At 57.4% G+C, this 115343-nt stretch carries 104 protein-coding genes and 2 tRNA genes; 42 read left to right on the forward strand and 64 right to left on the reverse strand.

The genetic code is table 11. The features are described 5' to 3' along the window. Window positions 1–233: 233 nt before the first annotated feature. The 9 genes from gatB to ACFP6B_RS05245 form a co-directional block, all read right to left on the reverse strand. Complete coding sequence (gene gatB / locus ACFP6B_RS05205) at window positions 234–1739, reverse strand: Asp-tRNA(Asn)/Glu-tRNA(Gln) amidotransferase subunit GatB (protein WP_237187310.1); 1506 nt, start codon at window positions 1737–1739, stop codon at window positions 234–236. After that, window positions 1740–3329: an Asp-tRNA(Asn)/Glu-tRNA(Gln) amidotransferase subunit GatA gene (gatA, locus tag ACFP6B_RS05210; RefSeq protein ID WP_377127712.1), complete on the reverse strand. Its 1590-nt coding sequence runs from the start codon at window positions 3327–3329 to the stop codon at window positions 1740–1742. It lies immediately after the preceding gene. A gap of 9 nt (window positions 3330–3338) precedes the next feature. After that, a complete protein-coding gene (gene gatC, locus ACFP6B_RS05215; RefSeq protein WP_083093415.1) occupies window positions 3339–3635 on the reverse strand; it encodes an Asp-tRNA(Asn)/Glu-tRNA(Gln) amidotransferase subunit GatC in 297 nt (98 codons plus the stop codon). A gap of 157 nt (window positions 3636–3792) precedes the next feature. Continuing rightward, complete coding sequence (locus ACFP6B_RS05220; protein ID WP_377127716.1) at window positions 3793–4470, reverse strand: transglycosylase family protein; 678 nt, start codon at window positions 4468–4470, stop codon at window positions 3793–3795. Window positions 4471–5009: 539 nt separating this feature from the next. Beyond that, the gene (gene ligA / locus ACFP6B_RS05225; RefSeq protein ID WP_377127719.1) at window positions 5010–7229 is read right to left on the reverse strand and encodes an NAD-dependent DNA ligase LigA; all 2220 of its coding nucleotides are present in this window, start codon (window positions 7227–7229) and stop codon (window positions 5010–5012) included. Window positions 7230–7266: 37 nt separating this feature from the next. Continuing rightward, on the reverse strand, window positions 7267–8343 hold the full coding sequence (locus ACFP6B_RS05230) for a PP2C family protein-serine/threonine phosphatase (RefSeq protein ID WP_377127722.1): 1077 nt from the start codon (window positions 8341–8343) through the stop codon (window positions 7267–7269). Beyond that, complete coding sequence (locus ACFP6B_RS05235; protein ID WP_377127725.1) at window positions 8340–9467, reverse strand: adenylate/guanylate cyclase domain-containing protein; 1128 nt, start codon at window positions 9465–9467, stop codon at window positions 8340–8342. Before ACFP6B_RS05235 ends, ACFP6B_RS05230 begins: the two co-directional genes overlap by 4 nt. A 221-nt stretch (window positions 9468–9688) precedes the next feature. Next, window positions 9689–10183, reverse strand: coding sequence for a PH domain-containing protein (locus ACFP6B_RS05240; protein ID WP_237187330.1), 495 nt, complete (start codon window positions 10181–10183; stop codon window positions 9689–9691). Window positions 10184–10241: 58 nt separating this feature from the next. Further along, window positions 10242–11090 (reverse strand): biotin--[acetyl-CoA-carboxylase] ligase, encoded by an 849-nt coding sequence (locus ACFP6B_RS05245; RefSeq protein WP_377127729.1) that lies wholly within the window; start codon window positions 11088–11090, stop codon window positions 10242–10244. A 116-nt stretch (window positions 11091–11206) separates the two neighbouring features. On the opposite strand from ACFP6B_RS05245, the gene ACFP6B_RS05250 reads away from it, so the two are divergent. The 4 genes from ACFP6B_RS05250 (at window position 11207) to ACFP6B_RS05265 (ending at window position 15369) form a co-directional block, all read left to right on the forward strand. Next, the gene (locus ACFP6B_RS05250; RefSeq protein WP_185173348.1) at window positions 11207–11491 is read left to right on the forward strand and encodes a YciI family protein; all 285 of its coding nucleotides are present in this window, start codon (window positions 11207–11209) and stop codon (window positions 11489–11491) included. A gap of 187 nt (window positions 11492–11678) precedes the next feature. Further along, window positions 11679–13283 (forward strand): acyl-CoA carboxylase subunit beta, encoded by a 1605-nt coding sequence (locus ACFP6B_RS05255; protein ID WP_237209512.1) that lies wholly within the window; start codon window positions 11679–11681, stop codon window positions 13281–13283. A 14-nt stretch (window positions 13284–13297) separates the two neighbouring features. Continuing rightward, on the forward strand, window positions 13298–13612 hold the full coding sequence (locus ACFP6B_RS05260) for an acyl-CoA carboxylase subunit epsilon (RefSeq protein ID WP_237198645.1): 315 nt from the start codon (window positions 13298–13300) through the stop codon (window positions 13610–13612). Window positions 13613–13665: 53 nt separating this feature from the next. Next, a complete protein-coding gene (locus ACFP6B_RS05265; protein ID WP_377127734.1) occupies window positions 13666–15369 on the forward strand; it encodes a DUF885 domain-containing protein in 1704 nt (567 codons plus the stop codon). A gap of 89 nt (window positions 15370–15458) precedes the next feature. Here the strand turns inward: ACFP6B_RS05265 and ACFP6B_RS05270 are convergent, their stop codons facing one another. Next, complete coding sequence (locus tag ACFP6B_RS05270) at window positions 15459–16862, reverse strand: dicarboxylate/amino acid:cation symporter (RefSeq protein ID WP_377127737.1); 1404 nt, start codon at window positions 16860–16862, stop codon at window positions 15459–15461. 221 nt (window positions 16863–17083) lie between these two features. Here ACFP6B_RS05270 and exaC point away from each other — a divergent pair, with 221 nt between their 5' ends. Beyond that, on the forward strand, window positions 17084–18607 hold the full coding sequence (gene exaC / locus ACFP6B_RS05275) for an acetaldehyde dehydrogenase ExaC (protein ID WP_377127740.1): 1524 nt from the start codon (window positions 17084–17086) through the stop codon (window positions 18605–18607). Window positions 18608–19880: 1273 nt separating this feature from the next. On the opposite strand, the gene ACFP6B_RS05280 is transcribed toward exaC, so the two are convergent. The 3 genes from ACFP6B_RS05280 to ACFP6B_RS05290 all read right to left on the reverse strand — a co-directional run bounded on the left by ACFP6B_RS05280 (window position 19881) and on the right by ACFP6B_RS05290 (window position 20755). Beyond that, window positions 19881–20054, reverse strand: a complete 174-nt coding sequence (locus ACFP6B_RS05280) for a DUF6973 domain-containing protein (protein WP_377127743.1) — start codon at window positions 20052–20054, stop codon at window positions 19881–19883. 125 nt (window positions 20055–20179) lie between these two features. Next, entirely contained in the window at window positions 20180–20548 is a 369-nt protein-coding gene (locus ACFP6B_RS05285) for a type II toxin-antitoxin system death-on-curing family toxin (protein WP_377127746.1), read from the reverse strand. Continuing rightward, window positions 20549–20755: a CopG family ribbon-helix-helix protein gene (locus tag ACFP6B_RS05290; RefSeq protein WP_377127749.1), complete on the reverse strand. Its 207-nt coding sequence runs from the start codon at window positions 20753–20755 to the stop codon at window positions 20549–20551. Window positions 20756–20863: 108 nt separating this feature from the next. On the opposite strand from ACFP6B_RS05290, the gene ACFP6B_RS05295 reads away from it, so the two are divergent. The 3 genes from ACFP6B_RS05295 to ACFP6B_RS05305 all read left to right on the forward strand — a co-directional run bounded on the left by ACFP6B_RS05295 (window position 20864) and on the right by ACFP6B_RS05305 (window position 25062). Next, entirely contained in the window at window positions 20864–21574 is a 711-nt protein-coding gene (locus tag ACFP6B_RS05295) for a Maf family protein (protein ID WP_377127752.1), read from the forward strand. A gap of 109 nt (window positions 21575–21683) precedes the next feature. Further along, window positions 21684–23501: an acetyl/propionyl/methylcrotonyl-CoA carboxylase subunit alpha gene (locus ACFP6B_RS05300; protein ID WP_377127755.1), complete on the forward strand. Its 1818-nt coding sequence runs from the start codon at window positions 21684–21686 to the stop codon at window positions 23499–23501. Between the two features lie 166 nt (window positions 23502–23667). Further along, window positions 23668–25062 (forward strand): MFS transporter, encoded by a 1395-nt coding sequence (locus tag ACFP6B_RS05305; RefSeq protein WP_377127758.1) that lies wholly within the window; start codon window positions 23668–23670, stop codon window positions 25060–25062. A gap of 210 nt (window positions 25063–25272) precedes the next feature. Here ACFP6B_RS05305 and ACFP6B_RS05310 read toward each other — a convergent pair whose 3' ends face one another. Beyond that, window positions 25273–26691, reverse strand: a complete 1419-nt coding sequence (locus ACFP6B_RS05310; protein ID WP_346875484.1) for an NAD(P)H-quinone dehydrogenase — start codon at window positions 26689–26691, stop codon at window positions 25273–25275. An 81-nt stretch (window positions 26692–26772) separates the two neighbouring features. Here ACFP6B_RS05310 and ACFP6B_RS05315 point away from each other — a divergent pair, with 81 nt between their 5' ends. From ACFP6B_RS05315 to ACFP6B_RS05330, 4 genes are all read left to right on the forward strand, one after another. Next, window positions 26773–27597, forward strand: a complete 825-nt coding sequence (locus ACFP6B_RS05315) for a purine-nucleoside phosphorylase (RefSeq protein WP_377127995.1) — start codon at window positions 26773–26775, stop codon at window positions 27595–27597. Between the two features lie 17 nt (window positions 27598–27614). Continuing rightward, window positions 27615–29303: a phospho-sugar mutase gene (locus ACFP6B_RS05320; RefSeq protein WP_377127762.1), complete on the forward strand. Its 1689-nt coding sequence runs from the start codon at window positions 27615–27617 to the stop codon at window positions 29301–29303. Window positions 29304–29332: 29 nt separating this feature from the next. After that, on the forward strand, window positions 29333–30025 hold the full coding sequence (gene deoC, locus ACFP6B_RS05325; protein ID WP_377127765.1) for a deoxyribose-phosphate aldolase: 693 nt from the start codon (window positions 29333–29335) through the stop codon (window positions 30023–30025). A gap of 87 nt (window positions 30026–30112) precedes the next feature. Next, on the forward strand, window positions 30113–30391 hold the full coding sequence (locus ACFP6B_RS05330) for a hypothetical protein (RefSeq protein WP_377127768.1): 279 nt from the start codon (window positions 30113–30115) through the stop codon (window positions 30389–30391). 157 nt (window positions 30392–30548) lie between these two features. Here the strand turns inward: ACFP6B_RS05330 and mfd are convergent, their stop codons facing one another. Next, window positions 30549–34193 carry a transcription-repair coupling factor gene (gene mfd / locus ACFP6B_RS05335; RefSeq protein WP_377127771.1) on the reverse strand — a complete coding sequence of 1215 codons (3645 nt, stop codon included), beginning with the start codon at window positions 34191–34193 and terminating at the stop codon, window positions 30549–30551. Window positions 34194–34547: 354 nt separating this feature from the next. Between mfd and ACFP6B_RS05340 the strand changes: the two genes are divergently transcribed. From ACFP6B_RS05340 to ACFP6B_RS05385, 10 genes are all read left to right on the forward strand, one after another. After that, window positions 34548–35303: a hypothetical protein gene (locus tag ACFP6B_RS05340; protein ID WP_377127774.1), complete on the forward strand. Its 756-nt coding sequence runs from the start codon at window positions 34548–34550 to the stop codon at window positions 35301–35303. A 24-nt stretch (window positions 35304–35327) separates the two neighbouring features. Next, entirely contained in the window at window positions 35328–38420 is a 3093-nt protein-coding gene (locus tag ACFP6B_RS05345) for a fibrinogen-like YCDxxxxGGGW domain-containing protein (RefSeq protein WP_377127777.1), read from the forward strand. A 248-nt stretch (window positions 38421–38668) separates the two neighbouring features. Further along, a complete protein-coding gene (locus ACFP6B_RS05350) occupies window positions 38669–39415 on the forward strand; it encodes a CDP-alcohol phosphatidyltransferase family protein (protein WP_377127780.1) in 747 nt (248 codons plus the stop codon). Then, on the forward strand, window positions 39415–40326 hold the full coding sequence (locus ACFP6B_RS05355) for a glycosyltransferase family 2 protein (RefSeq protein ID WP_377127783.1): 912 nt from the start codon (window positions 39415–39417) through the stop codon (window positions 40324–40326). Before ACFP6B_RS05350 ends, ACFP6B_RS05355 begins: the two co-directional genes overlap by 1 nt. Window positions 40327–40331: 5 nt before the next feature. Next, on the forward strand, window positions 40332–41618 hold the full coding sequence (locus tag ACFP6B_RS05360; protein WP_377127785.1) for an O-antigen ligase domain-containing protein: 1287 nt from the start codon (window positions 40332–40334) through the stop codon (window positions 41616–41618). Continuing rightward, entirely contained in the window at window positions 41618–43144 is a 1527-nt protein-coding gene (locus tag ACFP6B_RS05365; RefSeq protein WP_377127788.1) for a lipopolysaccharide biosynthesis protein, read from the forward strand. Before ACFP6B_RS05360 ends, ACFP6B_RS05365 begins: the two co-directional genes overlap by 1 nt. A gap of 28 nt (window positions 43145–43172) precedes the next feature. Then, window positions 43173–44378, forward strand: coding sequence for a YveK family protein (locus tag ACFP6B_RS05370; protein ID WP_377127791.1), 1206 nt, complete (start codon window positions 43173–43175; stop codon window positions 44376–44378). Between the two features lie 6 nt (window positions 44379–44384). Then, window positions 44385–44834 (forward strand): PssD/Cps14F family polysaccharide biosynthesis glycosyltransferase, encoded by a 450-nt coding sequence (pssD, locus tag ACFP6B_RS05375; protein WP_377127794.1) that lies wholly within the window; start codon window positions 44385–44387, stop codon window positions 44832–44834. Window positions 44835–44843: 9 nt separating this feature from the next. Then, window positions 44844–45440 carry a glycosyltransferase gene (locus ACFP6B_RS05380; RefSeq protein ID WP_377127797.1) on the forward strand — a complete coding sequence of 199 codons (597 nt, stop codon included), beginning with the start codon at window positions 44844–44846 and terminating at the stop codon, window positions 45438–45440. 89 nt (window positions 45441–45529) lie between these two features. Continuing rightward, the gene (locus tag ACFP6B_RS05385) at window positions 45530–46036 is read left to right on the forward strand and encodes a DUF2505 domain-containing protein (RefSeq protein ID WP_135010995.1); all 507 of its coding nucleotides are present in this window, start codon (window positions 45530–45532) and stop codon (window positions 46034–46036) included. Between the two features lie 89 nt (window positions 46037–46125). On the opposite strand, the gene ACFP6B_RS05390 is transcribed toward ACFP6B_RS05385, so the two are convergent. The 7 genes from ACFP6B_RS05390 to rfbB all read right to left on the reverse strand — a co-directional run bounded on the left by ACFP6B_RS05390 (window position 46126) and on the right by rfbB (window position 52725). After that, window positions 46126–46560 (reverse strand): adenylyltransferase/cytidyltransferase family protein, encoded by a 435-nt coding sequence (locus tag ACFP6B_RS05390; RefSeq protein ID WP_237198666.1) that lies wholly within the window; start codon window positions 46558–46560, stop codon window positions 46126–46128. A gap of 232 nt (window positions 46561–46792) precedes the next feature. Continuing rightward, on the reverse strand, window positions 46793–47248 hold the full coding sequence (sufU, locus tag ACFP6B_RS05395) for a Fe-S cluster assembly sulfur transfer protein SufU (protein WP_237198667.1): 456 nt from the start codon (window positions 47246–47248) through the stop codon (window positions 46793–46795). Window positions 47249–47294: 46 nt separating this feature from the next. Further along, complete coding sequence (locus ACFP6B_RS05400) at window positions 47295–48602, reverse strand: SufS family cysteine desulfurase (RefSeq protein ID WP_377127802.1); 1308 nt, start codon at window positions 48600–48602, stop codon at window positions 47295–47297. A gap of 127 nt (window positions 48603–48729) precedes the next feature. Continuing rightward, window positions 48730–49314 carry an aminoacyl-tRNA hydrolase gene (gene pth, locus ACFP6B_RS05405; protein WP_377127805.1) on the reverse strand — a complete coding sequence of 195 codons (585 nt, stop codon included), beginning with the start codon at window positions 49312–49314 and terminating at the stop codon, window positions 48730–48732. A 123-nt stretch (window positions 49315–49437) separates the two neighbouring features. Next, complete coding sequence (locus ACFP6B_RS05410) at window positions 49438–50061, reverse strand: 50S ribosomal protein L25/general stress protein Ctc (RefSeq protein ID WP_237187101.1); 624 nt, start codon at window positions 50059–50061, stop codon at window positions 49438–49440. A 253-nt stretch (window positions 50062–50314) separates the two neighbouring features. Continuing rightward, the gene (gene rfbD / locus ACFP6B_RS05415; RefSeq protein ID WP_377127809.1) at window positions 50315–51727 is read right to left on the reverse strand and encodes a dTDP-4-dehydrorhamnose reductase; all 1413 of its coding nucleotides are present in this window, start codon (window positions 51725–51727) and stop codon (window positions 50315–50317) included. Beyond that, complete coding sequence (gene rfbB / locus ACFP6B_RS05420) at window positions 51727–52725, reverse strand: dTDP-glucose 4,6-dehydratase (RefSeq protein WP_377127812.1); 999 nt, start codon at window positions 52723–52725, stop codon at window positions 51727–51729. Before rfbB ends, rfbD begins: the two co-directional genes overlap by 1 nt. 82 nt (window positions 52726–52807) lie before the next feature. Between rfbB and rfbA the strand changes: the two genes are divergently transcribed. The 4 genes from rfbA to ACFP6B_RS05440 all read left to right on the forward strand — a co-directional run bounded on the left by rfbA (window position 52808) and on the right by ACFP6B_RS05440 (window position 56472). Further along, a complete protein-coding gene (gene rfbA / locus ACFP6B_RS05425) occupies window positions 52808–53668 on the forward strand; it encodes a glucose-1-phosphate thymidylyltransferase RfbA (protein WP_377127815.1) in 861 nt (286 codons plus the stop codon). 101 nt (window positions 53669–53769) lie between these two features. Continuing rightward, window positions 53770–55185, forward strand: coding sequence for a polysaccharide biosynthesis tyrosine autokinase (locus ACFP6B_RS05430; RefSeq protein ID WP_377127818.1), 1416 nt, complete (start codon window positions 53770–53772; stop codon window positions 55183–55185). A gap of 105 nt (window positions 55186–55290) precedes the next feature. After that, window positions 55291–56181 carry a nucleotidyltransferase family protein gene (locus ACFP6B_RS05435; protein ID WP_377127821.1) on the forward strand — a complete coding sequence of 297 codons (891 nt, stop codon included), beginning with the start codon at window positions 55291–55293 and terminating at the stop codon, window positions 56179–56181. Between the two features lie 45 nt (window positions 56182–56226). After that, window positions 56227–56472, forward strand: coding sequence for a PqqD family protein (locus tag ACFP6B_RS05440; protein WP_377127824.1), 246 nt, complete (start codon window positions 56227–56229; stop codon window positions 56470–56472). Between the two features lie 40 nt (window positions 56473–56512). Here ACFP6B_RS05440 and ACFP6B_RS05445 read toward each other — a convergent pair whose 3' ends face one another. The 18 genes from ACFP6B_RS05445 to ACFP6B_RS05530 all read right to left on the reverse strand — a co-directional run bounded on the left by ACFP6B_RS05445 (window position 56513) and on the right by ACFP6B_RS05530 (window position 75615). Then, a complete protein-coding gene (locus tag ACFP6B_RS05445; RefSeq protein ID WP_377127827.1) occupies window positions 56513–57661 on the reverse strand; it encodes a glycosyltransferase in 1149 nt (382 codons plus the stop codon). 14 nt (window positions 57662–57675) lie between these two features. Then, window positions 57676–58626 (reverse strand): glycosyltransferase family 2 protein, encoded by a 951-nt coding sequence (locus tag ACFP6B_RS05450; RefSeq protein WP_377127830.1) that lies wholly within the window; start codon window positions 58624–58626, stop codon window positions 57676–57678. 17 nt (window positions 58627–58643) lie between these two features. Next, entirely contained in the window at window positions 58644–59732 is a 1089-nt protein-coding gene (locus ACFP6B_RS05455) for an acyltransferase family protein (protein ID WP_377127833.1), read from the reverse strand. 2 nt (window positions 59733–59734) lie between these two features. Continuing rightward, window positions 59735–60784, reverse strand: coding sequence for a glycosyltransferase family 4 protein (locus tag ACFP6B_RS05460; RefSeq protein WP_377127836.1), 1050 nt, complete (start codon window positions 60782–60784; stop codon window positions 59735–59737). 15 nt (window positions 60785–60799) lie between these two features. Then, on the reverse strand, window positions 60800–62005 hold the full coding sequence (locus tag ACFP6B_RS05465; RefSeq protein WP_377127839.1) for an O-antigen ligase family protein: 1206 nt from the start codon (window positions 62003–62005) through the stop codon (window positions 60800–60802). Next, entirely contained in the window at window positions 61998–63101 is a 1104-nt protein-coding gene (locus tag ACFP6B_RS05470) for a glycosyltransferase (RefSeq protein ID WP_377127998.1), read from the reverse strand. Before ACFP6B_RS05470 ends, ACFP6B_RS05465 begins: the two co-directional genes overlap by 8 nt. 29 nt (window positions 63102–63130) lie before the next feature. Further along, a complete protein-coding gene (locus tag ACFP6B_RS05475; RefSeq protein ID WP_377127842.1) occupies window positions 63131–65374 on the reverse strand; it encodes an N-acetylneuraminate synthase family protein in 2244 nt (747 codons plus the stop codon). Between the two features lie 5 nt (window positions 65375–65379). After that, a complete protein-coding gene (locus tag ACFP6B_RS05480; protein WP_377127845.1) occupies window positions 65380–66099 on the reverse strand; it encodes an acylneuraminate cytidylyltransferase family protein in 720 nt (239 codons plus the stop codon). Continuing rightward, a complete protein-coding gene (locus ACFP6B_RS05485) occupies window positions 66100–67173 on the reverse strand; it encodes an RNA-binding protein (RefSeq protein ID WP_377127848.1) in 1074 nt (357 codons plus the stop codon). It lies immediately after the preceding gene. Continuing rightward, window positions 67164–68168 carry a CgeB family protein gene (locus tag ACFP6B_RS05490; RefSeq protein ID WP_377127851.1) on the reverse strand — a complete coding sequence of 335 codons (1005 nt, stop codon included), beginning with the start codon at window positions 68166–68168 and terminating at the stop codon, window positions 67164–67166. Before ACFP6B_RS05490 ends, ACFP6B_RS05485 begins: the two co-directional genes overlap by 10 nt. Then, window positions 68169–69182 (reverse strand): NAD-dependent epimerase/dehydratase family protein, encoded by a 1014-nt coding sequence (locus ACFP6B_RS05495; protein ID WP_377127854.1) that lies wholly within the window; start codon window positions 69180–69182, stop codon window positions 68169–68171. A 17-nt stretch (window positions 69183–69199) separates the two neighbouring features. Then, window positions 69200–69742 (reverse strand): acyltransferase, encoded by a 543-nt coding sequence (locus ACFP6B_RS05500; protein WP_377127857.1) that lies wholly within the window; start codon window positions 69740–69742, stop codon window positions 69200–69202. A 5-nt stretch (window positions 69743–69747) separates the two neighbouring features. Continuing rightward, window positions 69748–70683 (reverse strand): glycosyltransferase family 2 protein, encoded by a 936-nt coding sequence (locus ACFP6B_RS05505; protein WP_377128001.1) that lies wholly within the window; start codon window positions 70681–70683, stop codon window positions 69748–69750. 98 nt (window positions 70684–70781) lie between these two features. Beyond that, window positions 70782–72233, reverse strand: coding sequence for a lipopolysaccharide biosynthesis protein (locus tag ACFP6B_RS05510; protein WP_377127860.1), 1452 nt, complete (start codon window positions 72231–72233; stop codon window positions 70782–70784). 75 nt (window positions 72234–72308) lie between these two features. Continuing rightward, window positions 72309–73292, reverse strand: a complete 984-nt coding sequence (locus ACFP6B_RS05515) for a ribose-phosphate diphosphokinase (protein WP_237205897.1) — start codon at window positions 73290–73292, stop codon at window positions 72309–72311. Between the two features lie 5 nt (window positions 73293–73297). Further along, entirely contained in the window at window positions 73298–74773 is a 1476-nt protein-coding gene (gene glmU, locus ACFP6B_RS05520) for a bifunctional UDP-N-acetylglucosamine diphosphorylase/glucosamine-1-phosphate N-acetyltransferase GlmU (RefSeq protein ID WP_377127863.1), read from the reverse strand. A 61-nt stretch (window positions 74774–74834) separates the two neighbouring features. Then, window positions 74835–74906: transfer RNA gene (locus ACFP6B_RS05525), tRNA-Gln, on the reverse strand. Between the two features lie 118 nt (window positions 74907–75024). Beyond that, complete coding sequence (locus ACFP6B_RS05530) at window positions 75025–75615, reverse strand: arsenate reductase/protein-tyrosine-phosphatase family protein (RefSeq protein ID WP_377127865.1); 591 nt, start codon at window positions 75613–75615, stop codon at window positions 75025–75027. Between the two features lie 132 nt (window positions 75616–75747). Here ACFP6B_RS05530 and ACFP6B_RS05535 point away from each other — a divergent pair, with 132 nt between their 5' ends. Then, on the forward strand, window positions 75748–77574 hold the full coding sequence (locus ACFP6B_RS05535; RefSeq protein WP_377127868.1) for an ABC-F family ATP-binding cassette domain-containing protein: 1827 nt from the start codon (window positions 75748–75750) through the stop codon (window positions 77572–77574). 46 nt (window positions 77575–77620) lie between these two features. On the opposite strand, the gene ACFP6B_RS05540 is transcribed toward ACFP6B_RS05535, so the two are convergent. Together ACFP6B_RS05540 and rsmA are read right to left on the reverse strand one after the other, a co-directional pair. After that, window positions 77621–78535, reverse strand: a complete 915-nt coding sequence (locus ACFP6B_RS05540) for a GHMP family kinase ATP-binding protein (protein ID WP_377127871.1) — start codon at window positions 78533–78535, stop codon at window positions 77621–77623. Continuing rightward, window positions 78532–79440, reverse strand: coding sequence for a 16S rRNA (adenine(1518)-N(6)/adenine(1519)-N(6))-dimethyltransferase RsmA (gene rsmA, locus ACFP6B_RS05545; protein WP_377127874.1), 909 nt, complete (start codon window positions 79438–79440; stop codon window positions 78532–78534). Before rsmA ends, ACFP6B_RS05540 begins: the two co-directional genes overlap by 4 nt. A gap of 105 nt (window positions 79441–79545) precedes the next feature. On the opposite strand from rsmA, the gene ACFP6B_RS05550 reads away from it, so the two are divergent. Continuing rightward, the gene (locus ACFP6B_RS05550) at window positions 79546–80790 is read left to right on the forward strand and encodes a glycosyltransferase 87 family protein (protein WP_377127877.1); all 1245 of its coding nucleotides are present in this window, start codon (window positions 79546–79548) and stop codon (window positions 80788–80790) included. On the opposite strand, the gene ACFP6B_RS05555 is transcribed toward ACFP6B_RS05550, so the two are convergent. From ACFP6B_RS05555 to ACFP6B_RS05565, 3 genes are all read right to left on the reverse strand, one after another. Continuing rightward, complete coding sequence (locus tag ACFP6B_RS05555; RefSeq protein ID WP_377127880.1) at window positions 80744–81820, reverse strand: TatD family hydrolase; 1077 nt, start codon at window positions 81818–81820, stop codon at window positions 80744–80746. The genes ACFP6B_RS05550 and ACFP6B_RS05555 overlap by 47 nt on opposite strands. 4 nt (window positions 81821–81824) lie before the next feature. After that, a complete protein-coding gene (gene rsmI, locus ACFP6B_RS05560; protein WP_377127883.1) occupies window positions 81825–82709 on the reverse strand; it encodes a 16S rRNA (cytidine(1402)-2'-O)-methyltransferase in 885 nt (294 codons plus the stop codon). A gap of 102 nt (window positions 82710–82811) precedes the next feature. Then, a complete protein-coding gene (locus tag ACFP6B_RS05565) occupies window positions 82812–83738 on the reverse strand; it encodes a DUF559 domain-containing protein (RefSeq protein ID WP_377127886.1) in 927 nt (308 codons plus the stop codon). 320 nt (window positions 83739–84058) lie between these two features. Here ACFP6B_RS05565 and ACFP6B_RS05570 point away from each other — a divergent pair, with 320 nt between their 5' ends. Further along, on the forward strand, window positions 84059–85666 hold the full coding sequence (locus tag ACFP6B_RS05570) for a dolichyl-phosphate-mannose--protein mannosyltransferase (protein ID WP_377127889.1): 1608 nt from the start codon (window positions 84059–84061) through the stop codon (window positions 85664–85666). Window positions 85667–85670: 4 nt separating this feature from the next. On the opposite strand, the gene ACFP6B_RS05575 is transcribed toward ACFP6B_RS05570, so the two are convergent. From ACFP6B_RS05575 to ACFP6B_RS05590, 4 genes are all read right to left on the reverse strand, one after another. Beyond that, the gene (locus ACFP6B_RS05575; protein ID WP_377127892.1) at window positions 85671–86762 is read right to left on the reverse strand and encodes a TIGR01906 family membrane protein; all 1092 of its coding nucleotides are present in this window, start codon (window positions 86760–86762) and stop codon (window positions 85671–85673) included. Between the two features lie 140 nt (window positions 86763–86902). Then, a complete protein-coding gene (locus tag ACFP6B_RS05580; RefSeq protein ID WP_377127895.1) occupies window positions 86903–88147 on the reverse strand; it encodes a L,D-transpeptidase in 1245 nt (414 codons plus the stop codon). 140 nt (window positions 88148–88287) lie between these two features. Next, the gene (locus ACFP6B_RS05585; RefSeq protein ID WP_377127898.1) at window positions 88288–88551 is read right to left on the reverse strand and encodes a DUF3499 domain-containing protein; all 264 of its coding nucleotides are present in this window, start codon (window positions 88549–88551) and stop codon (window positions 88288–88290) included. Window positions 88552–88569: 18 nt separating this feature from the next. Then, window positions 88570–89043: a WhiB family transcriptional regulator gene (locus ACFP6B_RS05590; RefSeq protein ID WP_377127901.1), complete on the reverse strand. Its 474-nt coding sequence runs from the start codon at window positions 89041–89043 to the stop codon at window positions 88570–88572. Window positions 89044–89257: 214 nt separating this feature from the next. Here ACFP6B_RS05590 and ACFP6B_RS05595 point away from each other — a divergent pair, with 214 nt between their 5' ends. Beyond that, a complete protein-coding gene (locus tag ACFP6B_RS05595) occupies window positions 89258–90010 on the forward strand; it encodes a TIGR03089 family protein (protein ID WP_377127904.1) in 753 nt (250 codons plus the stop codon). Here ACFP6B_RS05595 and ACFP6B_RS05600 read toward each other — a convergent pair. Beyond that, window positions 89958–90533, reverse strand: a complete 576-nt coding sequence (locus ACFP6B_RS05600) for a GtrA family protein (protein ID WP_377127907.1) — start codon at window positions 90531–90533, stop codon at window positions 89958–89960. The genes ACFP6B_RS05595 and ACFP6B_RS05600 overlap by 53 nt on opposite strands. Window positions 90534–90819: 286 nt before the next feature. Between ACFP6B_RS05600 and ACFP6B_RS05605 the strand changes: the two genes are divergently transcribed. From ACFP6B_RS05605 to ACFP6B_RS05620, 4 genes are all read left to right on the forward strand, one after another. Further along, window positions 90820–92001, forward strand: coding sequence for a 5-(carboxyamino)imidazole ribonucleotide synthase (locus tag ACFP6B_RS05605; RefSeq protein ID WP_377127910.1), 1182 nt, complete (start codon window positions 90820–90822; stop codon window positions 91999–92001). Between the two features lie 71 nt (window positions 92002–92072). Further along, entirely contained in the window at window positions 92073–92711 is a 639-nt protein-coding gene (gene purE / locus ACFP6B_RS05610) for a 5-(carboxyamino)imidazole ribonucleotide mutase (RefSeq protein ID WP_237222353.1), read from the forward strand. Window positions 92712–92867: 156 nt separating this feature from the next. After that, on the forward strand, window positions 92868–94433 hold the full coding sequence (locus ACFP6B_RS05615; protein ID WP_377127913.1) for an LCP family protein: 1566 nt from the start codon (window positions 92868–92870) through the stop codon (window positions 94431–94433). A 36-nt stretch (window positions 94434–94469) separates the two neighbouring features. Beyond that, window positions 94470–95489: a lipid II:glycine glycyltransferase FemX gene (locus ACFP6B_RS05620; protein ID WP_377127916.1), complete on the forward strand. Its 1020-nt coding sequence runs from the start codon at window positions 94470–94472 to the stop codon at window positions 95487–95489. 145 nt (window positions 95490–95634) lie between these two features. On the opposite strand, the gene glpX is transcribed toward ACFP6B_RS05620, so the two are convergent. Beyond that, on the reverse strand, window positions 95635–96630 hold the full coding sequence (glpX, locus tag ACFP6B_RS05625; protein ID WP_377127918.1) for a class II fructose-bisphosphatase: 996 nt from the start codon (window positions 96628–96630) through the stop codon (window positions 95635–95637). Window positions 96631–96819: 189 nt separating this feature from the next. Here glpX and ACFP6B_RS05630 point away from each other — a divergent pair, with 189 nt between their 5' ends. From ACFP6B_RS05630 to ACFP6B_RS05645, 4 genes are all read left to right on the forward strand, one after another. Beyond that, a complete protein-coding gene (locus ACFP6B_RS05630) occupies window positions 96820–97515 on the forward strand; it encodes a DUF4245 domain-containing protein (protein WP_377127921.1) in 696 nt (231 codons plus the stop codon). A 104-nt stretch (window positions 97516–97619) separates the two neighbouring features. Beyond that, window positions 97620–98243, forward strand: coding sequence for a carbonic anhydrase (locus ACFP6B_RS05635; RefSeq protein ID WP_377127924.1), 624 nt, complete (start codon window positions 97620–97622; stop codon window positions 98241–98243). Window positions 98244–98347: 104 nt separating this feature from the next. Next, a complete protein-coding gene (locus ACFP6B_RS05640; protein WP_237187209.1) occupies window positions 98348–99754 on the forward strand; it encodes a class II fumarate hydratase in 1407 nt (468 codons plus the stop codon). Between the two features lie 205 nt (window positions 99755–99959). Further along, window positions 99960–101714: a pyruvate dehydrogenase gene (locus tag ACFP6B_RS05645; RefSeq protein WP_377127928.1), complete on the forward strand. Its 1755-nt coding sequence runs from the start codon at window positions 99960–99962 to the stop codon at window positions 101712–101714. A gap of 73 nt (window positions 101715–101787) precedes the next feature. Here ACFP6B_RS05645 and ACFP6B_RS05650 read toward each other — a convergent pair whose 3' ends face one another. Next, window positions 101788–102984: an acetyl-CoA C-acyltransferase gene (locus ACFP6B_RS05650; RefSeq protein WP_377127931.1), complete on the reverse strand. Its 1197-nt coding sequence runs from the start codon at window positions 102982–102984 to the stop codon at window positions 101788–101790. Window positions 102985–103161: 177 nt separating this feature from the next. Between ACFP6B_RS05650 and ACFP6B_RS05655 the strand changes: the two genes are divergently transcribed. Then, a complete protein-coding gene (locus ACFP6B_RS05655) occupies window positions 103162–103665 on the forward strand; it encodes a MarR family winged helix-turn-helix transcriptional regulator (protein ID WP_377127934.1) in 504 nt (167 codons plus the stop codon). Here the strand turns inward: ACFP6B_RS05655 and ACFP6B_RS05660 are convergent, their stop codons facing one another. From ACFP6B_RS05660 to ACFP6B_RS05670, 3 genes are all read right to left on the reverse strand, one after another. Continuing rightward, complete coding sequence (locus tag ACFP6B_RS05660; protein WP_185173431.1) at window positions 103666–104148, reverse strand: NUDIX hydrolase; 483 nt, start codon at window positions 104146–104148, stop codon at window positions 103666–103668. Window positions 104149–104211: 63 nt separating this feature from the next. Further along, entirely contained in the window at window positions 104212–104748 is a 537-nt protein-coding gene (locus tag ACFP6B_RS05665) for a prepilin peptidase (protein ID WP_377127937.1), read from the reverse strand. A 17-nt stretch (window positions 104749–104765) separates the two neighbouring features. Next, a complete protein-coding gene (locus ACFP6B_RS05670) occupies window positions 104766–105527 on the reverse strand; it encodes an isoprenyl transferase (protein WP_377127940.1) in 762 nt (253 codons plus the stop codon). Window positions 105528–105715: 188 nt separating this feature from the next. Here ACFP6B_RS05670 and trhA point away from each other — a divergent pair, with 188 nt between their 5' ends. After that, a complete protein-coding gene (gene trhA / locus ACFP6B_RS05675) occupies window positions 105716–106456 on the forward strand; it encodes a PAQR family membrane homeostasis protein TrhA (RefSeq protein ID WP_377127943.1) in 741 nt (246 codons plus the stop codon). Window positions 106457–106536: 80 nt separating this feature from the next. Here trhA and ACFP6B_RS05680 read toward each other — a convergent pair whose 3' ends face one another. Together ACFP6B_RS05680 and mca are read right to left on the reverse strand one after the other, a co-directional pair. Further along, the gene (locus ACFP6B_RS05680; RefSeq protein WP_237187216.1) at window positions 106537–106875 is read right to left on the reverse strand and encodes a hypothetical protein; all 339 of its coding nucleotides are present in this window, start codon (window positions 106873–106875) and stop codon (window positions 106537–106539) included. A gap of 104 nt (window positions 106876–106979) precedes the next feature. Further along, window positions 106980–107939 (reverse strand): mycothiol conjugate amidase Mca, encoded by a 960-nt coding sequence (gene mca, locus ACFP6B_RS05685; RefSeq protein ID WP_377127946.1) that lies wholly within the window; start codon window positions 107937–107939, stop codon window positions 106980–106982. A 151-nt stretch (window positions 107940–108090) separates the two neighbouring features. Between mca and ACFP6B_RS05690 the strand changes: the two genes are divergently transcribed. After that, a complete protein-coding gene (locus tag ACFP6B_RS05690; protein ID WP_237205923.1) occupies window positions 108091–108501 on the forward strand; it encodes a DUF4307 domain-containing protein in 411 nt (136 codons plus the stop codon). A gap of 155 nt (window positions 108502–108656) precedes the next feature. Further along, on the forward strand, window positions 108657–109157 hold the full coding sequence (gene greA / locus ACFP6B_RS05695; RefSeq protein WP_377127949.1) for a transcription elongation factor GreA: 501 nt from the start codon (window positions 108657–108659) through the stop codon (window positions 109155–109157). 217 nt (window positions 109158–109374) lie between these two features. Here the strand turns inward: greA and ilvA are convergent, their stop codons facing one another. The 7 genes from ilvA to ACFP6B_RS05730 form a co-directional block, all read right to left on the reverse strand. Continuing rightward, a complete protein-coding gene (gene ilvA, locus ACFP6B_RS05700; RefSeq protein WP_237205925.1) occupies window positions 109375–110634 on the reverse strand; it encodes a threonine ammonia-lyase in 1260 nt (419 codons plus the stop codon). 19 nt (window positions 110635–110653) lie between these two features. Further along, window positions 110654–111907, reverse strand: a complete 1254-nt coding sequence (locus ACFP6B_RS05705; RefSeq protein ID WP_377127953.1) for an AI-2E family transporter — start codon at window positions 111905–111907, stop codon at window positions 110654–110656. A gap of 227 nt (window positions 111908–112134) precedes the next feature. After that, window positions 112135–112992 (reverse strand): Bax inhibitor-1/YccA family protein, encoded by an 858-nt coding sequence (locus ACFP6B_RS05710; protein WP_377127956.1) that lies wholly within the window; start codon window positions 112990–112992, stop codon window positions 112135–112137. 112 nt (window positions 112993–113104) lie between these two features. Beyond that, on the reverse strand, window positions 113105–113983 hold the full coding sequence (locus ACFP6B_RS05715; RefSeq protein ID WP_377127959.1) for an HAD hydrolase family protein: 879 nt from the start codon (window positions 113981–113983) through the stop codon (window positions 113105–113107). A gap of 213 nt (window positions 113984–114196) precedes the next feature. After that, the gene (locus tag ACFP6B_RS05720; protein ID WP_237199318.1) at window positions 114197–114430 is read right to left on the reverse strand and encodes a helix-turn-helix domain-containing protein; all 234 of its coding nucleotides are present in this window, start codon (window positions 114428–114430) and stop codon (window positions 114197–114199) included. Continuing rightward, the gene (locus tag ACFP6B_RS05725) at window positions 114417–114959 is read right to left on the reverse strand and encodes a DUF2975 domain-containing protein (RefSeq protein WP_377127963.1); all 543 of its coding nucleotides are present in this window, start codon (window positions 114957–114959) and stop codon (window positions 114417–114419) included. Before ACFP6B_RS05725 ends, ACFP6B_RS05720 begins: the two co-directional genes overlap by 14 nt. 291 nt (window positions 114960–115250) lie before the next feature. Further along, window positions 115251–115324, reverse strand: a tRNA-Leu gene (locus ACFP6B_RS05730). Window positions 115325–115343: the final 19 nt, after the last annotated feature.

Here is a 115343-nt window from a genome sequence, read left to right on the forward strand (position 1 = left end):
GTGCGATTTTTGCTACCTAACCTAGCGGTCGGTTAGTTTTCCCTAGTGCGCCGACCGTTCACCGGGTAGAGCTCTTTACCCCAGAGCCCTACCCGCGGTGCAAAGTAATAAGGCGCCCCTCTTTCCCAGAGCGGGCGCCTTCTTTGTACCCTTTCCCCTCCAGGGCAAGAAAAACCGGGCGCCCTCCCACAGGGGAGAACGCCCGGTCAGTAGCTTGACCAGAGAAAAGGGGGTTAGCCCTCGACGCCCAGCTTTTCGAGAATCAGCTCGCGCACGCGTCCGGCATCTGCCTGACCGCGGGTAGCCTTCATAACCTGGCCGACGACGGCGCCAGCGGCCTGCACCTTACCGGCGCGAATCTTGTCGGCAACATCGGGCATAGCGGCCAGAGCCTCGTCGATAGCGGCAGTCAGAGCCGAATCGTCAGAAACAACGGCCAGGCCGCGCTTCTCAACGATTTCAGCCGGGGTGCCCTCGCCCTCAATGACGAAGCCCAGTACCTGACGGGCAATCTTATCGTTGATCTTCTTACCCTCAATCAGCTGGTTGAGCTCAACGATGGTAGCGGCGGTTGCACCGGTTTCGGTCAGCTCAACCTCGCGCTCCTTGGCAATACGGGCGATCTCGCCCATCCACCACTTACGAGCAACTGAGGCGGGAGCACCGGCGGCAACGGTCTCTTCAATGGCGTCCATAGCACCGGCGTTGACCACGTCGCGGAACTCTTCGTCCGAGAAGCCCCAGTCGGCCTTCAGACGGCGGCGGCGCTCGGCGGGAGGCTCGGGCAGCTCGGCGCGCAGGCGCTCAATCCACTCTTCGTCGGTGACGACCGGAACCAGGTCGGGCTCGGGGAAGTAGCGGTAGTCGTCGGCGTCAGACTTGGGGCGACCGCTGGTGGTCTCGCGGGTGTCTTCGTGCCAGTGGCGGGTTTCCTGAACAACCTTCTCGCCAGCTTCGAGGACAGCCGCGTGACGCTGAATCTCGTAGCGCACCGCACGCTCGACCGAACGCAGGGAGTTGACGTTCTTGGTTTCTGAGCGAGTACCGAACTCGGTGGAGCCCTTGGGCATGAGCGAGACGTTGGCGTCGCAGCGCACGTTACCGCGTTCCATGCGGGCGTCGGAGATACCCAGGTTCTTGACGATTTCGCGAATGGCAGCCACGTAGGCACGGGCCAGTTCGGGGGCCTTGTCGCCCGCACCCACGATGGGGCGGGTCACGATTTCAATCAGGGGAACACCGGCACGGTTGTAGTCGACCAGGGAGAAGTCTGCACCCTGAATACGGCCAGCGGTGCCACCCTTGTGGGTCAGCTTGCCAGCGTCTTCTTCCATGTGGGCACGCTCGATGTCGATGGTGAAGACGGTGCCGTCCTCCAGTTCAACGTCCAGGGACCCGTTGGCGGCGATGGGCTCGTCGTACTGGGAGGTCTGGAAGTTCTTGGGGGTATCGGGGTAGAAGTAGTTCTTGCGGGCAAAATGGCTAACGGGCGCAATCTCGCAGCCCAGTGCCAGGCCCAGCTTGATAGCTGATTCAACAGCCTTACCGTTGACCACCGGCAACACACCGGGCAGGCCCAGCGAGACGGGGGTGACGTTGGTGTTCGGGGTATCGCCAAACTCGTTGGGGGCGGCGTCGAACATCTTGGTCTTGGTGTTGAGTTCTACGTGAACCTCGAAGCCGAGTACGGGGTCGTACTTCTCCATGGCTTCTTCAAAGGACAGGATTTCGTCAGACATTTACTTAGCTCCCTCGAAGTCGAAGTCACGGATTAGGGCGGCGGTATCGGGCAGCTGCTCGTGCAGGTAGCCACCCCACTTGGCGGTCAGCAGGGCTTCTAGACCAGCACCGGCGCGGTAGAGGCGGGCGTCCTCGTGGGCGGGGGCGGTGAACTGGATACCGACGGGCAGGCCGTCCTCATCTGCCAGGCCACCGGGCAGGGAGAGGGAGGGTACACCGGCCAGGTTGGTGGGGACGGTGGCAATATCGCCCTTGTACATGGCCATGGGGTCGCCCTTGGTCTTCTCACCCAGCTTGTAGGCGGTGGTGGGGGCGGTGGGGCTGATTAGCACATCCGCTACCTCAAAGGCCTTGGCGTAGTCGCGCTGAATCAGGGTGCGAACCTTCTGGGCTGAACCGTAGTAGGCGTCGTAGTAGCCAGCTGACAGGGCGTAGGTACCCAGGATGATGCGGCGCTTGGCTTCTGAGCCGAAACCGGCGGCCCGGGAGGCTCCCATGACGCGCTCAATGGTGACGTTGCCTTCTTCGGGCAGCTTGCGCAAGCCGAAGCGGACGCCATCGTACTTAGCCAGGTTGGAGGAAACCTCGGAGGACATAATCAGGTAGTAGGCCCCGATCGCTTCCTTGACGGAGGGCAGGGAGACCTCAACAATCTCTGCACCGGCTTCTTTGAGCAGCTCCAGGGACTCGTTGAAGCGGGCCATGACACCGGGCTGAAAGCCCTCGCCGGTCAGTTCCTTGATGACGCCAACGCGCAGGCCCTTTAGACCGCCTTCAGCGGCACCAGCGCGGGCGGCGTCCGAATAGGCGGGGACGGGCTCGTTCAGGGAGGTGGAGTCCTTGGGGTCGTGGCCACCGATAACCTCGTGCAGCAGGGCGGTATCGAGGACGGTGCGGGCGCAGGGGCCAACCTGGTCCAGGGAGGAAGCCATGGCGATGACGCCGTAACGGGAGACAGAACCGTAGGTGGGCTTAACGCCAACGGAGCCAGTGACGGCTGCAGGCTGGCGGATAGAGCCACCGGTATCGGTGCCCAGGGCCAGGGGGGCCTGGAAGGCAGCAACAGCTACAGCGGAGCCGCCGCCGGAGCCACCGGGAATGCGGTCCAGGGCCCAGGGGTTGCGGGTGACGCCGAACGCTGAGTGCTCGGTGGTGGAGCCCATGGCGAACTCGTCGAGATTGGTCTTACCCAGAATGGGCATACGGGCCTCGCGGATCTTCTGGGTGACAGTGCCGTCGTAGGGGCTCATCCAGCCCTCAAGCATACGGGAGGCGGCGGTGGTGGGCTGGCCCTTGGTGACAATGAGGTCTTTAACGGCGATGGGGACGCCTGCCAGGGCAGGGAGTTCCTTGCCGGCGGCGCGGTCTGCGTCTACAGCGGCAGCAACTTCCAGGGCCTCTTCAGCGTTGAGGTGCAGGAAGGCGTTGAGACCGCTCTTACCGGCTGCGCGGTTATCTGCGTCTAGGGGTTCGCCGTCGGTGGCGATGATATGGTCGATGTAGGCCTGGGTTGCCTCAACAGAGGTCAGTTCCCCTGCGGCCAGCTTGTCAGCAAGTTCTGCTGCGGAAAGTTTGATGATGTCGTTCATGCCCGCTCCTTAGTCTTCGTCCAGAATTGCCGGAACCTTGAACTTACCGTCTTCGGCATCGGGGGCACCCGAGAGAGCTTCTTCAGCCGTCAGGGTTTCGCCCACCACGTCGTCACGGAAGACGTTCTTGAGCGGGATGGGGTGGCTGGTTGCCGGAATATCGTCTGAGACGGCGTCTGAGACTGACTTGACGGATTCTACGATGACGTCGAGCTCAGCGGCCATAGCGGCCAGCTCTTCATCAGTCATCTCGATATGAGCCAGCATGGCAAGGTGTGCCACCTGCTCACTCGTAATAGCAGACATAATCACTTCCACGAGTTAGACATAGGTTTTCAGTCTCTATCTTAGCCCGCCGACGGTCATAACACGATTTAAAAAAGAATCGCCCCCTAGCCTATGCAGGCTAGGGGGCGACAGTGTGAGATCAGAATCCGCTCAAGGTCTAAGAACCCGGTGGCCCTTACTTAGCGGGGATGGTCAGAACCCAACCGATTTCAATGACGTCGGCGTCCTGGATCAGGTCAGCGTTAGCTGCCAGTACTTCGTCCCAGCCGTTGAAGCCGTGAGCGTAAGCGATTTCTGACAGAGTGTCGCCAGCCTTGACGGTGTAGGTGTTAGCTGCGGGTGCTGCTTCGGCAACTACCTCTGCTGCGGGTGCAGTTTCAGCGGCGGGAGCAGGAGCCTCGACAACCGCAGGAGCAGCAGGAGCTGCAGCAACTTCAGTTACCTGGGTTGCCTGAGGAGCAACGGTGGTGGTTGCAGCGGGGGCCTCAGCGACGGTTGCTGCTGCACCTGAGGTGCCGTAAGCGTAGAGGTTCAGCTTGGCAGCGCATGAGGGCCAGGCGCCCCAGCCCTGCATCTGAAGGAGGTTTTCAGCAACGCGGATCTGCTCTGCCTTTGAGGCAGCTGCGGGGTTGCCGGTGCCGCCTGCGGCTGCCCAAGAGGACAGCGAGAACTGCAGACCACCGTAGTAGCCGTTGCCGGTGTTGATGGCCCAGTTGCCACCTGACTCGCACTGTGCGAGGGTGTCCCAAGCTTCGAGGGGAGCGGCGTTGGCTGCGGGGGTAGCGGCCAGGCTTGCTGCTGCTGCGCCACCGATTGCAAGTACTGCTGCTGAACGACGAATGTTGGAAGTCATGAAATGCTCCGTAAGGCCACCTTATGCTCTTCCCATCCCTGGGCTTCATCGCATTGCCGTCTACCCGTAATCGTTGAGTGGATTGTTTGAGGCTTTACCCTGTAGACGGCATCAGGTGTGCGGTAGAGCCCAGCATGCGCCCACAGCTTCCACTGTGAGCTATAGACCGTCGCACCTTTGGTTTGGCGGTCGTTTTTGATTCGTTGATAACGATAACGTAACGATTTCGGCTTTGCCAACCCATTTTTGAGACAGAACACTCCCCACCCCACCCAGTGAGACCCCCGTCACCCTCCAGGGTGGCTGTCTTTAAAGACAGGCTTGTATCACCCTTAACGCCGGGGAAAAGGGCGGATTTCTGCGGGTTAAAAGGGGGACAAATTTTTAACCCGCCAGAGACTTGTCTGTTTTTAAGTCAGGTTGCTAGGCCCTTAAAAATTTCTTAAATTTTCTGCCATGCTCCCCGTGGCGAACAGGGGTATAGGTCACATTTAGGTCACAGAAGCAAAAAATCCTGTGACCTGCCTGTGACCTTGCCGCTAAGTGAGGGCGTCCGGCCCCTGCGCCAAAAGCGCCTCAAAACCTTCTTCATCCAGCACCGTCACACCCAGCTGTTCAGCTTTATCGAGCTTAGAACCAGCAGATTCACCGGCAACCAGATAGCTGGTCTTCTTCGACACCGAACCCGAGGCCTTTCCACCGCGCACAATAATGGCCTCTTTCGCGCTATCGCGGGTAAAACGAGCCAGGGTTCCAGTCACCACGATGGTGAGGCCTTCAAGAGTGCGTTCGATTGAAGCATCCCGTTCGTCCTCCATCCGCACGCCGGCTGCTGCCCAGCGGTCTACGATTTCGCGGTGCCAGTCTTCAGCAAACCACTCCTTGAGGGAGCTAGCAATGATGGAGCCCACGCCGTCAACGCCTGCTAGGCGTTCCTCGCTTGCTTCGCGAATTGCGTCCACCGACCCGAACTCGGTCGCCAGGGCCCGGGCCGCAGTGGGCCCCACGTGCCGAATAGAGAGGGCAACCAGCACCCGCCACAGGGGCTGGCTCTTTGCCTTCTCCAGCTGTTCAAAGAGCTTTTCGGTATTGCGGGTAGGAGCACTCGGCTTCTTTGCGGTACCCCGCGTATAGAAGTAGGGAACCAGCTCAGTTTTGCCGGTGGGCTCCCCCTTGACCTTTTTCTCGCGCTCAATGCGCACGTCTGCCAAGTCCTCAGCGGTGAGGTCAAAGAGGAAGGCCTCAGAGATAAGCGGGGGCCGTTCAGGGGCAGCCGGGTTGGTCAGGGCCTTAGCGGCCTCATAGCCTAGAGCCTCGATATCGAAGGCACCGCGACCAGCCAGATGGTTGACGCGCTCGGTGAGCTGGGCGGGGCAGGAGCGGGCGTTGAGGCAGCGGATGTCTACGTCCCCATCCTTAGCGGGCGCCAGGGGCTGGCCGCAGGAGGGGCAGTCGGTGGGCATTACGAATTCCCGTTCGCTCCCATCGCGCAGGGCCACCACAGGCCCCACAATTTCGGGGATGACGTCCCCGGCCTTGCGTAGCACCACGGTATCGCCGATGAGCACACCCTTGGCCTTGACCACGTCCTGGTTGTGCAGGGTCGCCATCTCAACCGTTGAGCCAGCCACCTTGACCGGTTCCATCACACCAAAGGGGGTCACGCGGCCGGTACGGCCAACCCCCACCCGGATATCGAGCAGCTTGGTGTTGACCTCTTCGGGCGGATACTTGTAGGCCACGGCCCAGCGGGGCACGCGGGAGGTGTAGCCCAGGCGCTCCTGGGTGGAAAAATCGTTGACCTTAATGACGATGCCGTCGATTTCGTGCACCAGGGAGTGGCGTTTTTCACCGTAGGTTGCAATGAATTCAAGAATCTCTGAGCGGCTAGTAAGCAGCTGGGAGTAGGGGCTGACGGGCAGACCCCACTCCTGAAGTTGAGTGTAGGTTTCGAACTGGGTGCTGATATCCAGGCCGGTGCGGGAGCCAATGCCGTGCACAAACATGCTCAGGGGGCGCCCGGCGGTCAGGGCGGCGTCCTTCTGCCGCAGGGAGCCTGCTGCCGCATTTCGCGGGTTGGCGAAGGGGGCCTTACCCTGTTCAACCATCTGCTCGTTGAGCGCCTTGAAGTCAGCCGATGAGATAAAAACTTCACCGCGAATTTCGATTTCTTCGGGGTGGTTGCTACCGGCGAGCTGGGTAGGGATTGAGGCGATAGTCAGGACGTTGTGGGTCACGTCTTCGCCGGTGGTTCCGTCACCGCGGGTGGCGGCGCGTACCAGCTTGCCTTTGCGGTAGAGCAGGTTGACCGCCAGGCCGTCAATCTTGAGTTCGGTGAGCCAGGCGGGGCGAGCGCCCGTCATCTCCTGGGCGTTGGTTTCGGCGCGGTCTAGCCAGGCGCCGAGCTCTTCGAGGGAGAAGACGTCTTCCAGCGAGTACATGCGGGCCAGGTGGGTAACGGGGGTAAAGGCCGCGGAGGCTTCGCCGCCGACTTCCTGGGTGGGTGAGTCGTTAGCGACCAGTTCGGGGTGCTGGGCTTCTAGCTTTTCGAGCTCACGGTAGAGGGTATCGTACTCGGCATCCGAGATGGTCGGGGCGTCCTTGACATAGTAGCTCTGGCGGGCTGCTCGCACTCGGTCAACGAGCTGGGCGTAGCGCTCCTTGATATCAGCGGCTACGCCCTGGCCTTCGACTAGGTCGCGGTCAACACCGTGGACGGTTTCTTCTTCTACACCGGGAAGGTCTTTGTTTTCACTCACCCTATCTATTCTGCCCTATAACCTCACTGGCTGAACTCTAGCCGTTGATACCCCGGTGCAATTCTTTTTCAGAGTGGAACTGTTCTTCTTCGGTGGTGGCGGTGTGGGGGTAGTCGTAACCGTCGATGTTGGCCACAATCTCGTGGGCATCGGTCTCGGTCAGGGCTTTGAGCTCGGCTGCACGGGCTTCGGCATCCTCTACGGTAATAGCGTCTGCCACGATTACGGTGATGTTGTCCCGGCCTCCGGCTCGCAGGGCAGCCATCTGGAGCACGTCCGCCGCGTCCTGGGGGTGCTCGACGGTAGCAAGTACCCGGGCCATGTAGTTGTGGGAGAGTTCGCCAGAAAGGCCGTCGGAGCACATCATCAGGCGGTCACCCTCGCGGGCGGGGATAACCCAGAAGTCGGGTTCCCAGTAGTTACCGGTGCCCAGGGCTCGGGTAATGACGTTGCGGCGGGGGTGGGTCAGGGCCTCCATAGCGGTGATCTGACCGGTGTCGACCAGGTACTGCACCTCAGAGTGATCTACTGTAATCTGTTCCAGCTCTAGGCCCTCAACCGGCCCGTTTGAGATTGAGAGGGCCTCTTCGGTCTGGGCTTCTTCGGCCCGGACCAGGCGGTAGGTGCGGGAGTCGCCCACGTTGAAGATAAACCACATCTGCTGTTCCCCGATGTGGGTGAGCCAGGCACCGGTAACGGTTGTTCCTGCTCGTAGGTCAAGGGCGTTTTTGATGGCCTCATCGGCTTCACCAATGATTTCCTTGATTTTATCGAGGGTTTTGAGAATCTGGCGGTTGAGGGCGGAGGTTTCTTTGCGACGCTTGCGCAGGCGGCGTCCGCCCGGTTCGTCACTGAGCGCTTCGCTAGCCACTTCCTGACGGAAAGCTGCCTCTTCTTCTTCGGTCATGCCACCGGGGCGGGTAAACATCTGGGCGTAGGCCAGGGTGCGGGTGCACAGGCGCGAGGCAACTTCACCCTTTTCGTGCCCACCCATGCCGTCGGCGACCACACAGAGGGTGCCGGCAACGACCATGGAGTCTTCGTTGTTATCGCGGTACTGGCCTACGTCGGTTGACTTGCCCGCGTAGATAGTGAGGTTGGGGGCGGTGGTCATTCGAAATCGATCTCCAGTTCATTACCGATGCCCGGGGTAATTGCCACGGGCCTAACGTTGCCAAAGCCGCGCACGTTGCGCACGCCTTGGGGGATGAGCACAAAACGCTTGTCGTCTTCTAGGGCTTCAGCGGTAGAGGCGTCGGTGAGGACGACCCCGGGTTCGGTCAGCGCGACCAGGCGGGATGCCAGGTTGACGGTGGGGCCGTAGATGTCCCCCAGACGCGGTAGCACCCTGCCCCAGACGAAGGATACGCGGGCTTCGGGAAGCTGGGGGTCTTCGCTGATAAGTTTTGAGAGGGTCAGGGCAATACGGGCACCGTCTTCGGGGGATTCGACCAGGTACATGACCTCGTCCCCTACCGTTTTGATGATGCGCCCGCCACCTACCGCAATGACTTCGGCGCAGCGCTGCTCAAAGTTCTTGACCAGGCGGGCTAGGTTCCGCTCGTTCATTTCGCGTGAGAGTGAGGTGTAGGAGACCAGGTCAACGAAACCTACGCCGCGGGCTAGGGGCAGGTCGCTGTCAGCTAAGTCCTCACCTCCCTCTTCGTCGCGCAGGGCCAGGCGCAAGATAGCCGAGTTAAGCATGCGGCGGTAGCCGTAAACGGTGATGTCTTCTAGGTCTTCAATCAGACGCGGGAGGAGGCTCAGAAGCTCGCCGCGGGCTTCGGTATCGGTCAGCCCACCGTTAATGACCATATCCTCCACCAGGGCTTCGACCTGCCAGACCACCATGCGGTCCATCATCTGCCCCACCGAGCGGGTGAGGGACAGGGCAGCTTCTTCGGTCAGTTTGCCCTCTTTAATAAGGGAGGTAACCGTAGTCAGAGCCTTGCTGTCTGCATGGGTAAAGTAGGCGTCGTCGTCGGTGAGGTTGGGCAGCCCCAGGGAGCGCCAGATTTTACGGGCGGTGAGCAGAGGCACCCCGGCCTCATCGGCCACCTCACCGCGCTTCATGCTGCGGTTCTCCCCCAGAAGAGCACGTTCAAGTTCCAGCACGCCCTGTCGGGCTTCATCGCTACGGTAGAGCTGGCTTTGCACGCGGTTATGGTGGTGCCTGCTCCGGTTGGGTGCGGTTCCAGCCTGTTCGGCGGGGTCGCTACCGGGTGCTGACTTCTCCACTGGAGTCTTCCTTCTCTTGGTTAGTGCTGCGTGGTTCTAGAGGTAGTAAGGTCTAGGGCTGGCACGGCGAGTAGTTACCTACTTCAAGAATACCCAGTTGCTGTGAGCCAGGCTACGAAATGTTCACCACCCGCTAAGCGCCATCGCCTATTCTATGCCCGCCGTCACCTTTTTTCGAACCCAAACAACCTGTTTAGGCTTATCAGACAGATATTATGAGTTTACACTCGGTAGCGGGAGGTAGACCCGCTCAGCAGAGCTCGCTGGGCCTCCTGAATCTCCCGACTAAAACGTTCAGGATCGGGCACAGCCCGTAGCACGTGCTGCACCCCGCGGGCATGCACAGTCAGGGCAGCAGCATTGGTTAGCCCCATTAGATGCCGATGCCCCACGCTCACCCCCTCGACTTCAGCGAGCGGAACACTGACGTCCTGACCGGGGCCCCAGCCCCGCCTAATCACCAGACGGCCATTAGTGAGCAGGTAGCTGGTATTCGCCCAGCGCACCACCCCTCGCACGCCCAACCAAACCAGCCACAGCGCAAGAGCCAGAGCCAGGTAGCGCCAGACAGGGGCACCAACCCCCAGAGCGGAGGCGAAGCTCCAGGCCGTCATAGCAAGAAAAAAGCAGGTCAGAGGGCGCACCAACAGCACCCCGTGGGCGCGCGTTGCGGCAAGGGTGTGTTCTGCGGGGTAGAGGTCGCCTCGTAGTTTCATCACTGGTGAGTCTATCGATGCTTCCTGAAGATTCCCCGATATTTTCCGGGTTAAGAGGCTAGCGCCCGTACCCTTGGGGGCGCACGTGCACCACGTCCCCCACGGTGAAGCTTCGCTCCTCGCCGCTATCGGAGCGGACGACCAGCTCCCCTTCTGCGGTCAACTCGACCCCGGTGCCCCTGAAGGTCTCATCCCCAGGCAGGTGAATGGTAAGGGTAGCTCCCAGGGTGCTCATGCGCTCCCGCAGGCGGTCCAGGAGAGAGGCCCCGCCGGTAGCCGCACCCACATCGAAGCCGGTGGCTGCAAATTCCCGGTAGTAGCGGGCGAAGCTGGTCGCTAAGGCCGTCAGCGCCCGGTTCAAGTCAACCGGCTGTCCAGATTCCAGCAGGGCACTGGTTGCGGTAGGGACGGGCAAATCTTCCTGCGCCAGGTTTAGGTTGAGCCCGATACCCACCACAACCGAAATCTGTCCCTCGGGTTCAATCACGAGCTGGGCCAAAATACCGCAGGCTTTACGGTTGCCCAGCAGTACGTCGTTAGGCCACTTAATAGAAGGGTGCAGCCCTGAGAGCTGCTCAAAAACATCACAGGCAGCCAAGGCGGCTAAAGAGGTAAACCAGTGGTACTGGTCAGGCGCAACCCTGTTGGCCGGGTTGACATGAGGACGAACGATAAAGCTGGTTGCCAAAGCGGCACCGGCCGGGGCCACCCAAACCCTATCCAGGCGTCCTTTTCCCGCATTCTGGTCGGCGGTCGAGACCAGCGAGAGCTCCCCATAGCTACGGCGCACCAGGGCATCACCCACCAGAATCTGCCGGGCATACTCGTTAGTTGACCCCACCGAGGGCAGAAGCTCCACCCGCTCAAACCCGCCCACATCAACCAGGTCAGCCTGAAGGTGCCCCATGCGCACTCCTTATCTCACATACTAAGTTTCGACCGCTATTCTACGGGGTCACGCCCAGCCTGAGCGGCCTAGCGGTGCAATACTGGAACTGTCTAACCCCTACGAAAGGTTCTACCATGACCGTCTACGCTGTGCAGTACTCCTACGGCCCCGCCGATCTGCAGGCTGAGCACCGCCCCGCCCACCGCGAATATCTGGCCCAGCTCCACGAAGAAGGCAAGCTGCATGCAGCCGGCGCCTTCCTCGACGGCGACCCCGCAGGTGCCCTACTCATCTTCGTTGCCGAAGACCGCGACGACCTCGACCGCATTATCGCAGCCGACCCCATGAGCACCGGCGGCGTGCTCACCGGCTACACCGCACGCGAATGGAACGCTGTGATCGGTAAGGTCGGCAAGTAAGCAAGAAGCACTAGAGCTGAAGCAACTTCGCTGCGAGCCTGCCCCACCCGCCCTTATTTAGAAAAATCGCTCAAAAATCCCAAGAATAATTGGGTGGGGCGGGGTGGCAGGTCTATAGTTGAAAAGAATGGCCCTTATCCCAGGTCACCCCACACCATTGACCCACAGTGCACGAGGCAGGCAGAGCATGAGCGAGAACCCCACCACCGATGCCCCCGATTTGACCACCACCGCCGGTAAGATCGCTGACTTCTACGCCCGCCGCGAGCAGACTCTTGCCCCCACCGGCCAGGCCCCTATTGACCGCCAGCACGAACGCGGCAAGCAGACTGCCCGCGAGCGCATCGAGATGCTGCTTGACGAGGGTTCTTTTGTGGAGTTTGACGCTCTGGCTAAGCACCGCACTACGGCTTTTGGTATGGAGAAGAAAAAGCCGCTGGGTGATGGCCTGGTTTCGGGCTACGGTACTATCGATGGCCGCCTGGTTGCGGTTTATTCCCAGGATTTCACCGTCTACGGTGGTTCTCTGTCGCAGGTCAATGGCGAGAAGATTGTGAAGGTGCAGAAGTTCGCGTTGAAGAACGGCTGCCCCATTATCGGTATTAATGACGGTGGTGGCGCCCGCATTCAGGAGGGTGTTGCGTCGCTGGCTATGTTTGCCGATATCTTCCGTATGAATGTGCGGGCCTCGGGCGTGATTCCGCAGATTTCGGTGATTATGGGCCCCTGCGCCGGTGGTGCGGCCTACTCCCCCGCTCTGACCGACTATATTGTGATGGTTGATAAGACCAGCCACATGTTTATTACCGGCCCCGACGTCATTAAGACTGTGACCGGTGAAGAGGTCGATATGGAGACCCTGGGCGGTGCCCGCCAGCACAACGCGGTGACGGGTACGTCGACCTACCTGGCTGAGGACGAAGAGGACGCCTTTGATTTCGTCCGCGAGCTCGTTGAGTTCCTACCCTCCAACAACCTCACCGAGACCTTCCCCCTGGATCATGATCAGGACCCCGAGGTCACCGTCGATGATCTTGATCTTGACCTGCTGATTCCCGATTCAGCTAATCAGCCCTACGATATGCGGGCTGTGATTGAGTCGGTGGTTGATGATGGCCATTTCTTTGAGATGCAGGCCCTCTACGCCCCCAACGTGATGATTGGTTATGCCCGGGTTGAGGGTAAGACCGTGGGTATTGTGGCCAACCAGCCCATGCAGTTCGCTGGCACCCTCGATATCAATGCCTCTGAAAAGGCCGCCCGCTTCGTGCGCAACTGCGATGCCTTCAACATTCCGATTCTGACCTTTGTTGATGTGCCAGGCTTCCTGCCCGGTACCGACCAGGAGTTCAACGGCATTATCCGCCGCGGCGCCAAGCTGCTCTACGCCTACGCCGAGGCGACCGTTCCGCTGGTTACCGTGATTACCCGCAAGGCCTACGGCGGGGCCTACATTGTGATGGGCTCGAAGAAGCTGGGCGCCGATATTAACCTGGCCTGGCCCACCGCCCAGATCGGTGTAATGGGGGCCCAGGGTGCGGTCAATATTCTCTACCGCCGCGAGCTGGCCGCTGTGGCCGAAGAGGGCGGCGATGTTGAGGCTAAGCGCGCTGAGCTGATTGCCAAGTACGAAGAGGAGCTGCTCAACCCCTATCAGGCTGCTGAGCTGGGCTACATCGATGAGGTCATCGCCCCTTCCGAGACCCGCGTGCGCATCATTTCTTCCCTGCGGGCCCTGCGCGATAAGCGCGCAGCCTCCCCCGCTAAAAAGCACGGCAACATTCCGCTGTAAGGGGTAGGTAGAACATGGCAACTCCCAATCCGCTGTCCCTACTGGGCTTCGGCAAGAAGCCGGCACCGGCGTCCGCGCCCCTTGAAAACCAGGGGCAGGACGCCGGCGATGAGCAGGTGCCCGCCCCCGTGCTGTCGGTGGTGCGGGGCAACCCCACGGAAGAAGAGCTGGCTGCGCTGACTAGCGTCGTGGTGGCGCTACAGGCCCAGGCTGATTCCCGGCAGGAGACCGCGCTGGAAATGTGGCAGCGCCGCCTCAACCACACTCAGCGCCTGGGTATGCGACTGCGCCCCGGGCCGGGTTCCTGGAAGCGGGCCCGCCCCCAGTAGTTCACCCACTCAGCTCCCTGTTTTCTGGGTCACAGTAACCTAGAATGGGGTGTATGACACTACACCCAGATTTACCCGAAATTTTTAAGGCCGACCGCGCCCAGACCGAGGTCGACCGCATTGCCAACGACTACTACGAGAAGACCCTGGAACTCGACCCGGCAGCGGCCACTATCGAGGGCCGTAAGGGACGGGAAACCGAGTACCCCGACTACTCCCCCGCCGGTACCCAGGCAGAGATTGACCTAGCCCGCGCTACTCTGGCAGCCCTTGACGCCGTTGAACCGGCCGACGACATCGACCGGGTTACTGTCGATGCCATGCGCGAGCGCCTGGGTCTCAAGCTCGAACTGCACGAGGCGGGCCTGGGCGACTGGGAACTCAACAACATTGCCTCCCCTGTTCAGGGTATTCGCGCCATCTTTGACCTGATGAACCGTGAAACAGCCGAGGACTGGGGGCACATTGCTGGCCGCCTGGGTAACGTTGCGGAAGCGGTTCGCGGTTATATCGAGACCCTGGAAGCCGCCCGTGCCGCCGGTAAGGTGGCAGCGGTGCGCCAGGTCGATATCGTCATCGAGCAGGTAGCCGCCTACGTTGCCGAAGGCGGTTTCTTCGACGCTCTGGCACAAGAGGTAGCCGAAGCCGCCCCTGAGCACGCCGACCGCGCTACCCAGGGGGCGGCGTCCGCTAAGGAAGGCTACAGCGAACTTCTCTCCTACCTCAAAGACACCCTGCGCCCCGACGCGCCTGAGGCCGATGCTGTGGGCCGCGAGCGCTACTCCCTCTACTCCCGCCAGTTTGTGGGCACTACCCTTGATCTGGAAGAGACCTACGCCTGGGGTGTTGAGGAACTGGACCGGATTATCGCAGCCCAGCAGGAGGTTGCCGAGGCCATTAAGCCCGGGGCTACCATTGACCAGGCAAAGGCCCTGCTCGATGCTGATCCCGAGCGTACCCTGAAGGGCACCGATGAACTGCGGGCCTGGATGCAGAAGCTCTCCGACGCTGCCGTTGACTACCTGGCCCAAGAGCACTTCACTATCGAAGGCCCCCTACGCAAGCTTGAGTGCATGATTGCCCCCACCCAGGAGGGCGGCATCTACTACACCGGCCCGTCCGCTGACTTTGAGCGCGCCGGTCGCATGTGGTGGTCAGTGCCAGAAGGTGAAGACACCTTCGGTACCTGGCGCGAGACCTCAACTGTCTACCACGAGGGCGTGCCCGGCCACCACCTACAGGTTGCCTACGCCACCGCTATGGCCGAAGCCCTAAACCAGTGGCGGGCTAATGCCGTGTGGGTTTCGGGCCACGGCGAGGGCTGGGCCCTGTACGCTGAGCGGCTCATGGACGAGCTGGGCTACCTCTCTGACCCGGGCGACCGCATGGGCATGCTCGATGCCCAGCGCCTGCGCGCAGCTCGCGTGGTCTTCGATATTGGCCTGCACTGCGGTTTTGAGATTCCCGAGCGCTGGGTCACTGAGCTGGGGGTCGAGCCCGGAATTTGGGACGCGGAGAAGGGCTATAAGTTCTTGGAAGCCAACCTCGACATTTCTGAGGGCCAGCGCCGCTTCGAGTTCCTGCGCTACCTGGGCTGGCCGGGCCAGGCCCCCTCCTACAAGGTGGGCGAGCGAGTCTGGTTGCAGCTGCGTGAGGACGCCCGCGCCGCCGGCATGAGCGACCGCGACTTCCACACCCGGGCACTCATGCTGGGTTCAGTCGGGCTTGATACCCTACGCCGGGCGCTCGCTGTTTAACCTGAGAACCTGAGCAAGAGAACAAAAGGGCGGGCCCTGCACACCGACCGGTGTGCAGGGCCCGCCCTCTGCTGTGTGGTAGCGGAGTATTAGGACGCTGCCGCGGCAGGTACCTGGGGTGCCTCGCCCAGGCGAGCGTAGACGTCCTCAGCGACAAAGCCGCCCTCAGTGCGGGGAGCCTTGTAGAGTTCCTCGTTCAGAATGCCCTCGCGCTTGGCGACAATCAGGGCTACCAGGGCCTGGCCTGCGACGTTGACGGCGGTACGGCCCATGTCGATGATGGGATCAATCGCCAGGAGCAGACCCACGCCGTCGAGGGGTAGACCCAGGGTAGAAAGGGTGAGGGTGAGCATGACGGTCGCGCCGGTGGTGCCTGCGGTAGCGGTGGATCCCAGCACCGAGACCATGATGATGAGCAGGTAGTGGGTGAAGTTCAGGTCAATGCCGTAGAACTGGGCCACAAACAGTGCTGCCAGGGCGGGGTAGACCGCGGCGCAGCCGTCCATCTTAGTGGTGGAGCCCAGGGGCACCGCGAAGGAGGCGTAGGCGCGAGGTACACCGAAGTTACGCTCGGCTACAGACTGGGTCAGGGGCATGGTTCCCATAGATGAGCGGGAGACAAAGCCCATCTGCACGGCAGGCCAGACGCCCGAGAAGAACTGCTTGACCGACAGGCCGTTGGCGCGGGCGATAGCGGGGTAGACCACGAAGAGTACCAAGGCCAGGCCGATGTAGAGCACGATTACAAAGCGAGCCAGGGAGCCCATGGAGGTCCATCCGTAGGCGTAGACGGCGCGGCCGATCAGGCCGATGGTACCCAGCGGAGCCAGGCGGATAATCCACCAGAGCACGGTCTGGATAATAGCCAGGGCGCTCTTGTTGATTTCGAGGAAGGGCTTGGCGGCCGGGCCAGTTTTCAGCGCTGCGATACCCACGACTACTGAAATCACCAGGATTTGGAGTACGTTGAAGCTGGCTGAACCGGTGACGGTTTCACCGGAGGTTGAGATGCTCACACCCAGGCCCAGGAAGTTGGCGGGAATCAGGCCGGTGAGGAAGCCCAGCCAGGAGCCAGTACGTCCCTCGTAGGTTTCGGGAGTAGCCAGACCGGTGTTAGCGCCGGGTTGGGTGACAAGACCGAGGACCAGGCCGATAACCACAGCGATGAGGGCGGTGTAGGCGAACCAGAGCAGGGTCTTGGTAGCCAGGCGGGCCGCGTTCGTTACCTCAGCCAGGTTGGCGATGGACGAGACCACGGCGGTAAAGATCAGGGGTACCACCGCTGCTTTGAGCAGGGTGACGTAGGAGGAGCCGATAGTGGAGAGGGTGGTCATGAGCCAGTTGGGGTTCCCTGTGGCATCGCCACCGAGGTTGGTGGCGACAAGGCCCAAGATCACGCCCAGAATAAGGGCGGCAATAATTTGATTGCCGAAGGACGTAGCCCAGGCGGGAAGTCTCTTGCGGCTAGCGGGTGCTGTGGTGTGGTTTGACATGTCTCACCACTGTACGCCGGGGGTTGGGGCTTGTGAATCGGGGTGTAAAGCTAGGACATATTTTGCTGCAGGTCACAGACCGACAGGGTTTTTCATGTAGCGCTCTTCACTTTTACACAACCCACCACTAAACTGTGATTCAAGTTACTTTTATGTGCTTTTTATGAACAGGTAGGCCCTGGCTGCCTACCCGTAGTCAGACACAACTCAAAGGAGAGACAATGACTGTTTACGCCGCACCCGGCTCAGCAGATTCCATCACCACCTTCAAGTCCCGCTACGACCACTTCATCGGAGGGGAATGGGTAGCCCCGGCCGAGGGCCAGTATTTTGAAGATATCTCCCCGGTTAACGGCAAGCCCTTTGCAGAAGTCGCCCGCGGTACCGCAGCTGATATCGACAAGGCTATTGACGCAGCCTGGAAGGCTTTTGAGACCTGGGGCAAGACCTCCCCCACCGAGCGCGCTAACCTACTGCTCAAGCTGGCCCAAATTATGGAAGATAACCTGGAATCCATCGCCGTGGCGGAGACCTGGGAGAACGGCAAGCCCGTGCGTGAAACCCTGGCCGCAGACATCCCGCTGGGCGTTGACCACCTGCGCTACTTCGCGTCCGCTATCCGCACCCAGGAAGGCCGCCTGTCAGAGATTGACGAGAACACCGTGGCCTACCACTTCCACGAGCCACTGGGCGTGGTCGGCCAGATTATCCCCTGGAACTTCCCCATCCTTATGGCCATCTGGAAGATTGCTCCGGCCCTGGCAGCGGGCAACACCATCGTGCTCAAGCCCGCCGAGCAGACCCCGGTTTCGGTGCTCTACCTGGTTGACCTGTGGAAGGATGTACTCCCCGCCGGTGTGCTGAACGTTGTGAACGGCTTTGGCCCCGAGGCAGGCGCCGCCCTCTCTGGCAGCAAGCGCATCCGTAAGATTGCTTTTACCGGCGAGACCACCACCGGCTCCATCATCATGAAGGCCGCAGCCGACAACATCATCCCGGTTACCCTGGAGCTGGGCGGTAAGTCCCCCAACGTCTTCTTTGCCGATGTTGCTGCTGAGAAGGACTCCTTCTACGACAAGGCGCTAGAGGGCTTTGCCTCCTTCGGTCTGAACCAGGGCGAGGTCTGCACTTGCCCCTCGCGTGCGCTGATTCAGAAGCCGATTCACGATTCCTTCCTCGAGGCCGGTATCGAGCGTGTGAAGGCCATGAAGCAGGGCAACCCGCTCGATACCGAAACCATGGTCGGTGCCCAGGCTTCTAAGGAACAGTGGGACAAGATTACCGGCTACCTGAAGATTGGTAAGGACGAGGGCGCGGACGTTCTCGTCGGCGGCGAGGCCTGCGAGTTGGGCGGTGACCTGGCAGATGGCTGGTACATTCAGCCGACCGTCTTTGCCGGCAGCAACGACATGCGTATCTTCCAGGAAGAGATTTTTGGCCCCGTTCTGGCTACTACCTCTTTCACTGATTTCGATGAGGCTATGCGAATTGCCAATGACACCGACTATGGCCTGGGCGCGGGCGTCTGGAGTCGTGACCAGAACACCGCCTACCGGGCAGGCCGCACCATTCAGGCTGGCCGTGTCTGGATCAACAACTACCATAATTACCCGGCCCACGCCGCTTTCGGTGGCTACAAAAAGTCAGGCATCGGCCGCGAGAATCACCTGATGATGCTTGAGCACTACCAGCAAACCAAGAACATGCTGGTCAGCTACTCAGATAAGCCGATGGGGCTCTTCTAAAACCTGCCTCTGATAGCTTAAGGCTTATTCATCATGGGTTCCGCAGGCTCACGCTCGCTGCCGACCCTCTCGCCTGGTTCGCTTCGCTCACAAGGCGATTCACGCCAGCCGCCGAGCCAGCAGCTTCGCTGTGAGCCTGCTCCACTTATCCTTATGAATAAGCCTTACTATCTACCAGTTCCACATTGTTGCCCTTTTCCGCATGACAAGCATCATACTTTCCTCAATAGTGAGGCAACTAAAATTCTTGTTCGATGAGATACGTCGAACGTTTTAAATTAAAGGACCCTAATAAATTCTCTTGACTTACATAAGAATTAAAAATAAAATATAGAATAGTATAAAATTAGAATATTCAACGGAGGCACCTTAGGATGACAGAGGAAAAACATTCAAGGATTATTTTATAACAATAGTTGGAATTTTTAGTGCATTTATATTTATTAAGTTATTCGACAGTATTTTAGAGTTTAACTTTATTGTTAACCTGGTTCTTACACTTGTAGCAAGCTCTTTGGTATGTATAGTTCTAGTATTTTTTATTGCCTTTTTCAAAAGTCTTCTTTTTAAGAAATAGTTATTGATTTATACAGCCAGACCCTCATTTAATTTTTCAATTTCCTATTGACACCCACACGGCCCCATGCTGTATAATGTAGATTACATTCACCAAACTGGCATCAAGGAGATTTGATTATGTCAAAGAAGTGTATTACTCTATCCCTCAGCCATTGCAACAGTTTTTTGTGATTTACATCTTTCACTCCCGCGTATTCGTTCAACGAAAATTATCAGGAGCAGAACACTTCGGTAGCAATTATATGAAGCTTATTCATAAGGGGTTCCGCAGGCTCACGCTCGCCGTGAGCCTGCTCCATCTACCCTTTGGAATAAGCTTCTTTCTTCTTCCGCCCCTGCAACCAAGCCTCTAACAACCACGCACACAGAATCACCGGAGCAGCCACCGTCGTAAGGCCAGGACCAGAATAAGCACTCACCCCATCAGGCAGGCTATCCCATACACAACGAGTTCCAATTACAGGGAAAACCCCCAATAGGCTTCGCCTTGAATATACTCATTTGAAGTATGGCAAGCTATCCCCGCAGTAAAACGGACGAAATATTCAAAAGCCATCAAAAATAGCCAAAAACAGAAGGAGAGAAAAAAGAGTTTATGATTCTTTACAAGATTCATAACGATACTGCCTTCTTTCTGTCAGAAAGGAATTCGAGTCTAGGTTTACCTAACCTATCACTTGCAGCTCATCAGAAGTCACTGTGTCCTGACACCCTGTTTAGCATCATCCTCAGTACCAACACGCTGACCAATCTCTCGCCCCACAACATTATTGTGTAAGTCCATAACTACTTCCTCTTCAGGGTCATCTGCTACTGACTCATGATTGTTGGCAATGGTTTCAGCATCTTCAGACATTTCAGCTGCCATATCAAATCCACACCAGGTACGCCCTGCCGGGCCTCTAGTAGGCTGGGCATCGATTTGCCGCAAGACAACAGCCTTTTAAGCCCAATCCAGTATCTGCACCTGAGCCAGCGGACGCCCCGCCAAAACTAGCTCCAAGGAATAAGGAAAGGATCTAACCTGCTAGCGATTGACTCAAGGTTCTCCTGCCCTTCTGCTATGTCCATAATGAGCCGGTAGGAGGTATCAGAATCCATCACATGCTTTAATCCGTTGATACGCAAAAAGATATTGAGGAAAATCAGCGTGGTTCGCTTGTTCCCATCAACCAGTGCGTGGTTCCGAGCTAGAGATTCGCTCTGAGCGGCAGCCGCCAGCGGAATCGTAGGGTAAACGTGAGCTCCATACACCCTCGTGATAGGTCTTTCTAAGGCCGAATCTAGCAGCCCTACATCTCGAACGTAAAAACCCAGACGCGTTATAACCTCAATAGCAATTTCAAGTTGAATCCGCTGCATTTATGAGTCGGCTAATCGTTCCAAAGTTTTTGCATCATGCTCAAGCGCGTAAGCAAGCCCCTCTTCTACCATGGCCCGATGCTCTCTTTCTTCTAGCATGCGACGCACACTCTCGACGATGAGGGAGTGCTTAGATAAATGCTCGCGCTCTGCTAAATCTGCAAGCTGGTGGTCTAAATCTTCAGGAAGTCGCACGGTAAGAGCCATACACCCACAATACCAAGTTGATACCATCAGCTCCATACCGATGTGCAGACTTGGCCCATCACACATGTTGTGGGTTCGGGGTTCGTCAGCCCCGTTAGACTGTTACCCATGCACAACCCTACTGAAACCGCAGCCCTAGCAGGCGAACAGCCGGTACGGCTCGTCCTTGCCTCCTCATCCCCTGCCCGTAAGAAACTCCTGGAGGATGCCGGCGTCCGCTTCACCGTCATTGTCAGCGACATCGATGAGGACGCTGCCCTGCGCGAGGCCCAGCAGGCCGCCTACGAGGCCGGTCTAGGTGACATCACACCTGCACAAACAGCTCAGCTCCTAGCCAAGGCTAAGGCACAGGCTGTTGCGGCCCTGCCTGAAGCGGCCGGTGCCCTGGTCCTGGGCTGCGACTCTGTTTTCGAGCTCGACGGTGTTGCTTACGGCAAGCCCGGTAGCGCCGAGAAAGCCTTAGAACGCATCACCTCTATGAGCGGACGCAGCGGACAGCTCCACACCGGGCATTGGCTGGTCGATACCCGAGAGGCTACCCAGAACACAGCAAATAGTAAGCACCCCGAGGCCAGCGAGTTGCGCACAGCAACCGTCCACTTCGATACCTTCAGCGACGAAGAAGCCCGGCGCTACGTGGCCACCGGAGAACCCCTGTGGGTGGCTGGCTCCTTCACAATCGACGGTTTCGGTGCGGCCTTCATTAAGGGAATTGAGGGCGAATACCACACCGTGGTAGGGCTTTCGGTGCATGCCCTACGCACAATGCTGGCTAACTTTGGTGTTTCAATCAGCGACATTTGGAAAAATTCGCGATAAATTTCAAGATACGACTTTTGTGAGGCGCCACCACCCGGCGCCTGCTCATAATGCGTCATAGCCAGTAACGGCACGCCAGCACGGCACGATAACCCGAGGAGCTTTCACAGTGACTGCACATAACGACCTGGCCCAGGCCTTTACCCCGGTGAAGGGGCGCCACACCGGCCCCGTCAGCAAGGTACTGATTGCTAACCGCGGTGAAATTGCTGTTCGCGTTATTCGTGCCGCCCAGGACGAGGGGCTAGCAACCGTCGCTGTCTACGCCGACCCCGACCGCGAGGCCCAGCACGTACTGTTAGCCGATGAGTCCTACGCGCTAGGTGGCACCACTGCGGCCGAGTCCTACCTGGTCATGGACAAGCTACTTGAGGTTGCCAAGCGTTCTGGTGCTGATGCCGTACACCCCGGCTATGGCTTCCTGTCTGAGAACGCCCAGTTCGCCCAGCAGGTCATTGATGCGGGGCTCACCTGGATCGGCCCTTCACCTGAATCTATCAACCGCCTGGGCGATAAGGTAGCTGCCCGCCATATCGCCGAGAAGGTCGGCGCCCCGCTGGTGCCCGGCACCAAGGACCCGGTCAAGAGCGCAGCAGAGGTTGAGGCTTTTGCGGACGAGTACGGCCTGCCCGTTGCTATCAAGGCAGCCTTCGGTGGCGGCGGACGCGGCATCAAGGTCGCCCGTGAGCGCGAAGGCATCGGTGAGCTTTACGAATCAGCAGTCCGTGAGGCTATTGCTGCCTTTGGTCGCGGCGAGTGCTTCATCGAGCGTTTCCTGGACTCCCCCCGCCATGTGGAAACCCAGTGCCTGGCCGATGCCCACGGCAATGTTGTGGTCGTTTCGACCCGCGACTGTTCCCTGCAGCGCCGCAATCAGAAGCTGGTAGAAGAGGCCCCTGCCCCTTACCTAACCAAGGAGCAGAATGAGCGCCTCTACGAGGCCTCCAAGGCTATCTTGCGCGAGGCAGGCTACCAGGGTGCTGGCACCTGCGAATTCCTGGTGGGGACCGACGGTACCATCTCCTTCCTTGAGGTCAATACCCGACTGCAGGTGGAGCACCCGGTATCCGAAGAGGTCACCGGCATTGACCTGGTGCGCGAGCAGTTCCGTATTGCCCGAGGTGAGACCATTGAGCCCACCGATCCCGCGGTGCGCGGCCACTCTTTTGAATTCCGCATCAACGGTGAGGACGCCGGCCGCAGCTTCATGCCCTCCCCCGGCACCATCGAGAAGCTGGTTGTGCCTTCTGGCCCCGGCGTGCGCTGGGATTCCGGCGTGGTTGCCGGTGATACCGTCAGCGGCAACTTTGACTCCATGATTGCCAAGCTCATTGTCACCGGCGCAACCCGTGAGCAGGCCCTGCAGCGGGCCAAGCGGGCCCTGGGTGAGCTAGTCATTGAGGGCATGCCCACCGTCGCTAACTTCCACCGCGCGGTGCTCGATGAGCCTGCCTTTGCCCCTGCCCCCGGCGGTGATTTTGCCGTTCATACCCGCTGGATTGAAACCGAATTTAAGAACACCCTGCCCGCCTACGACGGCGCCCTCACCCTGCCCGAGGCTGACGAGGAACGGCAGAAAATCACTGTTGAGGTCAATGGCAAGCGCATGGAAGTTGTCTTGCCCGCTATCGGTGGCACCTCAGCCAAGCCTGCTGCCGCTTCTAAGGCCCGCAAGTCCCGTTCAAGCCGCGGCGGGGCGTCCGGCTCTGCCAACAGCAACGAGCTCACCAGCCCCATGCAGGGCACTATCGTCAAGGTAGCGGTCAAGGACGGCGCCAAGGTAGCTGAAGGCGACCTGATTGTGGTGCTAGAAGCCATGAAGATGGAACAGCCCATCACCGCCCACAAGGCCGGTAAGGTCACAGGGCTGAAGCTCAAGGCAGGCGATACCGTCTCCGCCGGGGCGATAATCGCAACCATCAAGTAAACCTACGCATACAAGCTCAGATAGGCCCCTTTGCCGCCAGGCAGAGGGGCCTATCTCTTTACCCCATACTCCTATGCTCACATAGTGGAATCTAAGTTTCACATAGAGGACGCCGGTTTTAGAGTAAAACCATACAGCACAATCCATACACCACTAGAGAGTTCACGTGAGCACAACAGTCACCGCCCCGGCCTCTTCTGCCACCGAGCAGACCGTGCCCCGCAGCCGCGTCATCCTGGCATCGCTCATCGGCACCACCATCGAGTTCTACGACTTCTACATCTACGCCACCGCCGCCGTGGCAGTCTTCCCCGCCCTCTTCTTCACCGGCGAGGACGACACCGCCAAGCTCCTCGCCTCCATGGCGACCTTCGGCGCAGCCTTCATCGCCCGCCCCATCGGCTCCATCGTCTTTGGCCACTTCGGCGACAAGGTAGGCCGCAAGGCAACCCTGGTCGGCGCACTCCTGACCATGGGCATCGCCACCTTCCTCATCGGTCTGCTCCCCACCTACTACCAGATTGGCCTGTGGGCACCGGCCATGCTGACCATCCTGCGCTTCTGCCAGGGCCTAGGCCTCGGCGGCGAATGGTCAGGCGCAGCCCTACTGGCCACCGAATACGCCGAAGAAGGCAAGCGCGCCCGCGCCGCCATGTGGCCCCAGCTCGGCGCACCGTTCGGCTTCATCCTCGCCAACGGCTTCATGCTGCTACTCACCATCGCCATGGGCTTCACCTCCCTCGCAGCCGGCGACACCATCGACCACAACTTCCTCGTCTGGGGCTGGCGCATCCCCTTCATCGCCTCCATCGTCATGGTCGCAGTCGGCCTCTACGTGCGCTTCAAGCTCGAAGAAACCCCCGTCTTCAAACAGGCCCTCGAAAAAGACGAAAAGGTCAAGACCCCGCTCGCAGAAGCCTTCAAGGTAGCCTGGTGGCCCATGATCCAGGGCACCTTCATCATGCTCGCCACCTACGTACTCTTCTACCTCATGACCGCCTGGATCCTCTCCTTCGGCATCGGCAAGGTAGAAAAGGGCGGCTTGGGCATCGCCTACCGCGAATTCCTGGTCATCCAGCTCATCACCATTCTCTTCTTCGCAGCCATGGTCCCGGTCTCCGGCTGGCTAGCCGACAAGTACGGCCGCCGCTCCTCCCAGCTCGTCATCACCGGCGCCATCATCATCTTCGGCCTCTCCTTCGGCTTCCTCATGGCCCCCTCCATCGTCGGCACCGGCGAGGACGCCAACACCGGCCGCATCGTCCTCTTCATGGCCATCGGCATGACCCTCATGGGCCTGACCTTCGGCTCCATGAGCGCCTACCTGCCCGAACTCTTCCCCACCAACGTCCGCTACACCGCCTCAGGTATCAGCTACAACGTCGCATCCATCCTGGGCGCAGCACTGACCCCCTACGCAGCGGTGTGGCTGAACGCCAACGGTGGTGTGGGTGCAGTCGGCCTCTACCTGGCCGGCGCAGGTCTGCTCACCCTGATCTTCATGGCGATCACCCATGAAACCCGCGACGTGGACCTGACCACCATGGCCCGCGCTAAGTAGGGTAGAGCTTTAACGACACAAAGGGAGGGGGAGCGCCCGTTCGGAGCCGACTGGCTGGGGCTGGCATGAATCGCTGTGATGAGCGTAGAGATTCCGAGCGCGCGAGGAAAAATAATCTCTGCGCGAATCTGGCGAGCTTGCGAGCCAGTCAGCGAGCCAGCGAGAAGGTTAGTCGGCAAGAGCGGGCGTTACCCCTCCCCTTTTCATCTACTACTGCATAGTGTGTAGCTGCCGCGCAGCTTCTGAGATAGAGCCGGTCAGCGAGGGGTAGACCGTGAAGGTCTCAGCAATATCGTCGACGTGCAGCTTCTTATCAACAGCCAGCGATAGCGGGAAGATGAGCTCTGAGGCGCGGGGGCCCACCACCACACCGCCAATAACGGTGCCAGAGTGCTTACGGGCAAAGATTTTGATAAAGCCGTCCTCGACCGCCATCATCTTGGCCCGGGGGTTAGTGGCCAGCGGCAGCATGACCATATCTGCCTGGTACTTACCCGATTCAATCTCACTTTGGCTCACGCCCACGGTCGCAATCTCGGGGGCGGTAAAGATGTTGGCCGCCACCTGGTGGGTACGCAGGGGTTTGACGATATCACCCAGCATGTGCGAGACAGCTACACGCCCCTGCATCGCTGCAACAGAAGCCAGCGGGTAAACACCGGTACAGTCACCGGCGGCATAGATATTGGGGATGCTAGTGCGGGAGACACGGTCCACATTGATATGGCCCGACTCGCTGACCTCCACCCCGGCATCCTCAAGCCCCAGGTTCTCGGTATTGGGGATAGAACCGACCGCAATGAGTACATGAGAACCCGCAACCTTACGTCCGTCGCCCAGGGTGACGATAACACCGTCGCCAGCTTCGTTGTAGCAGGCTGCCTCTGCGCGAGAGCGGGGCATGACGCGCACACCGCGGCGTTCAAAAACATTTTCAAGGACGGTCGCGGCGTCCTCATCCTCACCGGGCAGCACCCGGTCACGGGAGGAAATCAGGGTAACCCGAGAACCCAGCCCGTTATAGGCTGAGGCGAACTCCGCACCGGTGACGCCCGAGCCAACCACAATGAGGTCTTCAGGAAGTTCTTCCAGGGAGTAGAGCTGGGTCCAGTTGAGAATGCGCTTGCCATCGGGCTGAGCGGTGGGCAGTTCACGGGGGTGGGTGCCCACTGCCAGAATAATGAATTCGGTGGTCAGCTCGTAGGTAAGGCCGGTCGAGTCGGTAACTTCCACGGTGTGGCGGTCCACTAGCTTGCCCCGACCGTCGATCACCTTCACGCCACTGCGTTCCAGGGTGCGCTTGATGTCGTGGGACTGTTGGTGGGCTAAGTCAATCAGGCGCTTGTTAACCTTGGCTAGGTCAACCGAGATGGGCGGGGCTGCGTCATCATCCCCCACCGAAATCGCAAGCTCCTGGGCCTTGCCAAAGCGGTTGCGGGCGTCCGCGCTGGCAATCAGGGTCTTAGAGGGGACGACGTCGGTGAGGACGGCCGAGCCACCCATGCCCTTATCTTCAATGATAGTAACATCGGCGCCGTGGCTAGCGGCAACAAGAGCGGCCTCATAGCCGCCAGGGCCGCCACCGAGAATAACAATCTTGTGTGATGCGTAGTCTGTTTTGAGAGTCACCCTTTTATTGTGTCGCACATCGCACGCGCACTCAACTCTGGGCAGGTTTGGTACCGTAGAAGGGTGTTGAATGATTCAAATATTTCTGCTGTTTCCACCGCTGATCCCAACCACCCGGCGCTGGTTCGTGCCCGTGAGGCCGCGGACTTCATTGCCGAGAAAACCGGCGTCGAGAAGCATGACCTGGCGCTGACGCTGGGTTCAGGCTGGGGCGAAGCTGCCTCCCTCATTGGCGAAGCCACCCACGTGCTCTCTGCCGACGAGGTCCCCGGTTTCCACAAGGCTGCCGTCGTGGGCCACCCCGGTACCCTTACCTCTATTCTGACCGAGAACGGTAAGCGAGCCCTGGTTATTGGCTCCCGCACCCACTACTACGAGGGTCGTGGCGTTGAGGCCGTCGTCCACGGTGTGCGCACCGCAGCCGCAGCTGGCGCTGACACCATGATTCTCACCAACGGCTGTGGCGGTCTCAATCCCGCCTACTCAGCCGGGGAGCCCGTCCTGATTTCTGACCACCTGAATTTCACCTCGGCGTCCCCGTTGACCGGTGCTCACTTCGTTGACCTGACCGACCTGTACTCCCCGCGCATCCGCGAGATTGCCCGCGGCATTGACCCCTCCCTGCAGGAGGGTGTCTACATGCAGTTCCCCGGCCCCCACTACGAAACCCCGGCCGAGGTCAAGATGGCAGGTGTACTGGGCGCTGACCTGGTGGGCATGTCCACCGCTCTTGAAGCCATCGCCGCCCGCGCTGCGGGTCTTGAGGTCTTCGGCATCTCACTGGTCACCAACCTGGCTGCCGGTATTCAGGAGACCCCGCTATCCCACGCCGAGGTCATCGAAGCTGGCGAAGCTGCTGGCCCCCGCATTTCCCGTCTGCTCGCAGATATTATTGCGGCCCTCTAACAACGCAAGGAAACCCCATGTCACTAGATACTCAGCAGCTTCTTGAGCAGGCCCGTGCCTGGGCCGCTATCGATCCCGACGCTGAAACCAAAGCCCAGCTTGAGGGCATCATTGCCCAGGTGGAGGCCGGCGATGAGGTAGCAACCGCCGATTTGGCCGACCGTTTTTCTGGCACCCTGCAGTTCGGCACCGCGGGTCTGCGCGCCGAACTTGGTGCTGGCCCCATGCGCATGAACCGCGTCGTCGTTCAGCGTGCCGCCCAGGGCCTGGCAGACTACGCCACCGCGCGCGCGTCCGCCGAGGGCTGGGAGAAGATTTCTGCCGTGGTGGGTTTTGATGCCCGCAAGAATTCGGACGTCTTCGCCCTCGATACCGCCGCTATCTTCACCGCTGCCGGTATTAAGGTTCACCTCATGCCCTCAGCCCTGCCCACCCCTGTGACCGCCTGGGCGACCCGCGAATACGGGGCTGAAATTGGCGTCATGGTCACCGCCTCCCACAACCCGCCTAACGACAACGGCTACAAGGTCTACCTGGGCGGAGCGGCCGTTGAGCCCGGTGCCCGCGGCGCCCAGATTATCCCTCCCTACGACGGGGATATCGCAGCCGCTATCGCCGCTGTTGAAACCCCGGTACTGGCCGCTGACGGCTGGACGGTCCTGCCCGAGAGCGTGGCTACCGACTACATCGCCCGCGTCACTCCCCTGGTCGAGCAGAAGGAACGCAACCTCAAGATCGTTCTGACCCCCATGCACGGGGTGGGCGGTAAGACCGCTGAGGCTGTGCTGCATCAGGCCGGCTTCACCAACGTCACCCTGGTGCCCGAGCAGGCAGATCCCGACCCGAACTTCTCCACCGTGGCCTTCCCCAACCCCGAAGAGCCCGGCGCCCTCGACCTCGCCATGGCCCTGGCCGAGAAGGTTGATGCCGACCTGATTATCGCCAACGACCCGGACGCCGACCGCGCGGCTTTCGCCGTCAAGCGAGACGGTGCCTGGGCGATGCTGCGGGGCGACGAAACCGGTGCAATCCTAGCTACCCGGGTGCTGGCGTCCGTCACCGATACCGAAAGCGCAACCTTCGCCAACTCGATTGTTTCCTCCCGCCTGGCAGGGGCCATCGCCAAGGCTGCGGGGGTAGCCCACTACGAAACCCTGACCGGCTTCAAGTGGATTGCCCGCGTCGATAACCTGACTTTCGGCTACGAAGAAGCGCTGGGCTACTGCGTTGACCATGCCCAGGTGCGCGACAAGGACGGCATCTCAGCTGCCCTGGTCATGGCCGATTACGCGCAGGAGCTTAAGGACGCCGGTTCCTCCTTCCCCGCGCTTCTCGATGAGATTGCCACCGAGCACGGCCTCTACGCCACCGACCAGCTCTCCGTCCGCGTTGACGACCTCGCCCAGATCCCCGCGATGATGAAGCACCTGCGCGCTAACCCGCCCGCAGAGCTCGCCGAGTCCCCCGTGGTATCGGTCGAAGACCTCACCGAGGGCACCGAAACCCTGCCGCCCACCGACGGTATGCGCTACTACACCGAGGACTCCACCCGCGTGATTGTGCGCCCCTCCGGCACCGAGCCCAAGCTCAAGTGCTATCTCGAAGTGGTCGTACCGGTCAGCGGTTCCGTAGCCGATGCCCGCCAGGTTGCTAGCACCAAACTGGCCCTGCTCAAGGCAGATATGACCGCGGCTCTGGGCCTCTAAACAAACCAAGATTTCAAGGAAGAAACACTATGACTCTCGAACTTTCAGCAGCCGAACTGGCTGCCATGATTGACCACACCATCCTGGCCCCTTCCGCCTCAGAGGCTGACGTCCGCCGCCTCTGCGCCGAGGCCAAGCAGTACGGCTTCGCCTCCGTCTGTGCCAACCCCGTCTGGGCCTCCGTGCTGGCTGAGGAGCTGGCCGGGTCAGCGTCCGTCCCCTGCGTGGTCGTAGGCTTCCCCTTCGGCGCTTCCGCCACCGAGGTCAAGGCCTTCGAAGCCAAGACCGCCGTTGAGGCCGGTGCCCGCGAGGTCGATATGGTTATCAACATCGCCGACGCCCGCGCAGGTAAGAAGGACGCCCTGGTGGCAGATATCAAGGCCGTCGCCGAGGCTACCCACGCCGGCGGTGCCCTGCTCAAGGTCATCATTGAGACCTCCGAGCTAACCGACGACCAGAAGGTTCTGGCCTGCCAGGCCTCCGTTGAAGCCGGGGCCGACTTCGTCAAGACCTCCACCGGCTACTCGTCCTCCGGTGCAACCGTCGAAGACATCGCCCTGATGCGCGCCACCGTCGGCCCCGATCTGGGCGTAAAGGCTTCGGGCGGCGTCCGCACCCGCGAAGAAGCCCTCGCCATGATCGAAGCAGGCGCCACCCGCATCGGTGCCTCAAAGGGCATCGCCATCATCGGCGTAGGCGAAGCAGCAGAGGGCGGCTACTAAGCCAGGTTCTTCTCTGTCATATGGTGCGAACCGCTGAGGCAGCACCTATACTGAGTAATAAAGTACACACACGAAAAGGACTTCCCCATGTCACAGACTCAGGCCAACGGCGCCCCCGAGCGCAACGGCACCCCCCAGTACTCAGGCACCAAGGAGCTGGGCTCAAACATCGCCCTCTTCGTTCTCTGCTTCGTACTCCTACTGGGTTGCCTCTACACCCTGGGCATGTACCCCGAGGGCGGCTGGGGCTGGTGGACCGTAGCTGTACTGCTCTACGGCGTCACCTTCATCATCCCCCTGTGGTTCCTGCCTTCAAAGACTAACGAGAAGGTTCGCACCAGCGGCACTGAGCTCTCACTCAAGTAAAGAGGCGCACGCTGCTGATAGCAAGGGGCGGCCCACCTGAACAGGTGGGCCGCCCCTTGCTTCTGCCTGCAGAAGCACCGATGGGGGTAGGTACCATCTAGTTCAGAAAAACCCACAAACCAGCTGGGTTTTTCTGACTCAGATGGTACCTACCGTGTTATGAACCGGCGACGCCGGCCTCGAAGATGGCGTGAATGAACTGCTCGGTCCACTCCACCATGGCATCATCGACCAGGTCTTTACCCCCAACAGCGGACGTCTTGGGGCGGGGCACCAGAATCTGCCAGTTCTCGGTGCCCGGAATCTGACGGTACTGGGCACCCGGATACATGCGATCCAGCCGCATCTGGCGCGATTCTGGCAGATCATTGACCGGGAAGAAACGAACCTTGGGGCCCATAGCTACAATCTCGGTCAGCCCCACAGCGCGAGCGCGGTGGCGAAGAGCCGCGACCTTGAAAAGGTTCTCAACCGGAGCAGGTGGGGTGCCGTACCGGTCTACCAGTTCTTCGCGAGCCTCAGCTAGCTCCTCGGCAGTCTGGGCCTGGGCAATCTGGCGGTAGGCCGATAGACGCAGACGCTCTGAACTCACATAGTCATGCGGCATGTGGGCGTTGACCGGAAGATCCACCTTAATCTCGGCAGGTGCCTCTTCCTTCTCACCGTGCTGGAAGTTAGCCACAGCCTCACCCACCAGACGCAGGTAGAGGTCAAAACCAACACCGGCGATATGGCCGGACTGTTCGCCGCCCAGCAGGTTACCGGCACCGCGAATTTCCAGGTCTTTCATGGCTAGGCGCATACCGGCGCCCAGCTCATTGTGGGTTGCTACCGCCTTCAGGCGCTCGTGGGCGACCTCGGTCAGTACCTTCTCAGCCGGGTAGAGGAAGTAGGCGTAGGCGCGCTCGCGGCCGCGCCCCACGCGTCCGCGCAGCTGGTGAAGCTGGGACAGACCATAGTTCTGGGCCTGATCAACGATCAGGGTGTTGGCGTTGGAGATATCTAGGCCGGTTTCAACGATGGTGGTCGATACCAGCACATCGAACTTGCGTTCCCAGAAGTCCACGATAATTTTTTCCAGGCGGGATTCGCTCATGCGCCCGTGGGCCACGGCAATGCGGGCCTCGGGGACCAGCTTCTGGATCTCGTTGGCGGTCTCTTCAATGCTAGAAACCCGGTTGTGGACCACGAAGACCTGGCCTTCGCGCATGAGCTCGCGGCGGATTGCGGCGGTGATTTGCTTGTCGGTGCGGGGGCCGACGAAGGTGAGGACGGGGTGGCGTTCCTCGGGCGGCGTAGCCAGGGTGGACGTCTCCCGGATGCCGGTCAGCGACATCTCCAGGGTTCGCGGAATGGGGGTGGCGCTCATGGCTAGAACATCCACGTTGGTGCGCATGGTCTTGAGCTTTTCCTTGTGCTCTACGCCGAAGCGCTGCTCCTCGTCGATGATGACCAGGCCCAGGTCCTTCCAGTCCACCGACTCGGAAAGGATGCGGTGGGTTCCCACAACTACGTCCACCGACCCGTTCTTAATACCCTCGGCAATTTCAGCTGATTCCTTGGCCTTTTGGAAGCGGGAGAGCACCTTGATAGAGACGGGGAAGCCTGAGAATCGCTCGGTGAAGGTTTCGTAGTGCTGCTGGGCGAGCAGGGTGGTGGGAACGAGGACGGCCACCTGCTTGCCGTCCTGCACAGCCTTGAAAGCTGCGCGCACAGCGATTTCGGTCTTGCCGTAGCCCACGTCGCCTGAGATGAGGCGGTCCATGGGGATTTCCTTCTCCATGTCGGCTTTGACCTCGTTGATGGCGGAGAGCTGGTCGGGAGTCTCGTTATAGGGGAATGCCTCTTCGAGTTCCCGTTGCCAGGGGGTGTCGGGCCCGAAGGCGTGACCGCGGGAGGCCTGGCGGGCTGAGTAGAGTTTAATCAGGTCAGCTGCGATTTCCTTAACAGCTTTGCGGGCCTTGGACTTGGTTTTAGCCCAGTCTGAGCCACCCATTTTCGAGAGTACCGGGGCATCTCCGCCCACATAGTTTGAGACCTGGTCTAGCTGGTCGGAGGGCACGAAGAGACGGTCCTTGGGCCCGCCCCGCTTCGAGGGGGCGTATTCCAGAACCAGATATTCCTTCATAGGCTTGGGCTGGCCCGGAGTAACTGTGGCCCCGGCGATAGGGCGCTGGATCAGTTCAACGAACTGGCCGATACCGTGCTGCTCGTGCACCACGTAGTCACCGGCTGACAGGCTCATGGGGTCGACCGCGTTCTTGCGGCGGCGTACGGGCAGCTTGCCGCTACGCAGGTCACGGGTGGCGTAGGGGCTGGTGCGGCCCAGAATATCGGCTTCGGTCAGCAGGCCCAGCTTCTCGCAGTCCATCATGAAGCCGCGCCCCATGGAGGCGGTGGTCATCTCGATAATGCCGGGCTCTGGCAGATCGGTCAGGGACTCTACGCGGGAGGCCGGTATCTCTGCTTCCTGGAAGAGGTCGAGCAGGCGGGTGAGCGGGCCGGGGCCGTCGGTGACCACGGTGATGCGCCAGCCGTCCTTCACCTTTTTTCCGACTTCGGTCAGTAGCTCGGTGACGTTACCCGAATAAGTGTGGGGGGCGCGGGCAGCAAGCTGCACTGAATCGATGCCGTCGTCAATGGCGTCGTCCACGCCCAGAGCCGTGATAGCCCACCAACCAAAGCCCTTAGCGAGGGCGGTTTCTCGCAGGGAAGCGATGGTGCGGAAGCTACCGGCGCTCAGACCGTCGGGTCCATTGGCCCCCAGGTCAATGGGGGCGTCCGTGCTCTCTGTCACCGAGTCCCAGGCCGCGAGCAGGAACTCTTCGTTGGTCGTTACTAAATCGGTTGCACGAGAGCGTACCTTTTCAGGTTCGATGATGACGGGCAAAGAGCCAGCGGGCAGATGATCCAGCAGGGTGACCATATCGTCGACCAGCAGAGGGATGAGGGATTCCATGCCTTCGACGTAGATACCGCCGGCAATTTTTTCGAGCATGGCGGCAGCCCCGGGGAAGGACCCTTTGAGTCGGGCAGCCCGGCTCATCACAGCGGGGGTAATGAGAAGCTCGCGGCAGGGGGGAGCAAGCAGCTCTGTGGGGTGGTCTTTGCCGGGTAAAGTACGCTGGTCAGCAACCGAGAACCAGCGGATATTTTCAACCTCGTCCCCGAAGAATTCAATGCGGGCAGGGTGGGCAGCGGTCGGTGAGAAAATATCGATGATACCGCCGCGTACAGCAAATTCCCCGCGTTTAGACACCAGGTCAACGCGGGAATAGGCAGCTGAAGCGAGAGATTTAACTAAGGAATCAAAATCCTGTTCCTCGCCCACGCGTAAGGTCACCGGCTGCATGTTCTCTAACCCTGCAACTAGAGGCTGCAGCACCGAACGGATGGGGGCTACCACAATGCGAGGGGCGGACGCGCCCCCCTCGGCAAGAGCGCGCAAGACCGACAGGCGCTGGCCCACGGTATCGCTACGAGGCGAAAGGCGCTCGTGGGGCAGGGTTTCCCAGGCTGGGAAGAGCTGGGCCTGGCCGTCTTCCATCAGGGCGCCCAAGGCAGTGACAGTATCTTCAGCTTCACGATCGGTGGCGGTCACAGCAAGCAGGACGGGCTGGGTCGGCTGGCTCTGAGCGGCAAGCTGTTGGGCTATACCTGCAAGAAGAAAAGGGCGCGCCCCGTCAGGGGAACCAATCAGAAATTCATCCAGGCGGGCTTTGAGGTCTGCACCTGCCTGGGTGATGATTGCTGTGTAGCTGGGTTCATGGGTGAGGGCTTGAGAAAGGCCGCTCAGTGACATCTTCGCTCCCCTGGGGTAAGGCCGGTTGGTGTAGGTTCCATTATCCCATAGGGCCCTCTAGACCCGCAGTCTCTAGAGCCCACCGGGCAGGTAAGGACCCACGATAAGGCACCTACCAACAGCAAGTAATACAGATGTGATAAACACCAATACTATTTTTGAACAAAACTATTCTTGTCCCTATAAGTTACTACCGCGTAACCCCATATTTTCCATCTAAGGCTATTACCCCTGCCAGGTGCCAACCGGTAGTATGAAGTGACCAGCAAAGCGCCCTGGTAGAACCCCACTCCATTCGCACGGAGAACCAGCAGACTTTGCTCCAACCCACGCACCACAACTTTTAGGGACTGAATGAAACGATTAGGGATACCCCTCTCTTCTGCCCTGCGCGCCTCTAGCCTGCGCACCGGCGTCCTTGCCCTGTGCGCTAGCGCCACTCTCGCCCTAGCCGCCTGCGGCTCGTCGGCAGAGAATGAAGTAGCTTCAGCGAGCGCGTCCAGCACCACGACCACCGCCGAAGCCACCAATAGCGCAGGCGAAACCTTGACCGAAAACTTCGCAGGCTCCGAAGCTCTTGCCGAAGCCAGTGAAGCTACCGTAGACACGGAAGAAGTTCAAACCGCCGAGCAGCTTTACAGCGACGTCCAAGGAGCCCTAGCAGGTATCGAGCCGGCCAGCACCTCAATATCACAAGAAGATACTTCAAGCGATATCGCAGGCGACACCGAAAGCGTACAGGCCAACGAGAACGCGGTTGAAAGCTACGTCTCCGCCGAAACCACATCACAGCTTGAAGCAGCGGCTACCGGCACGGCCCTGGATCAGTACCTGGCCACAGCTACCGAATACGCTCTCTCCGGCTGGCGGGTGGAGGGAAAATCCACCCTTGTAGGGAGTCCGCGCCTTGCCGAAGGTAGCTACGAGGGGCAGCCCGCCAAGATTCTTGAAGTATGCCTCGATTCCTCCCAGGTCAAGGTAGTGGACGAAAACAACAAGCCTGTCAGTGAACCCCAGTTCACCCGCTCACTCAACATTTTCACTCTGATAGAAGACAAGGGAGCCTGGAAAATCGCTTCCCATGACTTCCCCAACAACGCAGATTGCTAAACACACATGAAAAAACCCTCACTATTGACGAAGATCGCTGTCGGTGCGCTTGCTCTGGGGCTTGGCGTTTCCGTCATTCCCGGTGCTATCGCCACCGATGAATACGTGGCCAATGGCCTCAGCAGCGAAACCGCAGCAGCCTCCTGCTGGGAAATCAAACAGAACGATCCCGAATCAAAGTCAGGAGCCTACTGGCTCTGGACCGATGAGATGGACGCCCCTGCCCAGTTCTACTGCGACCAGGAAACTGACGGTGGCGGCTGGGTCATGATTGGTCGGGGCCGTGAAGGCTGGAGCGAAAACTACGCCGGTAAGGGCGACCCCCGACAGCTAGCCACTAACCCCGATGGTACGGATGCCTTCTCCCCCGTCCAGCTACCTTCACAGACCGTCGATGCCCTCCTCGGTGAGACTAAGGTTCAAGATCTTGAAGACGGCGTCCGCTTCTACCGGGCCGGTAACGCTACCGGTAGCGTTTGGCAGAATATGTACGCTAAGCGCACCAAGACCGAGAAGTGGTCCTGGACCCTCTCTGCCTACCACCCCTGGGAAAATATTCGCTACGATAACGACCCTGCCCTAGGCCCTGACCGCAGCTACCCGGAGTCCATCAACCGTATCTCTAACAATAATGACTACTACTACGCCAATAATTTTTACGGGCGGAGCAACCAGTCCTGGAAAATTGGTTTTGCTTACGGACGGCTGATTCAGGGAACCGATACGGCAACCTCCTATCTCTGGTCCCCCCGACAGGCCGGTTACGCCATTCCCTTTACCCAGGTTTTTCTGCGCCCCAAGCTCACCCAGGCAGATTTGAAGCTCAGTGACATTGCAGATAGCGGAAGCCAAGAAAAAAGTCAGCTGGCCCTGCCGGCCAGCTTCTCTTCCCGCCTGATCTGGCGCACCAGCGCTGAGAGTGGCACCGGATCCACCAGCGAGCTCAATACCCGGGTTCAGGCCATTAACCAGCTAGGTAGCACGGTCTACACCGGCGGCGACTTCGCTTTCGTGGAGAACGCTACCACCGGGGAGAAGGTCCAGCAGAAGTTTATTGCCGGTTACGATGTCATCAGCGGTGAGCTGGTACGCACCTTTACCCCCCAGCTCAATGGCCAGGTCAAGGCTATCTCCCCGCTACCTAACGGCAAACTAGCTGTGGGTGGTGAATTTACCAGGGTCAATGGTCAGCCTGCCAACGGTTTTGTCATACTTGACCCGGTCACCGGCGCTACCGATACCTCCCTGGGCTGGGACGTGGTAAACCGTAATGCCAGCGGCGTTTCCTCTGTTAAGTCCATTACCTTAGAGGGGGGCTATGTCTATATCGGGGGCACCTTTACCCACGTTAAGGGGGCTACCTCCGCAACCTACGCCTACTCTAAGAACATTGCCCGCTTCCGCCTGAAAGACAACTCTGTAGACTGGTCCTGGCGTCCTGTCACTAACGGAACCGTAAACGGCATTTCAGCTAATCAGGATGGCGTTGCCCTGGCCGGTTACTTCTCTAGCGTCAATAACCAGCGGGCCTGGAAGCTGGCCTACCTCAATACCACCACTGGGGCCCTGGCCCAGCAGTGGGAGTGGACTCTCTCCCATCGGGCCTCCAACCCTACCCCCCGTGACGGTTTCCAGTTCGATGTGCAGGATGCCGGTTCAACCATCTGGGCCGCAGGCGCAGAACACCTCCTGGCCCAGTACAAGAAAGACAAGCTAGCTGAACGTCCTACCACCTATATCACCAAGAGCGGTGGCGACTTCCAAGACCTATCCATGAACAAGGGCGTGCTCTATGCCGCCTGCCACTGCGGGGACTGGATCTACTCCGGCGCAAACACTTTCGATAACCCTTGGACTGCCCCCACCTACAAGGGTGTTAACACCATTCGCCTGATTAGCGCCTTTGATGCTCAGACCGGCGAAATTCTGCCCCAGTTCAACCCCAGTCTGCAAGGAGCTAAGGGCCACGGTGTCTGGGCTTCCTTTACCGACTCCACCGGCACCCTCTGGGTAGGCGGTGACATCACTCGCTCCCTGGGCTATAACGGAGTACAACAGACTGTGGGCTTTGCCCGCTACGCCCCGCTTGATTCCTCTCCGCCAGGCAGTGCAAGTAATCTGGCTGTCACCAGTGACGGGCAGACCGACACCCTGACCTGGACGGGCGTGTCAGAAAAGGGCGTTACCTACCAGATTCTGCGCGATAACCGGGTTATCGCTTCCACCTCAGAGACCAGCTACAAGCTGCCCACCACTGAGGAGGCCCGTTACTTTGTACGCGTTGCAGATGCAGCCGGTAACCTCTCTGCTTCTACCCCGGTAGCTGTAGCCGCCCAACCTGTCCCCACCCCGGATCCCACCTTAGATTCTAGGCCGGAGGCACCGGTAGAACCTACAGCTGAACCAAGCGCTGAGGCCACCAGCGAGGCTGTTGCGGAGCCGACCGCTCAAGCCACTACCGCAGCTCCGTCCGCTGAACCCACGGCTACTGCAAGCGTCAAGCCCATCGAAGAGATTACCGAGGAACCCGTTCCCCCGGTTGTTGAAGAGAACCCGGCTCCTGCTGAACCGGTAGCACCGGCTGAACCTGCCAAGCCGGCCGACCAGCAGGTCATCTCCTCCGGTGATAACTGGAATGTGGCCTTCTACCTGACCAATGAGTACGACAAGACCTGGCGTAACACCACCTACGCCTACAACACTGCCCGCCAGTGGTATGTTGCCCCTACCTCCATTGGCTGGGGGGAATTCTCCCTGGCAACCCGCCTGCAGTTTGCCTACTACAGTCAGCCCATGTCGATGTTCCTGCGTAAGGAGCTAGAGCTGTCACCGCAGGCTAACCAGGAATTGGTCTTGACCACCTACGCCGATGACGGTATCGCTATCTACGTCAATGGCCGGGAGGTCAATCGCACCAACCTGATGGCCAGTGCCGCACCTAACACTCCGGCCCAGCGCCCTGTTGAGTATTCCCTGGCCAAGGCTAGCCCCATTACCGTGGTTATTCCTGCCAGCCAGCTCAACCAGGGTAAGAATGTGATTGCTGTTGAGGTTCATTCTTACCGTCGCTCCCAGAGTGCCACCTTCGATATGGAAGCGGTGCTCCGTAGCAAGTAGGTAGGACCTGCCTCCCACCCCACCCAGCTGTGGCCTGTGTTCTCTGAGCACAGGCCACAAAGTTTTGTTGAAGGTCATAGTTTGTGGGCTAGTTTTCATCTATTGTCGGCATATTTATTCACCTAGAATTAAATATTCGAGCATGTCGCTCTGCAGGGGTAGCCTGTTTTCTTGTCCAGCGAAGCAGCCTGTCTCTGCCCGACGCCTTGCCCCTTTTAAGTTTTATCTTCAAGGATTTACCAGGGTTTATGACCAGCACGCGCACTGTAGCCCCCCGTGGCTTTAGGGAAACACTGAAACAGCTCAACTCTGCCCAAAAATCAGGGGCTGGGGTTCCTGCCTATACCCGCTGGGTCAACCGTCGCATTGCCCGTATTTTTGCAGCTTGTGCGGTCAAGTTTGGGCTTGGCCCCAACGGAGTCACTACCCTAAGCGCCAGTGTTTCTGTACTGGGTATGGTCCTGATGATTTTCTTCCCACCTTCACTACTCCAGGGCCTGGGCGCGGCCCTACTTTTTGCCCTGGGCTATGCCCTAGATTCAGCGGACGGCCAGGTAGCTCGCGTAACGGGGGCGTCCTCCCCCGCCGGTGAGTGGCTTGACCACGTGGTTGATGCTATGCGCACCCCCGCTATGCATCTGACTATTCTGGTGGCCTTTATCAAGTACCCGGCAGCTTTTCCCTTTACCGGCTGGTCGCTCTGGTGGCTACCTCTGGCCTTCACCGTGCTGGTGACCGGGCATTTTATGAGTCAGATTCTGGCTGAGCAGCTGCGTAACAACCGGGGCACTGCGGCCCCAGCAACCGGTGGAACCCTCCGTTCTTTCCTCAACCTGCATATGGACGCCGGCACCTTCTGTTGGATTTTCGTTTTCTGGGGCACCGGTTTTGGCTTTGTGCTGGTCTATGGTCTGCTCTTTGCTGCCAACGCCGCCACCGTCCTGCTGTCCATGCGTCGTAAGTTCGTCACGCTCTCCCAACCGGCAGGTGCCTAATGCAGAGTGTTTCCGTCATTATCGCCACCAACGGCAAGCGTCCTGAGCTACTGCGTACCGCGGTTACCGCTCTATTCGACCAGACCTACACCGGTCATGTTGAGGTGCTGGTAGTCTTTGACCACGTTGATATCGACCCTCTCACCGACGTCCTTGTGCCTGAGAACCGCTCCCTGCGCACTATCCCCAACGCCCGCCCCCAGGGCTTGGCCGGTGGCCGCAACACCGGTATTGAGGCAGCAACCGGAGAGATTCTTGGCTTCTGCGACGACGATGACTACTGGCTGCCCACAAAACTCGCTGACCAGCTAGAGCTGTGGGAGCGTCACTCTCACGCCATCGCTATTTCTTCGGGTATTCGTGTGCGCTCCGGCGGTAAGGATATCGACCGGTTTGCCCCTGCCCGCGCTACCTTTACAGATTTTCTCCGCTCGCGCATTACTGAGATTCATCCCTCGGCAATGCTCTACCGCAGGTCAGATTTGGTAGGACGCGTGGGGCTGGTTGATGAGGACTTACCAGCTGCTTACGGTGAAGACTACGACCTGCTTCTGCGTGCCACTAAGTTCGGTGATATCTACTCGGTGGAAAAGCCCCTGGTACTGATTCTTTGGGATCGGCCGTCTTTCTTTGCCGGTAAGTGGGAGAACATGGCCGCGGGTCTTACCTACCTACTCCGCAAGTTCCCCGAATTTGAGACCGACCCCAAGGGTCTGGCCCGTATTTCGGGGCAGATTGCCTTTATTCATGCAGCTTTGGGCAACAAAAAGCTCTCCCTGGCCTACGTGCGCGCCACCCTGCGTCGTGATCCCACCCAGCTACGTGCCTGGGCAGCGCTTCCTGTTGCCCTGGGGCTGGTGAGCCCCTCAGCTCTTCTGGCAGCTGTCAATAAGACTGGTCGAGGCCTTTAAAACTCATGGCCGTGCTGACTCCAACTCACCGCCACAATCGCTTCTTATCAGCCGTGGCCCCCACGGCCGGGGCGCCCCTGCCCGCATGGCCTATCCTGGTGTTGCTCTACGGCTTTCCCCTCGTCTGGGCCATGGGTCTCATGCAGTTTGCCCCCACCATTCTTGCTGCCTGCATGATTGTGCTCATGGTCATGCGACGCCATGTACTGGTGCACTCAACCATGTGGATCTGGTGTGCGCTCATGTTCTGGGGGGTGGTCTGCCTTGTCTCCATAGACACGGCCTCAGACTTCCTGGGCTGGTTCCAACGCTACATGAACATCTTTAACGTCGGTGTCTATACCCTCTACTTTTTCAATGCCCGCGAGCGCGTGCCCAACCACCTTATGCTGGGCGGTTTACTGACCATCTGGTTCACCTTGGTGATTTTGGGGTACTTAGCTTTGGCTTTCCCGGATTTCCGGCTGCCGACTCCCATGAGCTTTATTGTGCCAGGTTCCCTGCTCAATAATGAGCTGGTTAGGGACTATGTGCTACCGCCTATGGCTGAGGTTCAGTGGCCCTGGGGGGCTGAAGAGGCTTATGTCCGCCCTTCTGCCCCCTTCCCCTACGCTAATTCCTGGGGTTTGGCCTATGCCCTGCTGACCCCGGTGGTGTTTGCAGTCATAACCGGTGTTCATTCTAGGAAGATTCAGCTGGGTCTGGCAGTGGCGGTGATCCTGTCACTGGTGCCGGCTGTGGCCACTTCTAACCGGGGCATGTTTATTGGTCTTGGTTCTGCCTGCGCCTATGTGCTCTTGCGACTTCTGCTCAAGGGCAACTGGCCGGCCTTCGGCCTGGGGGTGCTTTTAGCTGCGGGGGCAGTAACCTATCTGCTGGCTTCCGGGGCGGTCAGCCAGATTCTGGGCCGTCAGGAGTACTCTGACTCTACTGGTGGTCGGGCTTCTCTTTATGAGCTGACCTTTGAGTATACTCTGCGTTCTCCCCTGGTGGGCTACGGCACCTCTAAGATGGCCGATAGTGTGGGGGTTTCTATGGGCACCCAGGGGCAGGTCTGGGCGCTCATGTTCTGCTTTGGCTTTGTGGGGCTGGGGCTTTTTCTGCTCTACCTTATCGCTGTTCTGGTCAATACCTGGAATGTGGCTTCGCTGACCGGCATGTGGGTTCATTCGGTGACTGTCGCAGCTTTGGCAGTGATTTTCTTCTATTCTTTTGACGTTATTCAGCTGACCGTCCTGATGCTGTCGGTGGCTTTGATGATGCGCTCTCGCATGTACGGGGAGGGGCTTTAGTGGCTAGGTCTCTTGCCCGGAGCGGTGCTTTTTCATCGCTCTATGTGATCTACGGTTCTGCCGCGGCTTTTGCGGCTACCTTGCTTGTTTCTAACGGCTCGGGCCAGGCCGGGGCGGGTGCTTTCTTCCAGCTTATGGCCTTCTTGGCGCTTACTACCTCCCTCTGTGTTTTTGGGGCCGATACCGGCCTGGTGCGGGCCATGAGCGCCCAGCGGGCTGTGGGCCGTTATTCCAGTCTTCCGCGCTTGATGCGGTTTGCTTTTGGCCCGGCAACCGTCAGTGCCCTGGTCTTAGCTATGGTGGCCCTGCTCTGTGCCCTACCGGCGATAACGCCGGGGTTGAGCGCGGACGTCCGCGCTGCGGTGCTCATCTCTGCCCCCTTTGTGCTGGTTTCGGTCTGGATGACCCTGTGCTTTGGGGCCTTACGGGGGCTTGGGCACACGGTGGAGTTCACCTTCTTGCAGTCGGCCCTGCTACCGACCCTACGGCTTGGGGCCCTACTACTGGCTGTAACTTTCTCGGGCGCTATCGCCTACCTGGCCCTTGCTTGGGCTCTGCCCTTGCTGGTGGTTTTTGCGGTGGCAGCACTGTGGGTGTGGAAATATATGCCCCAGCAGGAGGACATTCCCACCTACCAGGCCAAGCACCTGGCGGTTGAGCAGGTGCCCCCTACCGCTGTAGCCGCGCCTGAGTCTGCCCGCTCTTTCTGGGCTTTTAGCTCAGCTCGCGGCATCTCGGCCATGGTCGAAGCTCTCCTCGAGTGGATTGACGTGTTGTTGATCGGTCTCTTCCTGGGGCCTGCTGCCAGCGGCGTCTACGGGGCTGTCAACCGCTGTGTGCGGGTGGGGGCCATGGTGGAGCACACTGCCCGTGTGGTCACTGGCCCCGAGATTTCAGCGGCTATGGCCACCGGCGACCGGGAGCGGGCCCGTCAGATTTTTGTTTCTGCCACCCGTATTCTCATTGCTGTTGGCTGGCCCTTCTTCATCACTCTCGCTGCCTTCGGCCCGGTGCTTTTGGGTTTCTTCGGCTATGGTTTTAGCGCTGGTGCCCCACTTTTCTACATCATCGGGGCTGCCATGCTGGTGCAGATGGCAGCAGGCGGGGTGCAGTCGGTTCTGCTCATGAGCGGACGCGCCCGCTGGCAGCTCTACAACAAGCTGTCTGCTCTCGCGGTGGCGCTTGTGCTGAACCTGACGCTTATACCGCTCTGGGGTCTTGCTGGGGCGGCGACCGCCTGGGCGGTAGCCGTCCTGACCGACTGCGGTCTAGCTACTGCCCAGGTCTACGGCAAGCTGGGTATCCGCCCGCGCCTCGGTGAGGTGCTACCGGTGATGCTCCTTGCAGCCCTGACACCAGGGCTGGGGGCAGCAACCGCGGTGTTTATCTGGGGGCAAAGCCTGCTAGCCTTAGCTACCTATGCCTTGCTTCTTATCCCTCTCTATTTAGTTCTCATCTATCGCTTCCGCCAAGCAATCGGCCTTGAAACACTCGTCACATCAGTCACTCGCAAACTTCGCCGCTAGGCTCTCACACTCTAGGGAAGGAACCCACATGGAACGCTCCTCACGAGCCCGCGCCAACGAACAGCAGGCAACCCCTATTTCGCTGGGGGCAGCCGTCCGCCGCATCTTGCGCCACAAGATCGTTGTGCTCATCAGTACTCTCATCTTCGCTGCCCTGGGCGCGGTAGCCGGCCTGGCCCTACCCCACTCGTATGAGTCCAAGGCCGTCGTCAACGTCACCCAGCCCAGTGCAGGTGCTACTGGTCTGCGAGCTGCCCTCAATTCCATCGATATGGATACCGAAGAGGCCATTGCCTCCTCCCGAGTGGTCCTGCAGGCTGCTGCCGATGAGCTAGGTATGGACGTAGCCGATCTCAAGGATCAGGTCACCGCAGCGGGGCATTCCAACAGCACCATTCTCGACATCATCGTCAACACCGACGATGCCCAGAAGTCCGCCGATATTGCCAACACCGTTGCCCGCGCCTACCTGGCTTACCGTTCCGATACTCTGCGTGCCAGCCGCGAAGAGACCCGAGAGAACATCGATGCCGTCTCTAACGGCATGGATAAGGCCCTGGTCGACCAGGCCGTCCTGGCCCTAGAGGCAACCTCTACCGATAGTGGCACCATTATCTCAGAAGCCCAGGTGCCCGATGCACCCTCAAACTTCAGCCTGGCGCAGACCATCTTCATCGGCGCTGCTATGGGTCTACTCATCGGCATCTTCGCAGCCTACGTGGTCGACCGCACCAACCGTACCCTGGGCTACTCAGAGCGCCTCTCAGAAATCTCAGGTTCTCCGGTCTCCGTCATCGCCCGGGGCGCCGAAAACGAATCAGCTACCCAGCTACTACGCCGCATCGGTGTAGCAGACGGACGCCTCAAGAACGCAGACCTGCGCGGCATCACCATCTTCTCCCCCACCCCCCGCGCAGCTGCCTCCCTCACTTCCCTACTTGCGGGCGTCCTCACCGATAGCAACTACACCATCGCTGATGCTGCCACCTTCAATGCCCTGGGGCTAGAAAACCTCAAGGACCATATCAAGCAGAACGCTCCTGTCATCATCGATGCGCCCGCATCGGCGTCTACCTCCAAGGTTCTTCTGGCTGCCGATCACACCCGCGTCCTTCTGCTGCCCTTTACGTCCAAGAGCACCGTTAAGAGTGCCCAGCGGCTCTTCGACGAGCTAACCCCGGCCAGCTCCACCAGGGTCATTCCCGTCTACTTCGACACCCCCACCCAGAAATAAACAGCCATGAAAGTACTCCTTACCGCAAGCGCTGGTGGCCACCTAGCCCAGCTCATTGCTCTGGATAAGTTCTGGAAGGAACATGACCGAGCTTGGGCCACTTTTGAACTACCCGAGGTCAAAGCGGCCTTAGAGGGCGAGCGCACCTACTGGGTGCATTTCCCCACCACCCGTAACATCCCCAACGCTATCCGCAACATCGGGGTAGCCTGGCGGGTGCTACGTAAGGAACGACCCGATGCGGTGGTCTCAACCGGCGCTGCTGTTGCAGTGCCCTTCTTCTTGATCGCCAAGCTCTTAGGCATCAAAACTGTCTTCATTGAGGCCTATGACCGTATCACCTTGCCCACCCTTACCGGTCGCATGTGCTACCCCATGAGCGACCTCTTTGTGGTGCAATGGGAAGAACAGAAAAAAACCTTCCCTGAAGCCGTCAATATCGGCCATATTCTCTAGGAGGCTGTCGTGACAGAAAACCCGAGCTCTGACAACGCTCAGCCCAAGGTCTACGACCTGGTTGTGTCTCTGGGAACCGACCACCACCATTTTGACCGGCTGATCCAGTGGGTTGATGCCTACCTGGCTGATCACCCCGAGGTCACTGCCCTGGTCCAGCACGGCTTCACTGCCCCGCCCCAGCACGCGGACGCCGTTGAGCGTATGCCCCGCGCTGATTTACTTGATCTGTACCGTACTGCCAAGGTGGTGCTGGTTCAGGGAGGGCCCGGCTCTATTCTTGATGCTCGTGAAATAGGGGCTATCCCTTTGGCTGTCCCCCGTGTAGCCGAGCTCAATGAGGTTGTTGATAACCACCAGGTAGAGTTCTCCCGGGTCATGGAGACCCACGGTGAAGCTATCGTGGTGACCAGTCCCGAGGACCTTCGGAATAAGCTCGATGCGGCCTTTGCCGATCCTGGTTCCCTGCGCGGCACCTACCGGGTGCCCGGTAGTGACCAGGCCTCAGATAATCTCTCGGCCGAGCTAGAAGCCCTCGGAACCGCCTATAACAGCGGCTTTATCCGCCGAACCGCCCAGATTATCGCCGGATTCCGCTCTCAGTAAGCAAGGCCGTCCCACGCTTTCATGCCCTCAACCCGACCCCGTAGAATAGGGCACGACCCTTTTATCACCGCCCCTGAAAGAGAGAGCCCATGGCTGTTCAGAGTTCAACCACCATCAATGCTTCCATCGACAACGTGATTCGCGCTTTTGCGGACGAGAACTTCGCTCGCTTCGCCAGCGAAAAGGTCCGTATCTCCTTCGAGTCCTTCTCCGTTGACGGTGACCCCGCCGGTGCTTTCACCGCCACCACCGTGCGCGCAATCCCCGCTGATCGCATCCCCGACATGGCTAAGAAGCTCCCCGGTGTTTCTAACGGTGTGACTGTTTCTCAGGTTGACCGTGTCTCAGCCCCCGCAGCGGACGGCTCCCGCACCGTGGTTTCCGAGGTGACCGTCAAGGGCATTCCCGTCACCGGCAATGCAACCCAGACTCTGACCCCCGCAGGTGAGACCACCGAAGTTAAGGTTGACGGTGAGGTCAAGTGCTCCATTCCCCTGGTCGGCAAGAAAATCGCTGCTGCCGCTGAGCCCCAGATTGGCCGCGTTTTCTCAGCCCTGGGCACCAGCGCTGAAGAGTACATCAAGGCTAACTACTAAGAGCTTTTAGATACCAAGGACGCCCCGCTCTCCACTCCCCTCTACTGGGGAACGAGGGCGGGGCGTCCTTGTATTATGTGATACTCGGTTTAGGCCGCTGCTGCTACAGGGGTGTTCAGCGCTTCGAGTGCCGCACGCAGCTTGGTGCTGGAGGTGTGGGCGGTGTAGGGGAAGTAAACCACCTGCACGCCAACCTCAGCGAAGCGGTTTTCCAGGTCGATGCCGCGCTGGGTGCCCTTCCAGTCGTCGCCCTTGAAGAAGGTGTTGAAGCGTACCTGTTCCCAGGTTTCGAGCTTGTCGACCACGGTTTCAGCGCGGACTTCGTCCACGAAGTCGATATGGGAGACGATTTCCATGCGCTCGGCCAGCGGCACGATGGGCTTGCGGCCCTTGGTAAGTTCGAGCATCTCGTCGGAGACTACCCCGGCGATGAGGTAGTCACAGTTCTTCTTGGCCTGGCGCAGGATGTTGAGGTGGCCGACATGGAAAAGGTCGAAGGCGCCGGCGGCATAGCCAATGTTCATAGGTCCCCCAGAGTGTGCGTGTGGGCGCGGTGCGAACGCGCTAGTACAGGTGTGCTTCTCTACTTAACCCTACGTTAAGGTGGGGAACAGGGTAAGGACAGCACCGGGGGCACTTTGGGGGACAGCCCAGGTCAGGGCGTGGTTGGGGTAACAGGGAAACCCACCCCCTTACGCCCGGTGAGGCGGACGCTGGAGGTGGGTTCTGTGCGCTGAGCTGGGATTTTATGCCGGGTTAGACGGCTGCTTCTTTGGTGGCTTCTTCGGCCGCTACCCAGGAGAGCATGGCGCATTTCACGCGGGCTACGAACTTGGAAACACCGGCAAAGGCGGCGGCATCACCAAGGACTTCTTCGTCAGGTTCAACCTGGCCACGGGAGCGGAGCATTTCGCGGAAGTCGTCGACGAGCTTCTGGAATTCTTGGGTGCTCATGCCGGGGGCCATTTCTGAGAGTACGGAGGCTGCGGCCATAGAGATGGAGCAGCCGTCGCCTTCCCAGGAGATGGAGTCGATGGTGTTCCCGTCGTCATTGAGGATGACGCGTAGGTTGATTTCGTCGCCGCAGGTGGGGTTGTACTGGTGGTTGGTTGCGGCGCGGGTTCCGTCAGCGGGGTCGATGAGGCCCTCGCCAGATCGCTGCTTGGAGTGTTCCAGAATGATTTGCTGGTAGAGCTGTTCAAGGCCGCTCATAGTCGGTGTCCTTCTTTCACGGTGTGGTGGCTAGTTGCGCTTATCTTTAGTCGGTGTAGCCGAAGTAGCGGCGCACCTTAGCGAGTTCTTCGATGAAGCGTTCTACGTCGTCGGTGGTGTTGTAGATGTAGGCGCTGGCGCGGGTTGAGGCGGTGATGCCAAGAGCCCGGTGTAGGGGCTGGGCGCAGTGGTGGCCTACGCGCACGGCGATACCTTTTTCGTCGAGAAGCTGGCCGACGTCGTGGGGGTGCACGCCGTCGACGTGCACCGAGGTGAGTCCAGCTCGGGGCTGGCCTGCTGCCGGGCCGATGAGGCGGACGCCGGGGATCGAGCTTACGCCGTCGGCAAGGAGCTGGCCGAGCTTGGATTCCCAGGCATGCACCTGCTCCATGCCCAGGTGCTGGAGGTAGCGTACGGCTTCAGCCCAGGCTACGGCCTGGGAAACGCGCTGGGTTCCTGCCTCAAATTTGATGGGGGCGGGCATCCATTCGGCTTCGGTCATGGTGACCTTGGTGATCATGGAGCCGCCGGTGAGGAAAGGGGGCATGGCTTCAAGCAGCTCGTTTCGGCCATAGAGGGCTCCGATACCGGTGGGAGCGAGCATCTTGTGGGCAGAGAAAGCAGCGAAGTCCACACCGAGTTTTTTAACGTCAACGGGCATGTGGGGTACCGACTGGCAGGCATCCAGCACGGTGAGGGCCCCGACCTTCTTGGCGAGTGAGACCATGAAGTCGACGTCAGTGATAGAGCCTGCCACGTTGGAGACATGGGTAAAGGCGAGGACGCGGGTGCGGTCGGTGACGATTGACTCGGCAGCTTCGTAGTCGATGAGACCCTCGTCGGTGACAGGGATGTAGCGTAGGGTGGCGCCGGTTCGGGCTGTCAGAATCTGCCAGGGGATGACGTTGGCGTGGTGTTCCTGCTCGGTGGTGACGATTTCGTCGCCCTCTCCCAGCGCAAAGCGGGCGGCGGCATCCCCACCGATTCCGGCGGACGCGTTGCCGAAGGAGTAGGTGAGCAGGTTGAGGGCTTCGGTGGCGTTGGAGGTCCAGACCAGCTCATTTTCGGCGGCGCCGACGAAGGAGGCGACGGTGCGGCGGGCGTCCTCGAAGGCGTCGGTAGCGTCAACGGCGAGGGTGTGGGCGCCGCGGTGGACGGCTGAGTTCGCACCGAGGTAATAGTTACGTTCGGCGTCGAGAACCTGCAGGGGGTTTTGGCTGGTAGCTCCGGTGTCGAGGTAGGCCAGCGGGTGGCCGTTGACCTCGCGGCTGAGGATGGGGTAGTCCTTGCGCAGGTCGGTGACGAGTTCGTTGGTGAGCTCTGCGCCGGCGGGAGTGCGGTAGCTGCTGGCCACTGTCTTTGCCTTTCCGTTGGGTACGCCTGGTATAACGGCATGTTTTTCTAGCCTATTCCCTGCCGGGCGGAATTGGTAGTTAGGCTACGCTATACGGCTTTCATACCAGCCATTAGCCTCACCCGTCTTAGGAAGCTGCGTGGTAGCGCTGCTGGGCAGCCAGCAGCCCCTCTTTAATCAGCATTTCGGTGGCGTCAGCTGCATTAGAAATAAGGAAAGGCAAATCCTTCTTCTCCGATGTTGTGAAGGGCTTCAGCACAAAATCGGCGGTCTGCATCTGGCCTGGAGGGCGACCGATGCCTGTACGCACTCGGTAGTAGTTCTTAGTCCCCAGAGCCTTGCTAATATCGCGCAAACCGTTATGGCCGCCCTCTCCCCCACCGATTTTCAGCTTGATGGAATCGAAGGGAATATCGAGCTCATCGTGCACCACGATGATTTTTTCAGGGTCGATACCGTAGAACTGGGCCAGGGCAGAGACGGGCCCACCCGATACGTTCATGTAGGTCAGGGGCTTTGCCAGCACAACTTTCGCGCCCCCCACCCCCAGACGTCCTTCTAGGACCTGGGCACGGGCCTTGCTGTGCTTTTTGAAGTTACCGCCCACAACTACAGCCAGTTCATCGAGCACCATCTGCCCAATATTGTGACGGGTTGCTGCGTATTCGGTGCCGGGGTTACCCAGACCTACGATCAGCCATGCATCTGACATATTTTCGCCCTTCCTACGGCGCAAGAATGCGGTAAGCATGTAAAGAGTCTATCGAGTGAAGAAGGCCCGCACCGTCGTTGACTACGGTACGGGCCTTACAAAGAGGTGAGTTAGCTATAGAGCTTACTTAGCTTCGTCTACCTGAGCGTCTGCTTCTGCGCCTTCGGGAGCGTTCTCGCCTTCTTCGCCAACCTCGGGTACGTCGAGTTCCTCGGGCTCGGAGATGTTAACAACCAGCAGTTCTGCATCTGCTACGAGGGTAACGCCGGCGGGCAGTTCAACGTCAGAAGCGTGAACGTGGGCGCCTGCTTCGCGGCCTTCGATGTTAACAACGAGAGCTTCGGGTGCCTTCAGGGCGTCTGCCTCAACGAGCAGAGCGGTTTCTTCCTGGTTTGCAACGGCGCCAACGGCGGGCTCGCCTTCAACGTGTACGGGAACCTCGATTTCAACGCGCTCGCCACGCTTAACGGTCAGCAGGTCGATGTGCTGCAGTTCGGGGCGGATGGGGTGGCGCTGGATGTCCTTGATCATGGCCAGGTGTGAGTCACCTTCGATGTCGAGGTCGAGAATTGCGTTGGGGACGCGGGCTGCCAGGGTGGTTGCGTGACCGGGCAGTACGACGTGCTTGGGCTCTTCGCCGTGGCCGTAGATGACGGCGGGGATGTCACCGGCCATACGGATGCGGCGGGCGTAGCCCTTACCGAAGTCGGTGCGGACGGTTGCGGAAATCTTGATGGTCTCTGACATGAGGGCCATCCTTTCTATGGTTAGTTGTCGATGCGCCAAGTGGTGTAGTGAACTGGCGCCAGAAATCGCTTTCTAACCAGCCACCGTCAGTTCCGGACCTACCGGGGTTTCCCTCCAGCATTCCACTGCCTTGGCTTGCGCGCTGTGCTCAGCGCAACCCCTCAATTATGGCTGAGTTTGAAGGTTTAAACAAGCAAGGGCGCTGAGATGCACGGTAGTTATGCACCACAGCGTCCCTACTTGATAATGGGCACTACGCGAAATAGGCTGCGAGAGCTTCTTGGTGGTTACGAGGGGTGAACCCTGCCTTAACAATCTTCGATAGGTCCATCGCTGAGTTAGTGGGGCGTGGTGAGAAAACCTCGGCCTTTGCAAAGTATTCAGCTGTTGTCACAGGAGTTACCCGGTCTGCAGAATGCCCTGTAGCTTCAAATACCGCTTTAGCAAGGTCAGCCCAAGTCACGACTTCGCCTGAGTTGGAAACATGGTAAGTACCAAACTCGCAGCTGTTCTCCACCAGGTGCAGAATCGCTCCAGCAAGGTCCTCGGTGAAAGTGGGGCGACCGTACTGGTCGTTCACCACTGTGGGGTTCACTCCGCGCTCAGCCAGCGACCTCATAATCTCAATAAAGTTCTTGCCGTCGCCCATGACCCAGGAAGTACGAACAATATAGTGGCGTCGCACCGAACGCACTGCCATCTCACCAGCAGCCTTTGACTGACCATAAACGCCAAGGGGAGCCAGCGGAGTATCCTCTGAATACTCTTCGCCTAGCGGCAGGGAACCATCAAAAACATAATCTGTAGAGACATGCACCAGAGGAACGCCTGCTTCGTCCGCAACCCGCGCCAAAGCCGCAACGCCGGTTGCGTTAGCGGCCCAAGCGTCCACGCGTCCTTCAGGAGTCTCAGCCTGATCGACAGCAGTATACGCCGCGGCGTTAATAATGCCGCGGAGCGAGCGCCATCGGTAGGCGTTAGCCCAGGACTCCGGACGCGCTAAATCGAGTTCGGCACGAGTGGCCGCGATGTAGGGGGTGGCGGACGCTTCAAGCTGCTTGACCAGCTCACGCCCCAGCTGCCCATTAGCTCCAACCACCAGCAGGGGGGCAGGAGCAAGGGGCTCTACCTCAGCAAGCCGGGGGTGGTTCTTGTCCTTCTCAGAGAGCTCTGCCTGGCCCAGAGAAATCGGCCAGTCAATTGCCACGGTCTCGTCTGCAAGGTTAAGGAAGGAGTACTCCCCCTGAGCGTCTGCTGACCAGTGGTCATTGACCAGGTAGGTGTAGGCGGTGTTGTCTTCCAGAGTCTGGAAGGAGTTACCTACCCCTCGGGGAACAAAAACAGCGGTATCCGGGCCAAGCTCTACAGTGACGGTCTTACCGAATGATTCTCCGGCCCGCAGATCAACCCAGGCACCAAAAATGCGACCGGTAGCTACCGAGACATACTTGTCCCAAGGTTCCGCGTGAATGCCGCGGGTAGTACCTGCTGTTGCGTTAAAGGAAATGTTGTTCTGTACGGGACCGAAATCCGGCAACCCCGCAGCAACCATTTTCTCGCGCTGCCAGTTTTCCTTGAACCAGCCACGGTTATCGCCGTGCTGAGGAATATCGATAACGAGCAGGCCCGGAATCTCCGTTGTATGAACCGCTAGCTCTTTAGGCATTACTGGCCTGCCTTTGCGTACTTAGCTTCGACCTCTGCCTTGAGGGGCTCCCACCAGGCGCGGTTGTCGGTGTACCAGGCAATGGTGTCTGCTAGGCCCGCTTCAAAGTTTGTGAACTGGGGCTCCCAACCAAGCTCTTCACGTAGGCGGGTGCCGTCGATGGCGTAGCGCAGGTCGTGGCCGGGGCGGTCAACAACGTGCTCAAAAGCGTCCTCGGGCTGGCCCATGAGGCGCAGGATGGTACGCAAAACAGTGATGTTGTTTTCTTCGCCGTTAGCGCCGATGAGGTAGGTTTCACCAATCTTGCCCTTTTCAAGGATGGTGTGGACGGCTGAAGAGTGGTCAGATGCATGAATCCAGTCGCGTACGTTCAGCCCCTCGCCGTAAAGCTTGGGCTTGATACCGGCCAGAATATTGGTGATCTGGCGGGGAATGAACTTCTCGATGTGCTGGTAGGGCCCATAGTTGTTAGAGCAGTTCGAAATAGTTGCTTCAATACCGAAAGACCGTACCCAGGCGCGGACTAGCAGGTCAGAGCCTGCCTTGGTAGAGGAATAGGGGGAGGACGGGTTGTAGGGGGTAGTTTCGGTGAACTTAGCGGGGTCATCTAGTTCAAGGTCACCAAAGACCTCATCAGTTGAGATGTGATGATAGCGGGTCTTGTGCTTACGCACAGCTTCAAGCAGGGTAAAGGTGCCGATAAGGTTGGTGTGGATAAAGGGGCTAGGGTCGTTGAGTGAGTTATCGTTGTGTGACTCAGCTGCATAGTGGACGACCGCATCTGCCTGCGCAACCAGGGGGTCGACGACGTCCATGTCAGCAATATCGCCCTTGATCAGCTCAAAACGATCAGCAGGAAGCCCCGCGAGTGACATTTCGTTGGCGGCGTAGGTCATCTTATCGAGCACTACGACCTTGTGGTCGGTGTTATCTACCAGGTAGTGGACAAAGTTCGAGCCGATGAAGCCGGCGCCGCCGGTAACAAGAATATTTCCCATAACTCTAACAGTAGTGGCAAATCACCTTATTTTGGGTTTCTGGTAGCTCCTAAAAATGTGGTGTTCATGCCAGAATGGGAGTATGAAGGGAATTTTACTCGCAGGTGGTACCGGCTCACGTCTCCACCCCATCACGCTCGGTATCAGCAAACAGCTCACTCCGGTTTACGATAAACCGATGATTTATTACCCTATCTCCACGCTTATGCTCTCGGGGATTCAGGATATTCTAATCATTACCACCCCCCAGGACCAGGAACAGTTCCAGCGCCTTCTTGGTGACGGATCACAGTTCGGAGTCAACTTCAGCTACCAGATACAGCCGTCCCCCGACGGGCTAGCTCAAGCCTTTATCTTGGGTGAGGACCATATCGGGAACGATTCAGCAGCCCTAGTATTAGGCGATAATATTTTTTATGGACCGGGCCTCGGAAACCAGCTCCGTAAATATAATGATGTAGATGGAGCCGCAGTTTTTGGCTACCGAGTTGCAGATCCCACGGCCTACGGCGTAGTAGAGTTCGATGATAATTTCAAAGCTCTCTCTATCGAAGAAAAGCCGACAGCCCCTAAGAGCGATTACGCAATCCCCGGTCTTTATTTCTACGATAACAATGTAGTCGAATATGCAAAGAGCATTAAGCCTTCAGCGCGTGGAGAGCTTGAAATTACTGACCTTAACCGTGTCTATCTTGCGCAGGGAAAGCTCCGGGTAGAAGTTCTTCCTCGCGGAACCGCTTGGCTAGATACCGGAACTTTTGATTCTTTGGCAGATGCCACGAGTTTTATTCGCACAGTCCAAGCTCGACAAGGACTTTCAATTGGCTCCCCAGAAGAAATCAGTTGGCGAATGGGCTGGATAGATGATGCCCGACTTGAGGAACTTGCACAGCCTCTCGTTAAAAGTGGATACGGCACCTACCTGCTAAATCTGATAGCTTGACTCCAGCATCAGCAATGTAGACATAACCATATAAGTGCCCCTACCCCAGTGGTAGACTCTGACAAAGATTATCCAACCTTCACTCACACCTTAGGTGACCTATGACCATACTTGATGTCGTGCGCATGTTGCGCGTAAACTTCAAAATTCTCTTAGCAGGGCTTTTAATCGGTGCATTATTAGGCTTTGGCTACTCCCTTTTACAGCCTAAAGTCTATGCTTCCACAGCAACCGGTTATGTAACAGTTGGTGACGGCACCGGCATCGGCGATGTTATCTCAGGCTCAGCTGCGGCAAAGGAGAAGGCATCAGCCTACCTCGCCTTTGTTAACAGTGGTCCTGTCGCTGATGAAATTGTTGCGGCAAATCCTGAGCTGAATCTTACCCGCAGTCAGGTGCAGAGCAACTTGACTGCAACTGTAGACGCAAACTCAGCACTAATCCGTGTTTCAGCGACTGGTAACACGCCCCAAGCGGCTCAGGCGTTGGCCAACAGCTCTCTAGAAGCTGTTGCAAAAGTAGCCAACAACCTTGACGGGAGTAGCGCCGTGCGAGTTATTCCCCTTGAAGACGGGACCACCAGCAACACCCCGGTAAGCCCCGACACGATTAAGTTGGTTGGCATAGGCGCAGCAGCCGGCCTTGTTCTAATACTGGCTGTTATTCTTCTTCGCCGTACCGTTGACACCAAACTACGCACTCGAGAGGATGCAACCAAAGCAACAGATGCGGGCGTCTTAGGTGTATTGCCCATTTCGGACGAGCTTACTGAAGAGAACATTCTTCACGCCAATAGTGATCATATCTCACAAGAAGCCATCCGCCAGATGCGCACTAATTTGCGTTTCGTTAATGTGGATAATCCGCCTAAATCGCTAATTGTAACTTCTGCAGAACCCGGTGAAGGCAAGTCAACAGTCTCAACCTCAATTGCTAGAGCCCTCGCTGACGCTGGTTCTCCCGTCATCATTATTGATGCCGATTTGCGTCGTCCCACCATTGCAAAGAAATTCAAAATTGATTCAAAGGTTGGCCTGACGCAGGTACTTGCAGGTCAAGTTGAACTAGCCGATGCAGTTCGTCAGTTTGAAGACACCCAGCTCTTTATCTTGCCTGCTGGCCGTATCCCCCCTAACCCTTCCGAGCTACTTGGTTCTGATAAAATGCGCCAGCTAATCGCGGAACTTTCAAGTGAATTTACGGTCATTGTAGATGTCCCCCCTGTTCTGCCGGTAACAGACGCTGCCCTTCTATCGACTGCTGTCGATGGTGTGGTACTAGTCGGTAGCATCGGTAAGACCCGTAAAGAAAACCTTGCTGAAGCAGCTATTAATCTGCGAAAAGTTAGCGCTAATCTGCTAGGCATCGTCATTAACCGGGCTCCTCGTACCGGACTTGGCAATACCTACTATGGGTTCGCCTATGCCTCTAACAACGCCTACAGTAGCTACTACGGCTCTGACGAGGAAAAGTCAAAAGGCAAGCCAAAGAAAAAACGTAAAAAGGCTAACAAATAGTCTGCCGGTATAGGTAACCTGGTAAATGGGGAGGGGCTTATAGTTCCTCCCCATCTTTTATAATATTTTTAAAGAACACATATTCGACATACAAGTGAGCTTTCAATGACAGAACCCTCAGAAACACATCATCACGTATCAAAACAAAATCACCAATATAACGATTTGCCGTTAAATGTACGCATTCGCCTAAGTCACGCTCATCTGCAGTATCTTGCGACAGTATCTTCTAGCGATATCCTACATATCAAAGGATATATCTATGGACCTGACACATACCCAACGACAAGAGCAAGTTCAGATGTTGACTTATTGGTACGCCCAGAACATGTTGAGAAATTTGTAGAATCCACAGTAAGCGCCGGGTGGCAGATTCTTACTACCTTTGAAACTGGATCAGACTATCATCATGCCATGACTATATATCATCCTACTTGGGGCTTAGCAGATATCCATAGAGCTTTTCCGGGCATCGGCTTGGATGCGACACAAGCTTTTAACCGGCTTTGGGAAAAACGCAGAATAAAAACAATAGCAAATGTAGAGTGTTTAACTACATCGCTTACTGATTCCCGTATTATTGTTTACGTTCATGCTGCTAGATCTACAAGTAAACATAAACCAGATGTAGAGTATCTTAACAAGATACTCTCCTGGGAGGAAAAGAAAGAAATAGAAAAAAGAGTCGCAGAAATTGAAGCTGATTTAGCATTTGCCGCCGCCACAGGAACAATTGAAAAATATTCAAAGCATCCTGACTATCTTTTTTGGAAAACAGCCTCACAAGAAACATCGAACATCACACGGTGGTATGCCAGGATTAAAAACGCACCATCTTTACAACAAAAAATTAAAACAATTTTTGATATTTTCCTAGTAAACCAAGATCATTTAGCCATGGAACTTGGGCATCAGCCAACTCGACAAGAAGTGCGACAAAAATTTTTTACCCGCTTCAAAGAATTGACAAAAACACTGAGAAAAAAAGGGAAGTAAATGTACCAACGGAGCACATCGACTGCATTCTTATACAGCTCTGACATGAGTTCAGTAGAGATTGAGAATGAAATTGTTTACGTTGCTAACGTAGAAAAATCACAAATCTATACCTTAGATGGAGTTGGCCTAATAATCTGGGAGTTGCTTGAAACCCCGCTACCCCTTACATCTCTAGTAACAGAAATTTCAGAAATATACGATGTAAGCAGAAAAATAATCGAGGAAAGTATCTCATCGTTTCTCATAACCCTCATAGATCAAGGACTTATCGAGAAAATAAATGATTAATCTCCAATTTACGATTACATAGCCAAGAGACTAATAAAAATTAATAGTCCTGTAGAGATTCAATTTTACCCTTGATTTCAGCTATAAATCGCTCTTCTGAAAATTTTTGAACGTACTCTTTAATAGCGAATGGATCAAAATCTTCGGGCGTAAACCTATCTACTGCCTGACGGATCAGCTCCGCTGTCGGCGCCTCAATAAAAGTTCCGTTCACTCCTTCAACAATAGTGTCAAGAAATCCTCCGGCCTTTAGAGCAATAGTTGGCTTGCCAAAGGCTCCCCCTTCAAGAGGGGTAATGCCAAAGTCCTCGTGAGAAATAGCCAATAAAGCTATAGAATTAGCATACGCATACCTCATCTGCGCATCGCTTATATGAGATGCAAAAGCAATATTTGAGTCGCTTATGGCTTTAAGATCTTCTTTCATTGGCCCTGCCCCAATGATTAGAAGTTGCTTATTACTCCCAGAAAACGCTTTAACCGCATGCTGTATATTTTTATATGGCAATAATCGGGATACAATCAAATAATACCCCTGATCCATAAATTCTTCTAGACCTTTTATTTTAGCATGCTCACCATCTTCTTTGACCGAAAATGGGGGATAAACAATATCTACTGTTTTCTCATAAACATTATGGATTCTGTCCTTAATCGTTGTTGAATTTGCAACATAATTAGGCTGTTTTGCGGCAGCCCGCTGATCCCAAAAAAGCAGAAAAGGTCGCAAAGCTCTAAGAGCTACTGAGATCAAAGGGTTAGCAGAATCTCCTAAATACTGATCAGTAAGATAAATCCAGCGAGCTGGGGAATGACAATAGACTAAAGTTTTTTTCGGTAGATTAAAACCATGGGCCCACCCCGTGGAAGAAGCTATAACGATATCCGCTTTAGGGTGTAAAAAGCTTGAGAAAAGGGGAAGAAATGGCAGGGCAAGACGGTGGTCTTTTCTAAAGAGCGAAATTCGGTTAAGTGGCGACGTGATTACCTTACAATTTTTAAAATCCGGATAGGTCTTCTCTGGATCATAAAGAGTAGTATAAATCGTTGCCTCTGGAAAAGCATGGTGCAAGGCAAGGACTACACGTTCCGCACCACCTCGTTGAGTAAGATAATCATGCGCAATAGCGATCTCCGGTATTTTTTCTTGCTTTTTAGAATTTCCAAGCATTCGATTGATTAGATTCATCAGATATCCTCGAATTAAAAAATGACCTTTGCACGGTTAGGATATTTAATCCCTGCTAAACTGGCACTCTCGATTATGAGAGCCATAAATTTTTCTGCAATATTTTGAGGTAGTTTATCAGCTACAGAATCAATTGCAGAACCGAACCACTGCGTTGTTTTCTCAGTGCTCACAGAAGCTAGGAAGCGGACACAAATGCCCCATATTCCTTGTGGATTAGGTTCAGGAATTACTCCTTGACCATGTTTTTCTATAAATATTTGACGTGAAGCACCAGAATGCAGAGCACGGCGCGCTCGGCCAGCAGTTGTTGTTGCTGCAATGAAATGGTTGACCTCTAGATCAGGTGAGAGAACAAGTTCTATCCCTGCTTTATGCAGCATGTAACCCATGTCAACATCTTCCCAACCATATCGTCGATACCGATGGTCGTAACCGCCAATTTTTTTGAAAGTAGTAGCTGACATAGAACAGTTGGCTGCCCAATAGTGCCAGATTTGATCAGCTGATGCAGTATACGCCTCTTCACGAAATTTTTTATCTCGGTAATAGCCGTAGGCGCGAGCATGAGGTGTATCAGGGAACTTATTATGAACGAGTCCCATCACCCCAGCTTCTTTGTCTCCTGCATGGTGGGAGATATGTTGCGCAATATAGTTAGATTTAACCTGGATGTCATCGTCGCAACGAATCAAAATTTCAGCGTCAGCTGATGTATAGCCAGCGTTAAGAGCGGAAACTCTTCCCTGATTCTCCTCAAAAACAATGAGTTCAATATTTAACTTACCAGAATCAATATATTCTTTAACAATGTTAGCAGAATTATCAATATCCCCATCGACTACAACAATAACCTGAAAATCATTTTCTGTCTGCTGAGATAGAGAATCTAGAGGATAATGCAATTTAGTCGCCCCTCCCCTTGTTGGAATAATAACTGCAGCTTTATACTGATATTGTTTCATGACTAGACTTTCTAAATCTAAAATTGATGAATATTATATTTTGCGCTATGTTTTGCACGATAGGATTTTCCACGCGGCAGATCAAAAATCCAACTGGTTTGTCGATAAAATACAGTTGCACAGATAAAGGGAAGCCCTACCCCCCCAATAAGACTTACTACTATAATAATCCAGGGATCTTGAACTCCTACCTTCGTCAGAAGAATTCTGAGAGTAGGAGTAAACAATAAGTGCATAAGATAAATTTGAAGAGAATAAGTACCTATAACTTCAAGGAAACTTATACGGACACTTCGAGACAGAAGATTCCCCCAAAGGAGTAAAGAGATAATCCCTAAGCAGCTTACTAAAATTCCAAGAATTTTACTCTCTAGGGTAATTTTAGCATCCGCTAACGTTGGAATAGTAAGATGATTAGCAATACTAATCAGAACTACAAAAATTATAGAAACGGCTAAAGCCAGAGAAAGAAGCAAAGCGAATTTTATTGAATCCAGGCTTTTAACTCTTTCTGTTCCCACGAGAGCCCCTATCACTGCAAAAATAGCGATAGCGATACCTCTACGATAAAATTCGGGATAGTCAACTCCCCACGAAAGCCAGCTAATGATTGAGAATAGACAGATTGAGGCCATTGCCCTTGCAACTGAGCGCCAAGGTTTAAGTAATATAAGTATTGTATAAATCACTATCATCCAAGGAAGGTACCAAAGATGGGCTAACGGATATACAATGTTTAAAACATCAAACCAGCTAGTTCCCCCATTTGAAAAACGAGCACCAAATACCTCAAAACTGCCCTGGATTAGCGTCCATACTAGGTACAGGTAAAGAAATAGCCAAATGCGGCGTCCTGCATATGCCCAGCTCTGCCTTTTTTCCCATGCAGATGGAATATTGAGCCCAAAAAGAAAAGCAAAAAGAGGCATATGCACTAGATAAAGTAAAGTGTGAAGAACCCGAAAGAATTCTGGATCTTTATTAGTTAGACCAGCCTGCATCAGACCGATATTAATATGGCCCATCACGACAGCAATAATAGCTAGCCCCCGTAAGGCGTCAAGCCAATAGACTCGCGATGTTTCTGTTCGACGGTGGGATGACATAGTTAGACTAGCTGTTCTAGAACTTTCTTAACTCCATTTTTACCAGCTTCTGGTGAAAAGTTTTCATACCAGCGCCAATAGTTATCAGTGACAATCTTTTGAAGACGATTAGAAGAAGAAGTGAGATCTTGTGCCAAATCGAGAAGCCCCCACTCAATATTGCTGGCATCGCCTCTTTCAACTATCCAGGGGTATTCTTCTCCTACTATAGAAGGTAGCGCACCTGAGCGAGTAACTAAAAGAGGTACCTTTGCACTCATAGCTTCAGCAGCAACTAGCCCAAAAGGCTCATCCCATTGAGAAGGCATAGCGACACAATCTACCTGAGCAAAAAAGTCAGCTGGCTCAATCCACCCTAGGGTTACAAGATTGTCTTCCAGTTTCTCTAAAGAATCGGTAACTCTGTCTTGGGTTCCGTCACTCACAAATCGTGCTTCTCCCCCAATAACAAGCTTGAATCTAAAATCATTTTGACGCTGGTTAAGATGATAAATCGCTTGCGCGAGTAAGTCCGTACCTTTGATCTCAGAAACTCGGCCAAGAAAACCCACAGCAATATTTTGAGGGTCTCTATCATGAGACATCGGAGTTATTGAAACTTCCGAAACCCAGTTAGGTAAGACTATAGTCCCAGATATTTTTTCTGACATAAATTCACTTGGAACTAGGGTGCCAAGAGCTCCTCGAGAAGAAATCTTTGCTGCGAACTTTTGAAGCCCCTGTGGTAACTGGTGCAAGTGTACGATACGAGGGCCTAACCCCGCTGTTGCAAAAGCAGGTAATAGACCATTGCACCATAATAAATTTTGTCTATTTCGGTAGCGCCATAAGCGGAGTTGAGCCACATATGATTTACGGTTATGAGCGGGAAGGATAACAGTCGAGAATCCTTCGTCCTTCGCGGCTTCAATAAGTTCGTTAGGAGATGTAGGACCCACAATGGTGACAGACTTACCCAGAGCACGAAGAGCACGCGCAATGTTGAGAAGCATTACCTCTCCTCCGCCTATATCCCCATTATTAGTAGCAATAAAAATATTCTTCATCTTCATTGCCTCCTTTTTCCTCTACTTGGGTAGTCTTTCCTTTTTAGGTATCGCAGTAAGCGATAAAGCATAACCGACAGCGAATGCCCAGGGAATCGTAAGCATTACTTCTCCCAGTCGCCAACTACATACAGCAAGGAAAACAGTAGCAGCTTCTGCTGTCAGGTTCCTTTCTGAAGTTTGCTGCTGGTCTCTTTGTTTCCAGACAAAAACTGCAAGAAATGTGGACCCCAAGATAGCAATAGTCCAGGGCCAGCCTCCTTCGACGAATAGCGTCCAATACGAATTATGGAAATACATATCATCGCCGTTAGGCAGAATCACTGTAGCCTGTCCGAAACCTAGTCCGTTCCAAGGAGCCGAAGATGTTTTTTCCCACGCAGCGGTGTCAATGAGTTCGCGATACCAATCGGTACCAGTACGATCCCCGAACACAGCATTATCTGCAAAATTTTCTTGCATCCATTCAAAAATCCACCCACAGAAGAGTCCTAATATGACTTTAACCAGCAGGTTAGCTTTTTGCGCAAAAAGAATCCAGAGAACCCCAATAATAAAGGCTCCCATACTAGTACGTGAGCCTGTCTCAAACAGTAAGGGTAAAGCAAATATCGCAATTACAGCTCTTTGCCAGTTTTTTGTAAAAAGACCAAATAAAATTACCGGAATTATGCCATGATACATACCGGCAACGTTTTTATCATTTAGCCATCCAGTTAGGTTCCCCCCGTAGTTATCCGGAGCTATTCCAGCATAGAAAGCCAACGCGTTAACTAGCATCCCGATACCCAAACCCAACATAAGGGACTTAAAATGGATTCTACGGTCTGCGATAAGAAGGGCAAGCATAAAAACAATCAGGATTCTAATTGTCCGACGTATGACGTCTTCCGAAGTCGACACACCCGCAGTAAGAGACGATATCATCACAAAGCTCAGCGCAAGTATAAATATTGCAATAAAAACACCAAGCTTAGGAACTTCATAGGAGGATGGTTTATTAATTCTTATAGCAATTAAGAGAATCGCAATAGCTACGTTGAGAGGAAAAGCAATAACGGGAACAGCGACACCTGCTGTTACCATCAAAGCGCCTAAGATAAATTCTAAAACAACTAGTGCCCCAGCGCCCTGAAGAGCTTGCTTCGTTTCAGTTGAGATTCCATTTTGTATTTTAATCAATCTATCTTCAACGTTTGTACCAGCACGGGAAGATACACTAGCCATGATTCAGAACCTCACCATACTTTCGGCTTATATTCTCAGTCATTTGTGCAGTTGAATCCCAAGTAAAACTAGAGTTCACATCTGAAGAATCACGATAGGCAAGAATTTTTTTCGCTGCAGCTTCTACAACTTGCTGCCGATTTTCAGAAGATAAAGCGGGAACCATTTCGGCAGGATCTAGCTGCTCGGGGTTTCCCCCCATAGCGGTTGCCAGAACTTTAAGCCCGCCAGCCTTCGCCTCTAACAAGGTATAAGAATTATTCTCGGCAATTGAAAGCTGCACTAGAACGTCATTGCGCCCCATGACCTCAAAGGGGTCATTGAAGCCTGAAAAGAAAACGTTCGATTCAATACCCAGTCGTTTAACCTGCGCTTTAAGTTCCTCCAGGCATTCGCCCTTGCCAGCAATTTCAAGCTGTGCGGTAGCGTCCTTTTCAAGTACCAGCGCAAAGGCATCGATGAGTACATCAATTTTTTTCTCAGGAGCTAACCGTGCCATTGACACTACCCGTAACATGCCGGGCTCCCCTGGCACTCGCTTCTGCTCAACCTTTTGCGCGACAATATCTAAGTCAACGCCATTAGGAATTACAGTTACATTTTTAGCGCCCCATTTCTTGCCCATTTGCACAGAGTTAAAACGCGAAACAGCGATCTTACCATCGGTAAACCATAGCCGTACACGATGTACTAGTTCCATTAGTTTCTGCTGGCGCACAGTTTCGTGGTACACAAGATCGTCGACTGCGATTCCATGTTCCGTGCTAATAAGCTTGGGTGCACAAACCTTACCTTGCACGACGTGCCGCGCTTTGCGAGCATTCACTACGGCAACAGCAACGACATCTGCATACGCAAGATGAGTATGAACTATCGCAGGCTGGATTTCCCCAATAATACGGTCTAGAGCAACGAATGACTTCTTAAAACCAAAGTCAGGCCCAAATTCACCGGTTCGTACGTCTACACCCATGTTTACTAGGTGCTCTGACAGCTCACCTTCTGGGCAGAAAAAGACCAGGTTATACCCGGGGATTCCATTACGGGCAATATCTACTAGATGCCGGGCCACACCTGCAAAGTCAGGCACCGGCATACACAGTAGAACAGTCGGAGGAGTCGAGTTTACAGCCACTTTTCGAGCCTATCGAGTGCGGTGAAGAAGCCTTCGCCGTTGTTGACGTGGCCCTGCCAGATTTCGGGAATGAAGGAGGACTTGGGGGTCAGTTCGCGCAGCTGCTTACCGAGGGCTGCCCAGTCCACGTCGCCTTCACCGACCTGTACGCCTTCACCGTCCACACCGATACCGTCTACCAGGTGCAGGTGGATGGAACGGGGGGCCAGCAGCTCAACGGCCTCAGAGAGAGGGATCTTGAGGAAGTTGGCCGCCAGCATGGTGTGGGAGATGTCCAGGCAGAGGGCAGTGTCGTAGGTGTCAGAGAAGTCAGCGGTGTCCTTGGGGTCAAGGAAGAGGTTGTGGTACTGCTGACCGCCCATGAGCCAGGGGTAGGGGGGCAGGGTCTGAGCCGCGATACGCACGCCTGAGGTATCGAGCTTGGCCAGTGCCTCGCCGATACGCTCATATTTGTCGGCGCGGGCGGACGGTGCAATGTGGCCGTCCTTGGTGAAGCCCCCCATGGTGACAACCATGACCGGGTCGTCGTCCACGGTGAAGTAGCGGGTCAAATCGCGGGTAATGTCGATGGTGCGCTGGACCTCTGCGATGGAGCGTTCCCAGGTTTCCTGGTCGCGAGAGGCCAGGTCTACCAGGAAGTCACCGGCGAAGAGGTCGGGCAGGTGGGTGGTAAAGGACATGTCGAGCTTGCGGTCGAAGACCTCATCGATGTTGACTTCAAGATCCTTGTAGGAGAAGTGGAACTCCAGGAAGTCAGGCTCGGCGTCCTCAATCAGGGGCTTGTAGTCGTGGTAACGGACGGGCAGGCCCCAAGGGCGGTCAAACTTGAAGTCGCGGCGGGTCACGAGGTCGTCCTTCAGGTCGCCCTCGAAGAAGAAGGTGCCGGCTTCGACCTCACGCTGCATGGTGCGGCCCAGAAGCTGGGGCAGGTAGTTGGGCTGCAGGCCGCGGCCGGGTGACTTGACCTCGACGTCCGCCTCGGTCACGACCTCACCCTTAGCAATGGTGCGGGTAGCAACCAGCGACTTAGCAAGGTTGACGCGGTTCATGAGCTCACCGGTGGAGACCTCGCGGGGGGCTGAGGTACCGATAGATTCCTCTACCTCACGAATCTGCTGCACCATAGCCTTGAACTCGTCAGGCAGCAGGGAGACGGTGTGGTCGTTGCCTTCGAGGGTCTTATCGATGGTGAAGTGCTTTTCAATAATCTTGGCACCGCGGGCAACAGCCGCGATGGGCACGTGGTAGCCGCGTTCGTGGCCTGAGTAGCCCACCAGGCACTGGCCGATTTCAGCCAGGCGGTCCATGTAGGCCAGGTTGACGTCCTTGAAGGGCGCGGGGTAGGTGGACTGGCACTGCAGCAGGGCGTAGGAGGCGCCCAGAGAGCGCAGCAGGTTAACCGACTCGCGGATCTCTTCTTCGCGGCTCATACCGGTGGAGACCAGCATGGGCAGACCGCGGGAGGCCATATCGCGGAGCAGTTCGTGGTTAGTCAGGTCGGCTGAGGCAACCTTGAGGCCCTGGATACCGTAGTCGACCAGAGCCTGGACCGAGGGGCCGTCCCAGGGGGTGCACATGATATCCATATCGTGCTGCTTGACGTGGTCAAAGACCTCGTACATCTGGTCAACGGTCAGGGAGAAGCGGGAGAGTAGATCGAGGGTGTACTGCACACCCAGGTCTTCGCCGGCTGACTTTGAGCCCTTCTGGCGGTAGAGGGCGTCCATGTCACGCAGCTGGAACTTAACGGCGTCCGCACCTGTGTCGACGGCCAGGTCAACCAGGCGCTTGGCCAGGTCAACATCACCCTGGTGGTTGTTGCCGATTTCGGCAATGATGAAGGAGGGTGAGTCTTCGGTGATTTCGGTGCGGCCGATACGCAACACGTTCTGCTCGTCCATGGCGATAGCAACCAGGTGGCCGCGTTCGTCGACCAGGGGAAGGTGGCTAATGCCCTTAGCAAACTCGCCCTGGAGTTCTGCTGGCTCTGAACCGATAGGAACAGTCTTAACGCCCTGGTTAGCTACCTCCAGAGCGCTAGTTTCGAGGGACGCGGTGGGGTTGGCGATGAGCCAGCGGCGGAAGTCACCGTCTGACAGGGATCCCTTGAGCACACCCGATTCGTTGACAAGGAAGATAATGCGCTGCCCGTTGGCAGAAATCTTCTGCAGGGCGGTGAGTACCGGGTCCTCAGAGAAAACGATATAGGGGGTGATATTACGTTCGATAATCATGGTTTTTAGCCTTCGTTTTCTTCTGATGCGAGTGTGGTGAGCAACTGGTGTTCTGCGACGGAGAAGTCAATGGGGGCGTCAATATCTACGCCTTCGACCTCATCGAGCATAAAGAGCTCGATATTGCCGCCCAGTCGGTTGTGCAGGGTTTCGTAGAGCTCGGTCTTGGTGATGTACATGGAGCCGTTTTCGCGGTAGCGGAAGGTCTCACGGGTGAGTTCCTGACGGCGAGGGCGGGCCATGACCTCGTACTGGGCAGTCGGTGGCTCGGTAGCAGCCCAGATAAAGGGGCCGATGGGGATAACGCCCACCATAGAATCCGATGCAGAGGCAGCGAACTGTCGGATAGCACGGGCCAGGGTGCCGGGCAGGCGGACGGGTGAGGTCGCCTGCAGGAGCATGACGGCGTCCGGACGCTTGCCCTCCGCTGTATAGAACTCGATAGCGTGCTCAATCACCGGTTCGGTGGCGGTGGTATCTTCTGCCAGGTGAGCCGGGCGCATGAAGGGCACCTCTGCCCCGTGCTGGCGGGCAATATCAGCTAGCTCAGCGTCATCGGTTGAGACCAACACGTCAACCAGGTGCTCGCCTTCCAGCTCAGCCTTTGCGGCAAGGGCCTGCTCGATGGTCCAGGCAACGAGAGGTTTACCCGCAATAGGCTTGAGATTCTTGCGCGGAATTCCCTTAGACCCGCCGCGAACGGGTATCACGCATAGAACGCGCATCTATTTAAGTTTCTCCTCTAGGTATTGTGCGATTGCCTGTGCTGGAGGTGTTGATGGCACAGCCGGTGCTGGAGTGGAGGTTTCTCCCCACTGGCTAAGGCCGTACCTATCCCAAAACTCTCTAACCCACGCAGGCGGGTTGGGATGATAAACCCAAGCAGGGATCCCCCTAATTGCCGCTTCAAGTACCCCTGTAGAAAAAATTGATACTACAGGGTTGGTCAGCGTGTTGAGGGGCTCGCGACCTCGGTCAATCTCTATACCCATTTTGTCCCATAGAGCATGGGTAAGTACAGACAGTTTATCCTTTTCGTTAGGGTGAGGTCGGTAACGAGCCCCTGTCTCCTTACAGAATGTGTACCCTGCTTGGGCGTAGGAATAACGGGGTAGTTCAGCTCCGTGCATTTGGCCTAAGAAAATAGGTTGAGCAGCCTCATCTGAAGTCTGCATAGCAGGTAGCTGCGCTGCTTCCCAAAAAAGCTGGGAACCAACCACATCATAAGTAATATCTGTACGCCCTGAAATCCAGAATTCAGCATCTGCTTGGCTAAAAGCTAGTAGATGAGCGGAAGGAGCCAGGGGTGGCGCAAACGGCGTATTAAGACCGTGCTGAGAGACTATATAGTCAGCATCTATACGGAGAGCAAGCTCGAAAGTAAGCGAACCTAAATCTAGGTAATGTCCAGCCGATAGTACTGCCTGAGGATTCAGCTGTTTTAAGGCTTCGGAAAGCAAAAGTTCTTCGACGCACCAATCCTCACCAGGAAGATGATGAGTAATATCATTATGCGATAAGACTGTGGCTGCAACATCAGTGTAAGCAAGAGGTTCAATAAGCGCTTTGAGAGAGGTCGCCCCGATACTATCTAATGCCACTACCAATTGGCTGGGTCTAGAGCCTCTACTGCTAACGAATATACGCGAAGGAGCAGATATATGGGAAGGTTTTCTCCAAAAAGCTACTTTTTTAATTGTATGTTTGACGGTACCTATACGATTCGCAGAGCGCTGCCAGGCATACCACTGATCTAAATCTTCAGGAAATAAGAGTCCAGATTTATTCTCTATGTCCACAGACCCTCCAGTATTTTAACGCGTTGGTCAAAAGTATGCTCTGATAAAGTACGTTTCTGCCCGGCTAAACGAATTGTATGCGCCCACTGAGGGTCAGCAAAAATACGCTGACAAACTTCAATTAGTTCTTCTTCAGATCCGTAGACAAGCACTTCTTTACCTGGATCGTAATAACGTTCAACTTCAACTCGGTCAACGATTTGCAACCCGCCCACGCCTGAAGCTTCAAAGGTACGCATTGTAAATCCATCCTGATCTCCATGGATATTAAGCGTTGCTGGCGATCCCGCCATAACACCATACGCATGAGGTCGATCGAGGTCCCGCCCTGAAGCAATACCTGGATTCTTGAAATTACGTGTGCGGGCCATATCCCACCAGTGGCGTGACCATTGTTTACCGAACGCTTTAACAGGTATCCCGGCTTGGTGAAGCGCTAGAAGCATTGCTTCGCGGCCGGGATAGCGAGCACCAACAAATGTGATTTCTTTAACTTGGGTAGGAATGATAGCTAAATCTGTATCGTAGGCCAAAGGAACTTCCGTCGCCTGATAACCGCTTTCAGTTAAATCGGCAACGTCACCCGGACTATAGCTGGCAATCTCGCCCAGTAGACCAAGATCAAAATCTTTATCTGAATACCGCATCCTGCGGAATTCGTCATACATCCAGGTCACTAAACGTACACCGGAAGTGTTAACAGCGTCCCACCAAGAAGAGCCCAATTGGTCGCCCTTTATTACTAGGACGATATCAGGGTTCACTTCCCGAAAGCGGGTAAGGGCCTGCTCTGTCACCAAATTTTCGAAACGAGCAGGGCGCAAGTGTTCAGGCAAATCGTGCAACGCTTTATTCCGGAGACGTTCAAGCAAAGTACCCGGTGCATCGTACACATGGGTAATGACTTGATAGCCGCGTTTGGCCAAAGAACGTTCAATAGTCCGCCAGTACCCGTGGAAAGCGGGAGAAACGAGAAAAATTTTAGGCTGAGCCATCTATTCGGCCAGTCCTCGCTCGGTAAGTTCTTCTAGTGCTGTATCCCAGGTCTCGCTTTTAGCTCCGGGGACTTCCCATGATTTAACAATGAAATCTGCAATAGACTCGCGAGCATTCCAGCGCGCTCGAGGAGCTCCCAGGGAATATGCATAAGTCATATCTGCAAGTGCATGATCAATATCCCCGGCACGTCTAATCTCAACGTGCTCGATGACAGCGTCAGACCCACCAGGGACTGCATCAATAGAGAACTGGGCTAGCTGATCAAGAGTAATTCGTTCACCAGAACCGAGGTTCAGGATACGGGGAGATTCCTCGAGCGCAGGCTGATTATTTAAGGCCCAAATAATGAAGTCAGCGACGTCTTCCACATGAATAAAATCGCGAGTTGCAGTACCATCACCATATACAGAGAGATTTTTGCCTTCACGCAGACGCGCCAAGAACGCTGCTAGAACACCGGTGTATGGATTGTGCAAAGCTTGCCCCGGACCAATAACGTTCTGAGGACGAATAACAACAGCCGGTACCTTACCCTGGGTTACTTCTGCGATAACATCTTCGCCAACTGACTTCGTCTCGCCGTATACCGACAGAGGGGCGTGTATATCTTGCTCGGTGGTCCCGCGGTCTTCAAAGCCTTCACCGTACACAGCACGGGAGCTCAGCGCGATGAGGGGGACTCCCCACTCGACAGCTTTCTCAGCAGCGTAGCGAGTACCGTCGATATTCACTCGTCGGTAACGGTCAGTTTCATACATAGACTGAGCAGTACCTGTCTCTGCTGCAAGATGGATAATGGCTTCAGCCCGAGGCAAGTTGCTCCAGATATCTGAATCAGATACATCGCCAACGATAATCTCGCCGGGGAACTGTGCCGTTTCAGCCTCAATATTTTGATGTACCTGTTCAAGCAAACTGTCAAGTGCATAAACAGAATGATTTTGGTCAACCAGCTTACGAGCAAGTTTGAGACCAATAAACCCAACACCACCAGTGATAAGAATTTTCATAGTTTTCCCTAATTTATTTAAGTGCGATTGATTGGTTGAGCGGGGACACCTACAACAATGGCCCCACTTTCTACGTCCTTGGTAACAACAGCTCCGGCACCAATAATTGCCCCATCGCCAATAGTTACGCCGCCAAGAACGATGGCGTTCCTGCCTAGGAAGACTTTGTCGCCAATAGTAATTGGCCCGCGGTGAGTTACTTCATCCAGTTTTCCGGGGACATGGACACCTGTATTAACCATTACGTTGTCTCCAAACAAGCAATCGTTACCGATAGTCACATCAGCTACAGCATGGATATGCCCATGATGGCCAAGGTGAAAGTGTCTGCCTATCCTCAGCACCCCGCCGGACTCGGTCTGTAGCCATGCGCCCTCCCGGATAAGCACATCATCATCAAAATACATGTTCTCAGTACCGACAAGCTTAAGCGGAGAAATAATCTTGAGGGATTTACCAGAAGCACCTAAAGCCCGAGAGTACAGGAACTTTGAGAGTGCTGAGCCAACATGCCATCGAATAGACGGAGGTACTTCAGTTATCTTACGTGCGAAATTCATCTTCTCTAACTTAGTTGCTGAAAAGCAGTCTGAATCGTGGAGAGTTCAGTTTGGCGAATCTCTCGAGGCTTGACTGCAGAGTTGCGAACTCTTCTAACTCGATTAAAGAGATAGTTTACGTGAGTCACTGCGGTTAGAGCCACTCTAAGCTTTTGTGGATGCCCCCACTTTTTTTCGTATAAGAACCGTGAGTTAGTTACCCATTGACGCCTGCGAGCAGTATCTCCTGATGAGCCACCGCCCTCATGGGCGACTGAAATATCACCTCGGAACACACGTGGTACGCCTTGCAACATCAAACGATACTGTATATCTACTTCCTCACTATTCATGAAGAAAGATTCATCCATACCTCCAACCTGTTGATAAAGACTGCGCGGCATCATTAGACATGCCCCCATTAACCAATCAGGCTCAGCCCGCCTGCCCGCAACGCAGGATAAATCATGGCCAACCATGCGATGCCAGAAACGAGTCCCCCGTAAACGCGCAGCCGGGGTGAACCATTCCCAAGTATGGTGGCGAACCCGAGGGAAGGCCCGACCAACCCATTGGGATTCCCCTTCATGCCCTACAATGTGCGGAGCAATCACAATCCCACCTCCGCCAGCAAGGAGTTCCTCTTCTTCCGCCGCTTTGTACATGTCGTCGATAAAACCACTAGGCAGACTCAAATCACTGTTGAGAATAAGTACCCACTTACCTTCAGCTGCTGCGACTCCTGTGTTGACGTTAGCACCAAACCCGCCGTTGGAGGCTCGACGCACAGTAGTCACTCCGCCAACTTCGGGAAAAGGTTGCGGAGAAGCATCGTCAGAAACAATAATCTGCACCGAAGCCGTTGTTTCCTGCGCCTGAATCTGATTCACAAGATTCAAAGTGTCTGCCGGATCCCCGTAAAAAGGGACAACAACCGATAAGTCCGTCATATTTTCACCCATCACGCTCTTCTCTCCCCCAAATTAATAAACTATAGAAAAAATAGAATTTAAAAATATTTTACCATAACCCCAATAGATTTTTCTTATAAATATGAGTACTATTTTGTTAAAGATTTTGCAAATTCTAGAATCTGCATGTAATCTCTCCTTACTGCTGGAATAACAGCACAGATAGCGGCTAGCGCCAACTGTAATACAACACCAAGAATGATTGACGTAATCAAGTTCGCTGTTAGTCCCTGGAGAATATAATAATTCAATGCGCTAGAGAATAATACAACCGCAAATATTCGATAGGAGTTAACTAGCAAGCCTTTAGTAGAAACTCCTGTCGAACGCTGGACCCAAAGCAAAGACAAGGGCCATTGAATCATCACAGCCACGGCTTGCCCCACCACGGCTCCTAGGGGGCCCATCACCAAAGCTCCTACAATAACAAAAATAGTTCTATTAATCGAGCTGAAGATTGTTAGATTCATAAGTCCTTTAGACTTGCCACGAATAAGAAAAATCCATCCCGCTGTCATCGCAAGGCAATTAAGCCCCTCAGTAATCGCAATCCAAGCAAAAAATGGCGCAGCTGCTTGCCAACTTTCACCCAGAAAAAAGACAACCAGTGATGAAGATGCCGCAGCCAAGCCACCTGCAATTAAGGTTAGAGGGTAGGCTAGAAGAATCTGACCTTTTTCTATTGAAGTAGCAATCTCTGCATTTGATGATTGTTTTTTCGATAAAGTAGAAAAGGCAACATTATTTAGTGGTGACCTCAAACTATTCAGTGGCGTGCGAACAGCCTGAGAAGATCTGTTGAAATACCCAAGCACCTCAGGTCCCGAAACATGACCAATCATATAAACATCAACTAAGCTTGAGAAATAGTTTAGCAGATTAGAAAACATGAGAGGCATCCCAAAATTCAAGAATCTACGCATAGATACTGACCTATCGTAGCCTCCAGGAATCCACCTAGTCTGAATAATAAAGATCAACAAACTGGCGATAGCTATTACTAACCCTTGAAATACTAGAGACCAGACCCCAAATCCGTTTAAAGCCATGATCACTGCAGCAATCAATCCAATTATATTGGAAATAATATTATTCACTGCAATTTTGCCAAACTGAATCTCTCTCTGAAGGTTTGCAAAATACTGAGTTGACATCCCAGAAATAACAAAATTTAGTGACATTACAAGAGTTATTAAAATCAGCCTATCGTCGCTATATATTGCTGCGACAACAGGGGCAAGAAGTGCTATAACAGCAGCAACTACTACTCCCATTGTGGTATTTAGCCACCATAAGTTGCTTCGCTCCTGAGGTGAAATCGTTTTTGCTTGGATGGTAGCTGATGTTAGACCGAAATCTCTAAATACATCAGCTATTGCCATTACAGCCATAACCATAGCAACCAGCCCATACTCTTCAGGGCTGATAAGTCTTGCCAAAATTGCGAGTGAAACAAGGTTAATGACAATTTTCGCCAGCTGACCGCCAACAGCGTTAGCCCCTCCGCGCGCACCTCTCTGAGCTAAAGTTCTTTCAGCCATTCTCCCCCTCCTATAAATACGGTGAGGGGTCATGCACTAAGTGCATGACCCCAACGTCAGTTGTATTTCTGAATGCTAGTTTGCTCTACCATCAAACAAACTAGTGACAGAACCCTCATCAAAGACTTCCTTGATAGCACGAGCCAGCAAGGGAGCAATTGATAGTACAGTCAGGTTGTCAAAAGTCTGCTCGGGCTTGAGCGGCAGAGTGTTGGTAACAACAACTTCGCTAGCCCCGCAGTTAGCAAGACGCTCAGCAGCAGGGTCCGAGAAAACAGCATGGGTAGCTGCAATAATGACGTCCTTAGCACCGTGCTCCTTAAGCACACGTACTGCACCGGCGATAGTACCACCGGTATCAATCATGTCGTCAATAAGCACGCAGGTGCGGCCCTTGATATCACCCACAACGGTCTTAGAAACAGCCTGATTGGGCACGTTGACATCGCGAGTCTTGTGGACGAAAGCCAGCGGGGCTCCGCCAAGGAGTTCAGCCCACTGTTCAGCAACGCGTACACGGCCGGTGTCGGGTGAAACCACGGTGACGTTATCGGTATCGACCTTGCTTGCTACGTACTCAGCGAGCAGGGGGATAGCCATCAGGTGGTCAACAGGGCCGTCGAAGAAACCCTGAATCTGAGCGGTGTGAAGGTCAACACTCATCAGACGGTGGGCACCGGCGGTTTTGTAGAGGTCTGAGATCAGGCGGGCTGAGATGGGTTCGCGGCCCTTGTGCTTCTTGTCCTGACGGGCGTAGGGGTAGAAGGGGGAGACCACGGTGATGGAACGGGCAGAGGCACGCTTGAGCGAGTCAATCATGATCAGCTGTTCCATGATGGCGTCGTTAATCGGTGCCGGGTGGGATTGGATTACGAAAGCGTCCTTCCCTCGCACTGAATCCTCGAAACGGACGTAGGTTTCCCCGTTGGCGAAGGTGTAGGCGGATGAAGGAAGAACTTCGTTCCCCAGTTCCGCTGCAATCTGTTCAGCGAGTTCGGGGTGGGCGCGGCCTGAGACCAGCGCCATCTTCTTTTCGCCTGGATTCGTAATCTCAGTCATTACTGCTATTCGCTTTCCTTAACTGAGCTGGCTGATTCCGCATCCAGTGCAGCCTGGGCTGCTTCTGCGGCTTCAGTACCGGCTCGCTTTTCAATGACCCAGCGTTCGATGTTGCGCTGAGGGGCTTCGTTAATTGCTAGGGCGCCTGCAGGGACGTCCTTGCGGATGACGGTTCCAGCTCCAGAATACGCGCCATCTCCGATATGTACGGGTGCGACATACATGTTGTCGGACCCCATTCGGACATTGTTCCCTACGGTGGAGCGATGTTTATTCACGCCGTCGTAGTTTACAAAGATTGATGCTGCACCGATATTAGAATTTTCGCCGATGGTGACGTCCCCGGCATAGGAGAGGTGGGGCAGCTTTGAACCGGCGCCAATTTCGGCGTTCTTGGTTTCAACGAAGGTGCCGATCTTGCCCTTGGGACCAAGCTTGGTGCCGGGGCGCAGGTAGGCGAAGGGGCCAACGGTAGCGCCGTCAGCGATTTCTGAGTCAGAGCCCTCGGTGCGAGAGATAGTCACGTTCTCCCCTACCTTGACGTTGGTCAGAGTGGTGTCGGGGCCGATGACGGAGCCAGTTGCGATGTGGGTGGTGCCGCGCAGGTGGGTACCAGGCAGAATGGTTACATCGTTTTCGATGGTTACAGTAACGTCAATCCAGGTGGATTCGGGGTCAACGATAGTAACGCCTGCGACCATATGTGCGTGAGTTAGACGATCGTTGAGCTTACGCCCCAGCTGAGCCAGCTGCATCCGGTCATTAGCACCCTCAACTTCCCAGCGGTCTTCGATGTCTAGAGCGCTGGTGCGGTAGCCGTCCTCGCGGGCAATAGAAAGGACGTCAGTGATGTACTTTTCGCCCTGGGCATTGTCGGTGGTGACGCGGGTCAGCGAGTCGCGCAGAACCTTTGCGTCAAAAGCATAAATACCGGAATTAATCTCGGTGATGGCAAGTTGCTCAGGGGTAGCGTCCTTGGCTTCGACAATGGCAGTTACTTCGCCGGCCTCGTTACGGACAATACGGCCGTAGGAACCGGGCTCATCGATGTGGGTGGTCAAAACAGTAACAGCGTTCTTGCCCTCTTCATGGAAGGCAATGAGCTTGCGCAGGGTCTCGGTCTTCAGCAGGGGAACGTCACCGTAGGTCACTACAACGGTACCTTCAACTTCCCCGGCTTCTGCGTCCAGGCCCAGTAGTCCAACCTCAACGGCACGACCGGTACCGGGAATCTCATCCTGGTCAACGATAGTGACGTCAGTGTCAAAAGCGGTGACGTGTGCCGCAACTTTGTCGCGCTGGTGGCGCACAACAACAGCCAAGTTCTTGGGGTTAAGTTCACGAGCCACAGCTACTGCATGTTCTACCATGGAGCGCCCGCCGATGGGGTGCATGACCTTGGGGGTAGACGACTTCATACGGGTTCCAGCTCCGGCGGCTAGAACAATAACAGCGGACGGAACTGAAGCAGTAGCAGTCACTAGTTGGTACTCCTTGAGCAAGTGAGCCCCAGTATCGTTGTGAAATGATAGGGGTGTTGAGCTCCGCCACAAGGACTCGAACCTTGAATAACGGCTCCAAAGGCCGCTGTGTTGCCAATTACACCATGGCGGATTGCCGTCCCAACCTACTTCATAAAAGCGATGTGGACGATTCTAGATACTACCAAGTCTTATCCTCAGAATGAAATGTGTGGAGTGTGAGTCTTGGTAAATGTTCTCCCAGTAGTCATCTAAGCTCCCAGCCAGGGGATGATTTTTGTTAGAGCAAGTTCGACTTCCTCTACTGCAACTCGTGCGGCTTCTGCTCCCTTGCGATAGGGGTCAGCGATTCTGTCCTCTTTTGCTGGAGGCTCGTCGAGTGCATACATGAAGGCTACTGGATTAACCCTGCGCCCTGCCTGTTCCTGAACACGCGCCATCTGCTTTAAAAGGTGAACTTTTGCGTGGTACTGCGGCCACTCGCGCACAATCCAGTTTAGGTGTTCTTTCTCCATCACTAAGACTAGTGCAGATTCTTCCAACAACTGAGCAGTAATCTGTTTAGCCTGGTGACTTTGAAAGTTTACCCCCCGTGATTCTAACTCTGCATCGATAAAAGGAGCCACGCCTGAACCTACGACAGCCCCCGTTCCAGCGCTGTCGAAAGTCCACCCTGATTCTGGACTCGAAAGTTGCTCCGCGAGATACTGTGCCGAGGCACTGCGAGCAATATTGCCTGTGCACACAAAAAGAATCTTTTTATCTGTTGGAGGACTAGAGAGCTCAGCTTCCTCTGCTCTTCTTCTATTTTTGAGAAGATCTTTTACGTTGAACTGTGTCATGGCATTTATTTTACTCTGTACAGAACTTGTAACGGTTGACAACGTCTGCAAGTATCTATGAGGAATTACTTCGGCTCTGCAAAAAGAAACTTATAATTGGCAAGCCCGCTTTACACCTTGTACCCTGGATGGGTGGCACATCTACTTGGCGGCGAAGACCTGCACATTGAATTTCCCACACGCACCATCTTTGAGGGCATCACGGTTGGCCTGAATGAGGGTGACCGTATTGGCATCGTGGGCCGTAACGGCGATGGTAAATCAACTCTGCTATCTCTTCTGGGCGGACGCCTTACCCCAGACTCAGGTAAGGTCACGGTGCGATCTGGCACCCGGATTGGCTTCCTCGATCAGGCAGATGTTCTCAATGATTCCCTAACCGTTGGTCAGGCGATTGTTGGCGATACTCCCGAGTATGAGTGGGCTTCGGATTCTAAGATTCGCGACGTTATTTCAGGTTTAGTCTCGGATCTCGACTGGAATGCGTCCGTCTCTTCTCTCTCGGGTGGCCAGCGCCGCCGTGTTGCCCTTGCCGCTCTGCTGGCAGGGGACTGGGACGTCCTCATGCTTGACGAGCCTACCAACCATCTCGATGTGGAGGCTATCACCTGGCTAGCTAACCACCTTAAAACTCGCTGGTCTAAGAACGCGGGCGGTCTGCTCACCGTCACCCACGACCGCTGGTTTCTGGACGAAATTTGTACAGATACCTGGGAGGTCCACGACGGTATCGTTGAGCCTTTCGAGGGTGGGTACGCTGCCTACATTCTGCAGCGTGTTGAGCGCGACCGCCAGGCAGCTGCGACCGAAGCTAAACGACAGAACCTCATGCGTAAGGAGCTTGCCTGGCTACGTCGCGGGGCCCCTGCCCGTACGTCCAAGCCCAAGTTCCGTATCGACGCCGCTAACGCGCTGATCGCCGATGTGCCCCCGGTACGTAACAAGGTAGAGCTATCGCAGATGGCTGTATCCCGTTTGGGTAAGGACGTGGTGGATATCGAGGACGTCGATGTCAGCTACCCCGATTCCAATGCACCCGGGGCAACGAAGGACGTGCTCAAGAAGGTTACCTGGCGTATCGCCCCGGGTGAGCGCACCGGCATCATGGGTGTGAACGGCGCCGGTAAATCAACCCTGCTAGGCCTTATGACCGGCTCGGTACAGCCCACCCGCGGGCGGGTTAAACACGGCAAGACCGTGAAGGTCGCTACGCTTACCCAGCAGCTCGATGAGTTGCGGGAAGTTGAGAATGACCGGGTATCAGATGTCATTGGGCGCAAGCGTACCTCCTATGTAGCTGGAGGCAAGGAAATGACTCCCGGGCAGCTACTAGAGCGCTTGGGTTTTACATCGGCACAGTTATCTACCCCAGTGAAAGACCTCTCAGGCGGGCAGAAACGCCGGCTTCAGCTCCTGCTCATTCTCTTGGATGAGCCCAATGTTCTCATCTTGGACGAGCCCTCCAACGACCTTGATACCGACATGCTGGCTGCGATGGAGGACCTCCTCGATACCTGGCCGGGCACGCTGCTGGTGGTTTCGCACGATCGCTACCTGATGGAACGTGTGACTGACCAGCAATATGCGCTCGTTAATGGCACCTTTAGGCATCTGCCGGGTGGCGTTGATGAATATTTGCAGCTTTCAGCATCTGCGGCTGCCGCACCATCGACCAAGGCGGTTGATTCTTCTCCGCTTGGTAAACAGGACGCCGACAGCAGCTCGGCGGCTAAGGCTAGCGGAGCTGAAATCCGGGCAGCACAGAAGGAAATCAACCAGATTGACCGTAAACTCGCTAAACTAGCAGATCAAAAAGCCAAGCTGGATGAGAAGATGGCTAGCCACGAGCACTCAGACTATGAGGGTCTGGCTGCTCTCTCTGCCGAGCAGCAGGGCATTCAGGACGAAATTGATGAGCTAGAAATGCGCTGGATGGAACTCAGCGAAGTAATTACGTAAAAAGACGGGGTAGATAGAAACTATATCTGCCCCGTCTTCCTACCGCTTATGTGTTGTAAATATGCACTATGGTAGGTCCGGACCCCGACACAAAGCCTGCCGCTACACTGAACTGGGCTTCGGCCTGTTTCAGCGTTTCTGCCAGCTCAGGCAACAGTGTAACGGCAGGCGCAGCCAGATCGTTGCGCAGTAGCCCGGCAATAGCTGGTAGACGCTTCTGCAGCGGCTCCGCCGAAGTCAGCAGGTCTAGCAGCTCCTGCGGAACCTGCAGGGTGGCGTCCGGAGCAGGGTAGCGCCCCTCAGCCCGACCAGCATCCAACTCCCTGAAAACCGCAGGGGTCGATAGCCCAGCCGTTGAAGGCACAAACCCAAACTTCAGCGGCTCCACACCCTCGGGCACCTTGATCGGAGTGAGCTTATCCCCCACCCCGGTACCCACGGCCAGGCCGCCCAGCAGGGCAAAGGGGACATCTGCGCCCAGCGGAGCGGCCAGCTCCAACAGGCGCTCAAGCGCAAGAGGGTCAGTAGCAAGACCGGCCTCTACCAGGTAATCATTCATTGCCTTCATGGCAGCAGCAGCGTCGGCTGAACCACCGCCCATACCACCGGCAACCGGAACTGCCTTATCAATGTGAAGCTGAACGGAGACGTCCGCAGGCTCCAGGCCGCGCTCCGCCAGCACCGCTGCGGCACCGCGATAGGCCAGGTTAGATTCGTCGAGCGGAACCACAGCCGGGTCAAAAGCCCCGGCAGCGACCTGCTCCGCCACAGGGGAGCCCTCAGCAACGCTCATCGACTGGGCGATACCCGGCTCTTGGGCCGAAGAAATCGTCACGCGCTCCAGCACATCGGTAGCGGCGTAGAGCGAGGCTACCTCGTGGTAGCCGTCCTCCCGCAGGGGCCCCACCGCAAAATACAGGTTGACCTTGCCGGGGGCGGTAGCAGAAACGCTCAGAGTCATGCGGACGCGCCCTCCCCGCTCTGGTCGGCCAGGGCAGGTATCTGCCGGGCGGCTTCGGCAATCTTGATGAAGTCAAAAATATCGAGCTTCTCCCCACGCAGTTGCACATCAATACCAGCAGCCTCAAGAATCTCACCGGCACGAGCAGCAGAACCAGCCCAACTAGCCAAAGCAGCCCGCAAGGTCTTGCGACGCTGGGCAAAAGCAGCATCGACAACAGCAAAAACCTCTTCACAAGGCAGATCAGACAGTAGCTCAGGCCGACGCTTAAAAGCCACCAGGCCCGACTTAATCTTAGGCGCAGGCCAGAAAACATTAGTCCCAATCACCCCAGCCTTAGACACCTCAGCAAACCAATTAGCCTTGACCGAAGGCACCCCGTAAATCTTTGAACCGGGCTGAGCCGAGAGACGGTCAGCAACCTCGTCCTGAACCATCACCAAACCATGCTCAATCGAAGGGAAGGTAGCCAACATATGCAACAGCACCGGCACCGCCACGTTGTAGGGCAGGTTAGCCACCAAAGCCGAGGGAGTACGCGGCAGCTCGGTGACCTTCATGGCATCAGAAAGCACCACATCGATACGGTCTTCTGAGCCGGGGCGGAATTTAGCAATCGTCGCCGGAAGCTGTTCAGCAAGAGGCGGATCAATCTCAACAGCAACCATGTCGCGGGCAGCGTCCAGAATACCCAGGGTAAGGGATCCCAGGCCCGGGCCGACCTCAACTACCGTCTCATCGGGGCTAATATCGGCGGCGGCGATAATACGACGAATCGTATTGGGATCAATCACGAAGTTCTGCCCCAGGGTCTTAGTGGGACGGATGCCGAGCTGGGCTGCCAGGTCACGAATTTCTTGGGGGCCCAACAGGGCATCGGGCGCGGGAGATTGCTGTTCAGTCACGGTCTCTAGTCTACCGGGTCTGTATCTACACATAGGTTTCCTCGCTCCCAGAACACCCCCGGTAGAATTACTGCTCGTACCAAGCCACCCAACCCCGGGAACCCCATGCCTGTAGCACCTACCGCCCACCAGCGTCCGCCCATCGCCGCCCTTACCCGAGCACTCACCAGCACACCAGCCCTAATCACTGCCCTGGTGCTGACCCTCATCAGCGCCTATCCCTTCCTCTGGGACGAAAAAATGGTAGCTCGGGAATTCTTCGACTTACAGGTCTACTACGGCGGGGTTGCCCATTGGCTAGAAACCGGCCAGCTCTACAACTGGGCCCTGCCGCCCGAAGAAATCTACGGGTTCACCTACCCGCCCTTTGCGGCCCTCGTTTTCACCCCCTTTGTACTGCTCACCAGTGCAGATACCGCAGGGCCTATATTCCTGTTACTCAACATTGCCGCGCTGGTCGCCCTGGTCTACCTCTCCTGCCGGGGTATGGGGGTAGGCAAGCGCCCTGCCCTAGCTGCCGGGCTCTGGCTCACTCCCCTGCTGCTCAAGTTCTTCCCCATCAGCTTCAATATGGAACTGGGGCAGATCAACCTCTTCTTGGTACTGCTGATTCTCACCGACGTCATCTACCTCAAGAACACCCGCTGGCACGGGGTGCTGATTGCTCTCACCGCCTGCATCAAGCTCACCCCGGCTATCTTCGGACTGCTCTTCATCGCCACCCGCGATTGGAAGTCCCTGGCCCGTTTCGTGGGTACCGGCCTCGCGTCTATCCTGCTGAGCTTTGCCGTGGATTTCGAGGTAGCCCGCGAATACTTCACCGAGAAAATCTTTGAGTCCTCCCGCGTGGGGTCAATTACTGGGGCGCTGAACTATAACCTGCTCGGCACCTGGGCTATGCTCTTCCCCGCCTGGCTCACCGGCGTCCTCTTTGCCGTCACCGCCCTGGGGTCGGTGGTGCTCACTTACCTGGCTGTGCGCAGGCTCGCCGGGCAGGACGTCCGTGGCGCCTACCTGGGGACGGCCTCCTGCGTTGCGGCGCTGGGGCTGCTGCTCTCCCCCATCTCCTGGACCCACCACTGGGTCTGGCTCGTCACCTTCCTGGTCTTTGCGACCCTCTACGGCTGGCGCACCGCGCACACCGGCTACCTCTACCTAGCTGCCACCGGTGTGCTCATCTTTGCCATGCCCTTTGCGGTCTGGTTTGGCGGGCACGACTGGGGCGGCAACGAGTGGCCCGAGCACCTGGCTCTCCTCCATGCCCTGCCTGTCGCGTGGGCAGTCGCCTACCTGGCTCTAGCGGCTAGAAGCCCTCAATCCCCCAGCTCCCGTAAGCTGCCAGGGAGTTAGCGCGGATATCCCGGCAAAGCTCTTCAAGGTCGGCGCCCAGGTGGCCTGCCATAAAGCGGACGGTGTAGTTGGTCATGTAGCTGGCATTAGGACGGCCCCGGAAGGGGTGGGGGGTCAGGAAGGGCGCGTCGGTCTCAGCCAGAATCAGCTCCCGGTGGGCTAGCTTCAGGGACTCCTGAATACCGTGCGAGTTCTTGAAGGTCACGGTGCCGGCAAAGCTCATGTACCAGCCCTGCTCGTTACAGATTTCAGCCAGGTCAGGCCCGCCGGAGTAGCAGTGGAAGATGACGGTCTCGGGTGCGCCTTCGCTCAGCAGGATGCGTACAACGTCCTCGTGAGCGTCCCGGTCGTGGATCTGCACGGCCTTACCGTGTTTCTTGGCCATGCGGATGTGGGCGCGGAAGGATTCCTCCTGAGCCCCCTTGCCCTCTTCACCGGTACGGAAGTAATCCAGACCGGTCTCTCCCAGGGCACGGACGCGCGGGTCAGCTGCCAGCGCATCGATAGCGGCCAGGGCTGCCTCTAGCTGGCCAGCTTCTGCCAGCTTGGGGGCTTCGTTAGGGTGCAGGGCCACAGCGGCCAGCACGCGGGGGTCAGCCTGGGCTACACGCACAGCGTAGAGGGAACTGGGAACGTCACAGCCTACCTGCACAATCGCCCCGATGCCCAGGGCTTCGCCGGTATCGAGGGCATCGCGGGCGGTGACGGCTACCTCGCCGTCGAGCAGGTCCATGTGGGTGTGGTTATCGACGATGGCGTAGGGCAGGGGCGCGGGAGCGGGCGGGAAGACCAGGTTGCGGCGGCGTCCGTCCTCCCCCTTCTCGCCGCGGCGGCGGGTACCCTCCCCGCTGGGCTCGCCCGCGGTGTTGTAGCGATCAGCCTGGTAGGCCGGGGGTACTTCGCCCTCCAGAATCGACTCGGGGGTCTCAAAGATGGTGGCGGTCTGCTCGGCCTCACTCGGCAGGTAGGAGGCAAAGCGCTCTGCAAGCTCGCGGAGTTCGGCATCGGTCAGGGTGTGGTCGGTACACATAGGTTTAGCTTTCTGAATCTTTGACGGCCAGGGTTGCCTGGTAGAGGTCACGCTTAGACACCCCGTGGGCCTCGGCGACCTGGGCGCAGGCAGCTTTCAGGCGGACGCCACCGGCCACAAGCTCCAGAACGAGGTCGGTCAGGTTCTCTGCCTCTTCTGCCTCGGGTTCGGGGGCGCCCTCAACCACGATGGCGATTTCGCCCTTAATCTGCTTAGATTCGGCCCAGGTAATGAGGTCTTGCAGGCTGCCGCGGGCAACCTCTTCGTGCAACTTGGTCAGTTCCCGGCAGACAGCGGCGCGGCGCCCTGCCCCGAAGACTTCGGCAAAATCGTGCAGGGTCGCGGCCAGCCGGTGGGGGGACTCGTAGAAGACCATGGTGCGCTCTTCACTAGCGAGCGCAGCCAGGCGCCGGGCGCGATCAGAGCCCTTGCGCGCGAGGAAGCCCTCAAAGGTGAAACGCCCCGAGGGCAGGCCGGACACAGCAATCGCGGTGACGACGGCTGAGGGGCCCGGCAGGGCGGTAACGGCCAGACCGGCATCGGCCACGGCAGCGGCTGCGACATAGCCGGGGTCGGAGACAGCTGGCATACCGGCGTCCGACATGAGCAGCACGGTCTGCCCGGCTGCCACAGCCTCAACAATCTGGCCGGCGCGGTCAGCCTCGTTGTGGTCGTGGTTGACCAGCACCCGCCCCCGGGTGGTGACGCCCAGCCCGGCGGCTAGTTTACGCAGGGTACGGCTGTCTTCAACGGCGAGGACGTCGGCGGACGCGAGCGCCTCGCGCAGGCGCGGGGAGGCATCGGCTAGGTTGCCGATGGGGGTTCCGCCAAGGATGAGGGCGCCGCCTTCGGCCGGCGCAGCGGGCGTGGTGTGAGGGGAGGATTCCATAGGGTTAAACCCTACTACTTTTGTTCCCCTACAAGTAGGGACCAGAATCCTCCCGACGTCCTTGTCCACCACACATACAATCGTTACTTTTCTGGTCCATTGTTACCTGAGCGCCGTGATTCTGCTGCTCCCGTTTTTCCGTTGCATGGTGGCAAGAACTTCACGAACGATCCTCTGCGGTTGGTGCACAACGGTAGACCAGTCATAGCGCAGCACATCCCACCCAGCGTTTTTCAGCAGCTTCTCGCGTCGCACCTCATTGAAGAAAACCTCATCGCGGCTCTGGGAATCAAGGTATTTCACCCGCCCATCAAATTCGAGGGCAATCATTTCATCTTCGTAAGCAAAGTCGAGCCGGAAGTGTTCGTTATCAACCCAGACATCAACCTGCTGGGTTGGCAGGGGTAAGGGGCTCATGTGTAAGACCCATTTCAGTTTGCTTTCACCAGCACTCTCGCTCGAAGAACTCATGAGGCCGGCGACCGTCCGCATTTTCTGAACTCCGCGCCCCCTCTGGTGCCCCAAATATTCCGCGACTTCCTCAACGGTGCATGCTCCCTGATAAAGCGCTGACTCAACCGTAACTAGCGCTGAGGACGGATGCAGGTAGCGGCAACAGTCAGCTAAAGTCCGCAGGCGGGTAGTGAGGTGAAATAAACCGTGCGATGACGTCGTATCGAGAGCTGTATACGAATAGTGCTTTGCAATACCTTGAGCACGCCCCCGTGAACTAGGGTGGCACTGTACATCTACCAGCTTCTGATCTACTACGGCAAAGCCATGCAACCAGGCAGCGGTTTGGTGGGTAAAGATGGTTTGAGGGTTCTTCTTGTAAACAGCAGAAATAAAATAGGGGTACTGCTGATAGCGGGGAAGCTGACGAAAATTTGACTGGGTTGTATAAACGCCAGGGAGGAGACGAGTCAGCTCCTGTTGTCTAACCCGGCGAGCGATAACGCTAGAGCTCATACCCAGCTGCTGCAGTTCCCTGTAGGTATAAACGGTTTGAAGGCTATCGAGAATATCCATGACAGCATTCTGTTGTGTATGAGCTACATTTCTAGAACTGATGTTTTCTGTGGATAAAGTTTCTCCCAGTCTCAACGTATTGCGCCAAAAAAGATTTTTTATCGGTCAGGTTATTACAGCGAATAAACAGATATCCACAGGGTACCTTCACCACCCACGACTAGAGCCCCGCCCCCTCGTAGGGACCAGAAAAATACCGATTGTAGGTCATGGCATGAAGTATTTTGGGAGGAATCTGGTCCCTACTAGATAGGACCAGAGGAAGCTGGTCCCCACGCGTCCGCGCGCATGATTCTGCTGCCCCGGGTAGCATATCTAGGGTGACATCTAACCCAACCTCTGCCGTCCTGACCCTCAAAGACGCTTTCACCGAGTCAGCCCTCCGAGCGCGACTAGCTGTAACAGCGGTACCGCTGCCCCGCTACGGCTGGGTGGCGCCCCTGCTTGTACTAGTACTGGCCGGGCTCATGCGTTTTGTAAACCTGGCCAGCCCTAACGCCATCGTCTTTGACGAAACCTACTACGCTAAAGACGCCTACTCCCTGCTGCACTTTGGGTATGAGCGCAACTGGTCTGATACAGCCAACGAGACCTTCGTTGCCGGGGCCCCATCGGGCATCCTTGAAACCGCCGAATATGTGGTCCACCCGCCGGTTGGTAAGTGGATGATTGCCTTCGGCATGGCAATTTTTGGGGACGATAACCCCTTCGGCTGGCGCTTTGCCGCAGCACTCACCGGAACCCTATCGGTGGGCCTGGTCATGCTGGCTGGTTGGTTGCTCTTCCGCTCAGTGACGGTTGCTACCCTGGCCGGTCTGCTGATTTCTATCGACGGCCTGCACTTTGTGCAGTCCCGTTTTGCCCTGCTGGATATCTTCCTCATGTTCTGGCTGCTGGCTACCTTCGTGGCCCTACTGCTTGACCGTTACCAGGGTAGACGCCAGCTCGCTGCCCGGATCGCAGCTCACGCCCGCGAGCACAACGGCGCCCCTACCGATGACTTCATGCGCTATGGCCCCTGGCTGGGCTTCCGCTACTGGCGGTTCATCGCCGGCATCTGTGCGGGTCTGGCGGTCGGCGTTAAATGGAACGCCCTCTTCTTCATCGCTATCTTCGGCCTGCTCACGGTCTTCTGGGACGCCAATGCCCGCCGTATTGCCGGCATCCGCCGCTGGTATGTCGCGGGCTTCCTGCGCGACGGCGTCCTCGCTTTCTTTGCCCTCATCGGGACCGGCCTGCTCACCTACCTGGTGACTTGGACCGGCTGGTTCCTTTCAAACTCCGCCTACGACCGTAACTGGGCAGCAGAGCACCCCGGCGAAGGAGTTCTCTGGTTGCCGGAGTCTCTGCGCTCGCTGTGGGAGTACCACCGCTCTGCCTATGCCTTCCATTCGGGGCTGGATTCCCCCCACACCTACGAGTCCCCGGCCTGGCAGTGGCTGATTTTGGGTCGTCCCACCAGCTACTACTATGAGTCACCTGACCTGGGCGTGAACGGCTGTACGGTTGACTCCTGCTCTGAGGCGGTGCTGAATATCGGCAACCCGCTGATTTGGTGGTCCTTTATTATCGTTGCAACCCTGTCCCTGCTCATTGTGCTGCTGCGCCGCGACTGGCGTTTTGCGGCCCTTTTCGCGGTCTTCGCGGTGGGCTACTTCCCCTGGTTTGGCTACCCCGAACGCACCATGTTCTTCTTCTACGCTCTCTCCTTCGAGCCCTACCTGATTCTTATGCTGGCAGGTATTTTGGGGCTGGCGCTAGGACGCTCCGGCGACAGCGTACGCCGCCGCCGGGCAGGGCTACTGGTGGTAGGGCTCTTTGTGGTCTTCGCGCTGTTAGTCTCTATCTACTACTGGCCTATTTGGACAGCCCAGACCGTCCCCTACACCGAGTGGCGCGAACGCATGTGGTTTGACGCCTGGATTTAGGGGCTTACTTGGTCAGGAGTTCTTTGAGCTCCTGACGCTCTGCCCGGCGCTTGAGGGCTAGCTGCTTGCGGTAGCGGGTAGGCCAGGTCATGGCGAGGACGGCTGCCGTCATCAAGAGGGTGAGGGCGCCTGCGGTGGCGGCGGCGTCCACCCAGAACTGGGGCGGGTAAAGACGGATCAGGGTATCGCTCATGCGGAACTGCCAGTTGCCCTGGGGGAAGAAGACCTCGTGGAAGATGGTGAAGAAGGCCTCCCAGCCCAGCAGGCCTGCCAGGCCCAGCCCGATGGTAAGCACCAGGGTCAGCCAGGCTCCGGTGAAGAGGGATGAGCGCAGGACGCCGGGGGCCCGCAGACGCAGGGTTCTAGCTGAGAGCAGGGCTAGGGCCAGCATGATAAGGGCGAAAGTAATGCTGATGAGCATGACCCGTTTGACGTCGGTCATATGTTCGACTTCGCTGGCTAAGAAGGCAGCTTCCCCGCCGGTAGTGATATCGGCCAGGTAGGTGCGGGGGGCCAGGTTCAGGATATAGTCCAGCCCGTAGGAGCCCAGGCGCAGTCTTTCTTGGGTGTCAAAGCCGTAGCTGTCAGCGGGGAAGCCGGGACGGTGGTATTCGAGCCAGAGGAAGGCCGAGCTGGCTACAGCACGCACAGCCACCACGATGGTCAGGACGGGAACAGCCAGAGCGATAATAACCCGGCGCAGGCCCAACAGGCGGGGCTTGTCGTCTACGGCAAGTTCACGGGCTTCGGCCCGTTCTACCGCCGGTGTAGGGTCAAGGCTGTGGCTCAGCGTATCCGCCCCGGCCGGCTCCTGCGCTGGGAGGGCGGTAGAGACTGGGCTGTGGCTAGCGGAGGCGCTCTTGTCGGGGTCTGCTACTCCTGCCAGGGGGGCGGTCCAGGGAGCTAGTTCGCTAGCAGCCTCTGCCCCCGGCTCTGCTGCTGACTGGCTGGCCTGGGTGATTTTGCTTGAGGTAGGAGTGGGAGTGTGAAGACCGCGCTCAGCCCTGCGGGCTGACAGTAGGCTATCGGCCTTGGGGGCGGTCACGGCGGGGCTGAGTTTCTCCCACTCCTGCTTCTGTTCTGCTTGCTGGGCCATGGCGACTTCCTCCCGGTCTCTACTCTAGGGTGCCTCTGCCTGTGTATTCTACGCGGTCCAGACTCAAAACTCCCGCCCAGGGTAGCAAGCGGTGCTACTCTGGGCGGGAGCTTTCTACCTAGTACAGGCTGGCGCTACTCTTACCAGTTCCCCTTCCAGGTTGAGTCGTGGTAGTTGGCAAAGGGAATGTTCCAGTCCCCGTAACCGTCATCGGGGCCGGCCTGGGGGTAGCCGGTGTTTACGGTTTCGACCACATCGCCTACGTCAAAGGTCCTGTAGAAGAACTGGGCATCATCGGGGAGCATACCGATACAGCCGTGTGAGACGTTTGCACGGCCAACTGAGGGCCAGGCTGAGGGCAGGGCCTGGTGTACAAAGACACCGCCAAGGGTCAGGCGGGAGGTCCAGGAAGCCCAGAAGGGTTCGTAGTAGTTGGGGTCGCCAGGGGCCAGGTTAAGGGAGCCGGGGTTGAAGTAGTAGCTCTCGGCCTTTTCCATAATCACCAACTGGCCTACTACTGAGGGCCATTCAGCGTTACCGAGGGTTACCGGGGCTTGGCGTACCATGACATCATCGACGTACATCTTAATGGTCTTGGTGTTGTTATCTACAAAAGCGTAGCGCTTGTTCCAGGTCTTGAAGCTACGGGTGGTGGTGTGGTTACCAATCATGCCGTTGCCCACGTCAAGTCCGAACAAGTCGATGGTGACGGTGACGGTAGAGTTGGTTGCCCACTTGTCCTCGGGGCGGTAGCGCACCATGTAGTCGCTGTACCAACGGAACTTACCGGCCTGATCGCCACCACCTTTAACGGTGATGCGCTTTTCTACCTCGGCCTTGTTAAGGACAGGCTCAGAGAAGTTGAACTGGATAATTTTACCGATGCCGTAGCTAGCACCCTCGTCGAAGTTCATGAGGGCATCGACCTCATAGGCAGCAGAGACAGTGGAGAAAGCGCTCTCGCCGACCCCCAGGGTGCCCGCGGCGTCCTTGGCCTCCCAGGCTACGGTGTAGTCGCTCCGGAAGAGCATACGGTCGGTCGATGTCCAGCTCTTGCCGTCTGCGGCCAGCTCACCGGCTAGTTCTTCCCCTTGGGCGGTGGTAACGGTGACCTTGGTGAGGGTTGAGTCAGCGGTGGTGACGCTGACCGTTTCGATAGGGTTGATTTCTACCGCGTCGAGAGCGGGGTAAATCTCTACAGTGCCGGTGAATTTCACGGTGGGGCTAGGGCTGGCAGTAGCACTCGCACTGCCCATCTGGCTACTGTCCGCAGCCGTCTGCTGATTGGAGCAGGCTGCCAGGGTCATAGTGCCCAGGGCACCGACGGTCACAAAAGACCGGCGGGTGAAAGTGTCTCGGTTGCTTGCTGTGCTGGGATTGGCCACGAACTTATCTTCCTTATATCACGTACTGTGGGCGCGAGTGTGTTGTGTGCTGGTCAAAGTTTATCGGATTGGTGCGTTTTTTGATATAAGGGCCAGAAAAAACCCGCTGGCTAGGGCCAACGGGTTTTGCCCAGCGGAGTTTAGACCGACTGTAAAGGCGGGTAGGGAACCTCTTCTGCCTCCCCTGCTACAGGGCTGTGGGAGGGGGCATCCAGCCGCACAACCTCCCAACCTTGGGGAGCGGTCAGCCGGTCGGCATGGAAGTCGCACAAATCATAGGCGTGGGGTTCCCGATGCACAGACAGGGGGCCAATCACTGCAGTTGATTGGGCATAGGCGTAGGTAAGTGTGAAAATAGCCTCACGCTGGCAGGTCTGGCGTGAGCACTGGCGGGTGATTGCCATGAATCAAGCCCTTCTTTCTTAGATAGCTTGCTTGCGGAGGCGGCGGCGTTCACGCTCTGACAGGCCGCCCCAGATGCCGAAGCGCTCGTCGTTTTCCATGGCGTATTCTAGGCAAGCTTCGCGAACGGGGCATTCGCTGCATACTCGCTTGGCGTCGCGGGTTGATCCACCCTTTTCAGGGAAGAAAGCCTCAGGGTCGGTCTGAGCGCAGAGGGCATCTGCCTGCCAGGAGAGTTCCCCGTCATCCCCGTCGGTGCTGTAAATGCCGGCGGCCTGCTGCCAGAGGGAGAGGGCGTCGGAGTCGGTGGAGAACATATCGGCAGCTGAGCTACTGGCGAGTGAGCTAGCCCGGCCACGGCTCTTAGGAGCAGCGGCATTGAGCAAGGCAGTTGCCTGGTCTTCTAAGTACTGGGCAGAGTGCATAGTGTGGTACTGGGCCACATCAGGCGTGCGCCCTGTAGCGCCCTGAGGTAGGCGGCTGTGGAGGCCCATATTCTTCCCTTTCATATCCCAAACAGAGGACAGAATAAAAAATTTCCCTGCACCTAATTACACGCGTGTAACGGCCCGTTCGTCAAGCTGGGATTAAAAAAATCTTCTTCACACGAGATTCTCTCACAATAATTTGCGTTTCTCTGTGGTATATGCATTTGCTGCGGCGGGGGCTCTCTGGCCGCGGGGCGGGCGGTGCCTTAGAGTAGGGAGCATGACAGCTTCATTTTCCCAGGTCGGTTCTTCTTTTCCGCAGTTCATGGCTCTTTTGGCTCAGCGCCAGTCCCCTGCCCTGCTTTGGTATTCGGCTCCCGGTGAGCGGATTGAGCTTTCGGGCCGGGTTTTTGACAACTGGGTTGCAAAGACCGCTAACTTTTTGGTGGACGAGTGCGAGGTTGAGCCCGGCTCCCTGTTAGCACTCCCCCAGCGCCTGCACTGGCGTTCGCTAGTTCTGGCGGCAGCTGGTCTGCGGGTGGGAGCCACCCTCACCTGGCAGCAGCAGGCGGGGGCGGACGTCCGCGCCGCCTTTGATACCGCAGAGCTAGAAGGTGCAGCGGAAGAGTACCTGCTGGCTGTGGCCTCTGAACCGCTAGCTCCGCGCTTTATGGGGCAGCTACCTGCGGGAACGATTGATTACGCGGCTGAGGTCAGGTCCCGCCCCGATGTTTACATGGGGTGGGCAGAACCTGACTCTGCAGGACTAGCCTGGGAGGGGACCAGCAATACCCAGCTGATGGAACGGCTGGCCCACCAAGTTTCAGCCCTGTCTTCTGGGTATGACCGTGAGGTAGCTGCCCTCCAGGTAGCGGGCGAGCGCTTCGATGCCGCCTCCCTAGAGCAAGCTCTAGCTGTGATATCCTCAGGCCGCGCGGCTTTGATTCTTGACCCGCAGGTTACCTGGGAGCAGGAGCGTCTTAGTCGAGTTTTGGGCGACGAACGGGCCCGGTCTCTGCCTTCTCAACGATAGGCAGGGAGCCGGTCATAATCTTGGTGGCCTCTTCGATCAGCTCGGCCCGCTTTTCTTCGGAGGTCTTATCGCCGTTATGGCTCCTGCTCTGAGAGAAGACCCAGAACTTGTACAGGAAGTAGCGCACGATAGTGCCCAAGATGGTGCCAATGATGGTACCCGAGATAAAGGACGCCCGGGGGCTGGTCAGATCCAGTACGTAGAGGCTAAAGAGCACACAGGATGCCTCGATGCCGATGCCGATGGCGTTGACGATGCCGAATTCAATGGCCTCGCGTACCTTGTTACCGGTGCGTTTTTCGCGGAAGGTCCACAGGCGGTTTGCTACCCAGGAGAAGATGATGGCGACAATACCGGCTACGACCTTAGCCTTGGCGTGCCCGTCGGACAAGATGGAATGCATCAGCGTCCAATAAATCACCGAGTTAATGATGAAGGCCAGGCCACCAACGCTCAGGAACTGGGCTACCTCCCGGCCGTGACTGTGCCACAGGGTCTCTAAACGCTGTTTGAGTGCGCTCATCGTTTCTCTCCCTCGTCGTATGGTGCGGGCCCCTCCCGGCGGGAACTGGTATAAGTTCGACAGGGAACGTCTTGACGCACCGACTGAACTGGGGAGCAGGTCTTATTCTGTTCACATAGTACAGGCGCAGCCCTGCTGCCAGCCCGCTTACCGGGGTAGTGTTTTGCTCACAGATAGCGGAGCATTACCTGGGAGATAGCCCGGCATGGCGGTGCCTGTTCAGCATGTAGCTGGGGCTTTTACAAGCACCGTCCACCCAGGTAGCCTAGTGAATGTGACTTACCCTATGACTGGACCAAAAATTGGTGTTGTGGGTGGCGGTCAGCTGGCGCGCATGATGGCGCCCGCCGCTACCGAGCTTGGCTTCGACCTTCGTATTCTAGCTGAGAGTGAGGACGTCTGCGCCCGCCGGGCGGTGCCTTTCGCTCCGGTAGGTGACTACCACGATTACGATACGCTGGCAGCTTTTGCCCGCGAGGTTGATGTGCTCACCTTCGATCATGAGCATGTTCCCACCGATTTTCTGCAGCGGCTGATGGATGAGGGCGTCAATGTTCAGCCCCGCCCCGCTGCCCTGGTCCACGCCCAGGACAAGATTGAGATGCGCAAAGCCGTTGACCGCCTGGGCCTGCCCAACCCCCGCTGGGCCGAAGTACGCACCCTGGACGAACTCCTCACCTTCGGTAATGAGGGTGGTTGGCCTGTTGTTCTGAAGACCCCGCGGGGTGGCTATGACGGTAAGGGCGTGATGGTGCTCGATGATGAGCAGGACGCCCGCGAGAAGTCAGCGCCCTGGTTTGAGCAGCTGCCGGCCCGCACCGATTTTTCAGCGCTCCTGGTAGAGGAAAAGGTTCCTTTTACCCGCGAGCTTTCTGCCCTGGTAGCCCGCCGTGATTCTGGCCAGGTTAAGGCCTGGCCTGTAGCTGAGTCCATTCAGGTGAACTCGGTGTGTGACGAGGTTATTGCCCCGGCCCCCGGCATCTCCCCCGAGGTAGCAGAAGCTGCCCAGTCAGCCGCCCTTAAGGTTGCAACCGAATTGGGTGTCACCGGCGTCATGGCCGCTGAACTCTTTGAAGTTCCCGGCTCTGAGGCGGGCTTCCTCATTAACGAGTTCGCCATGCGCCCCCACAACTCCGGCCACTGGACCCAGGACGGCTCAGTCACCAGCCAGTTCGAACAGCACCTGCGGGCCGTTGCTAACTACCCGCTGGGTAGCACCGATATCAAGGGCGAGGTCGCCCTGATGAAGAACTTCTTGGGCGGCACCAACGACGATATCTTCGGCGTCTACCCGCAGCTCATGGAGGACTACCCGGCCGCCAAGGTCCACTACTACGGCAAGGCAGTCAAGCCCGGCCGCAAGATTGGGCACATCAATATGACCGGCCGCGCGGACGAGCTCCCCGTCCTCCGCCAGCAGGCTACCGCAGCAGCCTCCCTGCTCACCGACGGCCCATCCACCCCCTAACTCCGCAGGCCCAGCCCGGCCCTACCCAGGTGGGGCGGGCGTCCGCATCACCCCTACCTTCAAGGAGCAAGATGACCTCCCCCTACGACTCCAATAACCCCATTGTCGGCATCGTGATGGGCTCAGACTCAGACTGGCCGGTCATGGAAGCAGCCGCTGAAGTCCTCGAAGAATTCGGCATCCCCTACGAGGCAGACGTGGTCTCAGCCCACCGTATGCCCGAAGACATGATTGCCTACGGGCGTGAAGCAGCAGACCGCGGCATCCGCGTCATCATTGCCGGTGCCGGCGGCGCAGCCCACCTGCCCGGCATGCTGGCCTCGGTTACCCCTCTGCCCGTCATCGGTGTGCCGGTCAAGCTCAAGTCCCTCGACGGTATGGATTCCCTCCTGTCCATCGTGCAGATGCCTGCCGGTGTGCCCGTCGCAACCGTCTCCATCAACGGCGCCCGCAACGCCGGCCTGCTAGCCCTGCGTATGCTGGGCTCAGGCAGCGACGGCTTCGCCCGCCAGGTACGGGCCGACCTCGTAGACTTCGCCGCCTCACTGCGCCAGACCGCCATGGACAAGGGCGCAGCCCTGCGCGCCAAAGTCGAAGAGCACAAGGCAGAACTCGATGAGGACGCCGCACCCCGCCCCACCCAGGCGGCACCAGCCCCGGCCCACAACGACGAGCAAGACGGCCAGCAGAAGACCCCCTACGCTCCCTAACCCGATACCGGGCACTCCGGCCTGCCCCTTCGGCAAGTTCAGGAAGACCACCCCGGGAGCACCCAGCTTCTTTCAGTAGTGTGGTTGAGTAGATTTCAAGCTACTCAACCACACTCGGTTATTTTTCAGGCCCCACCACACCAGGGAGGCAAACACATGTCCGGTGAGCGCAAGCGCCCACGCTCCGCAGCCCCGATCACGGGTATCAGGGGGCGAGGCCAGCACCTGGTAGACCCCACCTACACCGACCCGCTGCGGCACCCCGAAGCGGCGTCGGCCTCCGTCCGTACCCGCCGGGCCTGGCTCCTGCTCCTGCTCACCCTCTTCCTCCCCGGCTCTGCCCAGCTACTCACCGGGCAAAAAACCCTGGGCCGTCGAGCACTGAAGGTTACCTTTACCGTCTGGGGCCTTGTACTGGCCCTCCTACTGCTCTGGACGCTCCGCCGCACCCTAGTGCTTTCCCTGGTCACCAACACCTGGGTGCTGCTACTTGTAGCAGCGGCCCTGGTAGGTCTAGCTATCGGCTGGGTCTACCTCTTCCTAGCAACCCTGCGCGCCATTCGACCGGGCCTGCTCGAAGGCCGCTCCAAACCCCTGATAACCCTCGCCCTGGTCGCCTGCATCGCCCTCACCGGCGGTGGGCTGGGATACGCCGCCTACATCACCTGGGTAGGGCGCGGAGCACTCGGCAGTATCTTTGCAGGTGGCACCCCCATCAAGGAGCAGGGCGGCCGCTATAACATCCTGCTCATGGGCGGGGACGCCGGCGCCGACCGTGTAGGCCGCCGCCCCGACTCCATGACCGTGGTCTCCATCGACGCTCAGACCGGCCAGGCGATTACTATCTCGGTACCCCGTAACCTGCAAAATGCCATCTTCGAAGACGGCTCCCCCCTCTGGGAGGTTTACCCCGAGGGCTTCAACTGCGGCGACGAGTGCATCCTCAACGCCCTCTACCCCACCGTCACCGCCGACTACGCTGACCTCTACCCAGAAGCAGACGACCCTGGAGCAGAAGCCACCATGGATGCTGTCTCCGGCGTCCTCGGTATCACCGTCGAGAACTACATCCTCATCGACATGTCAGGCTTTGAGCAGCTCATCGACGCCCTGGGCGGCATCACCATCGACGTAGGAGGCTACGTTCCCATCGGCGGTGGAACCAACGAAATCACCGGCCTACCCAACCCCATCGACGGCTACATCGAACCCGGTGTACAGCACCTCGACGGCTTCCATGCTCTCTGGTACGCCCGCTCCCGCGAAGGGGCCTCCGACTACGACCGTCAGGCCCGCCAGCGCTGCGTACAGGCAGCCATGCTCAAACAACTCGACCCCGCCAACGTACTCACCAAATTCGCAGACATCACCGCCGCCGGCGAACAAGTCATCGAAACCAACATCCCCCAAAGCGGCCTCGCAGCCCTTGGGGACGTTGCCCTCAAATCCAAGAACTACGACCTCATCCAGTTCGCAGCAGGCCCACCCTACTTCGACACCCTCTTCCCCACCTACCCCGACTTCGACCAGCTCCACACCGCAGTCCAGCAGGTCATCGCAGACTCAGCCTCAGGCATCCAACCCACCGCCGCCACTGCCGCTGCCGCAAGCACCAGCCCAGCAGCGTCCGCCCCCTCAGGCCTCGACGTCATCGAAACCGCCGCCTACCGCGCACAACTCACCTCAGAACTCAGCGAGAACGGCACCTGCTCCGTCCCCTAACCCCACGGCCAGCAGCAAAGCGGTAAGCTGGTTCCCATGACAAACATTCTGCAATCAGATATCTGGGCCCAGTTTCAAGAGGCAAATGGCCACAAAGTTTTCAGAGGCCAGGGTGACGGCTGGCACTACCTAGCAATTCTGGAAGGCGGCAAAACCGGCCGCTATCTCTACACCCCCTACGGCCCAGAGGCCAACAACTCCGCCGCCTTCGACGAGGCCATTGCAGACCTTAAACGAGTAGCCTCAGAAAACAAGTGCTGGTTCGTTCGTGTAGAACCCACCCAGTCAGATATTTGGGGCAACCAGAGCGGTGAGGCCTTCCTCGCAGCACGCGGCTTCAAACTCTCCCCGCGCCAGATTCAGCCTGCCCATACCCAGATGATCGACCTCACCCAGAGTGAAGACGACCTCATCAAAGGCATGTCATCATCAAACCGCAACCTGCACCGCAACATTCATAAGAAGGGCGTAACCTTCGAAAAGTCCCAGGACCCCGCAGATATCAAAATCCTGCTCAAATACCTGGACGAGACCGCTACCCGACTCGGCTTCAACCGCCAGCAAGACGACTACCTAGCCAAGGTCGCAGAGGTACTCATGCCTGCCGGTGCCGCTACTCTCTTCATCGCCAAGGTAGACGGTGAACCCATCGGCGCTTCCCTCAACTATGACTCCGATGACACCCGTATCTACGCTCATACTGCCACCTCCTTTGAGCACCGCAAACTGAAAGTTGGCACCCCCCTGCTCTCTTACATCATGCTCGATGCTAAGGAGCAAGGCCTACAGCAGCTCGACCTTTTCGGTATCGCCCCGACCGATGACCCGGAGCACGAGTGGGCCGGTTTCACCCAGTTTAAGAAGTCCTTCGGCGGCACTTCCATTGCCTACCCCGGAACCTGGGACCTGCCCGTCTCCACCCCCGGCTACAAGGCCTACCAGGGCATCCGCGCAGGCCGTGAAGCCCTTGCATCGGGCAAGAAGTTCGCCACCGACACCCTACTGCCCAAGGCTAAGGACGCTGCCGGGCAGGTTCGCGCGAAAATCGGTAAATAAAAGATTGAGCAGGTGTTCCCTTCGCCGACTAACCTTCTTGGGCTCGCGCTGGGCGCTCGCCCAATTCATGCCAGCCCCAGCCAGTCGGCTTTCGGGAACACCTGCTCAATCTTCTGGTATTCGACTCTAAATCTACTCTAGGAACCTACTTGTTCATGGTTCCGGCAATCATGGCTGAGTAGCGGGAGAGCTTATGCTCGGCCTCAATCAGGCGCACGGTGCCTGACTTGGAACGCATGACCAGGGACTGGGTGGTGACGGTGTCACGGCCGTAGCGCACACCGCGCAAGAGCTTGCCGTCGGTGATACCGGTTGCGGCAAAAAAGCAGTTATCGGTGGTGACCAGCTCATCGGTGGTCAGTACCGCATCCAGGTCGTGGCCAGCATCCAGGGCTTTCTGGCGTTCGGCGTCATCAACGGGGGCCAGACGACCCTGAATAATGCCGCCGGTGGCCTTGATAGCGCAGGCAGCCACGATACCCTCGGGAGTGCCACCGGTTCCCATCATGAGATCCACACCGGTGCCCTCACGGCAAGCAGCGATAGCGCCCGCAACGTCGCCGTCAAGAATCATGCGGGTACGAGCACCGATGGCACGGATTTCTTCAACCAGCTTAGCGTGACGGGGGCGGTCCAGCACACAAACGGTGAGCTGGCTGATGCTGGTGCCCTTGGCCTTAGCAACCAGGTGCAGGTTCTGCTTAACCGGTAGGCGCAGGTCTACCATGTCGGCGGCTTCGGGGCCGGTGACCAGCTTCTCCATGTAGAAGACAGCCGAGGGGTCAAACATGGTGCCACCTTCAGCTACCGCGATAACAGAGAGAGCGTTATCCATACCCAGGGCAGTCAGACGGGTACCGTCAATCGGGTCAACAGCTACGTCGAACTTGGCTCCTGAACCATCGCCCACCTGCTCACCGTTGAAGAGCATGGGAGCCTCGTCCTTCTCTCCCTCGCCAATCACAACGGTGCCGTTGAAGTGCACGGTTTTGAGGCGGGCACGCATAGCATCTACCGCGGCACCGTCTGCCATATTCTTGTCACCTGCGCCCACCAGCGGGCCGGAGGCAATAGCGGCAGCCTCGGTAGCACGCACCAGTTCCAGCGCTAGGTTACGATCTTCGTTGTTTACGTTTGACATGACTCACCTTCGAGTAGCTTCTAACTGTGCCAGCTGGCTCCCTACTATCGGTCGCTCAGCCTCCACCTTCTAGCCTACTCGCTTGTGCCCCCTATTACGGGCCGGTCAGCCCCTACTTGACACAGATGACGCCGCTCATTACCGCCCGCAAGTGGCACAGTGCGCCTCTTATAGACCAGAATAGAAGGCGTGACTTCATCGACTAACCCCAGCAACCAGCCCCTGCCCCAGGCGTCCGCCCCTGAAAACCAGGCCCCGGACACCACCGAGCAGGTCATCCCGCAAATTACCGAAAAGCAGGCTGCCCGTATCAATGCGCCCGCCCGCAACATGGTAATTTCGATGATTGTCATGGTGCTGCTACTGCTACCGGTGATCTGGCTGATGCCGCAGCCCAACAAGAACCCCTACCGGCCCACCGTTGACCTGCCGGTCATCGCTTATGAAGCAAGCAACCAGGCTGGCTACCCCGTTGCCGCCGCTGAGCAGGAAGGCTGGCACTACAACTACGCCCGCTGGGTTACCGGCCAGGCAGACGGCATCAACTACTGGTCCACCGGACAGGTGACCCCCTCCAACGACTTTATTGAACTGATTCAGGCGCAGGACACCAACCCCACCTGGATTGCCCAGACGGTAGGGCAGGCTGTACCCGAAGCTACGGTGCAAGCTGGTGGCGTGGACTGGGACGTGCGTTCCCTCGTCGATGCTGACGATAAAGACAAAATCACCACCTTCTACATCGGTGAGGTGGACGGCACCACCGTCATCCTCAAGGGCGAAGCTGAGGCAGCCGAGTTCCAGGCCCTGGCTGAGGCTACTGTTGCCTACATGAAGGCTCCTACTTCCACGGCTTCTCCTACTCCCTCAAGCGGAATTCAGTAAGCCGCCCGCCGGCGTCCTGCCGTAAAATGTAATTCGCCTTACACACACCATCGGCCGGGCAGGTTGCTAGGTTAAAGCTAAACCGCTGCGAAAGGACGCCTGCCGTGACCGCCATCGAAACCCCCGTCCAGGCCTGGGAGCGACTTGTTGAGGGCAATGCCCGTTTTGTCGAGGGCAACCGCTCCCACCCCCATCAGGACGCCGCCCGCCGCGCCGAGCTGGTAGCCGGCCAGTACCCTTTTGCCGCAATTTTTGGGTGTGGTGATTCCCGCCTAGCAGCTGAAATTATTTTTGACCTGGGCCTGGGCGACGCCTTCGTGGTGCGTACCGCCGGGCAGGTACTGGACGACGCCGTCCTCGGCTCCCTGGAATACGCCAGCGGGGAGCTCAAGACCCCGCTGATTATGGTGCTGGGTCATGACTCCTGTGGTGCTATTACCGCCACCCACAAGGCCCTGGTGGAGGGTGAAATGCCCGGTGGCTTTATCCGCAACCTTGTGGAGGGTATTTTGCCGTCGGTGATTTCCCCGGAGTTGCCCGAGGGGGCCACCATCAACGATATGGTGATTGAGCATACCCGTCAGACCGCTGCCCGTATTGCCGAGCAGTCCGGGATTATCCGTGAAGGTATCGAAGATGGATCCCTGGCCGTCATTGGCGTCTTCTACCACCTAGCCGACGGCAAGGCCGACCTGGTCTACTCCTCCTCACCGCTGATTACTATCTAAAGTCTTCAGCCGGGCGGTACTTCTTCCCAAGGACATAGTCTGCTACCGCGTCATTTTTACGGCCAGTGCGACAGCCGTCACGGCGGCGTATTAGACTAGGCAGTATGGCTGAAAACACTGAATACCGCATTGAACACGACACCATGGGTGAGGTCCGCGTACCCGTAGATGCCCTCTACCGCGCCCAGACCCAGCGTGCCGTTGAAAACTTCCCCATCTCTGGCCAGACACTGGAGTCTGCCCACATCCGCGCCCTGGCCCTCATTAAGAAGGCAGCAGCAAGCGCCAACGAAGAGCTGGGTGTTCTTGACGCCACCCGCGCCGCCGCTATCCGCGATGCTGCGGATAAGGTAGCTGCCGGTGACTACGATGAGCACTTCCCCATCGACGTCTTCCAAACCGGCTCCGGTACCTCCTCCAACATGAACACCAACGAGGTGCTGGCGACCCTGGCCAACCAGGCTCTGGAGGGCCAGGACGTCGAGGTCCACCCCAACGATCACGTCAACGCTTCCCAGTCTTCCAACGACGTATTCCCCACCTCCGTGCATGTGGCCGCTACCGAGGCCCTGCTCAAGGACCTGGTCCCGGCCCTGGAATACCTGGCTGAGTCCCTGGAGCGTAAGGCTGTAGAGTTCAAGGACGTCGTTAAGTCCGGCCGCACCCACCTGATGGATGCCACCCCTGTGACCCTGGGCCAGGAGTTCTCCGGTTACGCTGCCCAGGTCCGCTACGGGGTTGAGCGCATCCACGCTTCCCTCCCCCGCGTCGCTGAGGTCCCCCTGGGCGGCACCGCTGTGGGCACCGGCATCAACACCCCCGATGGCTTCTCTGCCCGCGTCATTGAACTGCTGGCTGAAGAAACCGGCCTGCCCCTAACTGAAGCCCGCAACCACTTTGAAGCCCAGGCCAACCGTGACGGCCTGATTGAGGCCTCCGGCCAGCTGCGTAATATCGCCTACTCCTTCATGAAGATCAACAACGATATTCGCTGGATGGGATCAGGGCCCAACACCGGCCTGGGCGAGCTGCACATCCCCGATTTGCAGCCCGGCTCATCGATTATGCCCGGCAAGGTCAACCCCGTGATTTGTGAGGCAGCCATTATGGTCTGTGCCCAGGTGATTGGTAACGACACCACCATCGCGCTGTCTTCCACCAACGGTGCCTTCGAGCTAAACGTGGGTATCCCCGTCATGGCTGCCAACCTGCTACAGTCCATCCGTCTGCTGGCCAACACCTCCCGCGTCATGGCAGACAAGATGATTGACGGCCTGGAAGCCAACGTGGAGCGGGCCCGCTTCCTGGCTGAAGCCTCCCCCTCAACCGTCACCCCCATGAACAAGCTGATCGGCTATGAGGCAGCAGCCAAGATTGCTAAGTACTCGGTGGCCAACAAGACCACCGTGCGCGAGGCCGTCATCGCCCTGGGTTATGTTGAGCGCGGTGAAGTCACCGAGGCTCAGCTCGACGAGGCCCTGGACGTCACCAAGATGCTGGGTAACTTCTAAGGCTACCGAGCGAAGGACGCTCCCAGCGTCCGAGCACGCAAAGGGCGGGTTTCCCTCTACGGGAAGCCCGCCCTTTGTGCGCCTCTCTTGTGAACTAGCACTCAGGGGCGCATGACCACATAGATAGTTCAAGAATAAACAAAAGCAAGATCGATAGGAGTATACTGTAGAAAATTAAGGGTACAGATTATTGAAAGGTTGCCCCGTGAAACTCGCTGATCAACTCATCCAGCAACTCATAGACGCCGGCGTAGAGCGCATCTACGGCGTGGTGGGAGACTCCCTCAACCCCATCGTTGATGCAGTCCGTGCCAGCGGCGGCTCTGCTAAGGGCGGCATCGACTGGATTCATGTACGCCACGAAGAGGTCGCGGCTTTTGCCGCAGCCGCAGAAGCACAGGTTACCGGTAAACTCGCCGTCTGTGCAGGGTCCTGCGGCCCCGGCAACACCCATCTCATTAACGGTCTCTACGACGCGCACCACTCTGGCGCGCCTGTCCTCGCCATCGCCTCCCACATCCCCTCAGCACAAATCGGCACCAGCTACTTCCAAGAAACCCACCCTGACCGCCTCTTTGCCGAGTGCTCCAGCTACTCAGAGATGGCCATTAACCCCGCTCAGACTCTGCGCATCATGAACTCTGCCATGCGTCACGCGGTTGCCAACCGCGGCGTTGCTGTTGTCTCAATTCCCGGTGATATTGCTGCCGAGGACGCCGTGGACTACGTACCTGCTTGGGGCGATATGCGCCGCGGCACCATGACCCCGGACCAGGCAACCGTCCACGACATCGCCGACCGCATCAATGCCGCAGACAAGGTCGCTATCTTTGCAGGTATCGGGGCTAAGGGAGCCCACGATGAGCTGGTTGCCCTGGCCGATGCCGCCGCCGCGCCGGTGGGTCACTCCATGCGAGGCAAAATGTACATCCAGTACGACAACCCCTTCGATGTGGGCATGACCGGGCTTCTGGGCTACGGTGAGGCTGCTGAGGGCCTTAAAGACGCAGACCTGATGCTCCTGCTCGGCACCGATTTTCCCTACGATCAGTTCCTACCCGATACAGACACTATCCAGATTGATCGTTCCGCCCAGGTACTGGGGCGTCGCACCAATGTGAGCCTACTGGTTGAGGCCGATGTAGCAGCTACACTTCGCGCGGTACTGCCCCTCATTAAGCGCAAGAAAGACCGGTCCTTCCTTGAGCAGCTGCTGAAGAAAAACGAAAAAATTATGACCAAGGTCGTGGGCGCCTACACCAAGAAGCCCTCAAAGAAGGGACCCATTCATCCCGAGTACGTCACAGCTCTACTCGATGAGCTGGCCGCTGATGATGCTATTTTCACAGCAGATACCGGCATGTGCAATGTATGGACAGCCCGCTACATCACCCCCAACGGCAAGCGTGAACTGCTCGGCTCCTTCTTGCACGGCTCCATGGCCAACGCCCTCCCCCATGCCATTGGTGCTCAGGTTGCTGCCCCTGACCGCCAGGTGATTTCTGTATCGGGTGATGGTGGGCTCTCCATGCTCTTGGGTGACCTGCTGACCGTCCGTATGTATAATCTGCCCCTGACCGTAGTGGTCTACAACAACTCGACCCTCGGCATGGTTAAGCTCGAACAGTTAGTTCAGGGCTTCGAGGACTACGGGGTCGATGTGCCCGACACCAACTACGCCGCTATCGCTACCGCAATGGGCTTTGAAGCAGAACGCGTTACCGACCCCAAGAAACTCGAAAAGGCGCTCTCTCATGCCCTAGCCCATCAGGGACCGTCCCTCGTTGAGGTCATTACCGACCCCAATGCACTCTCCATGCCTCCCGAGGTGGAGGCTTCACAGATTATTGGTTTTGCGACCTCTCTTTCAAAGATTGCTCTCAATCGCGGTGCCGGTGAAGCTGTAGCAATGGCTCGTTCTAATCTGCGCAACGCTAGCGCCTGGCGTCAGCTCACCTAAACCAGTTTTCATACAACTAGAGGTGGGGCCCGTTCTGCGGGCCCCACCTGTTTTAACCTCGTAGTACAAGAGATTAGTCTGCGCGAAGAATCAGGGCATCACCCTGGCCACCGCCACCACACAGGGCCACAGCCGCGTAGGTAGCATCGGGCTTCTGGTTGAGGGCGTGAGCGGCATGAACCACCAGGCGGGCACCGGACGCTCCCACCGGATGTCCCAGAGCAATAGCACCACCGTGGGGGTTGACCTTCTGCAGGTCAAGACCGAGTTCACGGGCAGAGACCGCAGAAACCGCTGCAAAAGCCTCGTTAATTTCCACGTGGTCTAGGTCGTCCGCGGTTAGCCCAGCCTTGTCAAGAGCGGCGGCGATAGCGCGGGAGGGCTGATAGTGCAGCACGTTCTCGGGGCCAGCGGTATTAGCCCAGGCGAGGACGGTGGCCAGCGGCTTGATTCCGTTCGCTTCAGCAAATTCGCGGCTTGAGAGTACCAGGGCCGCTGCCCCGTCAGAGAGCGGGGAAGCATTCCCCGCGGTAATCGTGCCGCCCTGCTCAAAAGCAGGCGGCAGTTGAGCGAGTACCTCGACCGTGGTTCCCTCGCGCACTCCTTCATCCGCCCTGACCTCTGTGACTTGCCCCTTGCGTCCTTTCACCTGCACCGGGGCAATTTCGGCATCAAAAAGCCCGGCGGACGCCGCGGCGTGGGCCCGCTGGTGGGAAGCGGCCGCGATGGCGTCCTGCTCCTGGCGGGTCACCTCAAAACGGGCGTTAGACCCCTCGGTCAGCACGCCCATCGACTCCCCGCTCTGGGCATCGGTGAGGGCATCACGCTCAACGGCATCGAGCACGCTGGTAGCACCGAAGACCCTGCCCGCACGGAAATCCGGCAGTAAGAACGGGGCACGAGACATGGACTCCTGGCCGCCTGCCACAGCGACCTGAACCTCGCCCGAGCGAATCAGCCGGGCGGCATCTATCACCGCGCGTAGACCCGAGAGGCAAACGCTATTGACCGTCACCGCCGGGGTAGCCACGGGGATACCGGCAGCACGTGCGGTCTGTTTGGCGGGGTTCTGCCCTGCACCGGCCTGCACCACCTGGCCAAAAATCACAGCTTCAACCTGTTCAGGGGCTAGAGTGCTGGCATTGAGCGCCTGAGCCATGGCGCAGGCACCCAGCTCAACGGCACTCAGCGATGAAAGGGCGCCCATAATCTTGCCCTGGGGGGTGCGAGCAGCACCGATGATGACAACGTCCTTGTTGTGGGTCTGCATGTTTCTTCCTTCTGCAGCAGCATCGCTGCACCGGCTATCTCATGATTTTCTTAGAGACTAGCCCCCGACGTCCTGTCGGTCAAGAGTAGACCAATGGATAGCGTGACCGCCACGGTTTATACCTGTAATAGGCGGCTTATTTTTCCCTCACAGCCGCCCAGTGAGTAGGCTTAAGGAATGGAACCATCACCCCGTAACCACACTTACTGGTCTTTCATCGACCAGGTCACCGAGAACCTCGGTGGTTTAGAGGAACCCGTCAATGTTGACGCTACCCTGCTTGCCATGTCGCTGAACCGCGCGTCTGTGGCCATCACCCACGATTTTGAATCGAAGGTCCACCGCCCTGCCGGTAGCTCCTGGGCTGCCTACCGGGTGCTTTTTGCCCTCTGGAACTCGGGGGCGGCGTCCGCTAGCTCCCTGGCGAATATCACCGGCATGACCAGGGCTGCTGTCTCAAACATCAGCAAGCCCCTAGAGACCAAGGGGTTGATTACCAAGGCTAAGGACCCCGAGGACGGGCGTGGCACCCTTGTTGAGCTCACCCCCGCCGGTACCGACTTCGTCAGCTCTATCTTTGCCCAGCAGAACCAGCTTGAAACCGTGTGGGCCGAGAAACTGACCCCCGTTGAGCGCACTATGCTGGTTGAGCTGCTGCGGAAGCTCTCAGCCGAAGCCTAGCTACCGCGCTTCTAAATCGAACCGGGCGCCGTTCTGCCAGTGCAGGGCGGCGTCGATTCTATCGAGCATGCGTTCGCTACAGTAGTCGGCGAGTTTCTCCACCGGCACCCACTGCACCTGGCTCGATTCCTCATCGTTCACCCGTGCCTGCCCCGAGACATAGCGGCAGTAGAAGGTGTGATCCAGAAACTGGCAGCGGTCCCCGTTGCCGAAGGTCATGGGCGGGTCGGCTTTCAGCTGGGCAAAGCCCACCACCTCGATGATGACACCAGCCTCTTCTTCAGCTTCACGCAGGCAGGTCAGGGCGGGGTTCTCGCCGGGGTCGACGATGCCGGTCACCGGCGTCCACGCCCCGGTATCGCTGCGGCGCACCAGCAAAATGTCGCCGTTATCCCGCTGGATTACGGCAGTAGCGCCCGAAAGCCAGAGCATGTCGGAGCCAATCTTGGCTCGCAGGTCGGTAATAAATTGTGGGGTAGGCATATTTTCCTTTCGTGGGCAGGCACCCGGTGCGGACGTCCCAAGGCAGCAGCCGCGCAAGGTGCGCTAGGTTGCGGGAAAGAGCAGGGCAACAGTGGTGCCAAGAAGCATGAAGGGACCAAAAGCTATGTGGGTGCGGCCTGTAGCCCGACGAGCCAGTATGAGCACAAGAGAATATAGGCCGCCGGTCAGAAAAATGAGCAGGTTGCCCCAGAGCAGGTTCAGGGGCGAGAAATAGGCGAGCAAAAGACCTAGAACTCCGGCTAGTTTCACGTCCCCCAGGCCTAGTGCCCCGCGAGATGCCAGGCGCATGAGCACATAAAAGCCAAACATCACCGCTGCCCCGTAGGCAGTCTGCCGCGCCTGGGCAAAGGGGTCGGGTGCCACCAGCACGATGGCCCCGAAAAGAGGTAGGCCCACCAGGGCATAGAGGGGTAGCACGATACGGTCGGGCAGGCGGTGCTCTCGCACATCAATGACCCACAGTCGGGCCGCTGCCACAAGGTAGCACACCAGCACCCAAGCCAAAAGCAGGGCAGCCAAGGCAGCCTGCCAGCGTCCGCCCAGCCCTTCTGCCGCTAGGCTATATATCTGTTCGAGCATAGCCGCCCCGGCTAGCCTTAGGAACCGAACCGGCGCTGACGCTGGGCGTAATCGCGCAGGGCCCGCAAGAAATCAACCCGGCGGAAATCAGGCCACAGGGCCTCACAGAAATAAAACTCGGAGTAGGCCGACTGCCAGGTCATAAAACCAGAAAGGCGCTGTTCGCCCGAGGTCCGAATCAACAGGTCCGGATCGGGCATACCGCTGGTGTAGAGATGGCGGGAAATATCGTCGCTGGTCAGACTTGAAGCGAGTTCTTCAAGGCTCCGGCCGGAAGCTGCTGCCTCACGCAGGAGGCCGCGCACGGCGTCCGTAATCTCCTGGCGCCCGCCATACCCAACAGCGATATTCACCTGCAGGCCGCTGACCGTCGCCGTTTCTTCAACAGCCACCTCAAAGGCAGACCGCAAACTCGCTGGCAGGGATTCCAGCTGACCCACCGGGCGAACCCGGGCCAGGCCGCTGGCGGTCAAACGCTCCACGAACCCCTCAATCACCTCAACCAGGTCATTCAGCTCATCGCTACTGCGCTTCAGGTTCTCGGTAGACAGCATGTAGAGGGTCACCATCGGAATCTTTAATTCCGTGCACCAGCCGAGAAATTCGATGATACGGGCAGCACCGGCCTCGTGGCCGTGCTTGGTACTCTCCCCCAACAGGGCAGCCCAGCGGCGGTTACCATCAACCAGCACACCGATGTGCTGGGGCAGTTTCTCCGCTGGAATCGCAGAAATCAGGGACCGCTCATACACCGTGTACAGTGGCTGCGGTAGCTTCATGTGCTGCTCCTGGTTGTGGGGTGGCAGGTTGTCTTTACCCTGCTCATTCTACCTGCAAGGCGAGCTCAGGCAGGCCCCTGCCCTCCTCTGCGCAGGTGGGCGGACGCCGTGCCCCAGCTTCCTGCCCGTTATTTCAGCTTCTAGCTACCCCCTAGACCGCGCTTATTTTGACCTGCCATACTAAATATATGGCTTCACGTGTTCACCGCTCCCAGACCTCCGGTTCATCAGCCGCACCCCACCAGGGCATGCTTGACCGACTGACCGATGTGCAACGCGAAATCATCGATTTCTACCGCGAGAACGGCAAACCCCTACTCCGCGGCTGGATTCACGCAGGCTTTGCGCCCGTAGCCTTTATCGCCGGTATCGTGCTCATCGCTCTCTCCGGCGGCGGGATCGTCGGCGTCGGCTGCGCTATATTCGCCCTCACCGGCGTCCTGCTCTTTGGCATCTCCGGTATCTACCACCGCGGTTTCTGGTCTGCTAGAGCCCGTATGCTCCTCAAGCGGCTCGACCACGCCAATATCACCCTGCTCATCGCGGGCACTTATACCCCGGTGGCTCTGACCCTCCTTGAGGGCACCCAGCAGGCCATCCTACTCTGGAGCATCTGGGGCTGTGCCCTCTCCGTCACCCTCTTTAGGGTCTTCTGGACCGGAGCCCCCCGCTGGCTCTACACCCCCATCTACGTTGTGATGGGCCTGATGGCGGTCTTCTACCTGGGCGACTTCTGGCAGGTCTCCCCCGTTGCTACCGTGCTCATCGCCACCGGCGGAGCCAGCTACATCATCGGAGCTATCTTCTACGGCACCAAACGCCCCGCTATGGCCCCGCAGATCTTCGGCTTCCACGAGCTCTTCCACGTCTTTACCGTGCTCGGCTTTATCCAGCACTACATCGCCGTGATGTTCTGCATCTTCCTCTAGACCGAGCAAACAGCCCCTATACCTCAAGGACGCCGCACCCGGCCGGGTACGGCGTCCTTATTTTCTCTTCCCTCAAGAACCTAGTGGGGGCGGCGCAGATGATCCTGAGCCACTACAGCCTCATCGCGCACGGTGGCGTGTACGGGCTCCTCGGTTTTCCCCTGGGCCGCGGCCTCAGCAGCCGCCCGCTCCTCAGCCTCACGAGCAATAGCGTATTCGCTACGGTAGCGCAGACGGCGAGCGCGCCGGGTCAAGTCGAGCCCCAGCAGTACGATAGCCAGGGCCAGGCAGAAGGTGACGATGAAGCCCACGATGCCGGGTGAGCCGCGGAAGGACCCGTCGGGGTTGACCGTGGTAATGACGGTGGGGGTCGCTTCGGCTGCAAGAATCGTAAGTGTTGGAGGGATCAGGGCTGACACGGTAACGGCTTCCTCTGGTCTTGGGTGCAGGGCTTTATCTGGGCGCTGGCCTAGCTGGGCATATAGTCCCCATTGTACGCGGTGGGGCTGGGCCTTTCCTGTCTTTAGGAGCTGTAGTCGATGCCGGTGGAGAAGCAGGTTTCGGGCAGTTCGCTCTCCACGCGGCTTTGGGCCAGTACGTAATCTTCGAAGGGCCAGATTTTACGCTGAACCTCGGGGGAAACGGCGAAGAAGAGGGAGTCGGGAGCTACCTGGGAGCGGTGGGCGAGCAGGGCCGCGTCGCGCTTTTCGAAGTAGTCTGCTGAGGAGATGCGGGTGGTGGTCTGGTGGCGGGAGACCGGCGGACGGTGGCCCTCAATGTCTTCTTCCATCGACATAGCAACCCACTGGGCGAAGGGGGATTCAAGGCCGGCACCTTCGAGGTAGCTGTGGAAGGCCATGACTCGGTCGAAGTTGAAGGCGCGGTCGTAGTAGATTTTTGAGACCTGCCAGGGCTCGCCGGTGCCGGGGTAGGCGTCCGCGTCCCCCGCCTTCTCAAATGCCTCTACGGAGACCCGGTGGGTCATGATGTGGTCGGGGTGGGGGTAGCCGCCGATTTCGTCGTAGGTGAGGATGACGTGGGGCTTGAAGTCACGCACCAGGCGCACGAGCGGGGCGGATGCCTGCTCAAGCGGCAGGCTGGCAAAGGAACCGTAGGGCAGCGGGGGCAGGGGGTCGCCCTCGGGCAGGCCCGAATCAACGAAACCGATCCAGCGGTGCTCAATACCGAGAACCTCAGCTGCCTGCTTCATTTCGGCGCGGCGGACGCCCGCCAGGTCGCGGTGGGCGGCGGGGTTGCTGTTGACTGCCTCGTTGAGGATATCGCCGCGCTCGCCACCGGTCATCGATGCCACCATGACGCGGGCCCCGCGGGCCACGTAGGCTGCCATGGTTGAGGCACCCTTAGAGGACTCATCATCGGGGTGGGCGTGGACTGCCAGAATACGCAGGCCGGTGTAGTCGTCCTTGAGCGGCGCTAGCAGGGAGGGGTCAAAGCCGGGTGCGGGTGATTCAGTGTTGCTCATGCAAAACTCCAGTAGTGCGAAGGTGGCTCGAGTAATGTTTGGGGTATCGTAAATGAGGAAGGAACCCGCATTCAAAGACACTGGTCAATTCTACCTGGCGTGGTGGGGCTCCTCGTTTTCTCTATTACCCCGTATGAAAGGTGTGGGCTTGATGACCGCCCCTGACCTATCTGCCCGTTACGGTACCGTCCGACAGCGTCGGGCCCTGCCCCAGTGGTTCTGGTATGTGCTGGCCCTGGTAGCGGTACTTGTGGGGGGCGCTTTTGTGTTCTGGGTGCAGGCTGACTCCAGTGACGAGCCCACCGGCCGCGACGTTGGCTTTACCCTGACCAGTGCCGACGAAGTCTCAGTAACCTTTGAGGTCAGCAAACGGGCCGAAGATACCGCGGTCTGTGCGGTCAAGGCCCTTAACACCTCGGGTGCCCCCGTCGGCTGGAAAGAAGTCGCGATTGGCCCCTACGCCGATGAAAACGGCAACGGCATTTCAGTGCAGACCGTGCAGTTCAGGGTACTGGGCGAAGCAACCACAGCCACCGTCGACAGCTGCTGGAAGGTTGACTAACTCCCTTTCTCTCTAGGGGTAAAGTTAGGGAGCTTACCCCGCCTATGGGTAGACTAGGCTCACGACTGACCTTTTACACGGGGCGTTCCGCTCCGTCCGCACCAACGGTCCCCAGCCGCACCGGCTGCGGGGCCTTGCTTACAAGGAGTAAACACATGGCAGAAAACGAAGGCGCATGGCTCACTCAGGAGGCCTACGACAAGCTCAAGGCTGAGCTTGAGCACCTCTCAGGCCCCTACCGCCAGGAAATTATCGACCGTATCTCAGCGGCCCGCGACGAAGGCGACCTCAAAGAAAACGGCGGCTACCACGCAGCCCGCGAAGAGCAGGGCAAGAACGAGGGCCGCATCAAGCAGCTGCAGCACCTGCTCGAAACCGCCCAGGTATCAGACAAGCCCGCAGCCGATGACGGCGTAGTTGAGCCCGGCATGGTCGTTGAAGCCGATATCGCAGGCAAGACCATGACCTTCCTGCTCGGTTCCCGCGAAGTAGCCGACACCCTGGTCGGTGGCTCCGACCTGCAGGTCTTCTCGGAGAAGTCCCCCATGGGTGCCGCCATTAACGGCCACAAGGTAGGCGACGAGCTTTCTTACGAAGCCCCCAACGGCAAGCAGATCCCCGTCAAGATCATCTCAGCTAAGCCCTTCCAGGGCTAAAACCCGCCGCAGGCAGATAGACCGAGGCCCGGGCGTCCTTCCCCTTCTGTAGGGGGCGGACGCCCGGGCTTCAGTTTGCGTTGAGGGGCAAGATTTAGACGCAGGATATTTGCCGGCAGCCTGCTGGCTTTCGGGGCTGGCGTGAATCACTTGTGAGCGCAGCGAACCGGTGAGAGGGTCGCAGGCAAAGGCAAATATTCTGCGTCTCAGAAATCTTTTAGTAAACCACAATCGGCTTGTAGCCCTCAGCTTCTAGGGCCGCGATGACTTCCTGGCAGTGCTCTACACCCTTGGTTTCCATGTCGATGGTGATGGAGACATCGCCCATAGAGAGGGCGCCACCCAGGCGGGTGTGGTCCACACCGGTGACGTTGGCGTCGTGCTCCGAGATAATGCGGGAGATGGTGGTGAGCTCGCCGGGGCGGTCGTTGAGCATGAGCTTGATGGTCATGTAGCGACCCGCAGCCGACAGGCCTCGCTGAATCACCTTGAGCATGAGCATGGGGTCGATGTTGCCGCCCGAGAGCAGGCAGACCGTGGTGCCTAGGTCGCCGTACTTTTCTTTGAGGGAGCCACTCATCACTGCCGCTACAGAGACCGAGCCTGCCGGTTCAACGACCAGCTTGTTGCGTTCCATCAGGAAGATGAGGGCGCGGGCAATTTCGTCTTCGGAGACGGTGTGGACGTCATCCACCAGGTTCTTGATGATGGTGAAGGGCAGCTGGCCGGGGCGGCCCACCGCGATACCGTCGGCGATGGTGGAGACCTTCTTCAAGGGCACTAGGGCGTCCGCTGCCAGGGAGGGTGGGTAGGCTGCCGCGTGCTCGGCCTGGACGCCAATGATGCGGATTTTCTTACCCAGCTTTTCTTCCAGCGAGCGCACCGCGATGGAGAGCCCAGCCAGCAGGCCGCCGCCGCCGACACCCACCAAGATGGTGTCAACGTCCGGAACCTGTTCCAGGATTTCTAGGCCCAGGGTGCCCTGGCCTGCGATGATGTCTTCGTTGTCGAAGGGGTGCACAAAGACAGCACCGGTTTCTTCGGCGTAGCGTTTGGCTTCTGCCAGGGCTTCGTCCACGTTCACGCCGTGTAGCACGACCTCGGCCCCGTGGCTGCGGGTCGCTGCAATCTTGGGCAAGGCCGCACCCTGGGGCATGTAGATGCGGGCGGCGATGCCCAGGCGGGAGGCTGCCAGCGCCACGCCCTGGGCGTGGTTACCTGCCGATGCTGCCACCACGCCCACGGCCTTTTCAGCCTCGGTGAGCTTAGCCATGCGCACGTAGGCGCCGCGTACCTTGAAGGAGCCTGAGCGCTGCAGGTTCTCACATTTGAGGAAGACCTCGGAGCCAATCTGCTCGCTCAGGGCGCGTGAGTGGGCCACGGGGGTGCGCTCAATGACGCCGTCGAGTAGGCGGGCTGCGTCTTCAATCTGGCTTAGGCTCACGGGGAGCTCTACCGGGGCGGGTGCTTCTTGCATCGTTACCTCGTCTTGTCTCTTACTTCTGGGCGCCGTTGTTAGTGGCCTCTAGAGCATCTTCATCGGCCTTTTCGGCTTCCTTAATGCGGTTGAGGCGTTCCTTGACCTTCTCAGCGATGGCCTTTTTCTCGCGGCGTTTAATCTCGTGGGGGTAGAGGAACTCCTCCTCGCGAATATCGGGGTCGTGCTCCCATTCGCGGCCAGCCAGGTAGCGGATCACGGTGTTGACCACGGCCAGGACAGGCACGGCGAAGAGGGCGCCGACGATGCCGTACAGCATGGAGCCTGCAACCACAACGATAACGACGGCCAGGGGGTGCAGGGCAACTGCCTTACCCATAACCAGAGGCTGAAGGATGTTGGATTCAATCTGCTGCACAATCAGCACCATGGCCAACATGATAAGGGCGTTGACCAGGCCGTTAGCGACCAGAGCTAGCAGGACGGCGATAATACCGGTCAGCAGCGCACCGACGACGGGAATGAAGGAGCCCAGGAAGACCAGGACGCCCAGGGGCAGCGCCAGGGGGACACCCAGGAAGAAGGCTGAGAGACCAATACCGATGGCGTCAACGGCGGCCACGAAGACCTGCACACGCACATAGGAAACCAGTGAGGTCCAGCCGCGACGGCCAGCACCGTTGACAGCGCGGCGGGCGTTGCGGGGGAAGAGCTTGACAATGAAGAGCCAGATCCGTTCACCTTCCATGAGGAAGAAGATGAGGGTGAAGAGAACAATTACCATGCCGGTACCGATATCGGCTGCGGTAGAACCTACGCTGGCTACCCCATTGAGGATGCTGGAGGTGTTGTCCTGCAAGGTGGTGACCAGCTGGCTGATGTACTGGTCAATCTTGTCTGCCCCCAGGTCGATGGGCAGGTTGTTGAGCATGGCAACAATCTGGTTCCAGCCCTCGACAACCTGATCAGACAGGGATGAGAAACCAGCGGTCAGCTGCTGGCCTACCAGCGCTAGCAGACCAATGACGCCGGCGATAAGACCCAGTTCAGTGATTGCGGTAGCGATACCGGCATGGATTCGGTTGCGACGGAGGAAGTAGACAACCGGCGACATGAGACCGGCCAGCAGGGCCGCAATCATGATTGAAATGACGATGAGGGAGATCTTAGCCAGCATCCAGTAGAGGGCTGCGGCTACGATACCCACAATCATCAGTCGCCAAGACCAGGCTGCTGCCGTCTGCAAGGCAAAAGGTACCTGACGGTCAGATTCACTCTGCCGGGCAGGGGGTTCAGGAATAATGACACTCATACTTTCCATCTTCCCACGTTTCCTTACTATCTGTCCCTTGCCTGCCCGCATCCCGGGCACAAGCGTGACCAAACTCGCCCCATGAAGCCGGGCGGGTGCGTCCTGCCGGATCCTTATGCCTCTCCCCCGCAGCTGGGGCACGGCACAGAAAAGCCCGGGGCAAAAGCAGAGTTGCTTCTACCCCGGGCTGCGCTTCTTTCCTAGCGGACCAGGAGAGAGCCTAGATTTTAGTCATCTGCCATAGAGCGTACGTAGTAGAGAACGCGCAGGATCTCGACGTAGAGCCAGACCAGTGACACGATCAGGCCGAAAGCAATGCGCCAGGATTCCCGCTCGGGGGCGCCCATCTTGATGGCGTCAGAAGCGTGGGTGAAGTCCAGCAGCAGGGAGTAGGTAGCCAGCAGCACGGCGAAGAGGCCGATGATTAGACCCAGGGGAATACCCATTACCTCAACACCGCGAGCATTGAAGTCGAAGAAGAGGGAGGCAACGATGTTGACTAGGCAGAAGACGGCGTAGGAAATCGTCGCAATCATAAAGAAGCGGGTCAGTTTGGGAGTTGCCCGCACCTTACCGGAGCTGTAGAGCGCCAGAATGGTTGCAAATACGATGACGGTTGCCAGAACAGCCTGAACCACGATACCGGGGTAGGAAGCCTCGAACATGCGAGAGATACCGCCAACCAGCAGGCCTTCCATGACCGAGTAGGTCATGACCAGGGCAGGTGAGACCTTCTTCTTCAGGGCGTTGACGAAGCCCAGTACCAGGCCGCCGATGAAACCAACGAACATGAGGATGGGCATGTACCAGGCGAGTACAGCGCCCACTACCACCAGGCCCAGGTTCAGGCCGGTTTTCATGATGATGTCGTTGATGGTGATACGGTTGGTATCGACGGGGCCGGCGGTACCGGCGTTATACATGTCGTTGAGCTGGCCAGCTGATACCTGCTGGTAGGTCCCGTAGGGGTTCTGGGCCTGCTGGCCGTAAGGGTTGGCGGTGGTGGTGCCGCCAGCACCGAACTGCCCGAAGCGGGGGTCGCCAGCGGGCTTGGTCATGTTGTTGATCAGGGGGTTACCTGCCACGGCTGTTGTCTCCTAGTGGTAATAAGTAGTCGTGGTAAAAGTCTTGTACTCTACCCTACCGAATCTTGGTCGGCTTTTCTTCCCGTTTTTCTCAGGGCGTGAGCGGCTGGGGTTAGGCGGTGAGTTCGGCTTCGAGGAAGTCAAGGACGGCTCCATCGTTGTTGGAGCCAATGGTTAGGTCTGTGACCGGGGCGAGGGCCGGGTCGGAGTGCTCCATGGCGATAGCGCGCCCGGCGTAGCGGAACATTTCAAGGTCGTTGCCAGAGTCGCCAAAGGCCGTGGTCTGTTCGGCGCTCAGCCCCAGGTACTCAGCTAGCCAGGCCAGGCCGTGGCCCTTGTGGTTGCCGTCCAGAATCAGGTCGATAGCCCCGAAGCCACTGGAGGTCGCTGCGATTCCTTCAGGTAGGGCATCGTGTAGCTTTTCGATGGTCTCGTAGATTCCCTCGTCGGGATCGGCGTTCAGGGCGATCTTGACGATAGTTTCGGTGATGGTGGTGGGGTCGTCGATGGCTTCTACGTTGGGGTAGAAAGGACGAATCGCGGTGATGGGGTTTTCAGGGTCCCAGCCGGGCAGGTCAATGCCGACCTTGGTGACCTGTTCGTGCACGCGTCCGGCGATGGTCGCTAGCCGGTCGCTGGGAACAAAAGAGTGGTGACGGCAGGACAGAATAATGCCCAGAGCAGGGAAGTTCTCGAGAGCCACCAGAGCCTGGTTTACCAGGTCAGGGCTAAAACCCCACAGGGCTAAGTCGGTGCCCTGGTTATGAATAATGGCACCGTTCTCTGCGATGTAGTACAGATTCTTGTGGTTTTCGTGACCGGCCAGGTATTCCTCGATTTTTGGCATCTGGTTGCCTGTTGCTACCGCCAGGTAGGAGCCCTGTTCAGCTAGCAGGGTCAGGACGCGGTCCAGCTGCTCGTGCTTGTAGGTTTTGTGGTCGGTGAGCAGGGTTCCATCGAGATCAACAGCGTAGAGATGAGGTGTCTTCATAGCTTCTACTCTATCGAAAACCCTAGAAGCCGCAGCTACTACCGCCGCAGCGTCCTTTTCCCGAACCTAGCAGTTCACCCTATCCATTTTCTCTTGACCCTATAGATTATCTCGGGGTCAAGAGAAAACGAATAGGGTGAACAAAACAATGTCTTACTTATGATCCACATCCTCCTCCCCGGAGGGGGCTGAGTGACAGTCGCGGTTATTTCCCTATTCAATACTCAAAAGGTCGCCCGGCGAGCATTCTAGAACATCACAAATAGCAAGGAGCGTACTAAACCGTATAGCTTTCGCACGATTGTTTTTGAGTTTAGAAAGATTAGCAACTGTCACCCCAACTCGGTCTGACAACTCAAGCAATGTCATAGAACGCTGATCAAGTAAAACACCCAAATTACAGTGGATGTATTTGCCGCTCTTTTCAACCGGTTCAGACAAGGTCATCAACCTCTTCCTGAAGCTCAATTGCTTGACGAATCGACCCCTGCAGGACGTACAGCATCGCAAGCAGCAGGAACACAAGAACCATGACTGAAGTATTGGTGAGTAGACCACCGCTCCACTGGTCGTTTAGGCCAAGACGGTGCGCAAGGAAATTGTTACCCATGCCTTCAATGCCACTGCTAACCAGCCAGCCGAGTACCGCATATGCAACGACAACCGCACGTTTTGATGTCTCTTCGGTGTACAGCTGACCATTCTTAATGCGATTCAGCATGGACCACATGCCCCAAATAGCAACTAGCAGGCTCGCCGACTTGAGCACAAAACCTGTCATTAAGTATGTAAAGGGACCCCCAGCTGCAAGGTCAAAACTGACGCCACCTTCGACTGCCGGGCTCAGGAAAGTATGAAATTTCTGATCGACAAATACATTCAGTACGTAAGTGACAAGAAATAGGGTGCACAGCATAGCCAAGGCAGTAACGTCAAACGACCAGAGGCTTTTCTTTCTAAGGGGACTTGTAGACACAGTCGCTTCCTTTCTGACTAATTGATGATTGTTCGCACGAACTCTCTCAACCATTTACATATCGTTTTTCAATACTATCGTTTATCGATGTTATCGTTTATCGACATGCCGTGCAAGCCTTCAGCCTAAACAGAATTAGTCAGGGGCGCCCAGTTCACCCAGGTAACAAAAAAAGAGAGAGTACGCCTGCGCTTTGCGCTTGACGTACTCTCCATTTTTGTAGCCCCACCGGGACTCGAACCCGGAACACAAGGATTTTACGACTCAGCTTTCCAGCTGGGGGCTATACAGTGGCCCTGCTGGGACTCGAACCCAGACCACGAGGATTTTAAGTCCTCTGCCTCTGCCAATTGGGCTACAGGGCCTCAAGCGAGTGCTCAACCA

Source organism: Rothia nasimurium, assembly GCF_042660305.1.
Taxonomy (GTDB): Bacteria; Actinomycetota; Actinomycetes; order Actinomycetales; family Micrococcaceae; genus Rothia; species Rothia nasimurium.

Bases quoted from the DNA above. Each gene is read 5' to 3' on its own strand.
- ACFP6B_RS05435 (WP_377127821.1), top strand. From the start codon at position 55,291: ATGACAGAACCCTCAGAAACACATCATCACGTATCAAAACAAAATCAC.
- ACFP6B_RS05280 (WP_377127743.1), bottom strand. From the start codon at position 20,054: ATGGCAGCTGAAATGTCTGAAGATGCTGAAACCATTGCCAACAATCAT.
- pssD (WP_377127794.1), top strand. From the start codon at position 44,385: ATGAAAGTACTCCTTACCGCAAGCGCTGGTGGCCACCTAGCCCAGCTC.
- ACFP6B_RS05440 (WP_377127824.1), top strand. From the start codon at position 56,227: ATGAGTTCAGTAGAGATTGAGAATGAAATTGTTTACGTTGCTAACGTA.
- ACFP6B_RS05370 (WP_377127791.1), top strand. From the start codon at position 43,173: ATGGAACGCTCCTCACGAGCCCGCGCCAACGAACAGCAGGCAACCCCT.
- ACFP6B_RS05455 (WP_377127833.1), bottom strand. From the start codon at position 59,732: ATGTCATCCCACCGTCGAACAGAAACATCGCGAGTCTATTGGCTTGAC.
- ACFP6B_RS05640 (WP_237187209.1), top strand. From the start codon at position 98,348: ATGGCTGAAAACACTGAATACCGCATTGAACACGACACCATGGGTGAG.
- rfbA (WP_377127815.1), top strand. From the start codon at position 52,808: ATGAAGGGAATTTTACTCGCAGGTGGTACCGGCTCACGTCTCCACCCC.
- ACFP6B_RS05715 (WP_377127959.1), bottom strand. From the start codon at position 113,983: ATGAAGACACCTCATCTCTACGCTGTTGATCTCGATGGAACCCTGCTC.
- ACFP6B_RS05330 (WP_377127768.1), top strand. From the start codon at position 30,113: ATGTCACAGACTCAGGCCAACGGCGCCCCCGAGCGCAACGGCACCCCC.
- ACFP6B_RS05250 (WP_185173348.1), top strand. From the start codon at position 11,207: ATGACCGTCTACGCTGTGCAGTACTCCTACGGCCCCGCCGATCTGCAG.
- ACFP6B_RS05505 (WP_377128001.1), bottom strand. From the start codon at position 70,683: ATGGGTGAAAATATGACGGACTTATCGGTTGTTGTCCCTTTTTACGGG.
- glpX (WP_377127918.1), bottom strand. From the start codon at position 96,630: ATGTCAAACGTAAACAACGAAGATCGTAACCTAGCGCTGGAACTGGTG.
- ACFP6B_RS05665 (WP_377127937.1), bottom strand. From the start codon at position 104,748: ATGCTCGAACAGATATATAGCCTAGCGGCAGAAGGGCTGGGCGGACGC.
- ACFP6B_RS05240 (WP_237187330.1), bottom strand. From the start codon at position 10,183: ATGAAACTACGAGGCGACCTCTACCCCGCAGAACACACCCTTGCCGCA.
- deoC (WP_377127765.1), top strand. From the start codon at position 29,333: ATGACTCTCGAACTTTCAGCAGCCGAACTGGCTGCCATGATTGACCAC.
- ACFP6B_RS05265 (WP_377127734.1), top strand. From the start codon at position 13,666: ATGACACTACACCCAGATTTACCCGAAATTTTTAAGGCCGACCGCGCC.
- ACFP6B_RS05655 (WP_377127934.1), top strand. From the start codon at position 103,162: ATGGAACCATCACCCCGTAACCACACTTACTGGTCTTTCATCGACCAG.
- ACFP6B_RS05465 (WP_377127839.1), bottom strand. From the start codon at position 62,005: ATGGCTAGTGTATCTTCCCGTGCTGGTACAAACGTTGAAGATAGATTG.
- ACFP6B_RS05595 (WP_377127904.1), top strand. From the start codon at position 89,258: ATGACAGCTTCATTTTCCCAGGTCGGTTCTTCTTTTCCGCAGTTCATG.
- ACFP6B_RS05390 (WP_237198666.1), bottom strand. From the start codon at position 46,560: ATGAACATTGGCTATGCCGCCGGCGCCTTCGACCTTTTCCATGTCGGC.
- sufU (WP_237198667.1), bottom strand. From the start codon at position 47,248: ATGAGCGGCCTTGAACAGCTCTACCAGCAAATCATTCTGGAACACTCC.
- gatB (WP_237187310.1), bottom strand. From the start codon at position 1,739: ATGTCTGACGAAATCCTGTCCTTTGAAGAAGCCATGGAGAAGTACGAC.
- ACFP6B_RS05585 (WP_377127898.1), bottom strand. From the start codon at position 88,551: ATGGCAATCACCCGCCAGTGCTCACGCCAGACCTGCCAGCGTGAGGCT.
- ACFP6B_RS05290 (WP_377127749.1), bottom strand. From the start codon at position 20,755: ATGGCTCTTACCGTGCGACTTCCTGAAGATTTAGACCACCAGCTTGCA.
- ACFP6B_RS05255 (WP_237209512.1), top strand. From the start codon at position 11,679: ATGAGCGAGAACCCCACCACCGATGCCCCCGATTTGACCACCACCGCC.
- mca (WP_377127946.1), bottom strand. From the start codon at position 107,939: ATGAGCAACACTGAATCACCCGCACCCGGCTTTGACCCCTCCCTGCTA.
- gatC (WP_083093415.1), bottom strand. From the start codon at position 3,635: ATGTCTGCTATTACGAGTGAGCAGGTGGCACACCTTGCCATGCTGGCT.
- ACFP6B_RS05670 (WP_377127940.1), bottom strand. From the start codon at position 105,527: ATGAAGCTACCGCAGCCACTGTACACGGTGTATGAGCGGTCCCTGATT.
- rfbD (WP_377127809.1), bottom strand. From the start codon at position 51,727: ATGCCTAAAGAGCTAGCGGTTCATACAACGGAGATTCCGGGCCTGCTC.
- ACFP6B_RS05550 (WP_377127877.1), top strand. From the start codon at position 79,546: ATGCCTGTAGCACCTACCGCCCACCAGCGTCCGCCCATCGCCGCCCTT.
- ACFP6B_RS05495 (WP_377127854.1), bottom strand. From the start codon at position 69,182: ATGAAAATTCTTATCACTGGTGGTGTTGGGTTTATTGGTCTCAAACTT.
- ACFP6B_RS05410 (WP_237187101.1), bottom strand. From the start codon at position 50,061: ATGTCAGAGACCATCAAGATTTCCGCAACCGTCCGCACCGACTTCGGT.
- ACFP6B_RS05445 (WP_377127827.1), bottom strand. From the start codon at position 57,661: ATGAATCTAATCAATCGAATGCTTGGAAATTCTAAAAAGCAAGAAAAA.
- ACFP6B_RS05615 (WP_377127913.1), top strand. From the start codon at position 92,868: ATGTCCGGTGAGCGCAAGCGCCCACGCTCCGCAGCCCCGATCACGGGT.
- ACFP6B_RS05590 (WP_377127901.1), bottom strand. From the start codon at position 89,043: ATGGGCCTCCACAGCCGCCTACCTCAGGGCGCTACAGGGCGCACGCCT.
- ACFP6B_RS05620 (WP_377127916.1), top strand. From the start codon at position 94,470: ATGACAAACATTCTGCAATCAGATATCTGGGCCCAGTTTCAAGAGGCA.
- ACFP6B_RS05295 (WP_377127752.1), top strand. From the start codon at position 20,864: ATGCACAACCCTACTGAAACCGCAGCCCTAGCAGGCGAACAGCCGGTA.
- ACFP6B_RS05480 (WP_377127845.1), bottom strand. From the start codon at position 66,099: ATGCGCGTTCTATGCGTGATACCCGTTCGCGGCGGGTCTAAGGGAATT.
- ACFP6B_RS05220 (WP_377127716.1), bottom strand. From the start codon at position 4,470: ATGACTTCCAACATTCGTCGTTCAGCAGCAGTACTTGCAATCGGTGGC.
- ACFP6B_RS05285 (WP_377127746.1), bottom strand. From the start codon at position 20,548: ATGCAGCGGATTCAACTTGAAATTGCTATTGAGGTTATAACGCGTCTG.
- ACFP6B_RS05720 (WP_237199318.1), bottom strand. From the start codon at position 114,430: ATGACCTTGTCTGAACCGGTTGAAAAGAGCGGCAAATACATCCACTGT.
- pth (WP_377127805.1), bottom strand. From the start codon at position 49,314: ATGTCAGATGCATGGCTGATCGTAGGTCTGGGTAACCCCGGCACCGAA.
- ACFP6B_RS05510 (WP_377127860.1), bottom strand. From the start codon at position 72,233: ATGGCTGAAAGAACTTTAGCTCAGAGAGGTGCGCGCGGAGGGGCTAAC.
- ACFP6B_RS05355 (WP_377127783.1), top strand. From the start codon at position 39,415: ATGCAGAGTGTTTCCGTCATTATCGCCACCAACGGCAAGCGTCCTGAG.
- ACFP6B_RS05705 (WP_377127953.1), bottom strand. From the start codon at position 111,907: ATGAGTGTCATTATTCCTGAACCCCCTGCCCGGCAGAGTGAATCTGAC.
- ACFP6B_RS05690 (WP_237205923.1), top strand. From the start codon at position 108,091: ATGACCGCCCCTGACCTATCTGCCCGTTACGGTACCGTCCGACAGCGT.
- ACFP6B_RS05470 (WP_377127998.1), bottom strand. From the start codon at position 63,101: ATGCCGGTGCCTGACTTTGCAGGTGTGGCCCGGCATCTAGTAGATATT.
- gatA (WP_377127712.1), bottom strand. From the start codon at position 3,329: ATGAACGACATCATCAAACTTTCCGCAGCAGAACTTGCTGACAAGCTG.
- ACFP6B_RS05605 (WP_377127910.1), top strand. From the start codon at position 90,820: ATGACTGGACCAAAAATTGGTGTTGTGGGTGGCGGTCAGCTGGCGCGC.
- ACFP6B_RS05460 (WP_377127836.1), bottom strand. From the start codon at position 60,784: ATGAAGATGAAGAATATTTTTATTGCTACTAATAATGGGGATATAGGC.
- ACFP6B_RS05500 (WP_377127857.1), bottom strand. From the start codon at position 69,742: ATGAATTTCGCACGTAAGATAACTGAAGTACCTCCGTCTATTCGATGG.
- ACFP6B_RS05340 (WP_377127774.1), top strand. From the start codon at position 34,548: ATGAAACGATTAGGGATACCCCTCTCTTCTGCCCTGCGCGCCTCTAGC.
- ACFP6B_RS05270 (WP_377127737.1), bottom strand. From the start codon at position 16,862: ATGTCAAACCACACCACAGCACCCGCTAGCCGCAAGAGACTTCCCGCC.
- ACFP6B_RS05360 (WP_377127785.1), top strand. From the start codon at position 40,332: ATGGCCGTGCTGACTCCAACTCACCGCCACAATCGCTTCTTATCAGCC.
- ACFP6B_RS05260 (WP_237198645.1), top strand. From the start codon at position 13,298: ATGGCAACTCCCAATCCGCTGTCCCTACTGGGCTTCGGCAAGAAGCCG.
- ACFP6B_RS05430 (WP_377127818.1), top strand. From the start codon at position 53,770: ATGACCATACTTGATGTCGTGCGCATGTTGCGCGTAAACTTCAAAATT.
- ACFP6B_RS05575 (WP_377127892.1), bottom strand. From the start codon at position 86,762: ATGGCCCAGCAAGCAGAACAGAAGCAGGAGTGGGAGAAACTCAGCCCC.
- ACFP6B_RS05245 (WP_377127729.1), bottom strand. From the start codon at position 11,090: ATGGGGCACCTTCAGGCTGACCTGGTTGATGTGGGCGGGTTTGAGCGG.
- ACFP6B_RS05660 (WP_185173431.1), bottom strand. From the start codon at position 104,148: ATGCCTACCCCACAATTTATTACCGACCTGCGAGCCAAGATTGGCTCC.
- ACFP6B_RS05530 (WP_377127865.1), bottom strand. From the start codon at position 75,615: ATGACACAGTTCAACGTAAAAGATCTTCTCAAAAATAGAAGAAGAGCA.
- greA (WP_377127949.1), top strand. From the start codon at position 108,657: ATGGCAGAAAACGAAGGCGCATGGCTCACTCAGGAGGCCTACGACAAG.
- ACFP6B_RS05555 (WP_377127880.1), bottom strand. From the start codon at position 81,820: ATGTGTACCGACCACACCCTGACCGATGCCGAACTCCGCGAGCTTGCA.
- rfbB (WP_377127812.1), bottom strand. From the start codon at position 52,725: ATGGGAAATATTCTTGTTACCGGCGGCGCCGGCTTCATCGGCTCGAAC.
- ACFP6B_RS05540 (WP_377127871.1), bottom strand. From the start codon at position 78,535: ATGACTCTGAGCGTTTCTGCTACCGCCCCCGGCAAGGTCAACCTGTAT.
- ACFP6B_RS05230 (WP_377127722.1), bottom strand. From the start codon at position 8,343: ATGACCACCGCCCCCAACCTCACTATCTACGCGGGCAAGTCAACCGAC.
- purE (WP_237222353.1), top strand. From the start codon at position 92,073: ATGACCTCCCCCTACGACTCCAATAACCCCATTGTCGGCATCGTGATG.
- ACFP6B_RS05600 (WP_377127907.1), bottom strand. From the start codon at position 90,533: ATGAGCGCACTCAAACAGCGTTTAGAGACCCTGTGGCACAGTCACGGC.
- ACFP6B_RS05385 (WP_135010995.1), top strand. From the start codon at position 45,530: ATGGCTGTTCAGAGTTCAACCACCATCAATGCTTCCATCGACAACGTG.
- ACFP6B_RS05350 (WP_377127780.1), top strand. From the start codon at position 38,669: ATGACCAGCACGCGCACTGTAGCCCCCCGTGGCTTTAGGGAAACACTG.
- mfd (WP_377127771.1), bottom strand. From the start codon at position 34,193: ATGTCACTGAGCGGCCTTTCTCAAGCCCTCACCCATGAACCCAGCTAC.
- trhA (WP_377127943.1), top strand. From the start codon at position 105,716: ATGGCTTCACGTGTTCACCGCTCCCAGACCTCCGGTTCATCAGCCGCA.
- ACFP6B_RS05450 (WP_377127830.1), bottom strand. From the start codon at position 58,626: ATGAAACAATATCAGTATAAAGCTGCAGTTATTATTCCAACAAGGGGA.
- ACFP6B_RS05515 (WP_237205897.1), bottom strand. From the start codon at position 73,292: ATGACTGAGATTACGAATCCAGGCGAAAAGAAGATGGCGCTGGTCTCA.
- ACFP6B_RS05490 (WP_377127851.1), bottom strand. From the start codon at position 68,168: ATGGCTCAGCCTAAAATTTTTCTCGTTTCTCCCGCTTTCCACGGGTAC.
- ACFP6B_RS05650 (WP_377127931.1), bottom strand. From the start codon at position 102,984: ATGCAGACCCACAACAAGGACGTTGTCATCATCGGTGCTGCTCGCACC.
- ACFP6B_RS05475 (WP_377127842.1), bottom strand. From the start codon at position 65,374: ATGATTATCGAACGTAATATCACCCCCTATATCGTTTTCTCTGAGGAC.
- ACFP6B_RS05565 (WP_377127886.1), bottom strand. From the start codon at position 83,738: ATGGATATTCTCGATAGCCTTCAAACCGTTTATACCTACAGGGAACTG.
- rsmI (WP_377127883.1), bottom strand. From the start codon at position 82,709: ATGGAATCCTCCCCTCACACCACGCCCGCTGCGCCGGCCGAAGGCGGC.
- ACFP6B_RS05320 (WP_377127762.1), top strand. From the start codon at position 27,615: ATGTCACTAGATACTCAGCAGCTTCTTGAGCAGGCCCGTGCCTGGGCC.
- ilvA (WP_237205925.1), bottom strand. From the start codon at position 110,634: ATGCAAGAAGCACCCGCCCCGGTAGAGCTCCCCGTGAGCCTAAGCCAG.
- exaC (WP_377127740.1), top strand. From the start codon at position 17,084: ATGACTGTTTACGCCGCACCCGGCTCAGCAGATTCCATCACCACCTTC.